Source organism: Ruegeria sp. BG11 (assembly GCF_056538565.1).
Genome location: NZ_JBQFTH010000007.1, coordinates 168,839 through 266,688 on the forward strand (window position 1 = coordinate 168,839; position 97,850 = coordinate 266,688).

The 97,850-nt window shown below is 58.5% G+C and carries 99 protein-coding genes, 2 pseudogenes and 1 riboswitch (1 of these 102 cut by a window edge); of the genes and pseudogenes, 39 read left to right on the forward strand and 62 right to left on the reverse strand.

What is annotated here, in order from left to right; translation table 11 throughout:
- A protein-coding gene (locus tag ACR0JF_RS13290) for a phosphate ABC transporter substrate-binding/OmpA family protein (RefSeq protein ID WP_170660900.1) crosses the window boundary here: on the forward strand, positions 1-1,238 show its 3' portion. It extends 319 nt beyond the left edge of the window; only the last 1,238 of its 1,557 coding nucleotides appear in the window; the start codon falls outside the window, past its left edge; its stop codon occupies positions 1,236-1,238.
- A 280-nt stretch (positions 1,239-1,518) separates the two neighbouring features.
- On the opposite strand, the gene radC is transcribed toward ACR0JF_RS13290, so the two are convergent.
- From radC to dnaK, 13 genes are all read right to left on the reverse strand, one after another.
- Positions 1,519-2,274 (reverse strand): RadC family protein, encoded by a 756-nt coding sequence (gene radC, locus ACR0JF_RS13295; protein ID WP_170462892.1) that lies wholly within the window; start codon positions 2,272-2,274, stop codon positions 1,519-1,521.
- 36 nt (positions 2,275-2,310) lie between these two features.
- On the reverse strand, positions 2,311-3,045 hold the full coding sequence (locus tag ACR0JF_RS13300) for an ABC transporter permease (protein ID WP_170660903.1): 735 nt from the start codon (positions 3,043-3,045) through the stop codon (positions 2,311-2,313).
- Positions 3,042-3,767, reverse strand: coding sequence for an ATP-binding cassette domain-containing protein (locus ACR0JF_RS13305; protein WP_170660905.1), 726 nt, complete (start codon positions 3,765-3,767; stop codon positions 3,042-3,044). The genes ACR0JF_RS13300 and ACR0JF_RS13305 overlap by 4 nt, the downstream gene beginning before the upstream one ends.
- A complete protein-coding gene (tenA, locus tag ACR0JF_RS13310; protein ID WP_170660907.1) occupies positions 3,764-4,438 on the reverse strand; it encodes a thiaminase II in 675 nt (224 codons plus the stop codon). Before tenA ends, ACR0JF_RS13305 begins: the two co-directional genes overlap by 4 nt.
- Positions 4,435-5,370: an ABC transporter substrate-binding protein gene (locus ACR0JF_RS13315; RefSeq protein WP_170479973.1), complete on the reverse strand. Its 936-nt coding sequence runs from the start codon at positions 5,368-5,370 to the stop codon at positions 4,435-4,437. Before ACR0JF_RS13315 ends, tenA begins: the two co-directional genes overlap by 4 nt.
- Before the next feature lie 20 nt (positions 5,371-5,390).
- Positions 5,391-6,353, reverse strand: coding sequence for a ThiF family adenylyltransferase (locus tag ACR0JF_RS13320; protein ID WP_170660909.1), 963 nt, complete (start codon positions 6,351-6,353; stop codon positions 5,391-5,393).
- On the reverse strand, positions 6,350-6,946 hold the full coding sequence (locus ACR0JF_RS13325) for a thiamine phosphate synthase (protein ID WP_170660911.1): 597 nt from the start codon (positions 6,944-6,946) through the stop codon (positions 6,350-6,352). Before ACR0JF_RS13325 ends, ACR0JF_RS13320 begins: the two co-directional genes overlap by 4 nt.
- Positions 6,943-7,707, reverse strand: coding sequence for a thiazole synthase (locus ACR0JF_RS13330; RefSeq protein WP_170660913.1), 765 nt, complete (start codon positions 7,705-7,707; stop codon positions 6,943-6,945). Before ACR0JF_RS13330 ends, ACR0JF_RS13325 begins: the two co-directional genes overlap by 4 nt.
- Before the next feature lie 2 nt (positions 7,708-7,709).
- On the reverse strand, positions 7,710-7,904 hold the full coding sequence (gene thiS, locus ACR0JF_RS13335; protein WP_170660915.1) for a sulfur carrier protein ThiS: 195 nt from the start codon (positions 7,902-7,904) through the stop codon (positions 7,710-7,712).
- Positions 7,888-8,865, reverse strand: coding sequence for an FAD-dependent oxidoreductase (locus ACR0JF_RS13340; RefSeq protein ID WP_170660917.1), 978 nt, complete (start codon positions 8,863-8,865; stop codon positions 7,888-7,890). Before ACR0JF_RS13340 ends, thiS begins: the two co-directional genes overlap by 17 nt.
- Positions 8,862-9,665, reverse strand: a complete 804-nt coding sequence (gene thiD, locus ACR0JF_RS13345; protein ID WP_170660919.1) for a bifunctional hydroxymethylpyrimidine kinase/phosphomethylpyrimidine kinase — start codon at positions 9,663-9,665, stop codon at positions 8,862-8,864. Before thiD ends, ACR0JF_RS13340 begins: the two co-directional genes overlap by 4 nt.
- A 45-nt stretch (positions 9,666-9,710) precedes the next feature.
- A riboswitch (TPP riboswitch) is annotated at positions 9,711-9,815 on the reverse strand.
- A gap of 252 nt (positions 9,816-10,067) precedes the next feature.
- Positions 10,068-11,216, reverse strand: a complete 1,149-nt coding sequence (gene dnaJ / locus ACR0JF_RS13350) for a molecular chaperone DnaJ (RefSeq protein ID WP_170380244.1) — start codon at positions 11,214-11,216, stop codon at positions 10,068-10,070.
- Between the two features lie 74 nt (positions 11,217-11,290).
- Positions 11,291-13,198: a molecular chaperone DnaK gene (dnaK, locus tag ACR0JF_RS13355; RefSeq protein ID WP_170380243.1), complete on the reverse strand. Its 1,908-nt coding sequence runs from the start codon at positions 13,196-13,198 to the stop codon at positions 11,291-11,293.
- 214 nt (positions 13,199-13,412) lie between these two features.
- Between dnaK and ACR0JF_RS13360 the strand changes: the two genes are divergently transcribed.
- Positions 13,413-14,015, forward strand: coding sequence for an alpha-ketoglutarate-dependent dioxygenase AlkB (locus ACR0JF_RS13360; protein WP_170660921.1), 603 nt, complete (start codon positions 13,413-13,415; stop codon positions 14,013-14,015).
- Here the strand turns inward: ACR0JF_RS13360 and ACR0JF_RS13365 are convergent.
- A complete protein-coding gene (locus ACR0JF_RS13365; RefSeq protein WP_170660922.1) occupies positions 14,012-14,833 on the reverse strand; it encodes an ABC-2 transporter permease in 822 nt (273 codons plus the stop codon). The genes ACR0JF_RS13360 and ACR0JF_RS13365 overlap by 4 nt on opposite strands.
- A 122-nt stretch (positions 14,834-14,955) precedes the next feature.
- Here ACR0JF_RS13365 and cysQ point away from each other — a divergent pair, with 122 nt between their 5' ends.
- The 7 genes from cysQ to ACR0JF_RS13400 all read left to right on the forward strand — a co-directional run bounded on the left by cysQ (position 14,956) and on the right by ACR0JF_RS13400 (position 22,938).
- Positions 14,956-15,753, forward strand: coding sequence for a 3'(2'),5'-bisphosphate nucleotidase CysQ (gene cysQ, locus ACR0JF_RS13370; RefSeq protein ID WP_170660924.1), 798 nt, complete (start codon positions 14,956-14,958; stop codon positions 15,751-15,753).
- Complete coding sequence (locus ACR0JF_RS13375; RefSeq protein ID WP_170660926.1) at positions 15,753-16,553, forward strand: 3-deoxy-manno-octulosonate cytidylyltransferase family protein; 801 nt, start codon at positions 15,753-15,755, stop codon at positions 16,551-16,553. The genes cysQ and ACR0JF_RS13375 overlap by 1 nt, the downstream gene beginning before the upstream one ends.
- A 69-nt stretch (positions 16,554-16,622) precedes the next feature.
- Positions 16,623-17,606 (forward strand): UDP-glucose 4-epimerase GalE, encoded by a 984-nt coding sequence (gene galE, locus ACR0JF_RS13380; RefSeq protein ID WP_170660928.1) that lies wholly within the window; start codon positions 16,623-16,625, stop codon positions 17,604-17,606.
- A gap of 7 nt (positions 17,607-17,613) precedes the next feature.
- On the forward strand, positions 17,614-18,666 hold the full coding sequence (locus ACR0JF_RS13385; RefSeq protein ID WP_170660931.1) for a glycosyltransferase family 2 protein: 1,053 nt from the start codon (positions 17,614-17,616) through the stop codon (positions 18,664-18,666).
- A gap of 160 nt (positions 18,667-18,826) precedes the next feature.
- On the forward strand, positions 18,827-19,813 hold the full coding sequence (locus tag ACR0JF_RS13390) for a glycosyltransferase family 2 protein (RefSeq protein WP_170660933.1): 987 nt from the start codon (positions 18,827-18,829) through the stop codon (positions 19,811-19,813).
- Positions 19,810-21,510: a DUF5927 domain-containing protein gene (locus ACR0JF_RS13395; RefSeq protein ID WP_170689528.1), complete on the forward strand. Its 1,701-nt coding sequence runs from the start codon at positions 19,810-19,812 to the stop codon at positions 21,508-21,510. The genes ACR0JF_RS13390 and ACR0JF_RS13395 overlap by 4 nt, the downstream gene beginning before the upstream one ends.
- Positions 21,511-21,516: 6 nt before the next feature.
- Positions 21,517-22,938 (forward strand): nodulation protein NodH, encoded by a 1,422-nt coding sequence (locus ACR0JF_RS13400; protein WP_170660938.1) that lies wholly within the window; start codon positions 21,517-21,519, stop codon positions 22,936-22,938.
- On the opposite strand, the gene ACR0JF_RS13405 is transcribed toward ACR0JF_RS13400, so the two are convergent.
- The 8 genes from ACR0JF_RS13405 to hslO form a co-directional block, all read right to left on the reverse strand.
- Complete coding sequence (locus ACR0JF_RS13405; RefSeq protein WP_480669479.1) at positions 22,935-23,453, reverse strand: L,D-transpeptidase family protein; 519 nt, start codon at positions 23,451-23,453, stop codon at positions 22,935-22,937. The two genes, ACR0JF_RS13400 and ACR0JF_RS13405, sit on opposite strands and share 4 nt — an antisense overlap.
- A gap of 57 nt (positions 23,454-23,510) precedes the next feature.
- The gene (locus tag ACR0JF_RS13410; protein ID WP_170380232.1) at positions 23,511-24,296 is read right to left on the reverse strand and encodes an ion transporter; all 786 of its coding nucleotides are present in this window, start codon (positions 24,294-24,296) and stop codon (positions 23,511-23,513) included.
- A 14-nt stretch (positions 24,297-24,310) separates the two neighbouring features.
- Complete coding sequence (locus tag ACR0JF_RS13415; RefSeq protein WP_170660941.1) at positions 24,311-25,540, reverse strand: class I SAM-dependent RNA methyltransferase; 1,230 nt, start codon at positions 25,538-25,540, stop codon at positions 24,311-24,313.
- A 38-nt stretch (positions 25,541-25,578) separates the two neighbouring features.
- Complete coding sequence (locus tag ACR0JF_RS13420) at positions 25,579-27,411, reverse strand: ABC transporter ATP-binding protein (RefSeq protein ID WP_170660943.1); 1,833 nt, start codon at positions 27,409-27,411, stop codon at positions 25,579-25,581.
- Complete coding sequence (locus tag ACR0JF_RS13425; protein WP_170660945.1) at positions 27,408-29,246, reverse strand: ABC transporter ATP-binding protein; 1,839 nt, start codon at positions 29,244-29,246, stop codon at positions 27,408-27,410. Before ACR0JF_RS13425 ends, ACR0JF_RS13420 begins: the two co-directional genes overlap by 4 nt.
- Before the next feature lie 192 nt (positions 29,247-29,438).
- Positions 29,439-30,593, reverse strand: a complete 1,155-nt coding sequence (locus tag ACR0JF_RS13430) for a CCA tRNA nucleotidyltransferase (RefSeq protein WP_170660947.1) — start codon at positions 30,591-30,593, stop codon at positions 29,439-29,441.
- Positions 30,590-31,186 carry a CoA pyrophosphatase gene (locus ACR0JF_RS13435; protein ID WP_480669482.1) on the reverse strand — a complete coding sequence of 199 codons (597 nt, stop codon included), beginning with the start codon at positions 31,184-31,186 and terminating at the stop codon, positions 30,590-30,592. The genes ACR0JF_RS13430 and ACR0JF_RS13435 overlap by 4 nt, the downstream gene beginning before the upstream one ends.
- Positions 31,179-32,165 carry an Hsp33 family molecular chaperone HslO gene (hslO, locus tag ACR0JF_RS13440; protein WP_170660950.1) on the reverse strand — a complete coding sequence of 329 codons (987 nt, stop codon included), beginning with the start codon at positions 32,163-32,165 and terminating at the stop codon, positions 31,179-31,181. Before hslO ends, ACR0JF_RS13435 begins: the two co-directional genes overlap by 8 nt.
- A 76-nt stretch (positions 32,166-32,241) precedes the next feature.
- Between hslO and ACR0JF_RS13445 the strand changes: the two genes are divergently transcribed.
- A complete protein-coding gene (locus tag ACR0JF_RS13445; RefSeq protein ID WP_170660952.1) occupies positions 32,242-32,685 on the forward strand; it encodes an NUDIX hydrolase in 444 nt (147 codons plus the stop codon).
- A 99-nt stretch (positions 32,686-32,784) separates the two neighbouring features.
- Here ACR0JF_RS13445 and ACR0JF_RS13450 read toward each other — a convergent pair whose 3' ends face one another.
- On the reverse strand, positions 32,785-34,056 hold the full coding sequence (locus ACR0JF_RS13450; protein WP_170660954.1) for a SpoIIE family protein phosphatase: 1,272 nt from the start codon (positions 34,054-34,056) through the stop codon (positions 32,785-32,787).
- A gap of 157 nt (positions 34,057-34,213) precedes the next feature.
- On the opposite strand from ACR0JF_RS13450, the gene ACR0JF_RS13455 reads away from it, so the two are divergent.
- Positions 34,214-34,543, forward strand: coding sequence for an Hpt domain-containing protein (locus ACR0JF_RS13455; protein WP_170660956.1), 330 nt, complete (start codon positions 34,214-34,216; stop codon positions 34,541-34,543).
- Here ACR0JF_RS13455 and ilvA read toward each other — a convergent pair.
- Both ilvA and ACR0JF_RS13465 read right to left on the reverse strand, forming a co-directional pair.
- The gene (ilvA, locus tag ACR0JF_RS13460) at positions 34,540-35,766 is read right to left on the reverse strand and encodes a threonine ammonia-lyase IlvA (protein WP_170660958.1); all 1,227 of its coding nucleotides are present in this window, start codon (positions 35,764-35,766) and stop codon (positions 34,540-34,542) included. The genes ACR0JF_RS13455 and ilvA overlap by 4 nt on opposite strands.
- A gap of 56 nt (positions 35,767-35,822) precedes the next feature.
- Positions 35,823-36,641 carry a hypothetical protein gene (locus tag ACR0JF_RS13465; protein ID WP_480669485.1) on the reverse strand — a complete coding sequence of 273 codons (819 nt, stop codon included), beginning with the start codon at positions 36,639-36,641 and terminating at the stop codon, positions 35,823-35,825.
- A gap of 91 nt (positions 36,642-36,732) precedes the next feature.
- Here ACR0JF_RS13465 and ACR0JF_RS13470 point away from each other — a divergent pair, with 91 nt between their 5' ends.
- Positions 36,733-37,959 (forward strand): argininosuccinate synthase, encoded by a 1,227-nt coding sequence (locus ACR0JF_RS13470; protein ID WP_170470725.1) that lies wholly within the window; start codon positions 36,733-36,735, stop codon positions 37,957-37,959.
- Positions 37,960-38,098: 139 nt separating this feature from the next.
- Positions 38,099-38,380 carry an SCP2 sterol-binding domain-containing protein gene (locus ACR0JF_RS13475; RefSeq protein WP_170660961.1) on the forward strand — a complete coding sequence of 94 codons (282 nt, stop codon included), beginning with the start codon at positions 38,099-38,101 and terminating at the stop codon, positions 38,378-38,380.
- Here ACR0JF_RS13475 and ACR0JF_RS13480 read toward each other — a convergent pair.
- The 3 genes from ACR0JF_RS13480 to ACR0JF_RS13490 are packed head-to-tail and all read right to left on the reverse strand — an operon-like array spanning position 38,377 to position 40,238.
- Positions 38,377-38,718, reverse strand: a complete 342-nt coding sequence (locus tag ACR0JF_RS13480; RefSeq protein WP_170660963.1) for a carboxymuconolactone decarboxylase family protein — start codon at positions 38,716-38,718, stop codon at positions 38,377-38,379. The two genes, ACR0JF_RS13475 and ACR0JF_RS13480, sit on opposite strands and share 4 nt — an antisense overlap.
- Positions 38,719-38,729: 11 nt before the next feature.
- Positions 38,730-39,488, reverse strand: a complete 759-nt coding sequence (locus tag ACR0JF_RS13485; protein WP_170380218.1) for an amino acid ABC transporter permease — start codon at positions 39,486-39,488, stop codon at positions 38,730-38,732.
- Between the two features lie 9 nt (positions 39,489-39,497).
- Complete coding sequence (locus ACR0JF_RS13490) at positions 39,498-40,238, reverse strand: amino acid ABC transporter ATP-binding protein (protein WP_170660964.1); 741 nt, start codon at positions 40,236-40,238, stop codon at positions 39,498-39,500.
- A 122-nt stretch (positions 40,239-40,360) separates the two neighbouring features.
- On the opposite strand from ACR0JF_RS13490, the gene ACR0JF_RS13495 reads away from it, so the two are divergent.
- Both ACR0JF_RS13495 and msrA read left to right on the forward strand, forming a co-directional pair.
- A complete protein-coding gene (locus ACR0JF_RS13495; protein WP_170660965.1) occupies positions 40,361-41,131 on the forward strand; it encodes a transporter substrate-binding domain-containing protein in 771 nt (256 codons plus the stop codon).
- Positions 41,132-41,291: 160 nt separating this feature from the next.
- On the forward strand, positions 41,292-41,963 hold the full coding sequence (msrA, locus tag ACR0JF_RS13500) for a peptide-methionine (S)-S-oxide reductase MsrA (protein ID WP_170640883.1): 672 nt from the start codon (positions 41,292-41,294) through the stop codon (positions 41,961-41,963).
- Here the strand turns inward: msrA and ACR0JF_RS13505 are convergent.
- Together ACR0JF_RS13505 and ACR0JF_RS13510 are read right to left on the reverse strand one after the other, a co-directional pair.
- Positions 41,960-42,832 carry a ribokinase gene (locus ACR0JF_RS13505; RefSeq protein ID WP_170660966.1) on the reverse strand — a complete coding sequence of 291 codons (873 nt, stop codon included), beginning with the start codon at positions 42,830-42,832 and terminating at the stop codon, positions 41,960-41,962. The two genes, msrA and ACR0JF_RS13505, sit on opposite strands and share 4 nt — an antisense overlap.
- Positions 42,829-45,090 (reverse strand): NADP-dependent malic enzyme, encoded by a 2,262-nt coding sequence (locus ACR0JF_RS13510; RefSeq protein WP_170660967.1) that lies wholly within the window; start codon positions 45,088-45,090, stop codon positions 42,829-42,831. Before ACR0JF_RS13510 ends, ACR0JF_RS13505 begins: the two co-directional genes overlap by 4 nt.
- A 161-nt stretch (positions 45,091-45,251) precedes the next feature.
- Here ACR0JF_RS13510 and mutS point away from each other — a divergent pair, with 161 nt between their 5' ends.
- The gene (mutS, locus tag ACR0JF_RS13515; RefSeq protein ID WP_170661079.1) at positions 45,252-47,864 is read left to right on the forward strand and encodes a DNA mismatch repair protein MutS; all 2,613 of its coding nucleotides are present in this window, start codon (positions 45,252-45,254) and stop codon (positions 47,862-47,864) included.
- Between the two features lie 58 nt (positions 47,865-47,922).
- On the opposite strand, the gene ACR0JF_RS13520 is transcribed toward mutS, so the two are convergent.
- Together ACR0JF_RS13520 and hrcA are read right to left on the reverse strand one after the other, a co-directional pair.
- Positions 47,923-48,486: a nucleotide exchange factor GrpE gene (locus tag ACR0JF_RS13520; RefSeq protein WP_170470713.1), complete on the reverse strand. Its 564-nt coding sequence runs from the start codon at positions 48,484-48,486 to the stop codon at positions 47,923-47,925.
- A 10-nt stretch (positions 48,487-48,496) separates the two neighbouring features.
- Complete coding sequence (gene hrcA, locus ACR0JF_RS13525; protein ID WP_170660969.1) at positions 48,497-49,561, reverse strand: heat-inducible transcriptional repressor HrcA; 1,065 nt, start codon at positions 49,559-49,561, stop codon at positions 48,497-48,499.
- A 112-nt stretch (positions 49,562-49,673) separates the two neighbouring features.
- Here hrcA and rph point away from each other — a divergent pair, with 112 nt between their 5' ends.
- Genes rph through ACR0JF_RS13545 form a run of 4 tightly spaced genes read left to right on the forward strand, consistent with a single transcriptional unit; the run spans position 49,674 to position 52,499 of the window.
- Complete coding sequence (rph, locus tag ACR0JF_RS13530) at positions 49,674-50,387, forward strand: ribonuclease PH (RefSeq protein WP_170660971.1); 714 nt, start codon at positions 49,674-49,676, stop codon at positions 50,385-50,387.
- On the forward strand, positions 50,384-50,998 hold the full coding sequence (gene rdgB / locus ACR0JF_RS13535) for an RdgB/HAM1 family non-canonical purine NTP pyrophosphatase (protein WP_170550816.1): 615 nt from the start codon (positions 50,384-50,386) through the stop codon (positions 50,996-50,998). Before rph ends, rdgB begins: the two co-directional genes overlap by 4 nt.
- Positions 50,988-52,142, forward strand: a complete 1,155-nt coding sequence (hemW, locus tag ACR0JF_RS13540) for a radical SAM family heme chaperone HemW (protein WP_170643421.1) — start codon at positions 50,988-50,990, stop codon at positions 52,140-52,142. The genes rdgB and hemW overlap by 11 nt, the downstream gene beginning before the upstream one ends.
- A 3-nt stretch (positions 52,143-52,145) precedes the next feature.
- Entirely contained in the window at positions 52,146-52,499 is a 354-nt protein-coding gene (locus tag ACR0JF_RS13545; RefSeq protein WP_170660972.1) for a YbaN family protein, read from the forward strand.
- Here ACR0JF_RS13545 and ACR0JF_RS13550 read toward each other — a convergent pair.
- The 7 genes from ACR0JF_RS13550 to ACR0JF_RS13580 all read right to left on the reverse strand — a co-directional run bounded on the left by ACR0JF_RS13550 (position 52,489) and on the right by ACR0JF_RS13580 (position 59,864).
- Entirely contained in the window at positions 52,489-53,385 is an 897-nt protein-coding gene (locus ACR0JF_RS13550; RefSeq protein WP_170660974.1) for a ParB/RepB/Spo0J family partition protein, read from the reverse strand. The genes ACR0JF_RS13545 and ACR0JF_RS13550 overlap by 11 nt on opposite strands.
- A gap of 20 nt (positions 53,386-53,405) precedes the next feature.
- Positions 53,406-54,209 (reverse strand): ParA family protein, encoded by an 804-nt coding sequence (locus tag ACR0JF_RS13555; RefSeq protein ID WP_170380205.1) that lies wholly within the window; start codon positions 54,207-54,209, stop codon positions 53,406-53,408.
- Entirely contained in the window at positions 54,202-54,813 is a 612-nt protein-coding gene (gene rsmG / locus ACR0JF_RS13560) for a 16S rRNA (guanine(527)-N(7))-methyltransferase RsmG (RefSeq protein ID WP_170660976.1), read from the reverse strand. Before rsmG ends, ACR0JF_RS13555 begins: the two co-directional genes overlap by 8 nt.
- Positions 54,810-56,678, reverse strand: coding sequence for a tRNA uridine-5-carboxymethylaminomethyl(34) synthesis enzyme MnmG (mnmG, locus tag ACR0JF_RS13565; protein ID WP_170660978.1), 1,869 nt, complete (start codon positions 56,676-56,678; stop codon positions 54,810-54,812). Before mnmG ends, rsmG begins: the two co-directional genes overlap by 4 nt.
- A 12-nt stretch (positions 56,679-56,690) precedes the next feature.
- Positions 56,691-57,977 (reverse strand): tRNA uridine-5-carboxymethylaminomethyl(34) synthesis GTPase MnmE, encoded by a 1,287-nt coding sequence (gene mnmE / locus ACR0JF_RS13570; protein ID WP_170660979.1) that lies wholly within the window; start codon positions 57,975-57,977, stop codon positions 56,691-56,693.
- A 30-nt stretch (positions 57,978-58,007) separates the two neighbouring features.
- Positions 58,008-59,279 carry a transcription termination factor Rho gene (gene rho, locus ACR0JF_RS13575; RefSeq protein WP_170660981.1) on the reverse strand — a complete coding sequence of 424 codons (1,272 nt, stop codon included), beginning with the start codon at positions 59,277-59,279 and terminating at the stop codon, positions 58,008-58,010.
- Between the two features lie 135 nt (positions 59,280-59,414).
- Positions 59,415-59,864: a CopD family protein gene (locus tag ACR0JF_RS13580; RefSeq protein WP_170660983.1), complete on the reverse strand. Its 450-nt coding sequence runs from the start codon at positions 59,862-59,864 to the stop codon at positions 59,415-59,417.
- Positions 59,865-60,268: 404 nt separating this feature from the next.
- On the opposite strand from ACR0JF_RS13580, the gene ACR0JF_RS13585 reads away from it, so the two are divergent.
- Genes ACR0JF_RS13585 through dnaQ form a run of 4 tightly spaced genes read left to right on the forward strand, consistent with a single transcriptional unit; the run spans position 60,269 to position 63,003 of the window.
- Positions 60,269-60,868 (forward strand): nucleoside triphosphate pyrophosphatase, encoded by a 600-nt coding sequence (locus ACR0JF_RS13585; protein ID WP_170660985.1) that lies wholly within the window; start codon positions 60,269-60,271, stop codon positions 60,866-60,868.
- Positions 60,865-61,698 (forward strand): shikimate dehydrogenase, encoded by an 834-nt coding sequence (locus ACR0JF_RS13590; protein ID WP_170660987.1) that lies wholly within the window; start codon positions 60,865-60,867, stop codon positions 61,696-61,698. Before ACR0JF_RS13585 ends, ACR0JF_RS13590 begins: the two co-directional genes overlap by 4 nt.
- Positions 61,695-62,288 carry a dephospho-CoA kinase gene (gene coaE, locus ACR0JF_RS13595; protein ID WP_170660989.1) on the forward strand — a complete coding sequence of 198 codons (594 nt, stop codon included), beginning with the start codon at positions 61,695-61,697 and terminating at the stop codon, positions 62,286-62,288. The genes ACR0JF_RS13590 and coaE overlap by 4 nt, the downstream gene beginning before the upstream one ends.
- A complete protein-coding gene (gene dnaQ / locus ACR0JF_RS13600; RefSeq protein ID WP_170660990.1) occupies positions 62,281-63,003 on the forward strand; it encodes a DNA polymerase III subunit epsilon in 723 nt (240 codons plus the stop codon). Before coaE ends, dnaQ begins: the two co-directional genes overlap by 8 nt.
- A gap of 27 nt (positions 63,004-63,030) precedes the next feature.
- Here the strand turns inward: dnaQ and secB are convergent, their stop codons facing one another.
- Positions 63,031-63,540, reverse strand: a complete 510-nt coding sequence (gene secB / locus ACR0JF_RS13605; RefSeq protein WP_170660992.1) for a protein-export chaperone SecB — start codon at positions 63,538-63,540, stop codon at positions 63,031-63,033.
- A 54-nt stretch (positions 63,541-63,594) separates the two neighbouring features.
- Entirely contained in the window at positions 63,595-64,095 is a 501-nt protein-coding gene (locus ACR0JF_RS13610) for an FxsA family protein (RefSeq protein WP_170380194.1), read from the reverse strand.
- A 108-nt stretch (positions 64,096-64,203) separates the two neighbouring features.
- Here ACR0JF_RS13610 and ACR0JF_RS13615 point away from each other — a divergent pair, with 108 nt between their 5' ends.
- Genes ACR0JF_RS13615 through ACR0JF_RS13625 form a run of 3 tightly spaced genes read left to right on the forward strand, consistent with a single transcriptional unit; the run spans position 64,204 to position 66,484 of the window.
- Positions 64,204-64,863, forward strand: coding sequence for a Tim44/TimA family putative adaptor protein (locus tag ACR0JF_RS13615; protein ID WP_170643411.1), 660 nt, complete (start codon positions 64,204-64,206; stop codon positions 64,861-64,863).
- Entirely contained in the window at positions 64,860-65,897 is a 1,038-nt protein-coding gene (gene mltA, locus ACR0JF_RS13620) for a murein transglycosylase A (RefSeq protein WP_170660993.1), read from the forward strand. The genes ACR0JF_RS13615 and mltA overlap by 4 nt, the downstream gene beginning before the upstream one ends.
- Positions 65,897-66,484, forward strand: a complete 588-nt coding sequence (locus tag ACR0JF_RS13625; protein WP_170660996.1) for a Smr/MutS family protein — start codon at positions 65,897-65,899, stop codon at positions 66,482-66,484. Before mltA ends, ACR0JF_RS13625 begins: the two co-directional genes overlap by 1 nt.
- Before the next feature lie 52 nt (positions 66,485-66,536).
- Here the strand turns inward: ACR0JF_RS13625 and ACR0JF_RS13630 are convergent, their stop codons facing one another.
- Positions 66,537-67,565, reverse strand: coding sequence for an alpha/beta hydrolase (locus tag ACR0JF_RS13630; RefSeq protein ID WP_480669496.1), 1,029 nt, complete (start codon positions 67,563-67,565; stop codon positions 66,537-66,539).
- Positions 67,566-67,746: 181 nt separating this feature from the next.
- Complete coding sequence (gene hslU, locus ACR0JF_RS13635) at positions 67,747-69,054, reverse strand: ATP-dependent protease ATPase subunit HslU (protein ID WP_170660998.1); 1,308 nt, start codon at positions 69,052-69,054, stop codon at positions 67,747-67,749.
- Between the two features lie 200 nt (positions 69,055-69,254).
- Here hslU and ACR0JF_RS13640 point away from each other — a divergent pair, with 200 nt between their 5' ends.
- Together ACR0JF_RS13640 and ACR0JF_RS13645 are read left to right on the forward strand one after the other, a co-directional pair.
- Positions 69,255-69,656, forward strand: coding sequence for a DM13 domain-containing protein (locus ACR0JF_RS13640; protein WP_170380188.1), 402 nt, complete (start codon positions 69,255-69,257; stop codon positions 69,654-69,656).
- A 105-nt stretch (positions 69,657-69,761) separates the two neighbouring features.
- Complete coding sequence (locus ACR0JF_RS13645) at positions 69,762-71,003, forward strand: MFS transporter (protein WP_170661000.1); 1,242 nt, start codon at positions 69,762-69,764, stop codon at positions 71,001-71,003.
- 95 nt (positions 71,004-71,098) lie between these two features.
- On the opposite strand, the gene hslV is transcribed toward ACR0JF_RS13645, so the two are convergent.
- Positions 71,099-71,650 (reverse strand): ATP-dependent protease subunit HslV, encoded by a 552-nt coding sequence (gene hslV, locus ACR0JF_RS13650; RefSeq protein WP_170661002.1) that lies wholly within the window; start codon positions 71,648-71,650, stop codon positions 71,099-71,101.
- Between the two features lie 197 nt (positions 71,651-71,847).
- On the opposite strand from hslV, the gene ACR0JF_RS13655 reads away from it, so the two are divergent.
- Positions 71,848-72,042, forward strand: coding sequence for a DUF1127 domain-containing protein (locus ACR0JF_RS13655; protein WP_170380185.1), 195 nt, complete (start codon positions 71,848-71,850; stop codon positions 72,040-72,042).
- A 57-nt stretch (positions 72,043-72,099) separates the two neighbouring features.
- Here ACR0JF_RS13655 and ACR0JF_RS13660 read toward each other — a convergent pair whose 3' ends face one another.
- The 10 genes and pseudogenes from ACR0JF_RS13660 to regB all read right to left on the reverse strand — a co-directional run bounded on the left by ACR0JF_RS13660 (position 72,100) and on the right by regB (position 84,703).
- The gene (locus ACR0JF_RS13660) at positions 72,100-72,462 is read right to left on the reverse strand and encodes a Lin0512 family protein (protein ID WP_170380184.1); all 363 of its coding nucleotides are present in this window, start codon (positions 72,460-72,462) and stop codon (positions 72,100-72,102) included.
- Complete coding sequence (locus ACR0JF_RS13665; protein WP_170747547.1) at positions 72,459-72,809, reverse strand: Lin0512 family protein; 351 nt, start codon at positions 72,807-72,809, stop codon at positions 72,459-72,461. Before ACR0JF_RS13665 ends, ACR0JF_RS13660 begins: the two co-directional genes overlap by 4 nt.
- A 68-nt stretch (positions 72,810-72,877) precedes the next feature.
- Positions 72,878-73,219: pseudogene (gene trxA, locus ACR0JF_RS13670) on the reverse strand (thioredoxin); the annotation flags it as partial.
- A 39-nt stretch (positions 73,220-73,258) separates the two neighbouring features.
- Positions 73,259-76,618: a double-strand break repair helicase AddA gene (gene addA, locus ACR0JF_RS13675; protein ID WP_170661006.1), complete on the reverse strand. Its 3,360-nt coding sequence runs from the start codon at positions 76,616-76,618 to the stop codon at positions 73,259-73,261.
- The gene (gene addB, locus ACR0JF_RS13680; RefSeq protein ID WP_170661008.1) at positions 76,615-79,539 is read right to left on the reverse strand and encodes a double-strand break repair protein AddB; all 2,925 of its coding nucleotides are present in this window, start codon (positions 79,537-79,539) and stop codon (positions 76,615-76,617) included. The genes addA and addB overlap by 4 nt, the downstream gene beginning before the upstream one ends.
- Positions 79,532-80,218 carry a nucleotidyltransferase family protein gene (locus ACR0JF_RS13685; protein ID WP_170661010.1) on the reverse strand — a complete coding sequence of 229 codons (687 nt, stop codon included), beginning with the start codon at positions 80,216-80,218 and terminating at the stop codon, positions 79,532-79,534. Before ACR0JF_RS13685 ends, addB begins: the two co-directional genes overlap by 8 nt.
- Positions 80,215-81,219: a phosphotransferase gene (locus tag ACR0JF_RS13690; protein WP_170661012.1), complete on the reverse strand. Its 1,005-nt coding sequence runs from the start codon at positions 81,217-81,219 to the stop codon at positions 80,215-80,217. The genes ACR0JF_RS13685 and ACR0JF_RS13690 overlap by 4 nt, the downstream gene beginning before the upstream one ends.
- Positions 81,216-81,689: a tRNA (adenosine(37)-N6)-threonylcarbamoyltransferase complex ATPase subunit type 1 TsaE gene (tsaE, locus tag ACR0JF_RS13695; protein WP_170661020.1), complete on the reverse strand. Its 474-nt coding sequence runs from the start codon at positions 81,687-81,689 to the stop codon at positions 81,216-81,218. The genes ACR0JF_RS13690 and tsaE overlap by 4 nt, the downstream gene beginning before the upstream one ends.
- A 41-nt stretch (positions 81,690-81,730) precedes the next feature.
- The gene (locus ACR0JF_RS13700) at positions 81,731-83,239 is read right to left on the reverse strand and encodes a PAS-domain containing protein (protein ID WP_170661021.1); all 1,509 of its coding nucleotides are present in this window, start codon (positions 83,237-83,239) and stop codon (positions 81,731-81,733) included.
- A 66-nt stretch (positions 83,240-83,305) separates the two neighbouring features.
- Positions 83,306-84,703 carry a sensor histidine kinase RegB gene (regB, locus tag ACR0JF_RS13705; protein WP_170661022.1) on the reverse strand — a complete coding sequence of 466 codons (1,398 nt, stop codon included), beginning with the start codon at positions 84,701-84,703 and terminating at the stop codon, positions 83,306-83,308.
- Between the two features lie 90 nt (positions 84,704-84,793).
- Between regB and ACR0JF_RS13710 the strand changes: the two genes are divergently transcribed.
- Complete coding sequence (locus ACR0JF_RS13710) at positions 84,794-85,420, forward strand: SCO family protein (RefSeq protein ID WP_170643400.1); 627 nt, start codon at positions 84,794-84,796, stop codon at positions 85,418-85,420.
- A gap of 81 nt (positions 85,421-85,501) precedes the next feature.
- A complete protein-coding gene (locus ACR0JF_RS13715; RefSeq protein WP_050604676.1) occupies positions 85,502-86,056 on the forward strand; it encodes an ActR/PrrA/RegA family redox response regulator transcription factor in 555 nt (184 codons plus the stop codon).
- A 44-nt stretch (positions 86,057-86,100) separates the two neighbouring features.
- On the opposite strand, the gene ACR0JF_RS13720 is transcribed toward ACR0JF_RS13715, so the two are convergent.
- The 3 genes from ACR0JF_RS13720 to ACR0JF_RS13730 all read right to left on the reverse strand — a co-directional run bounded on the left by ACR0JF_RS13720 (position 86,101) and on the right by ACR0JF_RS13730 (position 88,456).
- Positions 86,101-86,655 (reverse strand): CHAP domain-containing protein, encoded by a 555-nt coding sequence (locus ACR0JF_RS13720; protein WP_170661023.1) that lies wholly within the window; start codon positions 86,653-86,655, stop codon positions 86,101-86,103.
- A 332-nt stretch (positions 86,656-86,987) separates the two neighbouring features.
- Entirely contained in the window at positions 86,988-87,719 is a 732-nt protein-coding gene (locus tag ACR0JF_RS13725; RefSeq protein ID WP_170661024.1) for a class I SAM-dependent methyltransferase, read from the reverse strand.
- A gap of 143 nt (positions 87,720-87,862) precedes the next feature.
- On the reverse strand, positions 87,863-88,456 hold the full coding sequence (locus tag ACR0JF_RS13730) for an HD domain-containing protein (protein ID WP_170661025.1): 594 nt from the start codon (positions 88,454-88,456) through the stop codon (positions 87,863-87,865).
- A gap of 201 nt (positions 88,457-88,657) precedes the next feature.
- Between ACR0JF_RS13730 and ACR0JF_RS13735 the strand changes: the two genes are divergently transcribed.
- The 3 genes from ACR0JF_RS13735 to ACR0JF_RS13745 all read left to right on the forward strand — a co-directional run bounded on the left by ACR0JF_RS13735 (position 88,658) and on the right by ACR0JF_RS13745 (position 91,226).
- Positions 88,658-88,972 carry a hypothetical protein gene (locus ACR0JF_RS13735; RefSeq protein ID WP_170380174.1) on the forward strand — a complete coding sequence of 105 codons (315 nt, stop codon included), beginning with the start codon at positions 88,658-88,660 and terminating at the stop codon, positions 88,970-88,972.
- Positions 88,973-89,077: 105 nt separating this feature from the next.
- Positions 89,078-90,466: an adenosylhomocysteinase gene (ahcY, locus tag ACR0JF_RS13740; protein ID WP_170661081.1), complete on the forward strand. Its 1,389-nt coding sequence runs from the start codon at positions 89,078-89,080 to the stop codon at positions 90,464-90,466.
- Positions 90,467-90,479: 13 nt separating this feature from the next.
- Positions 90,480-91,226 carry an extensin family protein gene (locus ACR0JF_RS13745; protein WP_170661026.1) on the forward strand — a complete coding sequence of 249 codons (747 nt, stop codon included), beginning with the start codon at positions 90,480-90,482 and terminating at the stop codon, positions 91,224-91,226.
- A gap of 35 nt (positions 91,227-91,261) precedes the next feature.
- Here ACR0JF_RS13745 and ACR0JF_RS13750 read toward each other — a convergent pair whose 3' ends face one another.
- Positions 91,262-92,338: an L-dopachrome tautomerase-related protein gene (locus ACR0JF_RS13750; RefSeq protein ID WP_170661027.1), complete on the reverse strand. Its 1,077-nt coding sequence runs from the start codon at positions 92,336-92,338 to the stop codon at positions 91,262-91,264.
- A gap of 91 nt (positions 92,339-92,429) precedes the next feature.
- Between ACR0JF_RS13750 and ACR0JF_RS13755 the strand changes: the two genes are divergently transcribed.
- Positions 92,430-93,320, forward strand: a complete 891-nt coding sequence (locus ACR0JF_RS13755) for a LysR family transcriptional regulator (protein ID WP_170661028.1) — start codon at positions 92,430-92,432, stop codon at positions 93,318-93,320.
- Positions 93,321-93,435: 115 nt separating this feature from the next.
- Entirely contained in the window at positions 93,436-93,777 is a 342-nt protein-coding gene (locus tag ACR0JF_RS13760; protein ID WP_170380170.1) for a DUF2853 family protein, read from the forward strand.
- A gap of 219 nt (positions 93,778-93,996) precedes the next feature.
- Here ACR0JF_RS13760 and ACR0JF_RS13765 read toward each other — a convergent pair whose 3' ends face one another.
- The 4 genes from ACR0JF_RS13765 to tsaD are packed head-to-tail and all read right to left on the reverse strand — an operon-like array spanning position 93,997 to position 96,746.
- Complete coding sequence (locus ACR0JF_RS13765) at positions 93,997-94,419, reverse strand: EVE domain-containing protein (RefSeq protein ID WP_170661029.1); 423 nt, start codon at positions 94,417-94,419, stop codon at positions 93,997-93,999.
- The gene (locus ACR0JF_RS13770) at positions 94,419-94,688 is read right to left on the reverse strand and encodes a YciI family protein (protein WP_170661030.1); all 270 of its coding nucleotides are present in this window, start codon (positions 94,686-94,688) and stop codon (positions 94,419-94,421) included. Before ACR0JF_RS13770 ends, ACR0JF_RS13765 begins: the two co-directional genes overlap by 1 nt.
- Before the next feature lies 1 nt (position 94,689).
- The gene (locus ACR0JF_RS13775) at positions 94,690-95,652 is read right to left on the reverse strand and encodes an NAD(P)H-dependent glycerol-3-phosphate dehydrogenase (RefSeq protein ID WP_170661031.1); all 963 of its coding nucleotides are present in this window, start codon (positions 95,650-95,652) and stop codon (positions 94,690-94,692) included.
- Positions 95,649-96,746: a tRNA (adenosine(37)-N6)-threonylcarbamoyltransferase complex transferase subunit TsaD gene (gene tsaD / locus ACR0JF_RS13780; protein ID WP_170661082.1), complete on the reverse strand. Its 1,098-nt coding sequence runs from the start codon at positions 96,744-96,746 to the stop codon at positions 95,649-95,651. Before tsaD ends, ACR0JF_RS13775 begins: the two co-directional genes overlap by 4 nt.
- Positions 96,747-96,843: 97 nt before the next feature.
- Between tsaD and ACR0JF_RS13785 the strand changes: the two genes are divergently transcribed.
- Entirely contained in the window at positions 96,844-97,557 is a 714-nt protein-coding gene (locus ACR0JF_RS13785) for a uroporphyrinogen-III synthase (RefSeq protein ID WP_170661032.1), read from the forward strand.
- 54 nt (positions 97,558-97,611) lie between these two features.
- Positions 97,612-97,850, forward strand: a pseudogene (locus ACR0JF_RS13790) (hypothetical protein); the annotation flags it as partial.

Sequence of the window (97,850 nt, forward strand, 5' to 3'; positions counted from 1 at the left end):
TGACAGCAACCCCAACGCGCGTGGATGAACGCAGCTTTGCCTATGAGCTGCGCCAGCCAGACCGCACGGCCCCTCTCGCCCGCCTGTTCTTTCGCGTTGGAACGACGGATCAGGGGTTTGCCGACCTCATGGACAACGACGCCGACATCGTAATGGCGCAACGCGAAATCCGGGATGAGGAACGCAACATGGCCGAGGCCGCAGGTCTGGGCGATCTGACCCATCCCCGCCGCGCGCGGATTGTAGCACTGGATGCGATCGTGCCGGTAGTTGCGCGAGAGAACACCGTTCAGCAGATTTCACCCGCGGATCTAGTCCGTGTTCTGTCGGGCGAGATCAACAATTGGACAGATCTGGAAGGGCCGGACGCTCCGATTGCCCTTCACATGCCAGACGCCGGTTCCGGCTTGTTTCAGGGTGTCGAGGATCAGCTGTTGCGCCCCGCTCAGGTTGAGCTATCCGAAGGCGTTCTCCGCCACCAGCGCAATCGCGATCTTGTCCAAGCAGTGGTCAACGACCCATTCGCGATCGGCATCACGACGCAAGCGGCCTCGGGCCCGACCCGCGCGCTGCCTTTGACCGGAGGTTGCGGACATGCGCTCGCGGCGACTCGACAGTCTATCAAGACCGAAGATTACCCGCTGACTTCTCCGATGTTCCTTTACCTGCCGCAACGTCGCCTGCCTCGGATCGCGCGCCAGTTTCTGGCATATACCCGCTCTGCCGACGCGCAGATGGCCATCCGACAGGCCGGGTTTGTCGATCAAGCGACCGAGAACCTGCCCATTGGGCTGCAAGGGGATCGTCTTTCCAATGCCATCGTTTCCGGCGGGGCCGAGGTCGGACTGGAAGAGCTTCAACACATGGTCGAAACTCTGCGGCCTTTGTCTAGACTGTCGATCTCCTTCCGGTTCGAGCCGGGAAGCTCTCGCCCGGACGCGCAATCACGGTCCAATATTCTGCAATTGGCCCAGGCGCTTGAGTCCGGCAGTTTGACCCCTCGCAAGCTTGTCTTTGCCGGGTTCAGCGACGGGGACGGAGGCGCCAGCGCCAATGCACGGATCGCCCATCGCAGGGCACAAACGGTGCGCAATGCGGTTCTGGCCGCTGTTGAGACCGAAATCCCCGACAGTATCGAGATCACAACCGAAGGATTCGGAGAAGCGATGCCCATGGCCTGCGATGACACCGAATGGGGCCGAAAAACAAACCGCCGAGTTGAGGTTTGGGTGAACTAAAGAGTGCCAATGTCGGGCAGCAGCCCGGACGAAACCGCCTCCGCAATCAATGAGGGTGCTGCGTAGCCGCGTGTAGACCAAGTCTGATCTCTAGGTACGCGGCGGTTCTTCCCAGCGAGACGCAAAAACTTACAAAGACCCTGTGACGCATTTCAATTGAGGCGACATAGGCGAAAGCAAGAAACTGTCCTGATCGATATGAATCGGACAACATGGAACTCTCAAACCAGATAGCAATTTCAGTCGCTAGGGCAATCGACAAGAAACACGAGCCTTCCCGTCACAAATACCCCTCAGACCGAAAGCTCAGCTCGGTTGATTTTCCGATGATCAGATGGTCGTGCAGCGTCAGCCCCAACGCCGTGCAGGCATCCTGAATGCGGTTCGTCATGTCGATATCCGATTGCGACGGCGTCGGGTCGCCGGAGGGATGGTTATGCACCAAAATCAGGGCTGAGGCGTTCAGCTCCAGCGCTCGTTTCGCCACCTCGCGCGGGTAGACCGGTACGTGATCGACAGTGCCCTTCGCCTGCTCTTCATCCGCGATCATCACGTTCTTGCGGTCAAGGTAGAACACGCGAAACTGCTCGATCTCTCGATGCGCCATCGTTGTGTGGCAATAGTCCAGCAGAGCGTCCCAGCCTGAAATCACGTGGCGCTGCATCACCCGCGCGCGGGCCATACGATGGGCGCAGGCTTCCAGGATTTTCAGATCGGTGATGACGGTTTCACCGACGCCTTTGATCTGACGCAACCGCTCCTCTGGTGCGGTTAGAACGCGGTTGAAGTCGCCAAACGTATCCATCAGCAGCCGGGCCAGCGGTTTCACATCCTGCCGTGGAATGGACCGAAACAGCACCAGTTCCAACAACTCATAGTCCGGCATAGCGCCCGAGCCGCCAGACATGAACCGTTCGCGCAGCCGCTTGCGATGGTCTTTGATGTAGGAGGGTAACCGACCCGTCGGCAGCGGCTGCGCTGGCGCTTCGTCCGTATCGAAAAGCATCGGGGCTTCGGCAAAGGCGTCCTGTGTCATGGGGCTCACCTTGGCGCAGAATCGGTTTCTGAAAGGTTAACGCGCCTCACCGGCCATGCGGGCTGTGGCGCGGCGTACCAGCATGTGAAGCAGGATCGAGAACACGCCCAAAGTCAGCATGGCCGCGAACATCAGATCGGTCTTGGCCCGGCCATTGGCCAGCAACATAAGATAGCCCAGCCCTTGCGAGGACCCGACCCATTCGCCGATTACCGCCCCGATTGGCGCATAGACCGCCGCCAACCGCATCCCCGAGGCCAGCGAAGGCAGCGCCGCCGGGATACGGATGTGCCACAGGACCGAACGCGGGCTTGCCTGCATCGTGCGCGCAAGATCGAGGTATCCGGGCGGGGTCCTCATCAGACCGTCAAAAAAGGATGAGGTGATCGGGAAATAGATGATCAGAACCGCCATCGCGACCTTGGACCAAAGGCCATAGCCCAGCCACAGGGTCAGCAGCGGCGCCAGCGCAAAGACTGGCAGAGCCTGGGTGAACACCAGCATCGGCTGCACCAACACCCGTGCGGCCCGCGAATTGGCCAGCTGCAGCGCGGTGACGACGCCTAGTATGGTTCCCACCGCCAGGCCGATCACGACCTCAACCGCGGTAATCCAAGTGTGTTCCGCAATCACCCAGCGGTTCTGCCACCAGGTCTCGGCTACAAGCGCCGGGCCGGGCAGGATGAACTTGGGCAGACCTGTCAGGCTGACAATCGCTTGCCAGACAGCCAGAGCGAACAAGGTTGCTGCAAGGGCGGAGAGGAGTTTCATGCCGCCTCTCTCAGCAGTTTCAACAGCACGCCTTGGGTTTCCAATGTCTCCAGATCATCCACATGGCGCGGTGCGGGCGCGGCAGGCGGAGCACAGGGCGTCAACCCCTGCTGCGTCATCACGACGATGGATTGGCCCAGACGCGCGGCCTCGGCCGGGTCGTGGGTGACCAGAAGGACCGTCCGACCCTGAAGCGCCTCGGCGGCCAGATCCTGCATATCCGCGCGGGTGCGCGCGTCGAGGGCCGAGAATGGCTCATCCAACAGCACGATGGGGCGATCCTCCATCAGGGTCCGCGCCAAGGCGACGCGCTGGCGTTGGCCGCCAGACAGCTCCGACGGTTTCTTGGCCATGTGGTCTTGTAAGCGCATCCGTTCAATCAGACGGTCCCGGCGATCCAGATCGGGTTTCTCACCCCGCAACCGCGCGCCGAGCGAGACGTTTTGCGCCACCGTCGCCCAAGGCAGCAGCAAGTCGTCCTGCGCCATATAGGCCACGCGGGTTGGGACCGTTTGGCCATCACTGGCCAATATCTGGCCGGCGAAATCCGCGCCTGTCTCCAACCCGGCAATCAGGCGCAGAACCGTGGTTTTGCCAACGCCCGATCCGCCCAACAGACAAGTCCACTGCCCCGCCCCAAGGGTTAGGGTCAGCGGTGCGAACAAGGGCGCATCGCCAATACTCGCGTGTCCGCTGATGGTGAGATCGGGCGCCCGGGTCATGGGGTCAGACCCATTTGCCAGAAATTGACCTCCAACTCCGTCGCGGTTCGGAAGGTCTGGCACAAACGCTCCCATCGCGGAGAGACCTCGAAGTCTGCCCCAATCCGTCGTGTTAGAGCCGAATCCAACAGTTCGCCAACCGCTTTGCACGCACCCTGGTAATCCTCACCGGCATAGGTGTTGATCCAGTCGTGATAAGTCTCGGATGTGGCCTCGGAGGCCAGTCGAGACCCGATTTCCCCGTACCCCATCACACAGGGCGCAAGCGCTGCCAACAGGTCCAGCAGATCGCCGCTGTATCCGGCCTCCAGCACGAACCGCGTATAGGCAAGATTTTCGGCACGTTCCGGGGTTGCAAACAGCTCCTCCTGAGAAATCCCGGCCGCTTCGCAGATCCCGATATGCAACTGCATCTCTTCGGCGACCAAGGCGTTCACGGTGCCCACAGCCGTCAGCATCTCTTCATGCGTTTCCGACTTCACCACCGCCAGCGCCCAGGCGCGGCTGAAATGGATCAGGAACACATAATCCTGACGCAGGTAATGCAGGAATGCCTCGCGGGGCAGAGAGCCGTCCTTCATCCCTTCGACAAAGGCGTGGCGGGTGTAGTCCTGCCACGGCCCCTGCGCCGCATCACGCATCAGCGTAAAGGCTTTGCCATATTCGCTCATTGCGCGGTCACGTCGATGGTTATGTCGCTGACCGGCAGTACGCTGTCGATCATACCGCTTTCGTTCAGGAAGGTTTCGAACCGGGCGTAACGGCCTGCATCAAAACCCGCCGGGCGCAGAGCGAAACGTGGCAGAGTGTCGACCCATGCGCGGGCATTCAGCTCATCCTGCAACTCGGGCGAGGTCGCGGCGAAGATCTCCCAGCTTTTCTCCGGGTTGTTGACAATGTACTGGGTCGCTTTTTCGGTCGCTGCCAGGAAACGCGCGATCTTGTCCTTGTCCATCGTCTCGGGGTTTGCGACGTAGATTAGCTCGTCATAAGACGGCACGCCCTCTTCCTCGATATAGAAACAAGTGCCGGGACGGCCTTCGATATCCATCTGGTTCAGCTCGAAGTTCCGATACGCACCGATCACCGCATCCACCTGACCGGTCATCAGCGACGGTGAGAGCGAGAAGTTCACGTTGATCAGCTCAACATCGTCCAGCGCCACACCATATTTACCCAGCACGGTGCCCAGAACAGCCTCTTCCACGCCCGCGACCGAGAAACCGATCTTCTTGCCCTTCAGGTCCGCAGGCGACTTGATCGGACCATCTTCGAGAACCAACAGGCAGTTCAGAGGGGTGGCAACCAGCGTACCGACGCGTTTCAGCGGCAGGCCTTCATGGATCTGCAGGTGCAATTGCGGCTGATAAGATACGGCCAGTTCGGCCTGACCAGCAGCCACCAGACGCGGCGGGGCAGAGGGATCAGCTGGGGGAACGATCTCAACCTCGAGGCCCTGCTCGGCAAAATAGCCGTTTTCCTGCGCCACGATGATGGGCCCATGATCCGGGTTGATGAACCAGTCCAGCAGAACGGTCATCTTGTCTTCGGCCCAGGCCGGCGCAGCGGCCAGAAGGGCGATGGCTGTCATCAGCTTTTTCATGTCTCGCGTTTCCTTTTTACTCACGAGGTTGAGGCCGCGACGAGGACAATCTCGCCCGGCCAATCCGGTTCAATCTGTTCAGCCGCACGCCAGGCGCGCAGGCCGGTTGCACAGCACAAAGCCAGCCTTTTAGATTTGTTAGGCTCTGATTTTAGGTGGTCCACGCTTAGCCGTCGTGCCAGGGGGTGGATGGGTTGAGGAGCTTCGTCTTTACTCCGAAGCTCAACAATCACATCATCTGAGGACAGCTGCGAGGCGGCGACGAAGGCGAAGGATTGCTCAGGCTCAGGCGCTGCGTCAAAGCGGAAGCTGGAGCTTCGGAAAGTATGGGCGTCCACCTGCACCATCTGGCCAAGGGGCGACGGGTCAAGGTCCAGGATCAAAGCCAAAGCCATTTGCGCCTGCATCGCTCCGATCATCCCCACGACCGGCCCCAGCACGCCTGCCGTAGCGCAGCTCGCCCCACTGGTCGGGGCGTCGGGGAACACGGCCCGCAGAGACGGCGCACCGCCGCAGAAAGCGCCCGCATAGCCAGACAGGCCCAACACTGAGGCGCTGACCAATGGCCTGCCCAAGGTGAGGCAGATATCCGACAGGGTGTAGCTGGCGGCATAGCTGTCCGCACAGTCGAGAATCACATCGGCCTGTGAAACAAAACCAGCCGCATTTTCACTTGTTAGAGCCTGTTTTTGCGCCACGACGTCGATATCAGAATTCAAAGCACGGCAGCGATCGGCTGCAACTTCGGCCTTTGGGCGTCCGCAATCAGCCTCAGAAAACAGCGTCTGTCGATGCAGGTTCGACTGGGCCACGTCATCCGCATCGAGGATCGTCAGATGGCCAACACCTGCCCCGGCCAGCAAAGGCAGGGCCGGAGCCGCCAATCCGCCCGCCCCTACAACCAGAACCCGCGCCTTGGACAGGCGCGCCTGCCCGTCGGCCCCGACCTCAGGCAGGATCATCTGGCGGGCGTAGCGGCTCATCTGGTGGCCTCGATCCATTGGCGCACCCGCGCCTCGGGGTCGGCGTTCAGGGTAATGTCCGTGACGACCGAGACGATATCGGCACCCGCCTCAAGCACGCCGGGCGCGCGTTCGACGCTCATACCGCCGATCCCGACCAGAGGGATATCGCCCACTCGGGCCTTCCATTCGGCGACGCGCGGCAGGCCCTGCTGCTCCCACTTCATCTTTTTCAGGATCGTCGGATAGACCGGCCCCAGTGCGATGTAGTCGGGGTCCATGGCCAGAACGCGCTCTAGCTCATCACCATCATGGGTAGAAACGCCCAGCTTTAGACCCGCTTTTCGGATCGCCTTGAGGTCGGCATCGTCCAGATCTTCCTGCCCCAGATGGATCCAGTCGCAACCCCCGTCTATCGCGGCCTGCCAAAAGTCGTTCACCACCAGAACCGCGCCATGCTGCTTGCACAGATCGCGAGAGGTTGCGATCTCGGCCCGGACAACATCGTCCGGCTGGTCCTTCATGCGCAGCTGCACCAGCTTTACACCCAAGGGCAGCATCCGCCGCAGCCAGTCCGAGTGGTCAAAGATCGGGTAGAAACGGTCCAAACTCATGTTAGGAACGCCTTTCCAACAACGGGGGTCGAGGGTTCAGCCATGTCCCGGGCCTCGATCGGGTCGGCCTGATGGGCCAGCTGCCCGGCCTCAACCGCGCGCATCATGGCCTTTGCCATCAACGCCGGATCACCGGCGCGGGCGACGGCAGTGTTCAGCAATACGGCGTCATATCCCAGCTCCATCGCGTGGGCCGCATGGCTGGGCAGGCCGATCCCGGCATCAATCACCAGCGGCACATCCGGGAACTCGGCCCGCATTGCGCGCAGGGCGTATTCATTGTTCAACCCCCGGCCCGAACCGATTGGCGCACCCCAGGGCATCAGAACCTCGCACCCGGCCTCAAGCAGCCGCTCGCCCACGATCAAATCGTCGGTGGTGTAAGGGAAGACCTCGAACCCATCCTCGGTCAGGATGCGCGCGGCCTCGACCAGTTGGAAGACATCTGGCTGCAGACTGTCGGTATGACCGATCAGCTCTAGCTTAATCCACTTGGTCTCGAACACTTCGCGCGCCATATGCGCGGTGGTCACCGCCTCCTTGACCGTATGACACCCGGCGGTGTTGGGCAGCACCAGCACGCCCAGATCGCGGATCATCTGCCAAAAGGTCTGCCCGGCCCCAGATTCCCGCCGTAAAGAGACCGTCGCCACACCCGCGCCGCTGTCGCGAAACGCCTGTTCTAGGATAGCAGGGCTGGGATATTGCGCGGTGCCCAGCATCAGCGGGTTGGGCAGATCGACGCCGTAAAAGCTTTTCATCCTCACCCTCCTTGCATCGGCGACAGGATTTCGACCCGGTCACCTTCGGACAGGGCATGGGCAATGCGCAGGCTGGAGGGCACGAATTCCTCGTTCACCGCCGTTGCGACACGGCCCGAGAAACCGCATTCATCTAGCAGCTCTGCCAAGGTGGAGGCCTTTACCTCCTTGGGGTCGCCATTAAGCACGATCTTCATCGACCATCTCCGAATGTTTGTTCTCAAGCGCCAGATCGGCCACGCCCTGCGCCAGCGCTGGGGCCAACAGGTAGCCATGGCGGTAGAGGCCATTGGCATAGATCGTCCGGCCCAAGCGCCGGATACGCGGCAGGTTGTCTGGAAAGGCAGGGCGCAGATCGACGCCGATTTCCAGCACCTCAGCCTCACCAAAGGCCGGGTTCAAAGCGTAGGCCGCGCTGAGCAGTTCCAGCATTGAGCGCGCGGTGATCCGGCTGCTGTCTTCGCTTTCGATCATGGTCGCGCCCAGCATGTAGATGCCCTCACCACGCGGCACGATGTAGAGCGGCATCCGCGGGTGCAGCAGGCGCACGGGGCGTGTCAGCATCACATCAGGGCAACGCACCACCAGCATCTCGCCCTTTACGCCACGCAGATCATGCAGGTATTCCCGCGCGTGCAACCCTCGACAATCGATGGCGTTCTCCAGCTTTGCAGGTGCGAGTTTGCGGTGGAATTCTACGCCCTTGTCTTTGAGTCCTCGGTGCAGGTCCAGCAACGCCTGACGGGGGTCAAGATGCGCTTCTTGATCGAAGTACAGTCCCTTTCCGAATCCATGCAAATCAGGCTCTAAATTAACGATTTTCGCCCGATCTACTTCGGAAAAAGAATTCGTCCGACGGGCAAATCTGCGCAAATCCGGAATGTCCCGCGCATTTGCCACGACCAGAGTGCCGCATCGTTGGACAGGTGTTCGAGACGCCCACCACTCGATGGCGGATTGACCCAGCCTAAGGACAGGTTCCTCCGCGTTTTCATACTCGCACCACGGGGCCAACATACCGCCCGCCCACCAGGAACATCCATGCGGACCTGGGGGGCCGCCGGGATCAAAAACCTGCACCTTGGCCCCGCGCGAGACCAGCTCTGACGCGACGGCCAAACCGGCTACACCGGCGCCTATGACGGACCAGAGGGTCACGCAGGCCAAACCCGGTGGAAGTGATGAACAGGCCCGTGGCCTGCGCCGATCTTCAGCTCATCGGCCCGCATGATGGCGCCCTGCAGATACTCATGCGCCTGCGCCACAGCATCGGCGAGGGTCAGGTCCTTGGCCAAACCGGCAGCGATGGATGAGGACAGCGTGCAACCCGTGCCATGGGTGTTTCGGGTAGCCTTGCGGGGGGCCTGAAATTCGGCAATCACCCCGGTTTCGTCGATCAGCAGATCATGGCACACATCCCCCTTGCCATGGCCGCCCTTCATCAAGACCGCTTTTGCACCCAACGCACACAGAGCTTTCCCCTGTTCAACCATCGCGTCGGGCGTGTCGGCATCGCCTTGATCCAGCAAACATGCCGCCTCAGGCAGGTTTGGCGTCAGAACCGTCGCCCGGGGTAGCAGGACATCGCGCAGGGTTTGAACCGCCTCATCGGCCAGCAGGGCATCACCGGATTTCGCAATCATCACGGGGTCCAGAACGACTGGCCCTCGAAACCCGGAAATCCCCTGCGCCACAGTTTCAATGATTTCTGGCGTCGCCAGCATTCCGATCTTGATGGCACGTACATCCAGATCGCTTAGGACCGCTTCGATCTGGGCCGAGATGACCTCGGACGGGATACCATGCACGGCCGTAACCGCCTGCGTGTTCTGAGCAGTAACAGCGGTGATCACGCTGGCCCCGAAAACACCCAAAGCCGACATCGCCTTGAGATCGGCCTGAATGCCCGCGCCGCCGCCGCTGTCGGATCCTGCTATGGTCAAGGCAATAGGTGCCACGTCGTTGCTCCATCTATTGTGAGCAACTCGGGCATGGAAAACGTCTGTTTGCTTTAGACCGTTCCCTACGCCGGAATTGCCCGGATCAGGTTCGATGGGTTAGCGCTTGCGCCTCTCAGCCCTTCGATAAGGGCACCCCAACGGTTGATGCGGACAATCTCAGGACCGGTCTGGAAAATCAAGCCTCAATCCGCGTATCGTATGGCCAATATCTTCAATAAAATAAGGCCAGAGGAACGGTGGAGTTTGCGGGAACCTGCCCCACGCTCCGAAGCTATTTGCGACAGATGAATGAAGGATCACATCCTTTGGAAGGCCGAGCCACCCGGCGACAGAGACGTGTGGGGCGGTGGGATCAGAGCCTCGATCGAAAAAGGCCGCCCCAGTTAGAGCGGCCTGAACTTAGCTTTTCATCCCATCCCAGAAGGACTTCACGGATGAGAAAAAGCTTTTTGATTCTGGATGGTTATCCTCACCCAAATCATCAAACTCACGCAAAAGTTCTTTCTGGCGAGAGGTGAGGTTGACCGGAGTTTCCACAGCCAGTTCGATGAACATGTCACCGATGCCACCACCCCGCAAAGCAGGCATGCCCTTTCCGCGCAGGCGCATTTGGCGACCCGACTGGCTGCCCGCCGGGATCTGCACCCGTCCGCGCCCGCCATCAATGGTAGGCACCTCGATGGACCCGCCCAGCGCGGCTTTGGCCATGCTGACAGGCACGCGGCAATAGAGATTCACGCTGTCACGTTCGAACAGTTTGTGGTCCGAGACCTCAACAAAGATATAGAGGTCACCCGGAGGGCCACCGCGCATACCGGCCTCACCCTCACCCGCGAGGCGGATGCGCGTACCGGTCTCGACACCAGCTGGGATATTGACCGACAGCGCGCGTTCTTTTTCCACACGGCCCGCGCCATTGCAGGATTTACAGGGGTTTTTGATGATCTGCCCAAGGCCCGAACAAGTCGGACAGGTGCGTTCAACTGTGAAAAAGCCCTGCTGAGCCCGAACCTTACCCATGCCAGAGCAAGTCGGACATGTCGTAGGTTCAACACCACCCTCTGCACCCGAGCCATCACAGGCCGAACAAGCCACGGCTGCGGGGACGTTGATGGTTTTCTGCAGGCCCGAGAAAGCCTCTTCCAGCGTTACGCGCAGATTATAGCGCAGGTCGGACCCGCGTGCCGCGCGACGTCCGCCGCCGCCACCACGTTGTCCGCCCATGAAGTCGCCGAAGAGATCATCGAACACATCCGAGAACGCGCTGGAGAAGTCACCCTGACCAAATCCGCCGCCCGGACGGCCACCACCGCCCATGCCATTTTCAAAAGCGGCATGACCAAAACGGTCGTAGGCTGCTTTTTTGTCAGCATCGCGCAGCACGTCATAGGCTTCGTTCGCTTCTTTGAACTGCGCCTCGGCATCCGGGTTGTCTTTGTTGCGGTCGGGATGCAATTCTTTGGCTTTCTTGCGAAAACCTTTCTTGATCTCATCCGCAGATGCGCCCTTGGTGACACCAAGCACATCATAGTAGTCGCGTTTTGACATCAGTTTTCCCTTCTGCCTCAACGTAATCGGGCCGGCCCGGCAAGCGGACCGGCCCAGATTGGCCCGGTTACCGGTTACTTACGCTTGTCGTCGTCCAGATCTTCGAACTCGGCGTCGACAATGTCATCATCCGCAGGACCTGCGTCTGCTGCTGCAGGCTCTTCCTCGCCCTCTTCGGCTTGCGCCTTGTAGATGGCTTCGCCCAGCTTCATAGCAGCTTCGGTGACGTTCTGGATGCCAGACTTGATCTTGTCGGCGTTCTCGGTTTCCAGCTCGTCCTTCAGCGCGGCAATTGCCAGCTCAATGGCTTCGATGGTGGTCGGATCAACCTTGTCGGAGTGCTCTTCCATCGACTTCTCGGTCGAGTGGATGAGGCTTTCCGCCTGGTTCTTGGCGTCGACCAGCTCGCGGCGTTCCTTGTCGGCTTCCGCGTTCTCTTCGGCGTCCTTGACCATCTTTTCGATGTCCTCGTCGGACAGACCGCCCGAGGCCTGGATGGTGATCTTCTGCTCTTTGCCGGTGCCCTTGTCCTTGGCCGAAACCGAGACAATGCCGTTGGCGTCGATGTCAAAAGTCACCTCGATCTGAGGCATACCGCGCGGCGCCGGCGGGATGTCTTCGAGGTTGAACTGACCCAGGATCTTGTTGTCCGCAGCCATTTCGCGCTCACCCTGGAACACGCGGATGGTCACGGCGTTCTGGTTGTCCTCGGCGGTCGAGAAGACCTGAGACTTCTTGGTCGGGATCGTCGTGTTGCGGTCGATCAGACGGGTGAACACGCCACCCAACGTCTCGATGCCCAGCGACAGCGGGGTCACGTCCAGCAGAACCACGTCTTTGACGTCACCCTGCAGAACACCGGCCTGAATGGCGGCGCCCATGGCAACAACTTCGTCCGGGTTCACACCTTTGTGGGGCTCTTTACCGAAGAATTTGGTGACCTCTTCGATCACTTTCGGCATCCGGGTCATACCACCGACCAGAACAACTTCGTCCACGTCAGCAGCCGAAAGACCGGCGTCTTTCAGAGCGGCGGCGCAAGGCTTCATGGACTTTTTGATCAGGTCCGAAACCAGCGATTCCAGCTTGGCACGGGTCAGTTTCATGACCATGTGCAGCGGCTGACCGTTCGAACCCATCGAGATGAACGGCTGGTTAATCTCGGTCTGCGAGGTCGAGGACAGTTCGATCTTGGCTTTTTCAGCGGCTTCTTTAAGACGCTGCAGGGCCATTTTGTCTTGCGACAGGTCGACACCGTGTTCCTTTTTGAACTCATCTGCCAGGTAGTTGACGATGCGCATGTCAAAGTCTTCACCACCCAGGAAGGTGTCACCGTTGGTCGACTTAACTTCGAACAGGCCGTCATCGATCTCCAGGATGGTCACGTCGAAGGTACCGCCACCAAGGTCATAGACCGCGATGGTTTGGGTTTCTTCCTTGTCCAGACCGTAAGCCAGAGCAGCCGCTGTCGGTTCGTTGATGATCCGCAGCACTTCCAGACCGGCGATTTTGCCGGCGTCTTTGGTGGCCTGACGCTGTGCGTCGTTGAAATAGGCGGGAACTGTGATAACCGCCTGCGTGACTTCCTCACCCAGATAGCTTTCTGCGGTTTCCTTCATCTTGCCCAGAGTGAAGGCCGAGATTTGGCTTGGGGAGTATTTCTCACCGCGGGCTTCAACCCACGCGTCGCCATTGCCGCCATTTACGATGGCATAGGGCACCATTTTCTTGTCTTTTTCGACTTCTGCATCATCCACACGACGGCCGATCAGACGCTTGACGCCAAAAATCGTGTTGTCGGGGTTGGTGACCGCCTGGCGTTTTGCAGGCTGACCGACCAGTCGCTCATCTTCGGTGAAGGCGACGATCGAGGGCGTGGTCCGCGCCCCTTCCGCGTTTTCGATGACCTTCGGCTGCGAGCCATCCATGATCGCAACACACGAGTTGGTGGTGCCGAGGTCAATCCCGATTACTTTTCCCATATTTTCAATCCCTTTCTCTTCAAGGCGATGTCCCGAGGGCCGGACCCGTTATGGCATCCCGTCCCCGATCTGATGTGCGCGACAGCACTACACCATCGCGCGTCCCGGCGTATATAAGGGCCGGACCAGAGGCCTGCAAGCATTCTGAATTGCAGGTTTTCGGGAATCTGCGGCCTTTTTTGGCAAGGATTTGGTAAGGAATGGGGAATCCGGCATGGCTCGGCTGCTTTTACGGGGATTTGAGATCAGGAAGGGTTACCTGAACAGTGCCGCCCAAAGCCGGCTGATCGATGCGCTGCGCCCGATTCTGAAATCTGCACCCCTGTTCCGCCCCGTGACACCGTCGGGCAAAGAGATGTCGGTGCGCATGACCTCGGCCGGGGACTTGGGGTGGGTGACGGATAAGGCGGGCTACCGCTATCAGGGCCAGCATCCCAAGGGCATGGACTGGCCCAAGATCCCCGAACCTGTCCTTGCGATCTGGCAGGATCTGGTGGGGCGTGATCTCGCACCGGATTGCTGCCTGATCAACTATTATGGCGAAGACGCGAAGATGGGCCTGCATCAGGACAAAGATGAGGCCGATTTCTCGTGGCCAGTGTTGTCGGTCTCGCTCGGCGATGACGCGCTCTTCCGCATCGGCAACACAACACGTGGAGGCAAGACGGAATCCCTCTGGCTGAACTCGGGCGATGTGGTGATCATGGGCGGCCCAGCGCGATTGACCTATCATGGCGTAGACCGCATCCGGTTCAAGTCATCCAAACTGCTGCCCAAAGGCGGGCGGATCAACCTAACCCTGCGCGTTGCGCGTTAGCGGCGCGCGCTCCAGCTTTGTGAGACGTGTTTCTTGGTAAAGAAGACGCCCAACAGACCGATCATTAGCAGCGCGACGCCAACCCAGACCGCATATTCCCAGCTTGTGTTGCGCGGGTAATAATTGCGGAAAACATAGCCACGACACTGGTCGATCAAATGAAAAAGCGGGTTCCAAGAAAATAGAGCCAGCATATACCCGCCTAAAGCATTGGCCAGAAACATCTTGCCGGAAAAAATCATCTGCAGTCGTCGGTACACTGTGGTCAGGATTGTTGCTGTTGCCGGAAACCAAGGAGTGAGGGCCATTAACACCAGACCGACCGCACATCCGGTGAACCACGACAAAATGACCATCGCAAAGGCGGGACCTGGCTGTTCAATCACCAATGGCGTGACAGCGGCGTGATAAAGAAACAGAATGATGAACATCGCCATCATCATATTGTAGAGGATTCCAAAAGCCGTGGCTAATATGGTTACTACCATGTTCATCGGCGAGTGCAGCATCATCGGGTTGTTGCCCACTCCAACGCCCGCAATCCGCTTCACCGATTTAATATGCAGTATGAACAGGAAGACGCCTGACAAAAGATACAGAACAATGTCGCCACGCACCTTTGCTACTCGTGTACCCATTAGGGACATGATCAGATAAAACACCAGTACCATCACAAGAATCTGTACAATGCTGCGTAGTATTGCGACGACAGCATTCGAATGCTGGGATCGGATATTACGTACAACGGCATGAAAGATCAGTTCAGCCGTGGTGAAGGCACCACCCAGCAGGGTCTTGTTATTCCTGAAATAGAACACGCGTCGGGTCTTTCCTGCTCTGTTGACCTCAGTCTTTCACGAATACCTTGCCGTTCGGTAACCAGCACATCATAAGTCCGTCACCACATTCGATCAACAAACCACCAAATCGGAGCTTTTTTGTGACCTACGACGCCCTTATCCCCGTCATCCGACGTCTGGCACTGGAAGCCGGTGACAAGATCATGAAGATCTACAATTCGGATACGTTCGATGTGAAGGTCAAATCAGATGAAAGCCCCGTGACCGAGGCTGATGAGGCCGCCGATGCGTTGATATCAGAAGGGCTGCGCACCGCCTTCCCCGACATCCTGCTGGTGACCGAGGAACAGGCCGCCTCGCATTCCGAGAAGGGCGAGACATTCCTGATCGTTGATCCGCTTGATGGCACCAAGGAATTCATCAATCGGCGCGGAGATTTCACCGTCAATATAGCTCTGGTCGAAAACGGTACCCCCACGCGCGGCGTCGTCTATGCCCCTGCGCGCGGTCGCATGTTCTACACCCAAGCCGATGGGCAATCGGTCGAGGAAACCGGCGCATTGGACAAAGCCCACGCGGGGGAAACCACGCCGATTTCTGTCTCTAATCCGGACAATTCTGCCCTTTTGATCGTCGCCTCCAAATCGCACCGGGATCAGGCAACTGAGGATTACATCAACAAATATCAGGTGCTGGACAGCAAGAGCGCGGGCTCGTCCCTCAAGTTCTGTCTGGTCGCAACGGGTGAGGCGGATCTCTACCCGCGGGTCGGGCGCACGATGGAGTGGGACACCGCCGCCGGGCACGCTGTACTGGCAGGGGCTGGTGGTCAGGTGGTCCGGTTCGACGACCACACACCTCTGACCTATGGCAAGGACGGCTATGCAAACCCGTTCTTCATCGCCTACTCTCCGGGTGTTGAGTTGAAGGAAGCCTGATGTCCGTTCTGATCGCCATTCCCGCCCGCTATGCTTCATCCCGATATCCGGGCAAGCCTTTGGTGCCGCTGACCGGCGCGACGGGCAAAGCCATGACACTGATCGAACGGTCCTGGCGGGCGGCCATGTCTGTGTCAGGTGTAGATAAGGTGGTTGTCGCCTCAGATGACGACCGCATCCGGGAAGCCGCCGAAGGGTTCGGCGCCGAAGTCGTTATGACCTCGGAAACCTGCCAGAACGGCACCGAACGCTGTGCCGAGGCACATGGGGTTTTGGGCGGTGGCTATGAGATCATCGTGAACCTGCAAGGCGACGCGCCGCTGACACCGCATTGGTTTGTCGAGGACCTGATCTCGGGCCTGCACGCCGCGCCCGAGGCTGGTGTCGCAACACCTGTTCTGCGCTGCGACGGAGACGCGCTGAACAGCCTGCTCAATGATCGCAAACACGGGCGCGTTGGCGGCACGACTGCCGTTTTTGCCAGCGATAACAGCGCGATGTATTTCTCGAAAGAGGTGGTGCCCTTCACCTCCGACAGCTATGCGGGTGCGGATCCAACCCCGGTGTTTCACCATGTCGGCGTCTATGCCTACCGCCCGGATGCGTTGGCGGCCTATCCCAGCTGGCCCATCGGTCCGCTAGAGCAGTTGGAAGGTCTGGAACAGCTGCGCTTCATGGAAAACGGCCGCAAGGTTCTATGCGTCGAGGTCGAAGCCAAAGGCCGCCAGTTTTGGGAGTTGAACAACCCTCAGGACGTGCCCAAGATCGAAGCGATGATGGCAGATATGGGGCTGGAGTGATCCCTTTTCCCCCTGACCGAGCCTGCCAATCTGACGTAGAAGCGCCCAATTATGACCAATGGAGCTGATATGAAAACGATCTTAGTCACCGGTGGCGCAGGCTATATCGGCTCTCACGCTTGCAAGGCGCTGGCGCGAGCAGGCTTTGTGCCGGTCACCTACGACAGTCTTGTCACCGGATGGCAGGATGCGGTTAAGTTTGGCCCGTTTGAACAGGGCGACCTGCTAGACCGCGCGCGGCTGGACGAGGTTTTTGCCAAATATCAGCCTCAGGCCGTGATGCATTTCGCCGCGCTCAGTCAGGTGGGAGAGGCGATGAAAGAGCCCGCGCGCTATTGGTCGAACAATGTGACTGGCTCGCTGACTCTGATCGAGGCCGCGGTGACCGCAGGCTGTCTGGATTTCGTGTTTTCCTCAACCTGCGCGACCTATGGCGATCAGGACAATGTTGTGCTGGATGAGGACACGCCCCAGCACCCGATCAACGCTTATGGAGCGTCAAAGCGCGCGATCGAGGATATCTTGCGGGATTTTGAGGCCGCTCATGGCTTGCGCCATGTGATCTTCCGATATTTCAATGTGGCTGGTGCCGATCCAGAAGGCGAGGTTGGAGAGTTCCACCGGCCTGAGACCCATCTGATCCCTCTGATGCTGGATGCGATTGATGGCAAGCGGGATGGCTTGACCGTGTTCGGCACAGACTACGACACGCCAGACGGTACCTGCATCCGCGACTATGTGCATGTCTGCGATCTGGTCGATGCGCATATTCTGGGCTTGAACTGGCTGCAACAGGGCAAGGACAGCCGCGTGTTCAATCTGGGCACTGGCTCGGGGTTCACGGTTCTTGAGGTTATCGAGCAGTCCAAAACCGTCACCAACCGCGCCGTTCCCTATACCGTCGGACCCCGCCGCGCAGGTGATTGCACCAAGCTGGTGTCAGGCTCAGTGCGCGCCGAAGGAGAGTTGGGCTGGAGGCCAAAACGCTCTACGTTAGAGACGATGATTACTGACGCGTGGCGCTGGCACCAAACCGGCACCTACGAGAAATGAGCCGCCTTTGACCCCCGTCAGCGCCCAGCTTCCCCGCATCAGCACGGCCCAGAAATACCGGCTACGTTGGAAACGGCGCAGGCTGCTTTGGCAATCCTGGCGCAGCCGCAACCAGCTGACCTGTTTGCAGAACAGAACCTCGGCTATCCAGCGCGGAGGCATTCTGGCTTTTGTTACCGTGCGCAACGAATTGGAACGTCTTCCGTGGTTCTTCCGGCACTACCGCGCCTTGGGCGCCGACCATTTTCTGATCGTGGATAATGGCAGCGACGACGGATCGACCGAGTTTCTGGCGCAGCAATCTGACGTATCGCTCTGGCACACTCAGGCCAGCTACCGCGCGGCGCGCTTTGGGCTGGATTGGCTGACCTCGCTGCAAATCCGGTATGGTCACGGCCATTGGTGCCTGACTGTCGACGCGGACGAGTTGCTGATCTACGCACATCACGACACCCGAGTTTTGCAGGAAATGACCCACTGGCTGGAGGAGCAAGGCCGCGCCGGGTTCGGCGCTTTGATGCTGGATCTCTACCCGAAGGGCCCGCTGGGGTCGCAATCCCATGACCCGGAAAGTGATCCGACCAAAACCCTGAACTGGTTCGACGCCGGCCCCTATCGCGCGCAGCGGCAAACCCCGATGGGCAATCTATGGGTCCAGGGCGGCGCGCGCGAGCGGGTGTTTTTCGCCAATACACGCCAGCGCTCACCAACTTTGAACAAGATCCCTCTGGTCAAGTGGTCCCGGCGTTATGCCTATGTAAACTCGACCCATTCCGCGCTGCCACGTCGCCTGAATGCGCTTTATGATGGACCGAACGTGGACACGCCTTCCGGGGTGCTTTTGCACACGAAGTTCCTGCCAGAGATCACCGCAAAATCACAGATCGAGAAAAAGCGTCGCCAGCATTTTCATGATCCCGACCAATTCCAGACATACTATGATGGGATCATCGCGCAGTCGGATATGTGGACCGACCAGTCCGAGGCGTATACCGGCTGGCCAAAACTACAGCAGTTGGGGCTGATGAATGCAGGGGGCTGGTCGGATCAACAGGGCTGAGACACATGTCACTAACCTGTTGTAAATGCATTGCCCCTCAAGATGAAAAAATGGCATAGTCGGCGGAACCCGGGTGTAGGACACTCAGCAATCAATCCGGGGAAGCTCGCGTCAATAACAAGGGTTGGTCAGTCGCGTGGGCCTTTTGGAATCTTATCGCATGAGGTTGCGGCGCAAGCGCCGTCTCGTGCGCTGCGTCAAAAGACGGCGTGAGCTGAAGCCCATCAGCACCAATACCGCCGCCATCCGCCTGGACGATGTGTTGCTGATGAGCGTTGTCCGCAATGAGAAGATTCGCCTGCCCTTCTTTCTGGACTACTACCGCAAGCTGGGCGTGAACCATTTTCTGTTTGTCGACAATTACAGCGATGACGGCAGCCTCGAGTTTCTGCGCACGCAGCCCGATGTCTCGGTCTGGCAGACGAAAACCAGCTACAAAAAGGCGGGTTTTGGGCTGGACTGGTCCAACTATCTGCTGCGCAAATATGCGCATGGACATTGGGTTCTGACCGTCGATCCTGATGAGTTCTTTATCTATCCGTTCTGCGACACCCGCCCGATCAGCGCGCTGACCGACTGGCTGGACAGCTGTGCGGTGCGCAGTTTCGGCACCATGCTGATCGACATGTATCCCGAAGGTCCCGTAGACGACGAACCCTATCACGAGGGTCAGGACCCGTTTGAAATAGCGCGTTGGTTCGATGCCGGGAATTACATGATTTCCAAGAACCCCGAATATAAGAACCTGTGGATTCAGGGTGGCCCAAGGGCCCGTGTTTTCTTTCAGGACAACCCCTCGAAGGCCCCGGCACTGAACAAGATACCCTTAGTGAAGTGGGATCGGCGCTATGTCTATATCAGCTCAACCCATTCGCTGCTGCCGAGGGGTTTGAACCAAGTTTATGACGAATGGGGTGGGGAAAAGACCAGTGGCGCGCTGTTGCATGCCAAGCTGATCAACACCCTAGGCGACAAGGCACGCGAAGAGATGCAGCGCAGGCAGCACTATCGCGGGTCCGGTGAGTACAAGGCTTACGCCAAACAGCTAGAGGAGCAGCCCATTTTTCGCTGCGATTGGTCGCAGCAATATATCAACTGGCGGCAGCTTGAGATTCTGGGCCTCATGTCGAAAGGAAACTGGGCATGAGTTCGCTTGGCATCGTTATGCTGGTGCATACCGCCCTGGACCGGGCGGAGCAGGTTGCCCGCCATTGGACCGCCGCGGGCTGCCCTGTTGTGATTCACGCGGACGGCAAGGTCGCCGAAAAGACGTATTCAAACTTTGTCGCCTCCTGCGCGGACAACCCCCTAATCGGTTTCTCGGAGCGTCATACGTGCGATTGGGGCCGTTGGGGTATCGTCGCGGCCTCACAATCCGCATCCGAGCAGATGCTGGAGAGCTTCCCGGACGTGCGGCATGTCTTCCTATCGTCCGGCGCGTGTCTGCCTCTGCGCCCGGTGCAAGAGCTGATCGACTACCTGTCCGACCGTCCCCGCGTCGATTTCATCGAAAGTGCTACTACCGCCGATGTCAGCTGGACGATCGGTGGGCTGGACCATGAGCGCTTTACCCTGCGGTTCCCGTTTTCCTGGCGCAATCAGCGCAAACTGTTTGACGCCTATGTAAAACTGCAACGGGCGACCGGCATGCGCCGCAGCATCCCAGACGGTTTGACTCCGCATATGGGCAGCCAATGGTGGTGCCTGACGCGGCAGACCCTCTCGGCCATTTTGCAAGACCCCAGGCGTAAGGTCTATGACCGCTATTTCCGCCATGTCTGGATACCGGATGAAAGCTATTTTCAGACACTTGCGCGGCTCTATTCCACGCATATCGAAAGCCGGTCCCTGACCCTGTCGAAATTCGACTACCAGGGGCGGCCCCACATCTTTTACGATGACCACCTGCAACTGCTACGCCGGTCGGACTGCTTTGTTGCCCGTAAAATCTGGCCCCGGGCCGAGAGACTTTATCACTCTTTCCTGACCGACCAGACCAGCGCGATGCGGCCGGCCGAACCTAACCCGGGCAAGATCGACCGCGTTTTCTCCAAGGCGGTCGAGCGGCGCACTCATGGGCGAGATGGCCTCTATATGCAAAGCCGCTTTCCCCGCCACGGCAGCGAGAACGGTCTGACGGCTGCGGGTTATTCGGTGTTTCAGGGGTTCTCGGACCTGTTTGAAGAGTTCGAAACCTGGCTGGAAACTGCGACCAACACACGGGTTCACGGGCACCTCTTTGCCGCAAACCGCGCCGAATTCGCGCAGGATGAGACGATCACCAATGGCGCGCTCAGCGACAGTGCCACGTTGCGCGACTATAACCCCAAGGCGTTCCTGTCGAACCTGATCTGGAACACACGCGGTCAGCGCCAGTGTTTCCAGTTCGGCCCGCGAGACACGCAGGACATCAACTGGTTTCTGGCGCGGGACAAGAACGCGCAGATCTCGGTGATTACCGGGGCGTGGGCGATTCCGCTGTTCCGGTCAAACATGAACTTCGCCGATATCCGCTGCGAAGCTGCCCGCTTGCAACAGATCGAAAGCAAACAGCTTGAGGTGCTAAGCTCGGTTTGGACAAAAGCGCGTGTGCGGAGCTGGACGCTGGCAGATTTCATTGAGGCCCCGATGGAGCCTCTGCAAACCATTCTGGACGAGATCGCACCACAGACGTCCCGCCACCTGACCGAGGCCCCGCTTATGGTCGATCTGGCCGGCTTTGGGCAATTCCTCCAGAACCTCAAGAACCAGGGCATGCACCCGCAACTGATGGGCGACTTCCCCGTCGATGATGTGTTTGGAACCCGCACCAAGCCTTTCCGCAAACCTTATCTGGTGCAGTGATCCCCGATGGCCGGTCCCTTTGAATCGTTCGTAATCCTGGGTGCGATGCGCACCGGATCAAACCTGCTAGAGGCCAACTTGAACCGGATCGACGGCCTCACTTGCCATGGTGAGGCCTTCAACCCGCATTTCATCGGGCGGGTGAAATCAGATCAGATTCTGGGTCTAACACTGGACGAAAGGGACCAAGATCCCGGGAAACTCCTGACAGCGATCCGCGCAGCCCCGGACGGGTTGCACGGGTTTCGGTATTTTCAGGAACACGACCCGCGCATCCTGCCTGAGGTCCTAAACGACCCGCTCTGCGCCAAAATCATCCTCAGCCGCAATCCGCTGGACAGCTATCTTTCGCTGAAGATCGTTCGGAAAACCAAGCAATGGCAGTTGAAGAATATCAAGCGCCGGTTGGAGGAAACGGTCGAATTCGACGCGGCTGAGTTCTCGGACTATGTCGACACCCTCGCCTCTTTCCAGATGTCCCTGCTGAACCACCTGCAAAGATCGGGCCAGACCGCCTTTTACATCAACTATGATGACCTGGGCGATCTTGAGGTTTTGAACGGTCTCGCCCAGTGGCTGGGAGTCGATGGGCGGTTAGATGCGCTGGACGATACGCTCAAGCCGCAGAACCCGTCAGCCGCCGTGACCAAGGTGACCAACCCGGACGAGATGGCGCGCGCAGTGTCAGGAATGGACCGTTTCGCCTTGCACCGCACGCCAGATCTGGAACCACGACGCGCGCCAAAGCTGCAAAAATGTATCGCGGCACCGACAACACCACTGCTGTTTCTACCGATTCCCGGCGGGTTAGAGCCTGCTATTGCCCAATGGCTAGCACGGATTGATGGGTGCGACGAGGATGCTTTGCACGACACCCCGGACGCAGTCGAAAGCTGGATGCGAACCCATCCCGGGCACCGCAAATTCACTATTCTGCAACATCCGATCGCCCGCGCGCATAATGCCTTTTGCGACTATGTTCTGGCCAAGGACCATGAGGACTATGCCGATATCCGCCACATGCTGCGCAATCGATTCAAACTGCCGATCCCCGGACAGTTGCGTGAAAAGAATTACTCGAAAGACCAGCACCATGCGGCGTTTGCAGCTTTCCTGACCTTCCTGCATCACAACCTGAACGGCCAAACCCCGATCCGGGTTGATGCGATGTGGTGCAGCCAGTCAAAGGTGATCGAGGCGATGGTGCCTATCGCCTTACCCGACCTGATTCTGCGAGAGGATGACCTGCAGACCGCTCTGCCCGATCTCGCCGCAAGCTTGGGGAACGCAAACCCACCCACGCCTGAAATCCGCGCTGCGGATACGCCCTACGGATTGGAAGAGATTTACGACGCACAACTCGAGGCGCTGGCAGCAAAAGCCTACCAGCGCGACTATGCGAAATTTGGGTTTGGGCCCTGGCGCTAGGGACGCAGAGTGATCAGCGTACCTTTGTTGACCATCGCATAGATCTCTTCGATCTCGTTATTCTTGACGGCGATGCATCCGGCGGTCCAGTCCGGGGTCTTCTTGGCGCGCTTCAGCTCGGACCGCAGATTGGGCTGACCGTGGATAAAGATATCACCACCCGGATCAACGCCCGCCGCCTTGGCCTGAGCTAAATCCTGTGAGTTGGGATATGAAATACCCAAAGACAGATGATAGCGGCTTCTCGGGTTGCGCCGATCGATAAGATAGCTCCCCTCGGGGGTCCGACCATCACCACGCTTGGTTTTGGTGCCATTGGGCGCAAAGCCCAGATCAACATCATATTCCCGCAAGACATGCTCATGATGCAAAAGGTACATCTTGCGCGCGCTCTTGTTGACGACCAGCGAGGTCACCTCGGGTCCATCATATGTCAGAAATCTGGGTCCGGCTGAGGCACAAGCCGAAAGGCTCAGCGTTGCCATTGCACCCAATCCAAATGCTCGACGATCCATGATTCACTGCCTGCTGCTTTTTTTTGGGTATTATGCCAAAAACTGAAAAAACTGAAATCACTTTTTGATGTTTGATTGCTCAATTAGTCGGCGTTCTATGGCTTCCAGCCGCTCTAGCACCTCATCTCGGTAGGCATCGGTCTTCACTTCGTCCTCGGCGTGGTGCGCATCCTGCATCGAATTCACGATCAGACCGACCAGCAAGTTCACAACCGCGAAGGTGGTGACCATAATAAAGGGCACAAAGAACAGCCAGGCGTAGGGGTAGACCTCCATCACAGGACGCACGATGCCCATGGACCAGCTTTCCAGCGTCATGATCTGGAACAGCGTATAGGCTGAAAGGCCCAGATCCCCAAACCAAGCCGGGAAGGAATAAGAGAACAACTTGGTCGAGATCACCGCGCCAATATAAAACAGAATCGCCATCAGCAGGAACACGCTGGCCATGCCCGGAAGGGCCGAGATAAAACCTTCGACCACCCGGCGCAGACGCGGCGCAACCGAGATCACACGCAAGACCCGCAGGATTCGCAGGGCCCGCAGCACTGACAGACCGCCCGCGCTTGGGACCAGAGCGATGCCAACGATCGTGAAATCGAATAGATTCCAACCACTCTTGAAGAAGTTGCGACCTGAGACGATCAGCTTCATCGCGATCTCGACCACAAAAACCGCAAGGCATAGTTTATCGAGAATGACGATCAGCGACCCAGCCGCGTCCATCAGCGTCGGTGAGGTCTCCATCCCCAGCAAGATCGCGTTAAAGATGATCACAGCCGTGATGAACTGCCCGAAGAGGGGGGCTTCGATGATGCTCTGCAAGCGCTGTTTGAACGCCATGGGTTGCTGTCTCCTTAACGTGCGGGGTTCAGCACAAACCGCGCGGCCAGTTCCGTATGGGACGACCACCGAAATTGGTCAACGACCTGCACCCATTCAAGGGCGTAGCCTGCATCAACCAGCGTTTTTGCATCCCGCGCAAAGGTAATGGGGTTGCACGAGACATAGGCGATCACCGGGGGCTGCGCCTGCGCAAGTTCTGCGACCTGCGCTTCGGCCCCCGCACGCGGCGGGTCAAGGACCACGGCATCAAAGCCCTTGAACTCATCCGGCATTAGTGGGCGCCGGAACAGATCACGGGCCTCACAGGTGACGCGTTTCAACCCCGTGGCCTTGCGCCATCCCTGATTAAGTGCCTGCGTCATAGCGGATTCACCTTCGACCGCGTGAACCTCGACCTCCTGCGCGAGCGGTAGAGAGAAGGTTCCACTCCCGGCAAACAAGTCCACAACCCGCCTTGCACCTTGCGTGGCTTCCAAAACAGCCTGTGTTAGAGCCTGTTCTCCGTCCTTTGTGGCCTGCAGAAAGGCCCCCGGTGGCGGGATGACCCCGGCGATTCCAAAGCGCTGGACTGGCGGTTGCCGCATCGCGATCACCTCACCATCCCAGCTGAGGCGCGCCAGCCCGTGTTTCTCGGTCGCTTGTGCCAAGGCAAGCTCCAGCGGGCCGTCCAAGGGCTTGCCGCCTGACACCGCGATATCCAGACCACCCTCGGACAGGGTCAGCGTAACCGCCAGTACACCTTTGCGGCTGCCACCCAGCAGCGCCAACGCCTCGGCGACCGGGATCGCTTCGATCAAAGCCGGATCCAGAAGATGGCAATCCGGGATTTCGGTGATCGTGTCGGACGCGCGGCCGTGAAATCCGGCCAGCGTGCCTTTCTTCGTCCGCCGCACGGCAATCGTTGCCCGCCGACGAGACCGCTCGGGTGAAGTGTGGATCGGCCGCATCGGGGCCTCGAGGCCCTGTGCTGACAGCGCTGCGCGCACGATTTCCACCTTCCAATCCGCCACAAAGGCGTCTGAGGCGTGCTGCAACTGGCAGCCTCCACACGCTTTGTAGTGGCGGCAAGGGGCTTTAACCCGTTGATCGGACGGGGTTTCCACCCTCATGTCTTCCAGTAGCTGGCCGACCAAGGTTCCGCTGACCACTTCGCCCGGCAAAGTTCGGGGAATATAGACAGGGCCGTCTGCGATGCCGTCACCCTGATGACCAAGGCGGTTGATGGTGAATTGCTGCGTCATGGGGGCCTGATAGCCGGGCTTTGTCTGCAACAAAACCCTTATTCTGCGGCCTCGGCCTGAATGAAACCACCCGACTGGCGATGCCAGAACCGCGCATACAGCCCGCCCTGGTCCAAAAGCGCCTCATGCGTGCCGGCTTCAACGATCCGCCCCTGATCCAGCACGACGATCCGGTCCATCTCGCTGAGGGTCGACAGGCGATGCGCGATGGCAAGCACGGTTTTACCCTCCATCACCCGATGCAGCGCAGTCTGGATCGAGGCCTCGACCTCGGAATCTAGCGCCGAGGTCGCCTCGTCCAGCACAAGGATAGGCGCGTCCTTAAGAATGGCACGGGCCAGGGCGATCCGCTGCCGTTGTCCACCGCTGAGTTTCACGCCTCGCTCACCCAAGTGCGCGTCGTAGCCTTTCCGGCCCTGCGCGTCTTCGAGGCTCAGGATGAACTCATGCGCTTCAGCTTTCTCGGCGGCCTCGATCATCTCGGCCTCGGACGCATCGGGGCGGCCATACAGAATATTCTCACGCGCTGAACGGTTGAACATGGCGGTTTCCTGCGTGACCATCCCGATCTGACGGCGCAGGCTGTCTTGGGTTACTTGCGACACATCCTGCCCGTCAATCGAAATCGCGCCTTTTTCCCCGTCATAGAGCCGCAACAACAGCGAAACGAGGGTGGATTTGCCCGCACCTGACGCCCCAACGATGCCCAGCTTTTCGCCCGGTGCGATCGTCAGGTTCAGATCAGAAACCCCGCCAATATCCCGACCATAGGCAAAGCTGACCGCCTCAAAAGCGATGCTGCCCAGAGACACAACCAAGTCCTTGGCTGCTGCGGCATCTTCAACCCGATCCCGCTTGGCCAGCGTTTTCATGCCGTTTTCGATCTCGCCAACATTGGCGTAGAGACCCATCAGCGTAAAGCTGACCCAGCCCGTCATCTGGGAAATGCGGATCGCAACTGCACCCGCCGCCACAATATCCCCAGCCGTTGCCATTCCCAGCTGCCACAGCCAAAGCGTTGCGCCCAGTAGCATCACGGGCAGGACCCCTGCCAAAACCATCAGAATGAACCGGAACGCGGCGGAGAGTTTGCCGAAATCCAGAGATCTTTCGCGCAGGTCGACCATCGCGTTTCGCGCTGTCTGATCTTCGAACGCGGAGTGGGCAAACAGCTTGACGGTCTTGATATTGGTGATCGTATCCACCACCTGCCCCGACACCATGGCCCGCGCGCCAGCCCGCGCGGCCGAGCGTTTGCGAATGCGGGGAAGATACCAGCGGACCAGCATGAAATAGACCACAAGCCAGCCGGCAAAGGGCAGCATCACCAACGGATGAATAGACCCTAACAAAAGCAAAGAACCCACAAGGGAAGCCAAAGCAAAAACAATCGCACTGATCGTTTCTGATACGACCGAGGCCATCGCGTTCGAGGTTTGCATCTGCTTCTGGGCAATCCGACCGGCAAAGTCATCGTCGAAATAGGTAACCGACTGCCCCAAGGTCCAACGGTTCAGCTTGGCTAGAACCAAGGGCGGGATGTTCGGCATTACGATGTAGTTGTTCGACACCGAGGACAGGCCGAACAGGATCGGGCGGATCACCATGAAGAACGCCGCCGCGCCCAGGATCATCCAAATATTCTCAGCCGTCAGAAAACGCTCGGGCCCGCCCGAGGTGGCGACATCGATCACACGGCCCAGAATCCAGGCGGTGGCGGCCTCCATCGCACCGGCAATGGCAGAGAACGCCGCCGCGACAAACAGCATGTGCCAGGCGCCTGACAGACTCCAGCGAATGAACGCCCCCAGCGTTTGTGGTGGGGGCGTTTCGATGTTCTTGAACGGGTTGATGAGGTCGGCAACCCTCATTCAGCGGCCTCCGGATTCATGAAGCCGCCAGATTGCCGCGCCCAGAACTGCGCGTAAAGGCCACCCTGCGCCAAAAGATCGGCATGCGCGCCCTCTTCCACGATCCGGCCCGCATCCATCACCAGAATACGGTCCATCTGCGCAATGGTGCTGAGCCTGTGGGCAATGGCAATCACGGTTTTTCCTTGCATCATGCCGTAAAGGGTTTCCTGAATGGACGCTTCAACCTCGGAATCTAGGGCGGATGTCGCCTCATCCAACAGCAAAATCGGCGCGTCCTTCAGAATGACCCGCGCCAACGTCACCCGCTGCCTCTGACCTCCAGATAGCTTCACGCCCCGCTCACCCACATGCGCGTCATACCCGGTTCTGCCCTGCGGGTCCTGCAGGTCGAGTATGAACTCATGCGCTTCGGCCTGTTTGGCCGCCGCGATCATCTGATCCTCGGTCGCATCCGGACGGCCATAGAGGATATTGTCGCGCACCGACCGATGCAGCAACGCACTGTCCTGCTGGACCATGCCGATACGGCTGCGCAAACTGTCCTGTGTGACCTGCGCAATGTTCTGATCGTCGATCAGAATTGCGCCGCGCTCAACGTCATAAAACCGCAAAAGGAGCTTAACTAGGGTCGATTTCCCGGCCCCGGAGCGCCCGATGAGGCCAATCTTCTCACCCGGTTGAATGGTCAGATTGATGTGGTCCAAACCTCCGGCCTCGCGTCCATAATGGTGCGACAGATCGTTGATTTCGATCTTGCCCTTGCTCAGTTGCAGCGGCTTCGCCGTCGGCACATCCAACAGGTCAATGGGCTGGGCGATGGTTTCCATCCCCTCGGCGACAATGCCAAGCTGGCGGAAGAAGCTGGTCAGCGCCCACATGATCCACCCGGTCATCGCGTTCAGGCGCAGGGTCAAGGCCGTTGCTGCCGCTACGACACCAACCGAGGCCGTGCCCTGCATCCAAAGGGATATTGCCCAACCCACGACGCCCACGATCAGCAGGCCGTTCAATGTGACCAGAACCGCGTCCATTATGGTGAAGATCCGCATTTCGATCTGGAATGTGCGGCGCGTCTCTTCGATGGCTTCGCGGGCATAGTCCATCTCTTGCCGGCCATGGGCGAACATCTTGACCGAGTGAATATTGGTGTAGCTGTCCACCACACGCCCTGTCACGGTCGAGCGCGCGTCGGAAGCCGCCTTGGATGCCGGGCCAACGCGCTGGATCGTCCAGCGCACCAACAGCGCATAAAGCGCAAACCAGATCAGCAGCGGGATCAGCAATCGCGGGTCTGCAGCATACAGCAGAATGGCAGCGCCGATTAGATAAGCCAGCGAAAACGAAATCGCGTCAAAGACCTGGAATACCACCTCGCCCGCAGCAGGAGGGGTCTGCATAATCCGATTGGCAATCCGCCCGGCAAAGTCATTCTCGAACCAGCCAACCGACTGACGCAGAACATGTTTATGCGCCCGCCAGCGGATCAGTGTGCCAAAGTTCGGCAGGATCGTGTTGTTGAGCAGCAGTACGTCGATCAAATGCAGCAACGGACGCAGCAGCAGGACAAACGCAGCCATCAGCAACAGCTCAGTCCCGTGGTTCCGCCAGACCTCGGCCGGAGTGCCGCCCAACAGGTCAACCACGCGACCCATATAGGCGATCAACCCGATCTCAACCCCGGCCACGATGATCGAGATCAGCGCCGCCCAGGCAAACACCCGATAGAAGGGGCGCGAATAGTCCAGCATGAACGGCCACAGTTTAGTTGGTGGCGCGTCGGCTTCTTTATAGGGGCCAAATGGGTCAACGAGGTTTTCGAAATAGCGAAACATAGAGGAGTGCTCCGATTGAGCAGAAAATTAGACATGCGAAGAAGAATGGCGCCTGAACACCACCCTATACGGGGTAAGCGTCCCGGCTTTAGCCGAACCAGATCCCGTAATACATTCGCAGTCCTCCATCCATGTGACAGGCGCACGTAAGCACAAACGTTCTGATTTGTCATCCCCTTTTGAGACTTCACGCTACCCGGCCAGCAAATCCTCGCGCGTCAGGGTAAACCCGGATGCGATCCAGCTTGCCTCAAGATCAGCCAGTTTCTTGCCCAGCGCAGGGCCAGAGAAACTGGGAATTAGATCCGTCGCCTTGATCGGGAACTGCGCTGCGGCCCCGGAATGCAGCGCCGTGCGCAGATCCTCGGACCAGGGCCGCTCCAGAAACGCACATCGCAGCAGTGTTTCGTGCAAGCCGCCTTCGTCGCCGTAGCGGTAGCCCAGTTCGGCAACGCTGGTCGAGGCCTGCGCCTCCTCCCGTATCCGGCTCAGACGTTGCAGTTGGTTGCGGCTCAGGCGCAGGGTCGCAGCATCCTCGGGCGTGGCGATGGCCGCCAGTCTGCGTACCGCGTCCGGTTCGGCACCTGCGGCCTGCTCAATGGCGACCAAAGGCGCCAAGGCGCGATCATCCGCGCCCGGCAGAAGCTGCTCCAATACTCCCGTGCTGCGCATTGCGGCAACGGAAGGGGCTGGATCGGGCGCACCCAAAAGCTTCAACAACTCGGTCCCGACACGTTCCCGCGACAAGGTGGACAAACCGTTCAGATTCGCTGCTATCGCGGCCAGAGCATCCGGATCGAACCCGGCCTCGACATCTCCGTACCAGGCATGAAACCGAAAATAGCGCAGGGATCGCAGGTAGTCTTCGCGGATGCGGTTTTCTGCGGTCCCGATGAACCGAACGCGGCGCGCCTGAAGGTCCGGCAGGCCCAAAAGCGGGTCTAACACGGCGCCATTTGGCTTTGCGTAGATCGCGTTCATGGTAAAATCGCGCCGGGCTGCATCCTCTTCCACCTTGTCCGAGAAGGCCACGACTGCGCGGCGGCCATCGGTTTCCACATCGCGGCGAAAGGTGGTGATCTCATGCGGGATGTGATTGCAGACCACAGTGATCGTGCCGTGATCAATCCCCGTGGGAATCGCCTTGAGCCCAGCGCTCTGCGCCAGCTCCAGCACCCTTTTGGGATGTGCATCTGTTGCGATATCAATGTCCGACACCGGCGCGCCTAAAAGCGCGTTGCGCACGCATCCCCCCACAAACAGCGCTTGCGCGCCGCCATCCGTAAGGGCTGCGCATACCTTTTGTGTCGCAGGGTCCGAAACCCAAGCCGCGCTAATTTGCTTCATTCACTCACCCGTGCTGCAAGCCCACGCAATATGCGGGCTGTCGCGCCCCATATGTAATAGGGGCCATAGGGCACGGCGAAATACTTCCGTTTTGTCCCCTGCCAACGGCGCGACTCGATCACATAATTCGCAGGGTTCAGCACATGTGCAAGAGGGACCGAGAAAATTTCGTCTACTTCGCCGGGTTCAGGCACCGGGTCGAAGCCCTGCCGGATGATTGCCACCACCGGAGTGACCGAGAAGGACGTGACGGTTTCGTGCGTGGGCAGAAAGCCCATAACCTCGGGCAGGTCAGTGGGCATACCGACCTCTTCCTGCGCCTCACGCAGGGCAGCGGCGGTGACATCCGCGTCACCTTCATCCTGCTTGCCGCCGGGAAAGGCGATCTGGCCGGGGTGGTGCTTCAACGCCGAGGAGCGTTTGGTCAGGATCAGCCGCGGTATCCTGTCCGCAACAGTGATCGGCACCAGCACCCCCGCCGGCCGCAGTTTGCGCCCCGGCGGCAGCACGGTGCCTGGGTTCAGGTCAAAATCACTCGACCCATGGCCCGGACGAGCCAAAGCCGTTCGGAGTTGCGTCTCTAATTCAGACACTTTTGCTGTCTTCGGCGTCAAAACCCACAGTGGCAGGGTCCAGCACATAGTGCGCGCCGCAGAACTGACAATCAGCCGTTACCTGACCTTCGGGGGTGGTCATCTTTTCGATGTCCTTGGCCGAATAGATCGACAGGCTTTGGCGCACACGCTCTTCTGAACAGGTGCAGCCAAACTGTACCTGCTGCGCGTCATAGACCCGTGGGTTTTCCTCGTGGAACAGACGCACCAGCAGATCGGTTGGCGCAATCGAGGGGCCGATCAGCTCAAGATCCTCGACCGTATCCAGCAGGATATTGACGCGGCCCCAGTTCTCACCTTCTTCGCCATCGACCAGATCATTGGCGGTCAGGATCTCTCCGGTGCCTTCGCTGGACGCCGCAAAAGGCGAGGCTTTGGGCATATGCTGCAACATGATGCCACCCGCGCGCCAATGCTCACCCACACCCGGTTCGGTCGATTTGCCGAAGCTCAGCGAGAACCGGGTCGGCAACTGCTCGGACTGCGCAAAATAGGCTTCGGCGCAGGCACTGATCGAGCCTCCGGCCAGCGGAGTGATGCCCTGATAAGGCTGCGTACCTTCGCCCTGATCGATCATGATTGCGAAATAGCCCTCGCCCACCTGATCGAACGGCGCGCCATCGGTCAGACGATCGCGGTCGAAACTGGCGTAAGCGCGGATGCGGGCCGGCTCACCCTCTTTCCGTGGTGCGTAGTAGTCGGTGGCAATCATGCGTACCGGACCCTTGGACTGCACCTGCAACGACAGCTTCCAGCGGAGCGAGACAGTCTGGCCGATCAACGCGGTCAGCAGGGCCATCTCGGCCACCAGAGCCTCGACCTTTTCTGGATAGTCATGCTGTTTCAGGATGCCGTCCAACACGCCATCCAGACGGGCCACACGCCCGCGCATGTCCGATACATCGAGTTGAAAGGGCAGGACGGTATCGTCCCACGCGATTTTTGTTCCAAGAGACATGGGGTTTCCTTACACGCCAAGGGTTGGCATACCGGCACCATATAGGTCGCAGAGATTGGGTTGTAAGGGGCCATACATGATCAGACGGTTCGGTGAAAGCCCTGAACCCGGGCGCAAGTACACCCGGCGGGTCGGAGTCTACGCGTTGCTGCCCCGCGCCGGGCACCTTCTTCTGACCTGCCAGACCGAACCGGGGCCGGATCTGCAATTGCCCGGCGGCGGAATAGATCAGGGCGAATCACCCGCAACCGCTCTGCACCGCGAAGTGTTTGAGGAAACGGGCTGGCTGATCGCGGCACCCCGTCGTGTTGGCGCGTTCCGGCGATTTACCTATATGCCGGAATATGACCTCTGGGCCGAGAAGGTCTGCCTGATCTATAACGCGCGCCCGGTACAGCGACTGGGGCCACCGAGCGAACCGTTCCACGAAGCGCTCTGGATGCATACCGCCGACGCGGTTGAAACGCTGGGCAACGATGGCGATCGCCATTTCGCGATGCTGCATCTTCGCGGGCTTTAGATCGTTTCGGGTTTAGCCTGCGACGCGAATACCCTGCCACGCTTTCAGCGTTTTCGGGACATTTGTTTCACTTGATGATTCAGGTAAATCCAAAACGCTTTAGGCCCCATTATATTCGAAGAATACGGCCGAGACATCGTCGCCCATACCGCTTTCAGGTGACATCACCTGTGTCAGGCGCCAGAACAGGTCGTCCAGAAACTCAGGCCCGCCGCGACCCGCCGCACAGTCGAGCGCCATCTTACGCAAGCCATCCTCATCCAGCATTCCGCCTTCGGCCAAGGCACATTCTGTGAACCCGTCTGAATGCAGCAGCAACCGGTCCCCGGGCTCCATCTTCGCCTCAATCTGCTGAAACTTCACATCCGGGATCAAACCGATGGGTAGTCCACCTTCGCCCAGAGACTCAGTCGTGCCGTCGCGTCGGAGCATTAAAGGATGTGGATGCCCGGCCTGCACCATCCTGATATGCCCGTTGCGCAGATCGACAATGGCATAGACCATCGTAAAATATTCTTCGATCCCGGCATCCGCCAGCAGTCGGGAATTCAGCATCCCCGCGACCTCTTCCGGGGGAAGCAGAGCGTAGAATTTGTCAAACCGCTTTTCCGTGGCGACGTTCTGTTCGAAATGTTTGCTGGACAGGTAGCCACCCAACCTTGCGGTCATCATGGCCGAGGTGATGCCGTGACCGGACACGTCAATGCTGTAGAACCCAAGACGGTTCGGGCCGGGTGAGAACATGCCCACCAGATCGCCCCCGATATGCCCGCAGGGTTTCAACAACAGACTGACGCGCGATTTACCGAACTCTTGCGTGAGGTCGGGCACCAGCGATTCCTGTATCTTGCGGGCTTGGATCAGGTCCTTGTCGATGGCCTCATGCGCCAGTTTCAGCTCTTGCAGGGCGGATTCGATCAGTCGGTTCTTCTGCGACAACTCACGTTGCATATCCAGAATCCGCGCCCCGGCCGAGATACGCGCGCGCAACTCGTCCGCCTCAAGCGGTTTGATCAGGAAGTCATCCGCGCCCGCGTCCAGACCCCGCGCCACCTCCTGCTTTTCGCTTTTGGAGGTGAGCAGGATGAAATAGCTGTAATGTTCCGCCTCAAGCGCACGGAAGGCGCGGCAGAACTCAAGCCCGCTCATCCCCGGCATGACCCAATCGCTGAGAACAAGGTCTGGCGCGGCTTCGGTGCAGATATCTATCGCCGCCTCACCATTGTCGGCCTCAAGTACCTCAAATCCCCATTTCTTGAGCGATGCCACCAGAATGCGCCTTTGCAGGCGGCTGTCATCCACAACCAGCACCCTCCGGATTGCACCGAAGTCCAGATCGGATCTGGTTTCCTCAAGACTTGCCGCTGGCACTCTGCAACCCCACGCGCTTCCTTTTATCGGGACGCTGTGAACCTACGCGTCTGGGGCTTAACATCGAGTGAAGGCCAATTGAGGCCGACGCTTAACCTGACATTTACTCAAGCCGGGCTACCACGGATCCATTCAATTCCGATGCAGGACGCGACCCATGATCCACTGGCCCCGAGTTCGACAGTTACGCGACGAAGTTGGCGCCGATGAGTTCGATGAGGTTGTCGAGATCTTTCTGGACGAGGTGCAAGAGGTCATCGCCCGTCTGCATGCAGACACCGCGCGGCAGGATCTGGAACAAAACCTGCATTTCCTGAAAGGCAGCGCCCTGAGCCTTGGGTTCGAGGTGTTCTCGAAGCTCTGTCAGGATGGCGAAAGGCTGGCCGCCTCGGGTGAGGCGGCAAAAGTCGACCTGCCGGAAATCCTCACAGCGTTTGCTGCGTCGAAATCAGTGTTTCAGGCCGAACTTAAAGACAATCTGCACTAGATCACAAACTGTGCCAGCGTCTCATCCTCGGTGATGTCGGTATAGGTGAAGCCTGCTTCATCCAGATGTGCAAAGAGGCGGGCGAAGTTCTCGGGCTTGCGGGTCTCGATCCCGATCAGGACCGAGCCGAAGTTGCGCGCCGATTTCTTCATGTATTCGAACCGGGCGATATCGTCTTCGGGTCCAAGGATGTTCAAGAACTCTTTCAACGCGCCAGGACGCTGGGGCAGACGCAGGATGAAATATTTCTTGACCCCGGAATAGCGCTGGGCACGCTCTTTGACCTCGGGCAGACGCTCAAAATCGAAATTGCCGCCAGAGGTGACGCAGACAACCGTTTTGCCGCGGATGAAGCTTTGCACATCGGCAACCGCCTCAATCGCCAACGCGCCAGCAGGTTCCAGAACGATGCCTTCCACGTTCAGCATCTCGATCATCGTGGTGCAGATGCGATCCTCGGACAGGACCAGAACGTCCGATAAGTGACGGTCTTTCAACAGCTCAAAGGGCTTGGCACCGATCTTGCCGACCGCCGCGCCATCGACGAAATTATCTACGTGATCCAAGGCAACCGGATGTCCCGCGGCCATTGCCGCGTGCAGGCAGGCCCCACCTTTGGGTTCGACAAACAAACAGTGGGTCCGATCACCAAACCAGGTTGCTACGCCAGACGACATGCCACCTCCGCCGACCGGCAAGATCACGTGGTCGGGCACGCGGCCAAGCTGTTCCTCAATCTCGACCGCAAGCGAAGCCTGCCCCTCGATCACATCCTCATCATCGAAAGGCGACAGGAAATGCCCGCCTTCTTTTGCGCACCAGGCTTGTGCCGCGGCAAGTGTGTCGTCGAAATAGTCACCGCTGAGATGAACCTCGATATTGTCGCCGCCGAAGATACGGGTCTTCTGGATCTTCTGCTGAGGCGTGGTGACCGGCATGAAGATCACCCCCTTCACACCCAGATGCTTGCACATGAAGGCCACGCCCTGCGCGTGGTTGCCGGCGCTGGCACAGACGAACAGATCCTGCCCTTGCTGCTTGCGCATGGCATTGAACGCGCCCCGGATCTTGTAGGAACGAACCGGGCTGAGATCCTCTCGCTTGAGCCAGATATCAGCGCCGTAGCGGTCAGACAGATGGGCATTCCGCTGCAAAGGCGTTGCCGGAAACACAGAGCGCATAGCCTGTTCGGCGGCGCGGGCACGGGTCATGAAATCGCTCATGCCGGTTTCAGTGGCTTATCCTGAGCAAAAGAGCAAGGAATACATGTGTGTACGAATTACGACAGCGCACGTTTTTCGATGTAGACGCCGTAGAAGGTTGTCAGGATGCTGACGTTGATCAGTGGCACGATCAGCATGCTGGCGAAAACCACCACCAATGCTCCAATCACCGGGATGACTAGAAGCGCAGCGAACAGAAGCTGAAGCCCCATCTGGAACAACACCAGCAACACAACCAGCGCCACTATGGTTCCGTTCGCCCCATCCGTTGCCCGCCATGCGTCCGACAGTTTCAACGGTTCGCCTATTGCTGCGGCGGGCATGATCGGGGCCACCCGGTAAAAGGCCACGGATAGGCCCACAACAACCAGAAGCCACGCCAAAATGCCCATCGCAGCCGAGGCCTGCGTCAAAAATCCGATGACAAGCATTGCCGGGATCAGGACGACCACACCCAGCAAGGCCAGCATCACCATCCGCCCAATGTAAGCGAGCATTCGATCCGATCTGAACGCGGGCAGAAAACCGGCTGGGTATTCTTCGAGCAGCACAAAACGATGCCAGGACACGACAATCCAAACCATGATCGCAAAAAGGGATGCCAGCACACAGAACAGGAAACCGGTGACCGCCCCCGGCGACGCTGCATCCGGCAGGCCGTTTGGTTCAGTCGAGATATCTTCGAAGGAAATACCAAACAGAAGACTGAATGCGATGATGGCCAAACCGCCGATCAATGCGGGGATCAACGTGATCTGAATCGCCTGTTTCAGATTCCGCAAAACCATCTTGATCGAATGCATGAAAATCTCGAACGCCAACATCTGGAAATGCCCCTGCTCAACTATCTCTTGTTCTTTGTCCAGCCGTTTCACCCCAATTCCCGGCCTGCGTCAATCCACACAGCTTGCCCCCGCCCACAAAACCCGTTAGGGGCCAATCGTCTTGCGAATAAGGGGAAGTCAGATGTCCGCGCCAAAGAAAGTTGTTCTGGCCTATTCCGGTGGCCTTGATACCTCGATCATTCTGAAATGGTTGCAGACCGAGTATGGATGTGAGGTCGTCACCTTCACCGCCGATCTGGGTCAGGGTGAGGAACTGGAGCCCGCCCGCCAAAAGGCTGAAATGCTGGGGATTAAACCCGAAAACATCTATATCGAGGACATCCGCGAAGAGTTCGTGCGCGACTTCGTTTTCCCGATGTTCCGTGCAAATGCGCAGTATGAAGGCCTGTACCTGCTGGGCACTTCGATTGCGCGGCCCCTGATCTCGAAACGTCTGGTAGAGATCGCTCAGGAAACCGGTGCTGATGCCGTAGCACATGGCGCGACCGGCAAGGGCAACGATCAGGTTCGCTTTGAATTGGCCGCCTACGCACTGAACCCCGAAATCAAGGTCATCGCCCCGTGGCGCGAGTGGGATTTGACCAGCCGTACTCGACTGATCGAATGGGCCGAAGCGCATCAGATCCCGATCGCCAAGGATAAACGCGGCGAGGCCCCCTTCTCGGTCGATGCCAACCTGCTGCACACCTCCTCCGAGGGCAAGGTTCTGGAAGACCCCGCCGATATGGCACCCGATTATGTCTATCAGCGCACCGTCCACCCCGAGGACGCGCCGAACGAGCCCGAATTCATCGAGATCGGGTTCGAAAAAGGCGACGCGGTCAGCATCAATGGCGAAGCGATGAGCCCGGCCACCATCCTGACCAAACTGAACGAGTATGGCGGCAAGCACGGCATCGGTCGTCTGGACCTGGTCGAAGGCCGGTTCGTTGGCATGAAGTCGCGCGGCATCTACGAAACGCCGGGCGGCACCATCTTGCTGGAAGCGCACCGTGGGATCGAGTCCATCACCATGGACCGTGGCGCTATGCACCTGAAAGACCAGCTGATGCCGCAATATGCCGAGCTGATCTACAACGGTTTCTGGTACTCGCCCGAACGCGAGATGCTGCAGGCTGCCATCGACAAAAGCCAAGAGCATGTCACCGGCACCGTGCGCGTGAAATTGTATAAAGGTCTGGCCTCGACTGTTGGCCGCTGGTCCGATCACTCGCTGTATTCCGAGGCGCATGTGACCTTCGAGGAAGACGCCGGTGCCTATGATCAAACCGACGCCGCAGGCTTTATCCAGCTGAACGCACTGCGTTTGAAACTGCTGGCGGCGCGCGACAAACGTCTGTCCAAGTAACCTGACAATCAGTTTAGAATTCAAAACCCCGGCAATCACACGGTTGCCGGGGTTTTCATTTGCCCAACGGACCCAGCGTCATGCTTGCCGGATGCGGGGCGTTGTCTTTACGCATACGTCAAGTTTGAAAGGACAGACCATGCTGCAAGAGATCGCCGACGGAATTCAAAAAGGGCTGGACGGCAAAAGCTTTGACGGCTCGCTCAAGTTCGATTGCGGCGATGCGGGCGTGATCGTGCTGGCCGACAATCAGGCCACCACGCAGGATCAGGATACGGATTGCACCATCCGTATCTCGCAGGACAACCTGACCAAGCTGCTCACCGGCAAGCTGAACCCGATGACCGGTGTTGCTATGGGTAAGCTCAAAATCTCGGGCAATATGGGTGTGGCGATGAAGCTGGGGCAGCTGCTGGGTTAGTCGCCTTCCGAGAACACATCAAACGCCTTCAGCGCCTTCGCGCTGTAGGCAAAAGACGGGCCTCCGCCCATATAGGTCGCCATTGAGAGCGCCTCGCACAGTTCCTCGCGAGTGGCGCCAAGACGCACTAGTGATTTCACGTGAAACCCGATGCAGCTGTCGCAACGTGTGGCGACGGCAATGCCCAGCGCGATGAACTCTTTGGTTTTTTCGCTCAGGGCACCGTCGGTTTTGGCCGCCTTGCCCATCATCCCGAAACCGCGCACCGTTTCGGGGACCTCTTTCGAGAAGGTGCCGATATTGGCCTCGGTCTCGGCCATGAAGTCTTTCCAGTCCATACTGTGCCTCCTTATCCGCGTTCGTCCGCGCCCATGCGACGTTCCAGCCAGCGTACCCCGGCGCTGATGATCAGAACCAGGATCAAGTATTCAAATATCAGCAAGGTGTAGATTTCCAGCGGGCGGTATTCCGTCACCACCAGCTCATTCGCGCGGCGGGTCAGTTCCTGCATGCCGATGACGCTGGCAAAGGCGCTCATCTTAACGATGTAGATGAATTGGTTTGCCAAGGGCGGCAGGATACGGCGGATCGCTTGCGGCAAGATCACGTAGCGCATGGTTTGCACGTAGTTCAGCCCGATGGTCTGGGCCGCCTCGCGCTGGCCGCGTGCGATGGATTGGATACCGGCGCGGTAGATCTCGGCCGTGAAGGCGCTGTCAGAAATTGCCAGGGTGATGATCGCGCCCCAGAAGGGATCAATCGGGATGTTCAGACCCATCGACTGGAACACGATCGGCAGTCCGTAGAACACCCAGAACAGCATAGGCAACAGCGGAATGGCGCGAATGAACTCGACATAGACCCTGTTTAACAGCCGCCAGCCGCGTTTCTCGGACAGTCCGGGCAAGGCAACCAACAGGCCGATCACAATCGACAGCGCCGCCGCGATCAGAGAGATCAGGATCGTCGCGCCCATGCCTGAGATCAGGAATTTCACATTGGTCCAACCTGAATCAGTCCGCGGGTCGATGACATACCAGCCCCATGTCTGGGATGAGGAACAGCCTGCCAGCAGCAGAAGCGGTATGAGGAGAAGTGCTTTTTTCATCATACCCACTCAGTGCTGCAGAATCTGACTGAGGAACTTGCGGCACCGCTCCGAGGTCGGATTGGTGAAGAAATGCTCGGGCTTGCCCTGCTCCACGATCTCGCCCTCATCCATGAAGATCATCTTGTCGGCGACCTTGCGGGCAAACCCCATCTCATGGGTGACAACGACCATGGTCATGCCTTCATGCGCCAGCTCAACCATCACGTCCAGCACCTCGGCGATCATTTCGGGATCGAGGGCCGAGGTCGGCTCATCAAACAAAAGAACTTTCGGCTCCATGCACAGGGATCGGGCAATGGCGACGCGTTGTTGCTGACCGCCGGACAGTTGGATCGGGCGTTTATCGGCCTGATCTGGGATGTGGACTCGCTCAAGATAATGGCGCGCGCGCTCTTCGGCCTGCGCGCGGCTCAGGCCCCGCGCCTTGATCGGGCCGAGGGTCAAGTTGTCCAGAACGCTCAGATGCGGGAACAGGTTGAACTGCTGAAACACCATGCCGACCTCGGACCGGATCGTGGCTGCAGATTTGGCGTCATCCTTCAGCTCGACCCCGTCAATGCGAATGGTGCCTTTCTGGTGTTTCTCCAACTGGTTGATACAGCGCACGACCGTGGACTTACCCGAGCCGGACGGCCCGCAGATCACAACCTTTTCACCACTATTAACCGTGAGGTTGATATTCTTGAGGACATGGAACGTATCGAACCACTTGTTCACATCGACAAGCTCGATGGCGGGGTCTGGCATTGGTCGATCTGTCCCTAGTTTGCGCGGGTGGAGTGATTTATTGGGCCTGCGCCCCCTATCCCGCTTAAAACAACGAACTATATATGGCAGCAAGTCCCAGCTGCCACCAACAGGAGAATTAAATGAACACAATCTGGAGAGCAGCCGCAGCCGCTGCGCTTGGCCTGGTCTTGTCAGGCGCGGCCCAAGCACAATCGGCACTGAACGAAATCCTGGATTCCGGTGTGTTGAAGGTCGGCACGACCGGTGATTGGAACCCGATGTCCCTGCGGGATCCGGCCACGAACAGCTACAAAGGCTATGACATCGACATCATGAACGAACTCGCCGCCGATTTGGGGGTTGAGGTCGAATACGTCCCGACCGATTGGAAAACACTGGTGAACGGCGTTGTGGCGAAGAAATACCACCTGACCGGCTCGGCCTCGATATCGCCGCCGCGGATGAAGGTTGCCGGATTCTCGGACAGCTATATCTCGGTTGAGTTGTTCCCTTACACGACCAAGGACAAGGCCGATAAATTCGACGGCTATGAGTCGATCAACCAGCCGAGTGTGACGGTCGCCACGACGCTGGGCACCACCTTTGAAAAGCGCGTGCGCGAGTGGTTCCCGAATGCAGAAATCAAAGTAGTCGAAGCCCCTGCACGTGGTTTTCAAGAAGTGATCGCCGGACGGGCCGATGTGTTCATCACATCGAATATCGAAGGCTCAACCCTGGAAGAGAAGTTCCCGATCCAGCGTGTGAAGAACGCCGGTCCACGCTCGCCCTCGCCGATTGCGATGATCCTGCCGCAGGATGATCAGGTCTGGATCAACTACGTAAACAACTGGATCGAGGTGAAGAAAGCCCAGGGCTTCTTTGAGGAAAACCAAAAGAAATGGGGTCTGTGATCCTGCCAACGCCCGGCCTAAAAGCCGGGCGTTTTCTTGCCATCCCCATGGGTAAACAGGTCGGTCAATAAACTCAGGTCACCAGCGCGTGACATTCCATGTCAGGCAATTGCAACTTGGTAGAACACCGGTCACCTTGAGTCTCGGAAGGAGACATACCATGACCCGGACTGCATATCTCGACTACCTAAAACCCGCCCTGTTGTTCACCTTGATTGCACTGGCCGCAACCTTGCGCGCCGTCCCGGCCCCGGCTGCAGGGACCGAGACCCTGACGGTTGCCGGCGGATGCTTCTGGTGTGTTGAATCCGATTTCGAATCCGTACCCGGCGTCTTAGGCGCTGTGTCCGGGTTCACGGGCGGTTCTGTCTCAAACCCGACATATGATCAGGTGACCAAAGGTGGTACAGGCCACTACGAGGCCGTTCAGATCACGTTTGATCCTGCGCGCGTCTCACGCGAAACGCTGCTGAACATGTTCTTCCGCTCGGTCGATCCCACAGATGCGGGCGGTCAATTCTGCGATCGGGGAGAGAGCTACCGCACGGCGATTTTCGTCTCTAACGCAGGGGAAAAAGCGCTTGCGCAACAGGCAAAGACCAACGCGCAACGAGCCCTCGGCCAAACGGTCGTCACCCCGATCCTGCAGGAGGGCGCGTTTTATCCGGCTGAAGCATACCATCAGGACTACTACAAAGGCGACAAGCTGGTGTTCACCCGCTTTGGCCCCAAACGCCAGAAGAACGCCTATAAAGCCTACCGCAATGCCTGCGGTCGGGATGCTCGGGTAAAGCAGCTTTGGGGAAGTGACGCGCCCTTTGCCGGATCTTAATCCAGCTGCGCGTCCCGGACTTCCCTCAGATCCGGAATGACATCCGCAGTGCCGTGCCGCGTGACCATCAGGGCCGCGGCGCGGTTTGCTTGTAGAATGGCCTGCTCCATCGGCATGCCACGGTCCATCCCAGCCAAAACATAGCCGGTGAACGTATCCCCTGCGCCTGTCGTATCTACCGCCTGCACCTTGTGAGCCGCGAAATCCACGGGGTCACAACCTTGCTGCAGATACCGCGCGCCTTTCGACCCAAGCGTAACGATCACATGGCGCACCGGCAGTTCCGCTGCATCCAGCCCGGTTTCCTGCCGCAATTGCTCGGCCTCGACTTCGTTGAGGATCAGGAAATCCAGATAAGGCAGAACCTCTTGCACCGATTGCGCCTGATACGGCGCGGCGGCGTAGCAGACGGTCAGGCCAAGCTCATGCCCCAGACGGGCCGCTTCGACCTGAGCGTTGGTTTCGTTCTGCAAAACCAGAATATCTCCGGTATTGGCCGAGGCCAGCGCCTGCCCAATCTGCGCGCTGTCAAGCGCATGGTTGGCACCGGGGTAGAGGATGATCAGGTTCTCGCCCTGGGCGTCCACCCCAATGATCGCGTGACCGGTCGGCACATCCACCTCAGCGATGAACCGCGTGTCGACGCCATATTCCGTCAGTCGATCCTTGGCCCAGCGCCCATCCGGACCGACAGCACCGATATGGCTGACCCGGGATCCCGCGCGCGATCCGGCAACGGACATATTGGCCCCTTTGCCGCCCAGAAAACGCTCAAGACCGTCTGCCGCCAAGGTCTCACCCGCCGCAGGCAGGTGCGGCAGGCCGTAAACCATGTCGGCATTGATCGAGCCTAGGTTCCAGATCGTCATGACTTGCCAATATCGCAGGAGGCCAGAATGGCCATGTTCAGGATATCATTGGCCGTCGACACGGTCGAGCAGATCTGGATCGGTTTATCGACACCAGACAGGATCGGGCCGATCACGGTGGCGCCGCCCATTTCTTGCATCAGCTTGGTCGAGATCGAGGCCGAGTGCCGCGCGGGCACGATCAGGATATTGGCCGGGCCGGTCAGGCGCTGGAACGGGTATCCGGCCTGCTGGTCCACGTTCAGGGCAACATCGACAGTCATCTCGCCTTCGTATTCGAAATCAACGCCGCGCTGGTCCAGAACCGCAGGCGCGCGGTGCATCTTTTCGGCCCGCTCTGAGACCGGGTAGCCAAAGGTCGAGAAGCTGACAAAAGCCACGCGTGGTTCAAGCCCCATATGGCGAGCCACGTCGGCCGAGCGTTCAGCGATATTGGCCAAATCGTTCTCATCCGGCCATTCATGGACCAGAGTATCGCCGATCAGAACAATGCGCCCCTTGTGCAGCAACGCCGTCACGCCAGCTGCGCCATGAGCGGCATCGGCGTCGAAGACATGGTTGATCCGGTCCAACACATGGGCCGATTTGCGTGTCGCCCCCGTCACAAGGCCGTCGCCATGCCCATGCGCCAGCATGAGGGATGAGAATACATGCCGATCCCGGGCCGCCAGACGGTGGATATCCTTGGGGTCAAAACCTTTGCGTTGCAAACGGTTGTAAAGGAAATTCGAATAAGTCTCGAGATGCGCGGTGTTGGCGGCGTTCACCACCTCAAGCTCGCGCACGGCGTCGCCCAGACCAGCCTCTTCCAGCTTGGTTTTCACATCATCTGGACGGCCCACAACCAGCGCCTTGCCAAAGCCCGAGCGCTGATAGGTCACCGCAGCGCGCAACACACGCGGATCGTCACCCTCGGCAAAGATCATGCGGCTTTGCGCCTGACGCGCACGGGCGTTCAGGCCGCGCAGGATGCTGGCGGTCGGGTCCATGCGGGACTTGAGGCTGAGCTCATAAGCCTCCATGTCGATGATCGGACGGCGGGCCGCTCCGGTATCCATCCCAGCCTTTGCGACCGCCGGAGGGATGCGGTGGATCAGGCGCGGGTCAAACGGCGTCGGGATGATGTAGTCGCGGCCAAATGTCAGCGATTTGCCATAGGCCATGGCGACCTCATCCGGCACATCCTCACGCGCCAGACGGGCCAGAGCATGGGCACAAGCGATCTTCATCTCGTCATTGATGGCGCGCGCGTGAATATCCAGCGCACCGCGGAACAGGTAGGGGAAGCCCAGAACGTTGTTCACCTGGTTCGGGTAGTCGCTGCGGCCTGTGGCAACGATCGCGTCAACGCGAACTTCATGCGCCTCTTCCGGTGTGATCTCAGGATCCGGGTTCGCCATCGCGAAGATCACCGGATTATCGGCCATGCTTGCAACCATATCCTGCGTCACGGCGCCCTTGACCGAAACGCCCAGGAACACGTCCGCACCTTTCATGGCGTCTTCAAGCGACCGCAAATCGGTTGAGATCGCATGAGCCGACTTCCACTGGTTCATACCCTCGGTCCGGCCCTGATAGATCACGCCCTTTGTGTCACAGACGATGCAGTTCTCATGCCGCGCGCCCATCGACTTGAGCAATTCGATACAGGCGATGCCCGCAGCACCCGCTCCGTTCAGAACGATCTTAACGTCCTCAATTTTCTTGCCCGAAATATGCAGCGCGTTCAGCAGACCCGCTGCACAGATCACCGCCGTGCCGTGCTGATCGTCATGGAAGACGGGGATGTCCATCTCTTCTTTCAGGCGCTGTTCGATGATGAAACATTCCGGCGCCTTGATGTCTTCGAGGTTGATGCCACCAAAGGTCGGCCCCATCAGACGCACCGCGCGGCAGAACTCATCCGGGTCTTCGGTGTCCAACTCGATATCGATCGAGTTCACGTCGGCGAACCGTTTGAACAGTACGGATTTCCCCTCCATCACAGGTTTCGAGCCGAGCGCGCCAAGATTGCCAAGACCCAGCACGGCGGTCCCGTTCGAGATCACAGCGACCAGATTGCCCTTATTGGTATAGTCATAGGCAGTCTCGGGCGCTTCGGCGATTGCTTCACATGGAACAGCAACGCCGGGGCTATAGGCCAGCGAAAGATCGCGCTGCGTGGTCATGGGAACAGTGGCCTGCACCTCCCACTTGCCCGGGGTCGGGTCGAGGTGAAAGGCCAGCGCCTCTTCTTTGGTGATCTTCGCTTTGGGCATCTTAAATGTCGTTTCCATGACTTCGGGGCTGATGCGTCATAGCGCAGCCACGCGCGGGCCTCAACGAGAATGAGTTTTCGGCTTTTACAGAAGATGGGGGATTTGTAAGGTCACGTCCGGAACACGCCAGAAGGGGGCCGCTTTTGTCCACAGTCACGCCGATGATGGCGCAGTATCTCGAGATCAAAGAGGCCCATGCCAACGCCCTGCTGTTCTACCGTATGGGCGATTTCTACGAGATGTTCTTTGAGGACGCCGTCAACGCCGCCGAAGCGCTGGACATCGCCCTGACCAAGCGCGGCAAACACAATGGCGACGATATCCCCATGTGTGGCGTCCCGGTGCATGCGGCCGAGGGCTATTTGCTAACCCTCATCCGCAAAGGCTTCCGCGTGGCCGTTTGCGAACAGATGGAAAGCCCGGCGGAAGCGAAAAAAAGAGGCTCTAAATCGGTGGTAAAGCGCGATGTCGTGCGTCTGGTGACGCCCGGTACGCTGACCGAAGACGCCCTGCTGGAAGCCCGCCGCCACAACTTTCTGGCCACCTATGCCGAGGTCCGTGATGAGGCCGCACTCGCCTGGGCCGATATCTCGACCGGGGCGTTTCACGTGATGCCTTTGACCTCCGTGCGCCTCAGCCCCGAGCTGGCACGTTTGGCCCCTTCCGAGCTGATCGTTGCCGACGGGATGGAGCAGTCGCTGAACGAAACCGTCCACGACCTCGGGATTTCGCTGACCCCTGTCGGGCGGGCCAGTTTTGACAGTACTGCGGCGGAAAAACGCATCTGCGGGCTGTTTCACGTGGGCGCGCTGGAGGCGTTCGGGTCTTTTGGCCGGGCAGAGATTTCCGCCATGGGCGCCCTGATCGACTATCTAGAGATCACGCAGAAGGGCAAATTACCCCTGCTGCAAACGCCCTTGAAAGAATCCGAGGACCGCGTGGTACAGATCGATGCCGCCACCCGCCGCAATCTGGAACTGACCCGATCCCTGTCGGGCGGTCGTGCCGGATCGTTATTGTCGGTGGTCGACCGCACCGTCACACCCGGCGGAGCAAGATTGCTGGAACAACGCCTCTCAAGCCCGTCTCGCAATCTGGATGTGATCCATGCCCGTCTCGACGCTGTCAGCTTTGCCGCCGAGGACAGCCTGATCGCCTCGGACCTGCGCGAGGCCCTGCGCAAAACACCCGATCTGGACCGCGCCCTGTCTCGCCTGTCGCTTGAACGTGGCGGGCCCCGCGATCTGGCCGCCATCCGCAACGGCCTGACCCAAGCCGCTGCAATTGCAGGCATTTGCGAACGGCAGAATCTTCCGGTCCTGCTGGCAACTGCCTTGCAAAACCTTGTTGGCTTCGACGACCTCCTGAACTTGCTGGATGAGGCTTTGGTGGCCGAACCGCCCCTGCTGGCCCGCGACGGTGGCTTCATCGCCCCCGGCTTTGACACCGAACTGGACGAAGCGCGCACCCTGCGCGACGAAGGCCGATCTGTCATCGCTGGGTTTCAGCAGAAATATGCGGAACACACCGGGATCACCTCGCTGAAGATCAAGCACAACAACGTGCTGGGCTATTTCATCGAAACCACGGCCACCCATGCCGAAAAGATGCTGAACCCGCCATTCTCCGAGACCTATATCCATCGCCAAACCACAGCCAATCAGGTGCGGTTCACGACGGTCGAACTCTCGGAGATCGAAACCCGTATCCTGAATGCTGGAAACTTGGCGCTTGAGATCGAGAAGCGGCTCTACAAAAGGCTTTCTGACGAAATTCTGGCCCTCGCCGCCCGCCTCAACCAAGCCGCCCGAGGACTGGCCGAGCTAGATCTGACCACCGCGCTGGCCGATCTCTCACGCGGTGAGGCTTGGTGTCGCCCACAGGTCGACACCTCGCGCGCCTTTGAGGTTCAGGGCGGACGCCACCCGGTAGTCGAACACGCGCTGCGCCAGCAAAGCGGCGATGCCTTCGTCGCAAATGACTGCGATCTCAGTGCCGAAGACGGGGCCGCCATTTGGCTGCTGACCGGTCCCAACATGGCCGGTAAATCAACCTTCCTCCGCCAGAACGCCCTAATCGCCCTGCTGGCCCAAATGGGCAGCTACGTCCCTGCGGAACAGGCCCATATCGGCCTTGTCAGCCAGCTTTTCAGCCGGGTCGGAGCCTCTGACGACTTGGCCCGAGGTCGCTCGACCTTCATGGTCGAGATGGTCGAAACCGCCGCTATTCTGAATCAGGCCGATGACCGCGCCCTCGTCATTCTGGATGAAATCGGTCGCGGCACCGCCACCTATGACGGCCTCTCCATCGCCTGGGCCACGCTAGAGCACCTGCACGCCGCCAACCAATGCCGGGCTTTGTTTGCCACGCACTATCACGAACTCACCGCGCTTGCTGGAAAGCTCAAAGGCGTCGACAACGCCACCGTCACCGTGAAGGAATGGGAGGGCGAGGTCATTTTCCTGCACGAGGTCCACAAAGGCGCCGCCGATCGGTCTTACGGTGTGCAGGTCGCCCAACTGGCGGGTCTGCCTGCCTCAGTTGTTGAACGTGCCCGCATCGTGTTGGATCAACTGGAAAAAACCGAGCGTGAGGGCGGTAAACAAAAATCCCTGATCGACGACCTCCCGCTTTTCTCAGCCGCGCCACCGCCGCCGCCTGCACCGAAAGCCTCACCGGTCGCGGACATGCTGAACGACATCCTCCCGGACGAGCTGACCCCGCGCGAAGCGCTCGACCTGATCTACAAACTGAAAGAGGCGGCCAAATCCTGACCGCCCCTTCTTCTGTTCAAAAATACCTCCGCCGGAGGCTTGGCCTCGCAGAGGCCAATCAGCTCGCAGGTGTCGACGACACACCAACCTGCGCCGGACGCAGCAAACGGTCGTGCAACATAAACCCTTCTGCAGACACCTGAATGATGTCCCCTGCGCGGGTTCCAGGCACTGGCGCTTCAAACATCGCCTCATGCACATTCGGATCGAATCGATCCCCAACCTCAGGCGTGATCACTTCGATCCCGTGCTTCTGGAACACATCCTTCAGTGCGCGCATGGTCAGCTCAACACCTTCCAGCAAACCAGCAGCCACTTCTTTCTGCTCATCAGTCGCTGCCTCAAGCGCGCGTTTCATGTTGTCATATACGGGCAGCATGTCGCGAGCCAGTTTCGAGCCACCATATTGCTCCGCGTCCCGACGGGCCTTGTCGCCACGCTTGCGCGCGTTTTCCGCATCAGCCAAAGCGCGCATGAACTTGTCTTTGTAGTCATCCCGCTCGGCGCGCAACTCATCCAGTTCCAGCGCCTCGTCGCTGATCTCAGCGAACTCTTCGGCCAATTCTTCCGCTTCAGCCGCCATGATGTCGTCCAGAAATTCTTCGTTCTTGGGCTCTGCCATCTCTTACCCTCTAGCTCCGGTCGGATATCAGCTTGCCGACCAGTTGCGCCGTATAATCCACGATCGGTACGATCCGTCCATAATTCAAACGTGTGGGTCCAATGACCCCAACCGCACCAATTATCTTACGATCAGCGTTCATATAAGGAGACACCACCAAAGAGGAACCCGAAAGTGAGAAAAGTTTGTTCTCAGAGCCAATAAAAATGCGCACACCCTCGCCTTCCTCGGTCAATTCAAGGAATTCGGCAATGTCGCGCTTGCGTTCCAGATCATCGAACAGGGTTCGAATGCGGTCCAATTCCTCGGCCTCACCCGAATCTGCCAAAAGATTCGCCCGACCGCGCACGATAAGACGCGCCGAGTCGCTTCCATCCCCGTCCCAGGCCGCAATCCCGCTTTCCACCATTTCGCGGGCCAGTACGTCGATCTCTTGCCGACGCGCATCAATCTGCGACAGCATTTGACGGCGCACTTCGCTGAGCGTTCGCCCCTCGATCAGCGCATTCAGGAAATTTGCCGCCTCTCGCATCGAACTGGGCGTCTGACCCGGCGGCGGTGTGAACAGCCGATTTTCGACATGCCCATCCGAGAACACCAGAACCACCAGCGCTCGGTCATGCGCCAATGAGACGAACTCGATATGCTTGATCTCGGCCTCATGTTTTGGCGTCAGAACCAGCGACGCGCCATGTGTCACGTGTGACAAGGCCGAGCCCACGCGATCCAACATTCCGCCAACATCGCCTGCGTTAGAGCCTAAAGTCTCATCCAGTTTCTGCCGATCACCGGCGCCCAGATCGCCGACCTCAAGCAAACCGTCTACGAACATCCGTAGCCCCTGTTGCGTCGGAATCCGCCCCGCAGACACGTGAGGGCTGTCCAGCAGACCCAGAAACTCAAGATCTTGCATCACATTGCGCACGGTTGCGGCACTGACTTTTTCGGAAAGGGTCCGTGTCAGGGTGCGGCTTCCCACCGGCTCACCGCTTTCCAGATAGCTTTCGACGATCAGCCGAAACACCTCACGCGACCGGTCGTTCATCTCTGACAGAATTCTGCTGGCTTCGCTCATTCTCGGTCCCCTGCTGGACTGCCATTAAATCGCAGGTAAATGAAAGGTCAATCGGGGTTGCATCGTAATGCCGCAGGACGTTATCCCCAACCCAGCAAACAAAGGAATTCCCATGCGACCCTCAGGACGTAATCTAGACGAAATGCGCGCCGTTTCCATCGAGACTGGCTTTACCAAACATGCCGAAGGGTCTTGCCTGATCAAGATGGGCGACACCCACGTGCTGTGTACTGCCACGATCGAGGATCGCGTGCCGCCCTTCATCAAGGGTTCGGGCCTGGGCTGGGTTACTGCCGAATACGGCATGCTGCCGCGCGCAACCAACACCCGGATGCGGCGTGAGGCTGCAAGCGGCAAGCAAGGCGGTCGTACCGTCGAAATCCAGCGCCTGATCGGCCGCGCCCTGCGTGCCGGCGTCGACCGGGTTGCTTTGGGTGAGCGTCAGATCACCGTCGATTGCGATGTCATCCAGGCGGATGGCGGTACCCGCTGCGCCTCGATCACCGGCGGCTGGGTTGCGCTGCGTCTGGCCGTGAACAAGCTGATGAAAGCGGGTGACGTGATCTCGGACCCCTTGGTAGACCCTGTTGCAGCCGTTTCTTGCGGTATTTACGCAGGTCAGCCGGTGCTGGACCTGGACTACCCCGAAGACAGCGAGGCGGGCGTGGACGGCAACTTCATCATGACCGGCTCGGGCAAACTGATCGAAGTCCAGATGAGCGCCGAAGGCTCGGTCTTCAGCCGCGCAGAGATGGATCAACTGATGGATCTGGCCGAAAAAGGCGCGGGTGAGCTGGCTGCCGCCCAAAAGGCAGCCACCGCATGACCCGCAAGTTCGACGGCGACAGGCTGTTGGTCGCCACACATAACAAAGGCAAGCTTGAGGAGATGGCACATCTCCTCAACCCCTTTGGCGTGACCGTGGTTGGCGCGGCAGAAATGAACCTGCCCGAACCGGACGAGACTGAAGATACCTTTGTCGGCAATGCCCGGATTAAAGCGCATGCTGCCGCCAAGGCCACCGGCCTGCCTGCCCTGTCGGACGATTCCGGGATCACCATCGACGCGCTGGACGGTGCGCCGGGCGTCTATACGGCCGACTGGGCCGAAACCGACAATGGCCGCGATTTCATGATGGCCATGACCCGTGCACATGACGAACTAGAGGCCAAGAACGCAGCGCATCCGCGCACCGCGCAATTTCGCTGCACGCTGGTTCTGGCCTGGCCCGACGGTCATGATGAAGTGTTCGAAGGCATCGCACCCGGTCATCTCGTCTGGCCAATCCGAGGTAAGGACGGCTTCGGGTATGACCCTATGTTTGTCCCCGAAGGTCACGACATTACCTTTGCCGAGATGGATCGTTGGGAAAAGAACAAGATCAGCCATCGCGGCCGCGCGGTGGAGATGTTCGTGAAGGGCTGCTTTGACGGATGATTGGCGCAATGGGGGCTTTGGCCTGTATGTGCATTGGCCCTTTTGCGAGGCCAAGTGCCCCTATTGCGATTTCAACAGCCATGTTTCTAAAAATATTAATCAAAAACAATGGCTTGATGCTTATCTAGCCGAACTGCGCCGCTCGGCCAGTGAAACGCCTAACAGGGTTCTCAATACGATCTTTTTTGGCGGTGGCACCCCGTCATTGATGAACCCCGACACCGTTTTAGCCGTCATTGACGAAGCCCGCAGCCTCTGGCGACCCGCCAACGACATGGAAATATCGCTCGAGGCAAACCCTGGCTCGGTCGATGCTGGGCGTTTTGCCGCCTATCGTGACGCTGGCGTCAATCGGATTTCGATGGGTGTGCAGGCGCTGAACGATGAAGACCTCCGCCGCTTGGGCCGCATCCACACCGTCTCCGAAGCACGCGCCGCTTTCGACATCGCGCGCGCCTGTTTCGACCGCGTCAGTTTTGACCTGATCTATGCGCGCCAACACCAAACCCTTGAAGCTTGGCAGGCCGAGTTGACCGAAGCACTGTCAATGGCTGTCGATCACCTGTCGCTCTATCAGCTGACGATCGAGGAAGGCACCGCCTTTGGGGATCGCTATGCAGTCGGTAAATTGCGCGGTTTGCCCGAGGATGACCACGCTGCTGACATGTATCTGGTGACGCAAGAGATCTGCGAGGCGCACGGCCTACCAGCCTATGAAGTCTCCAACCATGCCCGCCCCGGCGCCGAGTCGCAGCACAACAAGATCTATTGGCGCTACGGCGACTATATTGGGATCGGACCTGGCGCGCATGGTCGTGTCACTTTGAACAGGCGTAAATTCGCGACGGAGACCCATTTGTCGCCAAATACTTGGCTAAAGGCGGTTTCCAACGGATCCGGAGAAAGTGATCGAACTGAGGTCCTTCCAGTCGAACAGGCAGCTGAATACCTTATGATGTGTATCCGACTCACTGAAGGCCTAGATATGGAAAGGTTTAGCGCTCTCTCCGGACACCCTCTTCCCAATGATAAACTCGTCTCTCTGTCTGACCTTGGCATGATCGAGCTGTCAAACACGCGCCTAAGGGCAACCAAAGACGGGCGTGCCGTTCTGAACGCGGTGATCCGCGAGTTGTTGGAGTAACCGATGCAGTACCTTTGGGCCGGTCTTGGTTTGCTCTGCGTCGCGCTCGCCATGGTCGGAGTGGTCTTGCCGCTTCTCCCAACCGTTCCCTTTCTGCTGCTGGCGGCGTTTTTCTTTGCCCGCTCATCGTCCCGGCTTCACAATTGGCTTCTAACACATCAGGTGTTTGGTCCGATGATTATCGATTGGCAAAGCTCCGGGGCGATCCGTCCGAGCGCAAAAAAGGCGGCCACCGTCTCGGTCGCCGCCGTTTTTGGCATCTCGGTTCTGCTGTCTTTACCGTCCTACGTCCTGATCATTCAGGCCGTCGTTCTGAGCGGGGTCATGATCTTTATCTGGACCCGCCCTAACGGCTGAGCTTGGCGCAAAGATCGTCCAATTGGTCCAGGTTCTCATAGGTCAGTACAACTTGGCCCGATTCTGTCCCCGCCTTGTGATTGATCGAAACCTTCATCGCCAAGATGGCCGAAAGGTCTTTCTCCAACGCACGGGTATCTGCATCTTTGCCTGCATTCAGATCCCGAGACCTTGGTGCGGGACGGTCTTCTGTGCCTTGCTGTTGCTTCTTCACCAAGGCTTCCGTCGCCCGTACCGAAAGCCCCTCTTTCACAACCTGTTTGGCCAGTTCCGATGGATTCTCGGCCGTGATCAAAGCCCTTGCATGGCCAGCGGATAATTTCCCTTCGACCACAAGGGCTTGCACATCCATCGGTAGAGACAAAAGCCGCAAGAGGTTAGCGATATGGCTGCGACTTTTGCCCAAAGCCTCCGCCAGTTTTTCCTGCGTGTGGCCGAAACGATCCATGAGCTGCTTGTAACCAGCTGCTTCTTCGACGGAATTCAGGTCCGCCCGCTGGATATTCTCAATAATCGCGACTTCCAAAACTTCAGTATCATCAAAGTCGCGAATAATGACTGGAATATCATGTAGTTGCGCCATCTGCGCTGCGCGCCAACGGCGTTCCCCCGCAACGATTTCATACTCTCCAGCACCGATCGACCGCACGATCAACGGCTGGATGATTCCCTTTTCCTTGACCGAGGATGCCAACTCATCCAACTGCTCCGGCTGGAAAGTCCGGCGCGGCTGGTTCGGGTTTGCCTTCAGCTTTTCGATCGGAACCGTCATATCCGGCCGCCGCGGCTCAGCCGGTGAGCGTCCATCGGTTTCCTGCGTGACATCCGCCATAAGGGCCGAAAGACCGCGGCCAAGACCCCTGGGTTTCGCTTTTTTGGCGCTCATGTCGCCCTCCTCATTGTCGCTTAAGCGGCGACTTTGTTGTTCTTGTGCATGACTTCGCGGGCCAGATGACGATATGCCATCGCCCCAAGCGAGCCCGAGTCATATTGCAAAACTGGCAACGCATAAGACGGTGCCTCACTGACCCGCACATTTCTGGGTATCTTGGTCTTAAAAACCATCTCACCCAAATTGTCACGTGCGTCTTTCTCGACCTGACGAGACAAGTTGTTGCGGTTGTCATACATGGTCAACACAATACCTTCGATTCTTAGATCCGGATTCGCAGTTTGGCGAACCTCTCGGATCGTCAGCATCAGCTGAGACAAACCCTCCAGAGCAAAGAATTCACTCTGCAATGGAACAAGAACCGAATGCGAGGCTACCATTGCGTTCACCGTCAGCAGGTTCAAGGACGGTGGGCAATCAATCAAAACAAAATCCAGTTCAAACCCGTCTATTGAGGTTTGTCGCAAAGCGTCATGCAACAGGTAGCTGCGTTTTTCGTTTGAAATGAGTTCAATATCCGCCGAGCTCAGATCGACAGTGGCCGGAATGACAAAAAGGCCACCTATCTCTGTCTCTTGTATGACCGCCTCTAGTGGTGCGTCGTCCAAAATAAGATCATACGTGGTCCAATCGCGGTCTTCGACGCCCAATCCAGTCGATGCGTTGCCCTGCGGATCGAGATCAACAACCAGAACCCGGCAGCCAGCTTCGGCCAGACCCGCGGCCAGATTTATCGCCGTCGTGGTTTTCCCAACTCCGCCCTTCTGATTGGCAACCGCAATTATCCGGGGCCCTGAAGGACGAGAAAGATCAACCACGAGATACTCCTTTGATTTTAAGGATTACGGCTTGGGGCTCTGTTAAACTTGTAATCGGCTCAACATCGAATTTCCATTCTTCCTGAGCCTCTGACAGTTCTTTTTTCCAGTTCGCGCCTTTCGGCAACAAAGCAGTGCCATTTTCGCTTAAATGCCTGTCACAAAAGGACAATAACGTGCGCAGATCAGCCAAAGCGCGGGCCGATAGAATATCAGCTTCAAGTCGATCAACGGATTCGATTCGTTTTGAAATGACCTGACACGTCACCCCACATTCACGTGCAACGTTTCTCAGGAATGCTGATTTTCTCTGATCACTTTCGACAAATTGGAAACGGGTGTTTGGCGACTCTTCCAGTGCCATAATCGCACACACCATCCCCGGAAATCCGCCTCCGGTTCCGATATCAACCCAGGTATCTGCGGCCATTGCACATTGGAATACCTGGACGGAATCCAGAATATGTCGATCCCAGATATCCTCCAGACTGTTTCTTGAAACCAAGTTGATCTTGGGATTCCAGCGTTTCACCAGCTCTACATACTTATCCAGCCGGTCGAATGTTTCACGTGAAACATCAAACTTGGAAAATTCAGGCTTCATGCTTGTTTAACTTTTTGATCACGCCGAAGTTTTGCCAAAACCAAGGTCAAGGCCGCGGGTGTAACACCTTCTACCCTACTGGCCTGAGCAATATTTCCGGGTTTTACCTGAGACAGCTTTTGCTTCATTTCAGATGAAAGCCCATCCAAAGCAAAATAGTCGAAATCCCTGGGAATCTGATAGGCTTCGTCCCTCTTCATCGCTTCGACATCCCGCTGCTGCCGTGCGATGTAGTTTGTGTATAACGCATCCCTAGCGACCTGAAGCCGGATTTCTGGCGTCACCGTGTCCAGTTCGGGTATCAAGGGCAGCAGGTCCTCAAAAGCCACATCCGGAAAAGCCAAAATCGCCATTCCATCACGCCTATTCCCATCCTGATTGACATTGATACCGACGGCCAGAACTTCTTTCGGCGTATAGGTTCTATCACTCAGAAGAGATTTCGCGTTGCTCAATTGATCCATCTTTTCTGTGAAAGCTTGTCGACGCCTTCTTCCAACACAGCCCAACTGCAATCCAATTGGGGTCAAACGCTGATCTGCATTATCTGCTCGAAGCGACAATCTAAACTCCGCACGAGAGGTGAACATCCGATACGGTTCTGCAACACCTCGGGTGGTAAGATCATCTATCATGACCCCGATGTAACTATCGGCGCGGGTGAAATGGATCGGTTCCCGACCCTGAACAGCCAAAGCAGCATTGAGGCCAGCAACCATACCCTGAGCGGCAGCCTCCTCATATCCTGTGGTTCCGTTGATCTGACCCGCTAGATATAGGCCTGGAATCTCGGGCAAGGCCAAAGTCGCCGATAAGACACGTGGGTCTACATAATCGTACTCGATGGCGTAGCCTGGCTGCAGAATATCAGCATTCTTTAGCCCTTTGATCGAACGAACATATTGTAGCTGCACATCCTGTGGTAAAGACGTCGAAATACCGTTGGGGTAAATCGTATGGTCGTTCACCCCTTCGGGCTCAAGGAAGATCTGATGCGAGTCTTTCTCTGCAAACCGAACAATCTTGTCTTCGATCGACGGGCAGTATCTCGGACCTACTCCATCTATGTGGCCGCCATACATCGCTGACTTGCTTAGATTCTTTTCAATAATTTCATGTGTCTGAGCGTTCGTATGGGTGATTCCACACGAAATCTGAGGTGCAACGACCGAAGTCGACAGAAACGAGAACAAGGTTGGTTCGTCGTCGCCGTCCTGACGTTCCAACCCTGACCAATCAATAGTGCGCCCGTCCAGCCTCGGTGGGGTTCCCGTTTTCAAACGTCCCGTCGGAAGATCATACGCGTCCAAGCGCTCTGCCAATCGGACGGAAGGGCGATCTCCCATTCGACCTCCAGGTCGCGAGACGTCTCCGATATGGATCACACCTCGAAGGAACGTACCGGAAGTAAGAATAACCGACTTTGCCGAGATTTCTGACCCGTCGCCCAACCTAACGCCGGCGACACGATCCTGATTCATCAGAAAGTCTACGACTTCGCCAACAATAACAGACAGGTTTTCTTGCCCATCTGTTTCCTTTTGCATCGCGGCTCGGTAAAGTGCTCTATCCGCTTGCGTCCTTGGGCCTTGTACAGCTGGCCCCTTGCGACGGTTCAACAGCCGGAACTGGATCCCTGCCTGGTCTGCAACACGTCCCATGACGCCGTCCAGGGCATCTATCTCGCGAACCAAGTGACCTTTACCCAATCCTCCGATTGCAGGATTGCAGGACATCACACCGATATCTGCGGCGGATAGCGTGACCAATGCTGTCGAAACGCCCATTCGGGCTGCAGCATGCGCAGCCTCGGCTCCCGCGTGCCCCGCGCCAATGACAACTACATCGAAGTCTGAATGTTTCACGTGAAACACTCCCTATTTTCCGAGACAGAAGCTCGAGAATATTTCATCTAACAGATCCTCGACACCTATTCTGCCCACCAAAGATTCAAGTGCGCGGATCGCAGTGCGCATCTCTTCTGCTGCTATATCATACAGGTCCGAACCCGATTCCAGAACCGACATTGCCGCAGTCAGAGCGTCCAGTGCTTTAGTCAAAGCAATACGATGGCGTTCTCGTGTCGCAATACCATGGCTAGTGGTTCGGTTACTCAGTACACGCGATATATTGGATATCAGCCGATCAATCCCCTGACCCGTTTTTCCGGAAACCCCACCGTCTTCTGGGTTTCGAAGGTCGGCTTTCGGCGCAACCTGAATATCATCCGGCTGAATATCAACACCAAGATGCAACGGTTCGTCAGACAGGAGCACACGTAGATCAGCAGCTTCAGCGCGTTTCTTAGCCAATGCGATACCAAGGCTTTCAACGTGGTCGTCCGTATCACGCAGCCCGGCGGTGTCCAACAACGTCACCGGAAGTCCTGCCAGGTCCATTCGAACCTCGATGACGTCCCGCGTTGTCCCCTCATATTCTGATGTAATTGCAGCGTCTCGCCCCGCCAAAGCATTCAGCAAGGTGGACTTGCCCGCGTTGGGAAGGCCGACGATTGCAACTTCAAAGCCGGTTCTGATGCGTTCCGCGATCTGAACGCCATCTGCTTCGCGCTTCAAATCAGCCATAACGCCCGAGATCAGGTCGCGCACCTCAGGGGTAACGTCGGTTGGAACCTCTTCATCAGCAAAGTCGATCACTGCCTCCAACAGAGAGGCAGCGCGGATCAGGTCCCTCCTCCATCGCTCGGCCAGGTTTCCCAACTCACCAGAGAGAATCGTTTGCGCCTGTTTGCGTTGGGCCTCCGTCTCGGCGTCGATCAAATCGGCAAGGCCTTCGACCTGGGCCAAATCCATCTTGCCGTTTTCCAACGCGCGGCGGGTGAACTCTCCCGGCTCGGCAAGGCGCAAACCGTCCGTTTCCGACAAGCAGCGCATGACAGCATTGACCGAGGCCGTACTTCCGTGAATCTGCAGCTCAGCCACATCTTCACCGGTGAAGCTGGTCGGAGCCTTAAACGTCAACACCAGCCCATCATCCAGACGAGCACCGTCAGCATCCCGCAAAGTCCGCAAAGACATCCCACGCGCCGGAAGTGCGCCGCCGGTCATCCCAGCCGCCGCATGATGCGCGTCAGGACCAGAGAGGCGGATGACCGCCACCCCTGCTTTACCTTGCGCGCTGGCCAAGGCGAATATCGTATCCATTCGAAGGCCTCGCGTCAGTTAAGACCTGTGTCAGGTGTTCATGGAATCGAAGAACTCGCCGTTTGTCTTCGTCTGTTTCAGCTTGGACAACAGGAACTCGATTGCATCGGTGGTCCCCATCGGGTTGAGGATGCGGCGCAGAACGAAGGTCTTGGCCAAGTCCCCCTTGTCGACCAGCAGGTCCTCCTTCCGCGTACCGGATTTGAGGATATCGATGGCCGGGAACACGCGCTTGTCTGCGATCTTGCGATCCAGAACGATTTCCGAGTTTCCCGTGCCTTTGAATTCTTCGAAGATGACCTCATCCATCCTGCTGCCGGTATCGATCAGCGCGGTGGCGATGATGGTCAGCGAGCCACCTTCTTCAATGTTCCGCGCCGCACCAAAGAACCGCTTGGGACGTTGCAGAGCATTCGCATCCACACCACCGGTCAGAACCTTACCCGAGGATGGGACCACGGTGTTAAACGCCCTACCAAGTCTTGTGATCGAATCGAGAAGAATAACAACATCTCGTTTATGTTCGACCAAACGCTTGGCTTTTTCGATCACCATCTCGGACACGGCGACGTGGCGCGTTGCAGGTTCATCAAAGGTTGAGGACACAACCTCACCCTTCACCGAGCGCTGCATGTCGGTCACCTCTTCCGGGCGTTCGTCGATCAGCAGGACGATCAGATAACACTCCGGGTGGTTCTGTTCGATCGAGTGCGCGATGTTCTGCAGGATCACCGTTTTACCGGTCCGCGGCGGGGCCACGATCAGCGACCGCTGACCTTTACCAATAGGCGACACCAGATCGATCACACGGGCCGATTTGTCTTTTATGGTGGGATCTTCGATCTCCATCTTCAGACGCTCATCTGGATAGAGCGGCGTCAGGTTGTCGAACAGGATTTTGTGTTTGGCCTTCTCAGGATCTTCGAAGTTGATCTTGGTGACCTTGGTCAGCGCAAAATACCGCTCGCTATCGTCGGGCGCTTTGATTTCGCCTTCAACGGTGTCACCGGTACGCAGTGAATGCTGACGGATCATATCAGGCGAGACATAGATGTCGTCCGGACCCGGCAGATAGTTCGCCTCAGGCGAGCGCAGGAAGCCGAAGCCATCTTGCAGAACCTCAAGCACACCGTCACCGCCAACAGTCCAGCCCTCATCCGCGCGTTCGCGCAGGATCTGGAACATCATCTCGCCTTTACGCATGGTCGAGGCGTTTTCGATCTCCAGCTCTTCGGCCATTGCCAGAAGGTCTTTTGGGCTTTTGGCTTTCAGATCGGCCAGATTCAGGGATTCAGTGGACATGATGCATACCTTCACCGCGGACTGCGGTTCGAAGTGGAATTTTAGTACGGAAAATACGCCGCCCGGACGGGCGTGTTGCCCCCTACATAGTTGTGTCAATCTGCGGAGTCAAACAGGCCCTTGCTGGAACGGCCCTCAGAACTTCAGAATGACCGCGAGAACGATGATAACCATCAGAACGGTCGGAACCTCGTTCATCATGCGATACTGCCGCCCAGTGAGCTTATTTCGCCCCTCAGCGAAATCTTTGCGGCGGGCCATCAACCAATGATGAAACCAAGTCATGCCCATCACGGCTGCGCCTTTAAGCCAGGGCCATGCAAAATCCCAGCCGACGATACCGGGCGTGAACACCATGATCAGACCACAGACCCAAGCTACGATCATCGCAGGGCGCATGATCACGCGGAGCAGCTTTTCTTCCATTTCAAAGAAGATGGTCTCGGCCCCGTTAACCGCTTGTGCTTTTTCTACGTGATAGACGAACAGACGGGGAAGGTAGAACAATCCTGCCATCCACGAAATCACCGCCATGATATGAAGGGACTTCACCCACGGGTAAATCGTGAAAAGAAGATCAGTCATCTTGGCTCCGGGCGTTGCTCGGAACTCTCCCTAATAAAAAAATAAGAAAGAAGAAAGGAAGATGGTTTTGTAGGGTGGGTAAAATCCGTGGATTACTTTTTTACCCTTTGGTTTTCCCCAAGTGGACAGTTTTGCACGAGATTTGAGCGATTCTGTGAACTTCAAAAATAATCAAATTAAAACATATAGTTAGTTCTGAATTCTGAGGATGTATCTGGGGATAACACCATGAACAAATCCAGATGTCCCGGTTATCCGCGGTTTCCAAGTTATCCTTACCCCGATTGGATGATGTTTGAGCGACTCAGGGAAGTTTTTCGCGAAATTCCCGGGCTTGCGTGTCAATCTGAAAACCATACAAAGCGTCCAAGACCGCTCAACGATTTGCCCACGGGGTTGTCCACATGTCTGTCCCCATCGTCCTGGCCTCAGGATCCTCTATTCGCGCGCAACTGCTGGAAAATGCAGGCGTGCCTTTCTCTGTTCAGATCGCGCGCGTGGACGAGGATAGCATAAAGCGTGCCTTGCTGGCTGAGGGCGCCTCGCCGCGTGACATTGCCGATGCGCTGGCAGAAATGAAAGCGCGCAAGGTGAGTGACAAGACGCCCGGAGCGATGGTTCTGGGCTGCGATCAGGTGCTGGATTTCGACGGGCAGCTGCTGTCGAAACCTCAGACCCCTGAGGATGCCTTTGCCCAGTTGAAGATGATGCGGGGCAAACGGCACATGTTGCTGTCTGCAGCGGTGATCTATCAGGATGGTGAGCCGATCTGGCGCCATGTCGGCCAGGTGCGATTGAGGATGCGGATGAGCTCGGACGCTTATCTGCGAGACTATGTCGACCGCAACTGGGACAGCATCCGACACGCGGTGGGTGCCTATAAGCTTGAGGAAGAAGGCGTGCGCCTGTTCGCCACCATTGACGGCGACTATTTTAACGTTTTGGGTATGCCACTGTTGGAGCTGCTCAACTATCTGGCTGTCAAAGGGGTGATTGATCAATGACGGACCACAAGATTCCTCTGGCCGGAGTGATCGGGCACCCGGTGGGCCATTCCCGCTCGCCCAAATTGCATGGGCATTGGCTGAAGACCTACGGGCTAGAGGGGCACTACGTCCCCATGGATGTCGCCCCGGCTGATCTGGAAACTGTCCTGCGCACCCTGCCCAAGGCCGGTTTTGTGGGAACAAACGTGACGGTACCGCATAAAGAGGCTGCCTTGCGTATTGCAGACCACGTCTCGGACCGGGCGACCGTGATCGGGGCCGCGAATACACTGGTTTTCCGCGAGGATGGCTCGATCCACGCCGATAACACCGATGGTTATGGGTTCATGGAGAACCTGCGTGCCGGCGCACCGGATTGGAACGCCAAGGATGGCCCCGCCGTGGTCTTTGGCGCGGGCGGAGCGGCGCGCGCCGTGTTGCAGGCGCTCGCGGATGAAGGCGTGCCCGAGATCCTGCTGACCAACCGCACCCGCACCCGTGCCGATCATCTGAAAGAAGAATTCGGCCAGCGCATTACCGTTGTGGATTGGGTACAGGCCGGTAACGTGATCGAAAACGCCGAGCTTGTGGTCAACACGACATCTCTGGGTATGCAGGGTCAGCCTGAGCTGCGGGTGCCATTGGATGGGTTGCAGCCGGGCGCCGTGGTGACCGATCTTGTCTACGCGCCGCTAAAGACCAACCTGCTGAAAACAGCGGAAGAGGCCGGATGCACTGTGGTCGACGGGTTGGGCATGTTGCTGCATCAGGCAGTTCCGGGCTTTGAACGTTGGTTCGGCGTGCGCCCCGAGGTCAATGACGATTTGCGCGCGGCCGTGCAGGCATGAGGTTTGCACTTGGCCTGACAGGCTCGATCGGGATGGGCAAAAGTACGACGGCGCAGATGTTTGTCGATGAAGGCTGCGCGCTTTGGGATGCCGATGCGGCGGTGCATCGTCTCTATGCCAAAGGCGGCGCGGCGGTTGGGCCGATGGGTGTGGGTTTTCCCTCGGCTATCGTAGAGGGCGCAGTCAGCCGTGAGGCATTGAAACGGATTATCTCCGAAGACAGGTCTGCGCTGAAACGGATTGAGGCGATCGTTCATCCCCTGGTCGCCGCAGATCGCGCCACGTTTCGCGAAAGTGCCTCGGCCGATATTCTGGTGTTCGACATCCCCCTTCTGTTCGAAACGGGCGGTGATGCCGCGATGGATGCGGTCGCCTGCGTTCGGGTATCGCCTGACGAACAAAAGCGCCGGGTGATGGAACGCGGCACGATGTCCGAGGCTCAGTTCGAACAAATCCGCGCCAAGCAGATGCCGAATGACGAGAAATGCGCGCGCTCGGACTATGTGATCGACACCGACATACTGGACCATGCCCGCGCGCAGGTGCAGGATGTGGTCAGGCAGATACGGGCGGGGATGGCAGATGCGTGAGATTGTACTCGATACCGAAACCACGGGCTTTGATCCTGAAAGCGGTGACCGGATTGTCGAGATCGGCGCGGTCGAGCTGTGGAACCATGTGGCCACGGGCGAGACCTATCATGTCTATATCAACCCCGAACGCGGCATGCCGGAAGAGGCATTTGGCGTGCATGGCATCGGCCCCGACTTGCTGGAAACCCCGCGCGCGCCCGAAAAGGGTGAGGTGACGCTGAAAGACAAACCGGTCTTTGCCAAGGTCGGTCAGGGTTTTCGCGAGTTTGTTGGCGACGCGAAACTGGTGATCCACAACGCCTCCTTCGACATGAAGTTCCTGAACGCCGAGCTGAAATGGATGGGTCTGCCGCCGATTCCGATGGATCAGGCGCTCGATACGCTCGCCATTGCGCGCAAACGGTTTCCGGGCTCTCCGGCCTCGTTGGATGCGCTGTGTCGGCGGTTCAATATCGACAACTCGAACCGGGTGCTGCACGGCGCGCTCTTGGACTCAGAGATCCTGGCCGAGGTCTATCTGGAGCTGATCGGAGGACGCCAACCGGATTTCGGCTTGTCCACTTCGGCTGCGTCCGGTGCGGGGGGTGCAGATGACTGGCGTCCGACACCGCGCGCAACGCCCCTGCAATCCCGGATCACCGAGGATGAGCGCGCAGCGCATGAGGCATTTGTCGAGAAACTGGGCGAAAGCGCCCTGTGGACCCGCGCCTGATCCGGTCAGGCACGGGGCTCAAGGGATTTAGGCGTCGGTCTGCTCGGCCTGTTCCGACTGAGCGGCCTGACGGCGCATCAGCTCGTTGCGGTAAAGTGCAACAAAATCAATGTTGTCCAAGTTCACCGGCGGATAGCCACCGTCACGGGTGACGTCGCTGACGATACGGCGCAGGAACGGGAACAGCATGCGCGGGCATTCGATCATCAGGAACGGGTGCAGCTGATCTTCTGGCACGCCTTCCACGTGGAACAGCCCGCAATAGTCCAGCTCACACAGGAACAGGACATCGTCCATGCCTTTGGCTTTCGAGGTCAGCTTCAGCTTGATCGAAACCTCATACTGATGCTCGACTTGACGCTTTTTCGCGTCCAGGTTCACCTGAACCTGAATCTCGGGCTGTACGTCACCGGACACGCCCTTTTGCGCCATGACGTTTTCAAAGGACATATCACGAATGAACTGTCCCAGAACGCGCATCTGAACCTGAGGGGCGGCTTGGGCCGCAGTGTTTTCTGCAGCGTTTTCTTCGGCCATGGATCTACTCCAAAAATGAAATTCGACACTGCTTAGCAAGTTGCGCGCGGCACCTCAATGCTGGTGGGGGCCTTCCACCCATTTTGACGGTTTCGAGGGGTCCTTGCGTGGGCGCACTTCGGTAAACTCGCCGTCAATCACGTCGCCCTGATCAAACGGTTCGCGCGGCTGTTGAAAGCCCGCGCCGGGCCCCATCTGGAACTGGGTCACGGTCACCTTGGTCTTCAGATAGCGGAAAACGGCGATCCGCACGCCGGGGATTAACAGTGCAAACCCAACGGCATCAGTGAAAAAGCCAGGTGTCAGCAACAGCGCGCCGGATAAAAGGATCATTGCGCCATGTGCCAAGGGCTCGGTCGGGTCGTCCAGAGTGGCGAAGGATTGCTGCAATTGCCCAAGCGCCATGCGACCTTGTGTCCGCACCAATGTGGTGCCCAGAACCGCCGTCAGAACCACGATGGCAAGGGTTGGCCACAGGCCGATAAGACCGCCAACCTGGATGAACAGGGCGATCTCGAGGATCGGAACCAATAAAAATGCCAAGAACAGGTACATTTGCGTTATCCTTTACCTATGGCCGAACTGTGGACTTGCCACCAACTGTCACCTACATAGTGGCAGGAGGCCGCGTACACAAAGTCTCGGTTCTGAAAAGAGGATGAAATGAACGAACCCATGATCCAGCTGCTGGTACTGGCCGGAATTGCCGTTTTCCTGATCCTGCGTTTGAAAAGCGTGTTGGGAACGCGTGAAGGTTTCGAAAAACCCCCTGTTCCGCATCAGCCCGATGCGGGTACGTCCCGTCGTGATTTCGAGGTGATCGAAGGCGGTCCGGATCATGACATCACAGACCACGTCCCCGAAGACAGCGAGCAAGCGCAGACCCTGGCCGCGATGAAGCGGGTTGAGCCCAGTTTCTCGGTCAGTGAATTTGTTCAGGGTGCCCGCGGTGCCTATGAGATGATCGTAATGGGTTTTGAGAAGGGCAACCTGGACGAGATCCAGCCCTTTTTGGCCGAAGATGTGTTCGAAACCTTCGTCTCGGTTGTATCCGCGCGCGAAGATCAAGGCCTGACGATCGAGGCCGAGTTTATCGGCGTGCGTGAAACTACCCTGACCGATGTATCCTTTGACAAGGATACGAATGAGGCAGAAATCACAATGAAATTCATTGGTGAGCTGACCTCGGTCGTGCGGGATCGCGGTGGTGACATCATCGAAGGTAACCCGAATACCGTGAAACGCCAAAAGGACAGCTGGACCTTTGCCCGCGTGATGGGCAAGGACGATCCAAACTGGCTGCTTGTTGCCACGGACGCATGATTGCCACGCTCCGGTCGCTTATTCTGGTGGGTGCGATGACCACTGCCAGCGCCGCCGGAGCCGAGGCGACGCGATCCGTTCTGTCGTTTGACGACCTGCAGGGCTGGGCCGAGGATGACCACGGCGCGGCCCTTTCCGTTTTTCTGAACACCTGCGGTGATCTGAACGACTCGGATTGGCGTGCGCTTTGCGGTGTCGCCCGGACCTATGAGGGGGATGCCGCCCGGTCCTTCTTTGAACTCTTCTTTCGGCCTGTTTTGGTGGAGGACGGTAAGGATGGGCTGTTCACCGGGTATTTTGAGCCCGAGCTTGATGGCTCCAGAACCCGGACGGATCGGTTCAAATACCCGATCTACAAAATGCCGCCCGAGGCGCGGGAGGGGCCGTGGCTTAGCCGGCGCGAGATCCTGACCAGTGATGTGATGCAGGGCCGCGGGCTTGAGATCGCCTGGGTCGATGACCCGGTTGAGCTGTTCTTTCTGCAAATTCAGGGCTCTGGCCGGGTACGCCTGCCGGATGGCGGTGCATTGCGTGTGGGATATGGCGGCGCAAACGGACAGCCCTACCGGTCCATCGGGGTTGAGTTGGTACGGCGCGGCGCTTTGGGTGCCCACGCGGTCAGCGCGCAGATGATCCAGGCCTGGGTACGCAAGAACCCCGAAGCTGGGGCTGAGCTCTTGTTTCACAATCCCTCATACGTGTTCTTCCGCGAGGTCAGCCGCGTTGCGCCGGAACTGGGGCCTTTGGGTGCCATGAACCGGTCGATCACGACCATGCGCAGCATCGCGGCCGATCCTGCCTATACGCCGCTCGGTGCTCCGGTCTGGGTTGAGAAAAACGGCAAGAAGCCCTTGCGCCGCCTGATGATCGCGCAGGATACCGGTGCGGCGATCAAGGGCGCACAGCGGGCCGATATCTTCTTTGGAACGGGCGATGATGCAGGGCAAGCTGCCGGTCGGTTGAAAGACCCCGGTCGCATGGTCGTGCTACTGCCGATCCAGCGTGCCTATGCCATGGCGACGGATGACTACTAATGACCCGGCGCAAACTGACCAGCGACGAGATCGAGCTGTGGCGCAAGGTCGCCAAACAGGCTGAGCGGCTGCACCCCGAGATCCCTCAGACCGTGCATCCGACAACTCTGCCCAAACCCACGCCCAAGAAACTACCAAAACCCCGGATTGAAGCGTTTGAGCTGGGGCAGAACAAACCTTCCAAGCCTTCTTCCAACCGATTGAAGCCGTCGATCACCGAGACGCTGCGCGCCGCCCCCGTTCAGATGGACACCAAGGCCTTTGGCCGCATGAAGCGTGGCAAGCTCAAACCCGAGGGCAAGCTGGACCTGCACGGGATGCGCATAGACACCGCGCATCCGGCGCTCGTGCGCTTTGTGCTAACGGCGCAGGCGCAGGGCAAACGCCTGGTTCTGGTGATCACGGGCAAGGGAAAAGACCGCGACGAGCCAGGGCCGATCCCGACCCCGCGCGGTGTGTTGCGCAATCAGGTGCCACATTGGCTGTCGATCCCGCCTCTGGCGCAGGCGGTGATGCAGGTGACACCTGCGCATATCAGCCACGGTGGGGATGGTGCCTACTACGTCTATCTGAGACGGGTCCGCTAGGCTCAGCCCGCCGACCGAGGAAGTCAGAGACCCTCTAGAAAGCCACTGATCCCTACTGAGTGGCGATCTGCGCCTGTCCGGTCTCAGACAGAACAACCTCGGTCGCACCCGAGGGGTTGCGTTGACTGTTAGGGATCAAATAATCGATTCCCCGGCGTCGGTTTCCAAGGGTGTTTCCAACACGCCGGGCTGAACTGAGCAGCGACAGCAAGGCGGGTGAGGTTGCAGCAACGAAATGCGAAGACTCAGCGTCGCTGTTGAAAGCGGTCGCGTCGATCACTTCGATCGGATAGTCGGCCAGCGCCTCGATGGTGCTGATATTTCCCAGCCGTTCGCTCCCCGGTGTGCCGCGAATCCGGGCCGAGATATTCAGGATTTTGTCCTTTTGCGAAACCATCACGACAAAGGGATCGGGCGGAGTTTTTATGCTGTCCATTTGCGAGCGAAACACGTCAATATCCAGATCGGGTGAGATCAGGAATACGCCATCAAGGTTGCGCCGCGACCAGCCGGGCGAGCGCAGCTCTGCCTGACGCATCATCTCCATGGACAAGGCACCGCCCATGGAGTGGGCGACCAGCACAACCCGTTTCACGCCGATGGATTTCAGGTCGCGGATTGTCTTCTCCAACCCGTCGCGGGCAAACAGCATGCTATCCAGGTCATAGGCATACCCTGCCCCGCGCGCCTGGCTGGGCCAGGAGTAAATCAGGACCGATCCGGGAATGTCCAGATCATGCGCCAACTGCGCCGCGCGAAACGCGGTCTCGGTATGGGTCGAGTTATATCCGTGCACGAAGATCGACACATCATCCTCTCCACGCAGCTGATTTGCCAGATCACGCGGGCCGGACAGATCTGTTGTGTTGGCCAAAACAAACTGCTTTTCCGGATTGGGGTTTGCGTAAGAAAACTCCAACGTGCCTGGCGTGTGGTTTGGCGGGATTGAGACCGTCATTTTGTGGTACTGAACCCGCTCGCCCCGGTCGGCGTTAAACGTTCCATCGGGGTTCCGCCCCCGGGTTGTGGCCGCGTAGACGGTTTCTGCGGATCCCACATTCAATGCGGATGGCACTGTCACCTGCGCAGTTCTGTCGACGCAAGCGCTCAGTGTAGCAACAGCAAGAAAGGCAATACTCAAACGCAAAACGGCTCAACCCTCAAAGAAACAGAGTTTGAGTCACGGTTACCAGTTTCTGGTGCAAGGTCCAGCCGGAACGAAAATTCGCCGCCAAATCGGCGGCGAAATACAGCTGGATTTGTTACAATACGTAACGGCTGAGGTCGGTTGATTTCGTCAGTTCGCCCAAATTGTCATCCACGAATTGCGCGTTCACCGTGATCTCGGTCCCGGCCTGATCGGGCGCCGTGAACGAGAGTTCTTCGAACACGCGCTCCATCACAGTGTAAAGCCGCCTTGCGCCGATGTTTTCAACGGTCTGGTTCACATCCGCAGCGATCTTGGCCAGCGCCGCGATGCCGTCATCGGTGAAGCTGACGGTAACCTCTTCGGTGCCCATAAGTGCGCTGTATTGGAGGGTCAGCGCGTTGTCCGTTTCGGTCAGGATGCGGACGAAATCCTCTTCTGTCAGCGCGCGCAGCTCCACTCGGATCGGCAAACGGCCCTGGAGTTCCGGCAGCAGGTCCGAGGGTTTCGCGATGTGGAACGCACCCGAGGCAATAAACAGGATGTGGTCGGTTTTCACCGGGCCATGTTTGGTGGACACCGTCGTGCCCTCGATAAGAGGCAGCAGGTCGCGCTGGACCCCTTCACGGCTGACATCGCCGCCACGCGCTTCCGCGCGCGCGCAAACCTTGTCGATCTCGTCCAGAAACACGATGCCGTTCTGTTCGACCGACTCCAGCGCCACGCGGTTGACGGTTTCATCATCCAGCAGCTTGTCGGCCTCTTCCCCGATCAGCAGGTCATAGCTTTCGGCCACGGTTACTTTCTTTTTCACCGTGCGTCCGCCGAAGGCCTTGCCGAAGATATCGCCGAGATTCATCATACCCATCTGGCTGCCGGGCTGGCCGGGTACGTCGAACATTGGCATCGGGTTTGAGGTGTCAGACAACTCCAGCTCGATCTCTGTGTCGTCCAGCTCACCCGATTTTAACTTCTTGCGGAACATTTCACGGGTCGCTTCGCGGGCATCGGTGCCAGCAATGGCTTCGATCACGCGATCCTCCGCGGCCTGATGGGCGCGGGCTTTCACATCTTCACGCATGTATTCGCGGGTCTGGATGATCGCGGCATCAGCCAGATCGCGCACGATCTGTTCCACGTCACGACCGACATATCCGACTTCGGTGAACTTGGTGGCCTCGACCTTGATGAAGGGTGCACGTGCCAGTTTGGCCAGACGGCGGCTGATTTCGGTTTTTCCGACGCCGGTAGGGCCGATCATCAGGATGTTCTTGGGGTAGACCTCATCCCGGATATCATCGGCCAACTGCTTGCGTCGCCAGCGGTTGCGCAGAGCCACGGCCACGGCGCGTTTGGCGTCTTTTTGCCCGATGATGAAGCGGTCCAGTTCCGAGACAATCTCGCGCGGGGTCAGGTCGGTCATATGTGTTTTATCCGTCTGTTTCGAAGCGGAACCTAATCATACGTCGCGAAAACACAAGCCGATCACGAAAACATCACGACAACTCACAGAAGACACACGGATATTCGTAGTGATGTGAATCGCCATGCTAGGGTCGCGTGTCGCATAAAAAATGGCGACGGGCACACAGGCCCGCATCTATCTTATGGAGATACCTGATCATGATGACTCGTCGTTCTCTTTTTGTGAAAGCTGCTGCCACCGGCGCTGCACTGACCCTGGCCGGCACCACTGCTGCTGTGGCCGGTGGAGCCAAAAAGAAAGGCACGTTCGAGGGCCGCTCGAACCACATCACCACCGGTTCGGTGAAACTGGTCAAGAACGGCGATCGGTACATCGTTGAATTAGGCGAGGACTTTTCGCTGGATAACGGCCCCGACCCGCGCGTCGCATTTGGGAAAGACGGCACTTACGCCCCGGACAGCAAACTCGGCGCGCTGTTGCACCTTGCAGGTAAGCAATCCTATGCCGTCCCACCGACCATGGATGTGTCGGGATACAACGAAGTATACATCTGGTGCGAGGTCGCCGGAGTACCTCTCGGCGTAGCATCGCTGAAGTAATCGCACCGTCAGAGGTCGGGTTCTCCGGCCTCTGACACACTGTTAGGTAACGGCACAACTGTCTGCTACACTCGTCCCAAGTTATTGGAACCGGGGGCGTTTTTCATGACCAAGATTGCCAAGATCACCCTGTTGTTTGTGGTGTTTGTGGACCTGATCGGACAGGGGCTGGTCTTTCCGATCATCAACTCTCTGATCATGGAGACGAAATCCGGGTTCCTGCCCGAAGGCACACCCGACGGCCGTCGCCATTTCTACTATGGGCTGGTGATCGGGTGTTTCTTCCTGTCGTGGTTTCTGGGGGTCGTTTATGTCTCGAAAGTCTCGGATTCCATCGGGCGCAAGAACGCGCTTCTGGTCTGTCTGGGCGGAGCGTTGGCAGGCTACGCCATTACCATCGCCTCGCTCTACCTCGACAGTCTGCTGTTGCTGATCCTGGGCCGGTCGATCACTGGCTTTACGGCGGGCAATCAGCCCATCGCGCAGGCGGCGATGATTGATGGCAGCACCGATGCTGCCGACCGTGACCGCAATATGGGGTATATCGTAACCGGCGTCAGCTTTGGCCTAGTCGGAGGACCGATCATCGGCGCCGTCCTGTCGGATTCTGCCCTGTTGGGCAGTTTTGCCACGCTTAGAACACCCTTCTACGGTGCCTTCGTTCTGGTGCTGATCGCCATTTTCCTCGTGCTGGCCTTCTTCAAGGACACCCGCAGCGAACGCGCGCCCTTTGTTTTTCGTCCGCGCGATATCACCGACAGCCTGATCGCCGTGCGCGGCCATCCGATGGTTCTGAAAATTCTGCCGGTCTATTCGTTCTTCATGATCGCCAACGTCACCTTTTATGTGTTCGTCGACAATTTCCTGACCAGCCGGTTCGGCTATGGCGTAATCGGAGGCAGCATGGCCATGGTCGTCATCGGCTTTGCGCTGGCCTTTTCCAGCACCTTCCTTGTGAAACCCGCGCAAGAGAGGTTCAGCAAGCACAAGATCATCTATGTCTCACTGATCACGATGGTGATCTGCGGGCTTGCCTTTGCTTTCAGCCCCAGCGGCGCGCTGAGTTACGTTCCGGTCTTCTTCTTCTACTTCTTTTTCGGTGTTTCATACCCTACCCTTCTGGGCCTGTTTTCATCTAGCGTCAGTGAGGCGGATCAGGGTTGGGTCATGGGCGTGACCACCGCCGTCTTCTGCCTGGCCGGAGGGATCATGTCTCTGATCGGCGGTGGGCTGATGAGCATCGACATCCGCGTGCCCTACTACATCGTGATCATTGCCGCGATCTTTGGGTTGATCGGGATGCACCGCCGATGGAAAGGCGAAGAGATCAAGGCGCTGCTAGCTTGAGGCTGTTTTGCGTTTGATTTGAATCGAAATACGCTGCCTCTCGGTTCGGTCAAGTGCGCATTTCGATCCAGTGTTTTGGTGAAACGCAGAACGCCCTAGATCGTCTCGACCGTCAGGTTACCGTTGGTATAGACGCAAATGTCGGCAGCAATCGCCATTGCCTCGCGTGCAACCGTTTCGGCAGGCTTGTCGCTGTCCATCATCGCGCGCGCAGCGGCGAGGGCGAAGTTGCCACCCGATCCGATGGCGGCCACGTTGTGTTCCGGCTCGAGCACGTCCCCTGCCCCGGTGATCACCAGCAGGTCTTTGCCATCGGTGACGATCAGCATCGCTTCGAGCTTTTGCAGGTATTTGTCGGTGCGCCAATCCTTGGCCAACTCGACCGAGGCGCGGGCCAGTTGGCCAGGGGTGGCCTCAAGCTTGGCTTCCAGCCGCTCGAGCAGAGTGAAGGCATCCGCAGTCGATCCAGCAAAGCCTGCCACAACCTCGAATCCACCGGGTGACAGGCGGCGGACCTTGCGGGCGGTGCCCTTGATCACGGTCTGGCCCAGGCTGACCTGTCCGTCCCCGGCAATCACCACCTGGCCGTTCTTCTTGACGCCAATGATCGTTGTGCCATGCCAACCGGGAAAATCGCTGTCTGCCATCAGGGCCTCCGTTCATCACTGGCACCCTATATGGGCCGGAGCCAGCGCCAACGCAACTGTTCACAAACTGCCCAAAAGATATGCAAGAAACGCAGATCGGGTCTACCAGACTGGCAATTGTGAGACTCAGACCCCTGCACTACATGAGGCTTACAACCGACATTGGGTCGGCTGTTTCAGTTTGAAGGACTGCGCAAATGGCAAATACTGCACAAAACACTGCGCCGCTCGGAGCAGCTACCATCCTGCACGTAGTGGACGCGTTCACTGTGGCTTTCGAAAAAGCGGTTGAGTGGAACGAAACGCGTAAGACACGCAAAGCGTTGTCGCAACTGAGCGACGCTCAGCTGGAAGATATCGGTCTGACCCGTAAAGACATCATCACCATCTGATCCGTTTCAGATCAGCCGTAGTAAAGATGAGCCGCTCGTCCGAGCGGCTTTTTCTTTTCAAACCAGCCTGTATTTGCCCGACATATCAGGCAGATAGGCCTCAACCGCTGCGGTTGCGATGACGTGGCGGGTGCCTGCATCACTGTCCTCGACGTCCAGCCCGCCCAACACAGCCCGTACCTCGGCCCTGCCCCGTGGCAAATCCTGCGCGACCAGATCGCAATCCACGGCCTCGGGCTGTTGCACCCCAATTGTCACCACGACGCGCATCTCTTTGTGGTCCACGCCTAAGCGCGAAAACAGAGTGATCGAGGAATGATGCAGCGCGTCCTGCACCGCCCGCCGTGCGGCCTTGGTATAGTCCTGACCATAGAGGTCGTTGCCGATGCCCATCTCAAGAATGATACGTTTTTCACTCATTGCGCGGGCTCCATGTCGAATGAGACGATGATGGCGGCGTTTGCGATCACTGTGTGGCCATGGGCGTGCGGTTTTTCGATGTCTAGCCCACCGCGGGTGACCGTGATGTTCGGCTGACCATAGGGGAACACGGCCTTCAGCGCCTCGCGGTCCACTTTATCGGGTTGCTGCACGCCGACCTCGGCATCAATGATCATCGCCTCTTTGGGAAAATCGAACAGCTCAGCCATATTGACCGAATTGTGCCACAGCGCATCTTTGATCGCGCGCAAGGCGGCCTCGGTATAGTCCTCACGCCGCAGGGACGTGCCCATACCAAATTCCACAAGTACTCGTGTTTTTGCCATCAAAGCCTCCGGTCATAAAAAAGGCGCCCGGTTCGGGGCGCCTTTGATTATTCGCATTCCAATCCGGATCAGATGGATTCGTCGATCCAGCTTTGCAGCGCCGCTTTGGGTGCCGCGCCTGCGCGGTTCGAGACAACCTGACCGTCCTTGAAGATGAACAGTGCCGGGATGCCCCGCACGCCCATCGCAGCGGCTGCGTTCGGGTTGCTGTCCACATCCACTTTGGCGATTTTCACTTTGTCGCCATACTCAGCGGCCAGTTCTTCCAGAGCGGGGCCGATCTGTTTGCAAGGACCACACCATTCCGCCCAGAAGTCCACAACCACGGGAACGGTCGAGTTCTTGACTTCGGCATCAAAGGTATCGTCGGTAACGGCTACGGTCGACATATTCTGTCTCCTGAATGGGGTAAACTCGGGAAAGGAACGTAGGTGCCGCGTCGGGTAAGGTCAAGATATCTGGGCGCGGGTCAGCGATTGCGTCACAAGATCGTGTGGCAGCCACATCAACGCGGCCGTCCGCGTCCACAGGATGGCGGTACGGATGGTTTTGTCCGGGTAAATCTGGCTTAACGCCTGCGCATAGGCCCCCATCTGTCGCAACAGGCCTTCGGGGCAGGATTCAGCCCGCTCGGGTACCGTGGCGTTTGTTTTAAAATCAACCACATGCACTTCGGTATTCGTTATGATCAGCCGGTCGACGATACCATGCATGCGCCGCCCGTTCAGTTCGGCTGAAACGGGGACTTCGGCCAGCGCAACCGGCGCGAAGACTGGTTTCAGGTGATCCGTTGTCAGGACCTTGGTGACCTCAGACAACAACTCGGCCCTAGTCTGATCCTGCATACCGGGTAGAAGCCGAGCGCACAGCATGGGCCAGTCATCCCGAGGCGCGCTGGGAAGATGTTCCAGCAGCAGGTGCAACCGGGTGCCGCGCAGCTTCGCGGCCTCTTCATCCTGCCCCGCATCACCGGGCAGCGCCTTTGCCCCACCAAGATCTGAGGGGCTTAGGGTTTCTGGTTCTGAGGGCGGATCCTCGGCGGGATGCAGGAAGTACGCAGGCAGGTCCTGACTTGGCTCGGCGTGTTCGCTGTGTTCGACCAGCGGCAATCCCTCCCAATCGCCATGGGCCAGTCGCCGTGTCAGCGACCCCTCCATCTGTGTCGCGCCTGCGCGCTCCATCGCGGCGTCGACCATCTGATACCAGCTGGTTCCGTCCTTGCCGACATCCCCAGCTGCCGCAACGATCAACCACTTTTCTGCCCGTGTTAGAGCCACATATAGTAATCGAAGGCGCTCGTTTTCCTCGCGGTTCCGAGCCTCTTTGCGAGCAGTTGAGATCAGCTTGGGCGAGACATCAGCTGGGACTTTCCACAAGGGCGTCCCATCAGCCACCATGATCTCGGCGTCGCGCGGGGCCTGCCGTTTGCCTGTATCCGGCAGGATCACGATGGGCGCTTCCAACCCTTTTGAGCCATGCACGGTCATCACGCGGATCATGTTTCCCACGCCGCTCATCTGGCGTTTGATCTCCAGATCGTCGGTCTGCATCCAGACCAGAAAGCCGGTCAGGCTGGGAATATCGGTCCGCTCATAAGCCAAAGCCTGCGAGAGCAGCGCGTTGATCCCGTCTTCGGCCTCGGCCCCCAACCGACCCAGCAGCTTTCGCCGCCCGTCATGGCGAGTCAGGATGCGCTCGATCAGGTCATAGGGCCGCAGAAAGTCGATCTGTCCGCGCAGATCGTTAAGGATTGCAAGCGTTTCGGGAAACTCGTCGGAGCGATTGCGCAGCGCGGCCCACAGGAATTTCTCTTGCCGGCGATGGGCCAGATTGAACAGAGCCTGCTCGGACCAGCCGAACAGAGGGGATTTCAGGACCGTCGCCAGCGACAGACTGTCTTCGGGCGTGGCCAGAAAGCTTAGCAATGCCGCCAAATCCTTGACCGCCAACTCGGCTCCGACTTTCAAACGGTCGGCCCCGGCGATGGGCAGATGCAGGGCTTTGCAGGCGCGAATGATCTCGGCAAACAGGTCTGAGCGGCGCTGGACCAGGATCAGGAAATCCCCCGGCTGCACCTTGCGGCGCACGAATGTGCCAGGCGTTTCGCCATCTTCGGGTATTGTGGCCCCAGTGTCGATCATGTGCTTGATGGACTGCGCCACCTGCTCGGCCAGAATGACGGTATGATGGCGCGAACCGGGCCGATCCACCGGATCGGTCCAATCGCCATCCTCGTCATCCTCGACCTTTTCCACCACGGGCCAGAGGTCCACGCGTCCCGGCAGGCCAGCCTTGAACGCGCGATGCTGGCTTTCTTTGTGAAACCCGGCATCGGCCTGATTTTCGAACAGTAAATCAACCAATGACAGGATCGCGCTGGAGGATCGGAACGAGTATTCAAGCGTTGAATCCCACAGTTTAGAGCCTGATTCTTCCAGCTTACGCCCAAATTCGGCCTGCATCCGGTCAAAGGCCTGCGGGTCAGCGCCCTGGAAGGAATAGATCGACTGTTTCTTGTCGCCGACCACAAAGATTGTGCGTTCAACCTCGGATCGGGCCCCTTCCCCGCTGGTGAATTCCTGCGCCAGCTTCTCGACCACATCCCATTGGTCCGGGCTGGTGTCTTGCGCTTCGTCCACCAGAATGTGGTCGATACCACCGTCCAGCCGGTACAAAACCCATTCGGCCACCGCTGGGTCGTTCAGCACCTGCCGCGCGCGGAGGATCAGATCGTCAAAGTCCAGCCACCCGCGCAGCTGCTTACGGCGTTCATATTCCGGCAGGAAAGCTGCAGCGAAGCAATGCAAAACAGTGGTTTTTTGCGCAGCAACCAGAGCCAGCCGCTGCTCTCTCGCGGCCTCAACCCGTAGCATCAGCGATTCCAGTTGCGGCATGCGATCAGCCAGAGCGCCTTCGCGCAGGGCTTTGGTCGGGAAGCCGTTGATCTTGGCGGTGAACGGCTCCTTCGAGCCCTTGCCCGTTAGCAACACGCCCTCCAGCGCCGGTAGATGGGTCAGCTTGGCCTCAGTAAAGGCTGCGAGCTTTGCCGCGGCCTTGGCATTGTTGCCGCCGCTTTCGATCAGCGCGGGCAGCATGGATTGGATCAGATCAACCTCACCGCCCAGAAACACCTGCCCCGCAAGGGCGCCGTCGTCAAAGCCCTCCGGTAGGGCAAATCTCTGCAACAGGTCCGAGCGCTGCAACGGCTGCGCGAACTGGTTCCGCTTTTGAGTCACTGCTGCGGTCAGCCTGTCGAACCCGGTATCGGTAACGAATCGCGCGATATCTTCGATCAAACCGGCCTGAGGACCTTCGGCGAAATCTTCGATGATCTCTTCGCGCAACAAGGCGGCGGCGCGATCCTCCATCTCGGCAAATTGCGGGCTGACACCGGCCTCAAGCGGGAAGCGACGCAGTAGTGAGGCGCAGAAAGAGTGGATGGTCTGGATTTTCAACCCACCTGGCGTTTCGATCGCGCGGGCAAACAGGGTGCGGGCCTGCGCTAGTCGGTCCGTATCGATTGCGCCTTCGACGCCCAGATCCGTCAGCTGCGCCAGCAACGGCGCGTCCCCCAACATCGCCCATTCCCCAAGCCGCTTGAACAGCCGGTTCTGCATTTCGCCGGCGGCGGCCTTGGTGTAGGTCAAGCACAGGATGTGCTGCGGCTGCACCCCGCTCAGCAACAGACGCGCCACGCGGTCGGTCAGCACGCGGGTCTTGCCCGACCCGGCATTCGCCGCCAACCAGGTCGAGGCATCGGGACGCGCAGCCTGCACTTGCCGTTCGGTGGCGTCGTTGCGGGCGCTCATGTCAGGTCCTCAGGGAGGGTTTCGGCGGTGCGGTCCCATTCGCCGAACCGGGCCAGATGATCGTAGTCGCCGATATCGGTGTCCTTGTGCAGCATGCGGCGCGATGAGAAGCCTTGATCAGGCTCTAAATATGCAGAAATTAGCTCTTTCAGCTCAGCCAACACCTTGTCGGTGGGTTCTTTGGCAAGCGGAGCAGCGACCTCTTTGTAACTGCCGCCCGTACCGATGAAGATCGCCTCGGCCACGTCGTTGGGGTCGATCCCTTCGATGGCGCCCTTCTCAGCCATGGCGGCTTCGATCAGCAGCTGTTTGTCGAACTTTGCCTGCTGGCTTTCGGTCGGAGGCGCGCCGGTTTTGTAATCCACAATCCGCAACGCGCCTCGGCTGTCGCAATCGATCCGGTCGGCACGTCCGACGATGGTGAAATCCAGAGGCTCCAACACCAGCTTCATCGCGGCCTCAAACGCCACTGGGCCACCGTCGCCCCGGCGATTGACCTCGGCACTCAGAAAATCGTCGGCGATCCGTTCCAACCGTGCCAGCCACAGTTTGCGGGCAGTCGGCCAGGCGACATGAGCCTCAAGCATTTCATGGGCGCGTTTCAGGAAGTTCTCGCGGGTCAGCAAGGCGGTATCCAGCACGCTGTCCTTGACGAAATGCTCCAGAATTTCATGGATCACGATCCCGCGCAGCAACGCATCCGGGGCCTGCACCAGCGGATCGAGTGGTTTCAGACGCAACACATGCTTCGCGTAAATCGCATAAGGGTCGCGGATCAGGCGTTTGATCTCGGTGACTGAAAGGCGTCGCGGTCGCGCGGCAACCGGAGGTTTGGGCGAAGGGCGATGCGCCGCCTCTATCCGAGGCGCTTGCTCCAGAGTTTTAGCCCAGTTCAGATAGGTCCGACCCCGCGCGCGCATATCTGATAGCGCCGTCTGGCCGCCTTGGTCGGGCAGGCCCTGCAACAGGTTCGTCAGACGGTTCAGCCAGCGCGAAGGCACGGTTTCCGCATCGTCCGAGCGGGTGGCGCGGGTCAGCCAGACCTCGGGCGCGCCGATGGCCTGTTGGAAGTCATGCGCCGAAAGCCCAATCCGCCGTTCGGGCAGCAACAATCCCGCTTTGTCGCGCATCTGGCGATTCAGCCATGGGTCTGGCGCTGGGGCTTCGGGCCAGCTGCCCTCGTTCAAACCGCCGAGGATCAACAGATCCGCACCTTGCACGCGCGCCTCGAGCGTGCCCCAGATCATGATATGCGGGTGCGGGGCGTCGCGGTCGCGGACTTCTTCCCCGGCCAAAAGCGCGCCCAGCAGATCCGCGAAGTCATGCGCGGTCATAGGGCCGCCGTGATGCGCCTCATCCCGAAGATTGGTCAACACCGACAGGGCCTTTTGGCCCGCGTTCTTGTCCCACACGGTGCCTTGATCGCCCGCATGTCCGGCCGAGATCGCCTCGGCCAGAGACAGCAATCGGTCGACCCATTCGGTCAGGGGCAGTTCCCCAGTGATTTGCTGATCGCAGAAATGCGCGCTGACCCAGCTTACCCATCCTTCGGGCGCTTCGGTGCGGATCGCGGATGCGGTTAGGCTGGTTTGGTCCGGGAAAGGAGGGCCGTGGCGGCGCAGGTCCAGCTCCAAATCGCGGGTATGCAGCAGGTGAGCCCCCCGTTCACCCCCGTCATGGCACAGAGGATGTTTCAGCAGCGTCAGCAGCGCCTCACCCTCCAGGCGACGCGCAAAAAGGCCCGCGACATGGCGCAGAAACCGGCCGGGCGGAGACAGTTGCAGCGGCAGACCGGCACTATCATCGGGTAGGATGTTCCAGCGATCCAATGCCGCGCTGACCTGCCGGGTCAGCATCCGATCGGGTGTAATCAATGCGGCGGTCTGGCCCGTTTCGGCCGCCTCTCGTAGTCGAAGGGCGATGGCGAGGGCCTCGGACCGGGGAGAGTCCGCCTCGACCAGTGTCAGGTCGCGCGTGGCCTGATCCAACTCGGTCAGACGTGGACCTTCGGACATCCACGCGTCGGTGATGGGGGCAGGGCGCAAAGCCAGCGAAACCAATCGGTTACGCGCGGGTGAGGGTGGTTGTTCATCCGTCCAGGGCAGGATCTGATCATGCTCTAACCCCAGCTCTCGCATCAATTTGCGGAACCGATATTGTGGGTGATCCTCAGAGGTCAGCGCCTCGTCCAGGCGGTCCCAAACGGCGCGCGGCTGGTCGAAATCATAGCCCGGCAGGATCAAGGCCCCTTTTGGCAGGCGCGCGACGGCTTGCATCAGCATCAGCGTGGTACCGCGCGATCCGGTCGAACCGGCCAGAATGACGGGATGTTGCGGCGGAGCCTCCTGCCAGCGGTCGATCAGGTTTTCGACCACCCGACGTTGCCGCGCCTGTGCATCCATCGCCTGATCGCTTGCATCAACAAAATGATCCGCGATGCCGATAAACGCTTGTGCGCGGGCCCAATGGCCGGACACATCGCTGACATCCAGTTGGCGGATCGCGTCTGGCGACACGCCCTCACCCTGCATCTCATCAATCAAGGCGGCCAGGCTGTCGGAAAGGTCGAACAGGGAAGCCCGTGCGGCCAGATCAGGCTGTTGGTCCAGCAGTTTTGAGATCAGCTGGGTCAGTTCCAGCCGCCGTCTCAGCGGGGGAATGGCGGGTGGAATCTGCGCCAGATTAACGCTTTCGCCCAGATCGGTGACCAGAGAAAGCCTGGGCAACAGGCAGGGCGGCCCCTGATCGAACAGGTCACGCACTCGTCGGGCCATGCGGCGCGTGTTGACCACTAATTGCGCGCGGGCGAGCGCGTGCGGAGGGCCAGAGGCACGCAGTCGTAGCCCGTCAACAAGCGCCTTGGGAAAATCCGTGCCCGGCGGAACGGCGAACACCCGTGGATGAGTGCTGGGGTCAAACATCCGCCAGCATCCCCTCAGCCAGAGCGATTCCTTCGGGGCGTCCGACATCGCACCAACGGCCGGGATATTCCAGTGCGAACAGGCGTTGCCGGTCGTGCATCTGGTTCCACAACAGGTTTAGCGAGAAAGCCTTCTGCGGAATGTGCTGCAGCCCGTCGGTTTTGATAATCTGCACGCCGCCATACACCAGACCTGGCCCGCGCGTGATCCGACCATCGGCATCGGCGGTAAAATCCCCTTCGCCCGCATGCCCGATGGTTTGACCAATCGGGACGCACATCAAAAGCGCATCCATCCGGTCCGGGTCCCATGCCTCTTGCAGCAGGCTCAGCGGGTTGGGCCCGGTCCAGATCGCATCGGTGTTCATGGTGAAAACCGGGCCAGTCCCAAGCAGAGGCAAAGCCGCCCGCAAACCGCCGCCAGTTTCCAGAATCTCAGGCGTTTCATGGGAAAGTAGGATGCCTTTGGGCGCTAGGTGAGCCCGCAACTGATCGGCGTGATAGTGGAGGTTTGCAACCACACGGGACGGATGAACGGCATCCACCAGCGCAAGCGCGTGGTCGATCAGTGGGCGTCCGGCGACCTCGATCAGAGGTTTTGGCCGGTCCTTGGTCAACGCGCCCATCCGGGTGCCGAATCCGGCGGCAAACAGCATCACGGCGTCGGGGGATTGGCTCATGACGCTTTCAGCCTTGCGAGGTTTTCTGCGGTTGGTTCAGGCAGGGCGTCGCGCAGGATGTTGGCAACCGGGATCAGCGCGGGATGCTCCAGATCGCGCATCAGATGCGCCCATGTGGCGGGGATCAGATCGACGTAATGTGGCTTGCCATAATCCGTGGCCAGCCGGGCAAAAACACCCAGAATACGCAGGTTTCGTTGCGCGCCCAGAACGCTGTAGGCGGTGCGGAAGTCATGGTCATCCATGCCAGAGGCCGCGATATAGCGATTGACCATTTGCATTTCGATCCCGGTCGGCACGGTCCGACGCACATCCTGCAAGAGTGAGACCAGATCGTAAGCCGGGTGCCCCAGCATCGCCAGTTGGAAGTCCAGAAGGCCGACGCGCTGCACGCCCTCACGTTCTGGCAGCCAGATCAGGTTTTCGGCGTGGTAGTCCCGCTGCACGACGACTTTGGTGCCCGAGGTCTCCTGCAGCAGGATATCGGCAAAGCGTAGCTCGAACCTCTCCTGCGCGACTTCATCATGGTCGCCCAGAATGGCGTGTGCGTATTTGGTGAAGGCCAGAGCGGCCAGCTCGGTCATCAAAGTGGGGTCGTATGAGGGCAGGGACAGGATCGGGGCCTCATGCAAGTGCAGAAGAACATCCGTCGCTGCCTCATATAGGAGGCGTTCCTGGCTCGGGTCCTTGGTCAGAACGCGTGAAAACAGATCATCGCCCAGATCCTCCAGCACCAGAAACCCGTTCTGATTATCCTCGGCGTAAATCTCGGGCGCGCTCAGGCCCACCGCGCGCAGATGGTTCGCGATCCGGACGAAGGGTTCGACATCCTCTCCGCGATCCGGCGGGGCGTCCATCAGAACCGCTGTGCGACCCGTCGCCGGATCTGTCAGACGCTCGTACCTGCGGTTCGAGGCATCCCCGGCCAAGGGCGCGCGCGTGGCATTGGCCCATGGCGTCTGTGCAATCAGGGCCTCGGCCAGCACAGTACGATCAGTCATAGAGTATTCTCCAGTTTCCCAAGCCATTTCGGATCAGACCAAGACAGGGTCAGGTAGCGTGTCTCGGTCTCAACCGGGTCGGTTTGGAAGGCAAGCATCAATGCAGTGTCGGGGGTCAGCGGCCCAAGTTTGTCGGGCCATTCCACAAGACATAGCGCAGTGTCGAAGGCTTCGGTCAGGCCCAGTTCATCAACCTCATCCACCGAGGTCAGCCGGTAGAGGTCACAATGCCAAATCTCGCCGATCTGCGTGTCATAGGCCTGCACCAGTGTGAAGGTGGGCGAGGGCACATCTTCGGGCGGGTTCATCAGCGACTGGATGAGACTACGGGCAAAGTGGGTCTTGCCGCTGCCGATCTCACCTTGCAGTAGCAATACATCCGCAGGTCTCAAGGTCGCGCCAAGACGCGCCGCGAAATCTGCGGTGTCCTGAGGGCTTTGCAGGGTGAGAGAAACAGGTGCCGAAGTCATGGCGCCACCATGGACCTGCGCCCAAGCGGCTGCAACCCGGTTCAGGCGCTGATCTGGGCCATGGGTTCGGCGGTCAGGGATTTGTTTGCCGTCGCAAAGCGCACGATTGTGGCACCGTTCTGCATGGGCATAACAGTACAGTCCAGCGCGGTGCCGTTGCGCATCTGGATTTCCGCATTCCATTCGGTGCGATCATCGCGCATGTCCACGAAATCGCGGATCTCACCCAAGACCGGGGTGGCGACGCAATGATCTTGCCAGATGCGCGTGACCTCGGTCACCGTCTCACTGTGAAATCCAGCCTCTTCCTGCGTTCCCCAAAGCCGCTGGTAGGCATAGTTGGTCAGTGCCAGCGTACCGTCTTCGGAAAAGACCGCGATCGCGTCGGCTAGCTTGTCGAGGATCGATTGCATCAAGTCCATCTCGGACCGGAACCGCCGGGTCAGGGTGATCTCGGCAGTGATGTCTTCGAACAGAAACGCTACGGCGCCATCGGGATGCGGGCGGCCGCTGACCGAATAGACCGAGCCCGAGGGCAGGGACCATGTTTCCTGATAGTTCCCGTCCTCAGCCGCCTCAAGGAGATCATTCATCTGATTGCGCCACGACCGGTAGTTCTTGGGTTCGGGCATCATGTGCTGATCCCGCAGCCGGTCAAAAAAGCTGGAAATATTGGGACGGCAGCTGAGGAAATCCGGCGGTAGGGTGGTCAGGTCGATCAATGCTGGGTTGAACAGGGCCAGTTGACGGTTGCGGTCGAAAATAGCCAAGCCGATTGACAGTTGCGCAAAGGTCTTGGTCATCGTCTGCACGAATTTGCGCTGGGCGGTTTCAGCCTGCACAATCGCATTGATATCGACCGCATAGAACAGGCGGCCTTCCGTATGATCCACCTGCGTCAGATCGAACCACAATTTGCTGTCGCTTCCCGCCACCTTGATCGAGACGCGGGATTTCCCGCCGCGCCGCGGCTCGGCCCCGGTGTCCGGGAACAGGGGCAGGGTTAGGTCGGCATCCAGCCCGCGCGCCTTGCGGACAAGGGCGACATAGGCCGCGTTGCACCAACGCACGCTGGCGTTCTGATCCAGCAGCCAGACCGGATAGGGGGCCTGATCCATCGCCAGCCGGATCGGATCATTCGGATCACGCAGCTTGGTTTTCTTTTCTCTTGCCGGTTCGTGCAGTTGAATTCGAACGATCCCGTCGATCCATTCGCACAGAACCTCACGCTCAACCGTGCAGTCGATGGCTGAGACAACCAGATTGCCCTGATCGCGCACGAGGTCAGGCGTTTCCGGGAAGGTGGGAAAGTCGCGCTGCAGCAAGCGTCGAAGATCGCTCCAATCTGCAACATGTTCGAAACCGGCCAACGCTATATCAGAGTGGCTGATCAGGCGGTCGCCATCGAACAGAAAAACAGCGTCGAACAAGGAGCTTGCGGTGAACATGCCATAGCTGTTGTCCCGCCGGGCACGACGCGGCAGCAGCCAAATGACCGCAAAACAGCACGAGACCAGGCTGATCGCGGCCAGAATGATCCAGTCTGCCATCTTCTCCCCTTACGACTTCGGAACCCCGACGCAACCTAAGGTGAGAATGGTTAACGGTGTCTTAACTCAGACCTGGATAGGCTGGTTGCGCCCGGATGGTACCGGGGTATCGCCCTGTTGCGCGTCGATGCGTTTGCGGGGCCATTCGACCTTGACGATGGCGCCCCGGCGGTCTGGCTTGTCCGAGAGGTGCTGATAAGGGTCTGAGCCGTTGGCAAATTCCAGATCTGCGCCGCTGCGTTCCAACAGAGTTTTGGCTATGAACAGGCCCAGACCCATACCCTCATACTCGGGGCGCGTGCGCTGGTCTGTTTCAGCCCGTCTGCGCCGCATCAAGGGGTCACCAATCCGCCCAATCAGATGCGAGGGGTAACCGCGCCCGTCATCCATGATACAGACGGTGATCTTGTCCGAGGTCCACTCCGCCTCGACCCAGACATTCGCGCGCGAGAAATCCACCGCGTTCTGGATCAGGTTGCGCAAACCGTGAATGATCTCGGGTTTGCGCAGGATCGAAGGTTGTTGCACATCGCCATCCAGCACCGGACCTTCAGCGAAATGTACGGTTTTGCCCCTGTCTATATGCGGCTCAGCCGCTTCGTGGACCACCGTCGACAAGGGCGCTTGACGCAGATGCAGATCGTCTTTGCCGGCACGTCCCATATCGCGCAGGATGTCCCGGCACCTGTCCGCCTGCTCGCGGATCAGGGCGGCGTCTTCTTTCAGTTCGGGGCGGTCGTCGAGTTCCTCAATCAACTCGGAACTGGCGAGTTTGATCGTCGCCAGAGGAGTCCCCAGCTCATGCGCGGCGGCGGCGACAACGCCGCCCAGATCGGTGAGCTTCTGTTCGCGCGCCAGCGCCATATGCGTGGCTGCCAGCGCCTCGGACATTGAGCGCGCCTCGGAGCTGACACGGTGCGAGTAGGCCCCGATAAAGACAATGGCGATAATGATCGCGGCCCAGTTGCCGAACAAAAGAATGTCGGGGATTTGCAGGACCAGGCCAATCTCGGTCCGCAGGGGCAGGTGGAATTCAGCCAGAAGTGTGGCCAGCGCAATTGCCACGGCCCCCACGATAAGCGTTGAACGGGTACTCATGACGTTGGCCGAGATCGTGACCGGACCCAGCAGCAGCAGGGCAAATGGATTGTTCAAACCACCGGTCAAATACAGCAGGATCGCCAGTTGAAACAGGTCGAATAGCACCATCAAGAAGTTCTGGAACTCGGTCAGTCGTTTGTTCTGCGGGAACAGGAAGCTGGCAGTCAGGTTGCCGATCACCGAAACGCCGATCGCCAGATAACACAGGGTAACCTCTAGCTGCACATGATAGCTGTGCTGAGCCACAGTGATGGCCGTAATCTGGCCAAATATGGCCACCCAGCGCAGCAGGATAAGGGTGCGCAGCCTGATCCAGCTGCTGCGTTCCTGACCGCCCCATAAACTCTGGTTGGATTCTGCCATTGGTCACTTATGTCCTGTTGCATCGGCTGATCATCTTGATAGGTGTCCCGACCGATACGATCAACAACCCCTTGCACACGGAAAACGATCATGACCCGCCTGTATGCTATTCTCGCAGCTGTCATTCTTGCCATCGGCCTTGGCGCCATGTGGCTTTTGACAATGGGCTCCGGATCAGATGACAAATACGCGCAATGCCGGTCCAGCCAGATCGCGGGCGGAGCAGCGGCAATTGGCGGTCCGTTCGAACTGGTCAATGGCAAGGGCGAGACGGTCACCGACAAGGATGTGATCACCGAGCCGACGCTAGTCTATTTCGGCTATACGTTCTGCCCCGATGTCTGCCCCTTTGATATGTCCCGCAACGCCGAGGCCGTGGACATTCTGGCCGAGCGCGGGCAATCCGTGACACCGCTGTTCATCTCGATCGATCCGGATCGCGACACGCCCGAAGTGGTCGGAGATTACGCCTTCAACCTGCATGAACGTCTGATCGCCCTGACCGGTTCACCCGAGCAGGTCAAGGCCGCCAGCCAGGCCTACAAGACCTATTACAAGGCCCATGACAAAAGCGACGAATACTATCTGGTCGATCATTCTACCTTCACCTATCTGGTCACACCCGAAGATGGGTTTCTTGAGTTCTTCAAACGTGAAGACACAGCGCAGCAAATGGCTGACAAGGTCGGCTGCTTTTTGGATCAAGCCGGGTCCTGACAAGCCGGTTTGACCTTTGGCCCCGCGCTGCTATTACTTCTAGGTAAAGCCAAAGGCATGAAATAGCGGAAAGACTCAACGATGGCAGACAGTTCCCAGCTTGATATCGGCCCCGATAAATCTCTGCTTTTGGTGGATGATGACGAGCCGTTCCTGAGACGCCTTGCCAAAGCCATGGAAAAACGCGGTTTCGAGGTTGAAACCGCAGGCTCCGTCGCTGCTGGCCGCGCCATTTCCACCGCGCGTCCGCCGGCCTATGCGGTTGTCGACCTGCGGCTAGAGGATGGCAACGGTCTGGATGTCGTCGAGGTGCTGCGCGAAAAGCGCCCTGACAGCCGGGTTGTGGTGCTGACCGGCTACGGGGCCATTGCCACAGCTGTCGCCGCCGTGAAGATTGGCGCAACCGACTACCTGTCCAAACCCGCCGACGCCACAGATATCACAAACGCGCTGCTAGCCAAGGGCGACGAGCTGCCCCCGCCGCCGGAAAACCCGATGAGTGCGGACCGCGTGCGCTGGGAACACATCCAACGGGTCTATGAGCTGTGCGACCGCAATGTCTCGGAAACAGCCCGCAGGCTGAACATGCACCGCCGGACGTTGCAGCGTATTTTGGCGAAGCGTAGCCCGCGATAAAAAACAGAGCTTTGACTAGTATGTTCAGAGGGTAGTCTTTCAGGCTACTCGCCAGACTTGGGATAGATGAACCCGTTCACCGGGTACAAACTGCCATATTGCCCCGGCACGCTCTCGACCCGGACCAGTGTCCAGTCATTGTTCTTAGAGACATCTTTCACGCCCATTTTCAACGACACTTTGTTGCGGTGCCAATTGGCGTGGTTCACGATGACGACCCGGTCGCTAACAACATCGGACACGACAGCCACATGGCCCAGAGGCATCCCGCGCGTTGCCCTAAACGACATGACCGAACCGACAGCCGGTTCGTTGCCTCGCTCAAACGCACTGCGCGCCTTGCCCCACCAGTCCTTGGCATTGCCGCGAATTTCGATACCGCTGAGGCTACGTGCGTAGGGCACGCACCATACCCGTTGCCCTCGAGCCTGCTTTTGCGAGACCTCTTGCAGGGCCATTGACTGACGTTCCGGATCAAGTTGCGCATCGGTTGGGCCGTGCGCACAAGCAGAGACCAGACTCAAAAGCCCTACCGCAACTGCGGTTCGCGCGCCGCCCGATAAGCGCGGCCAAGTCGTGTCCGTTTTGTGTTCGCCCATATTCAAGAATCTTCACTGCCCATTTTGAAGACACGCAAGTTTTAGGGTGATCTGACGTGTTGTGAAAAGAGGCTTGGCAGTACGCGGCAAGATTTCGCCGGTTCTCTGCTAGATCACTAGGACAATTGGGTGAATTTGTAGACGCATCTGCAACCGAAGTTTTGATCACTGGGCTTGGGCAGTTTGTCTGAGTCCGCGCGCCGCCTGAACATGTATCGCCGGACATTCAGGCGGGTTTTGGCTAAGCGAAGATCGCGGTGAACCTCAACGATGCAACGGCAAGTACTCTTGACGGGGTTTGGCTTTCTTGTATCGGAAAACCAAATGTACGTTTATCCAGCGATTTCCAAAAAACCCACGCGTCGGGTGTATTCGAAGGCGGCTGAGAAGCGATCGTCATCTCGAATATGCAACCAGTAGTCGGTCATTTGGCTCGAAAATCGGATGTCGTCCAGTACAATGACAGTGCCCTCGCGAGCTCGTTCCAAAACAAGGTTCAATTGGTCTTCAACGAATTCGGGTGTGTGAATTGCGTCAATGAAAGCCAAGTCGATGGTTTCCGGGACCGAGTTTTGGTTTTCTTCGAATGTTCCCTCAATCACCTGGGCATGATCCAGGATCGCCGAGACGTTGGATTTTGCATAAGGTGACCAAGCCGTGTTGGGTTCAAAACCAGTGAAACGGCCAAAGCCATTCATGGACAAACCGGCACACCAATACATGCCAGACACCCCAAACGCTGTGCCAATTTCCACAACTTCCTTCGGTTTAAGTGACGCGGTTATCGCAGAGTAGAACATACCGGTTTTCCGGGCCGTGCGTACTTGGTTCGACGACCGGACCGCTGAAGTAGAGACGTTCTTTGGATAATTCTCCAACCCGAAGTAACCATCCCAAAGGGGCAGAGCGCCCACCGCCGCAGTTTGTTCACAGCGGGCCTCAATTTGTTGGAACACAGAATTCCAAGTTGGGCTGTTTGGCAGTGATCGCGGTAGTTGACTGACGGCCCAAGAACCCGGTGAGACTTTGTAAAAAGGAATATTGAGTTTTGCAGAGTTTTGCATCAGCCTGTACCGCTTTCAGTGTAGAACGTATAGTTGGTGATTATGTATTTTAGGAGTAATACATATTTATTTCTTGAGGCCGTGAGTTTCGTTACTTTCAAAACCCACACAAGAGTTGTCAGTAGTGTATTTCGGCGAAACAGCTAAATATTCTCCAGTAGCATTTGATGCCTCGCCAAATACGCCCGCCTTACCTCAACCGGTGGCCTTAGCGTAATCTCTAACCTCTCCATCACCGCTTTGTCTGGACAGCCAAAGAACTTCGTCGCCTCAGTCTCCGAAAAGCCCGCGATCTGGGTGGCCTCCATCCAGGCGCTGATCTTGTCGGCCTTTTTGATCTGCCGTTTTACCGATTTAGGCACCTCGACAGGAAGTCCAAAGCGAATGTGTATCGCTGCCGCCAGACGGTCATCAAGTGCGCCGTAGTCCGGGCCTACGGCAGATTTGACGGGTGAGATCATGTCTCCGATCACGTATTCCGGCGCGTCGTGCAGCAAAGCCGCCAGCCGCCATTTCACTGGCGCTTTGGGTGCAATACGACCAAAAAGCTCTTCGACCAGAAGGGAATGCTCGGCCACGGAATAGGCAAAGTCCCCCGCCGTTTGACCGTTCCAACGCGCCACAAAGGCCAGGCCATGAGCGATATCCTCGATCTCGATATCGACCGGGGTCGGGTCCAGCAGGTCCAGCCTGCGGCCCGACAGCATCCTCTGCCATGCGCGGGGTTGTGTTGCCATTCTGCCATGCCTTGTGAAGTGGGACACAATAAAACCAAATTGTTTCTGCTATGATGTACCTGTCAGGATCACCAGCTGCCAACGTTTTCTTGAGCATTCGTGCTTTGAAACCACACCAACTGATCCCGACATTTAAACCGAGGGGGGCACTGGCTTCTCCCGGTGCGCTCCTCTCACAAAGTGAAACGAAAGGAGTTTGCTATGTTCAAACGTATATTCGCAGTCGCCCTGACCTTTGGTATGGCCGCCACGGCCCCGCCCGCCTTTGCCCAGAATTGTGCAGAGCGCGAGCATGTGGTTGACAAGCTGCAGAAAAGCTACTCGGAAGAGCTGGTTTTTGGGGGTTTGCAGAAAACACGCGGCGCGCAGTCGGTCATGGAGGTCTGGACCTCACGAGAAACGGGTAGCTACACCGTTTTGGTGACCCACGCGAACGGCTTAAGTTGTATTGTCGCCGTTGGCACCGATTTTTTCGAAGCGATTCCGAAGGTCAAGGTTGACGGCACGCCCAGCTGATTTTTGCAGCGTAAAATCCCGTTTTCGGTCATCCACATTGCCACCTGCCCCAAGGGATGCTAGGGGCAGCCGGAACTGTGATTGACCGCAAAAATGGAGCGCCTTATGGCCGGGGACTATATCGTCAAAGACATTTCGCTGGCCGGGTTCGGCCGCAAGGAACTGGATATCGCCGAAACTGAAATGCCGGGCCTGATGGCGCTGCGTTCGGAATATGGTGAAAGCAAGCCTCTGAGCGGTGCGCGGATCGTTGGGTCGCTGCACATGACCATCCAGACCGCCGTTCTGATCGAAACGCTGGTTGCCCTGGGCGCGGATGTGCGCTGGGCGTCGTGCAACATCTTCTCGACCCAGGACCACGCGGCAGCGGCGATTGCCGAGGCGGGTATCCCTGTCTTTGCCATCAAGGGCCAGACGCTGGAAGAGCATTGGGATTACCTGGACAAATCCTTCCTGTTCGACGAAGGCCCGAACATGATCCTGGACGATGGCGGCGACGCGACGCTGTATATCCTGCTGGGCGCTCGTGCTGAAGCGGGTGAAGACATTATCCCCGTTCCGGGTTCGGAAGAGGAAGAGGTGATCAAGAAGCAGATCGCCAAGCGCATGGCAGCCTCGCCCGGTTGGTTCACCAAAATGCGTGACCAGATCCAAGGCGTGTCCGAGGAAACCACCACCGGCGTGAACCGCCTGTATCAGCTGGTGAAAGACGGCCACCTGCCGTTCCCAGCGATCAACGTGAACGACTCGGTCACCAAGTCGAAATTCGACAACAAATACGGCTGCAAGGAATCGCTGGTTGACGGTATCCGCCGCGCCACTGACACCATGCTTGCCGGTAAGGTTGCCGTGGTCTGTGGTTATGGCGACGTGGGCAAAGGCTCGGCCGCTTCGCTGTCCGGCGCTGGCGCGCGTGTTAAAGTGACTGAGGTTGACCCGATCTGCGCGTTGCAGGCCGCGATGGACGGCTATGAAGTCACATTGCTGGAAGACGAAGTTGCAACGGCGGATGTGTTCATCACCACCACCGGCAACAAGGACGTGATCCGCATCGAGCATATGCGCGAGATGAAGGATATGGCGATTGTCGGCAACATCGGTCACTTCGACAACGAAATTCAGGTGGCCAGCCTGAAGAACCACAAATGGACCAACATCAAGGAACAGGTGGACATGATCGAGATGCCCTCGGGCAACCGCATCATCCTGCTGTCCGAAGGCCGTCTGCTGAACCTCGGCAACGCCACCGGTCACCCGTCCTTCGTGATGTCGGCCTCTTTCACCAACCAGGTTCTGGCGCAGATCGAGCTGTTCACCAAAGGCGACCAGTACGAGAACAAGGTCTACATCCTGCCCAAGCATCTGGATGAGAAAGTGGCCCGCCTACATCTGGATCGTATCGGCGTGAAGCTGACCAAGATGGACAACGAACAAGCGGCTTATATCGGCGTTGCGCCGGAAGGCCCCTACAAGCCCGAGCACTACCGCTACTGATCGCGGATCGGGTATGACCAAACGTTCAGGACGCCGCCGGATCTTGTATCTGGCGGCGTCTTTCTTTTCGATCATTGTATTTCTATTTCTTGTTGGGTCGGCCGGGTATGTGTTGCTGTCGCATCCCAAATCACCGCTGCCCGACCACTGGAATCCTTTGCGGGATCTGACACTGACCGCGCCTGTTACGCCCGTTACCAAATATCAGATGAACCGGGCGCTGGCGGATGAGGCGCAGTGCCGGGCCACACTGTCTGAGGCCGGTGTTGCGTTCTCAGAGATGGAGGATCTGGTCGTCGACCAGAACTGTGGCATCTCCGGACGGGGTGAGCTGTCCCGCTTGGTCAGTGCCCGGATGAACGCGGTCGAGACCCGCTGTACAACGGCCCTGCGTCTGGCGATGTGGGATCATCACGTGGTTCAGCCCGCCGCGCAGGACTTGTTGGGTACTCAAGTACGCACATTGCGCCATCTGGGCAGCTACAATTGCCGCCGGATGCGGACCGCGCAGGGCGAAAACAGTGGTTGGAGCAGCCATGCGACAGCAGATTCGATTGATATCATCAGCGTGGAACTGGCGGATGGGCGCACGCTCAGCCTATTGCAGGATTGGTCCGCGCCGGGACCCGAAGCCGCGTTTCTACATCAGATCGGGAAGGGGGCGTGTGACTGGTTCCGCGTGGTTTTAGGCCCCAATTTCAACCGCCTGCACGCGGATCATTTTCACCTACAAGGCCCTGGTTGGGGCTATTGTCGATAGGTATCCCGGCCCCGCTGAACAGAGCCGGGCCAGGATCAGCGTCCGCTGACCGCGTCGGAAAGCGATTTGAACCGGACGATCTTGTAGATCCCCTTGGAGGCATCCTCGCCATTGTTCAAAACGGGTGAGCGGTGCAACTCGTTAATCGTGGCATAGACATACCCATCCGCACCGATCGAGAACCCGTCCGGCCACGGCAATTCGTCATCTGACTGGAACAGAACCTCATAGCTGCCATCCGGCTTGGTGACGCCCAGTGCATTATCCGTCATCGCGGTGATATAGACATTGCCACCGGTATCCACGGTCGAACCATCCGAGATCGGCTTGTCGCCATAGCGCTCGACCTGCGCCTCAAGATCGGCATCCGATAGGCTTTCATCCAGCAATGCCGCCGTGGGGATACGGTACATCGCGCTTGCCGTCATCGGGGCGAAATAGACCCAGGTATTGGTCGGATCGACAGTGATTGGGTTGATGCCGATTTTGGCCGGATTGCCGCCCAGCGTGATCTCACGCCCGTCAATCACCATCGGGGTATCCTCGGGGATCGTGTATCGGGACCCTTCCAGAACGCGCCGCGCGCGGCCCGTCTCAAGATCAACCACGATGATGGCCGAGTTCTGACCGTCACCCGTATCCGAGATGTAAATCGCCCCATGATCGCGGTCGACTGCAAGGTCGTTCAGGAACGAGGTCGGCCGCGCGACCGGGGCGCCGATATAGTGGATCGCGTGCAGCGTCTCGGTCTTGGTGTCCCAACCAACGATGCGCCCGGTCTGGTTTTCACCCTGACCGTCCAGCATCCACAGGATACCATCGCGATCTGCCCGCAGGCCCAGAACGCCGTTCAACCCATCGGCATCATCTTGCGGGGCGCGGGCCCAGCCCTCGGTCGGGTAGGGCTTGGTTGACCCGTCGGGCATCACTTCGACCACGCGCAACTCCGGCCCGTAGAATTCATGCACCGACATGAACATGCGCCCATCCGGTCCAATCGCCAGATTGCCCGGAGGCATGGCCTTCTCGAACTCAAGATACGTTTCCAATTCGGCTGCCGCGGCGGGCAAGGCCAGCGCCAAGGCGCATGTAGCTGCATAGAGCGATTTCATCGGGTCCTCCTCTGATATGCCCGATCAGATACCATTTGAAATTTTCGCGGATAACTGGCTCAATTTCGAAACCAGTGTTAGGAATTTTCGAATGTACCATGTGAACGATCTGCTGACCTTTGTCTCTGTCGCCAAAACCGGAGGGGTCGGATCGGCAGCAAAGACGCTGGGGATTTCGGCCGCGACGGTCAGCCACCGGATTGCGAAGTTAGAAGAGGTGCTGAACCTCAAACTCTTTCACCGCAACAGCCGCCGGGTGCAACTGACCAATGAAGGTCTGATCTTTCTGGATCGAATCGAACCTGTCCTATCCGATCTGCGAGAGGCCGAGTTGGAGGCCGGAAGCGGCAAGGGAACGCTGCGCGGTCATCTGCGTGTGACCCTGTCGCCGTGGATCTTGTCCCGGTTCATCATGCCGATGATGGACAGTTTCCAAGACGACCATCCGGACCTGACGATCGAGTTTCTGGCCGTCGACCGCTATGTCTCTCTGGTCGATGAGGGTGTTGATTGCGCCATTCGTGTCGGGCAATTGCCGGACAGCACGCTGAAGGCGCGCAAGCTTTGCGACAATGACCGGATTATCTGCGCAGCGCCGGGCTTCATTGCGCGGTACGAAATGCCCAAATCCGTCGAAGACTTGCGCAAGATGCGCTGGGCGTGTTTGCCTTGGCAGACGCGGTTCGACACCCATGAGGGGCAACTATCCGTCACGCGGCGTATTGCTGTTTCCAACTCGGACATGTTGACCGAAGCCGCAGTGCAGGGGCTGGGGCTGGCGGTCAAATCCCGTCTGGCCGTTCATCGAGAACTGCAGCAGGGCATGCTGGTCGAGGTTTTGCCCGGCGCGTTGAAATCCCCCTCTGCACCGATTGCCTTTGTTCACGCGGGCAGCAGCACGCCGGGGCGCAAGGTGCGCGCCTTTTCGGACCTTGCAGATCGAGCCTTTCAAAGCGCGCGGCAAAGGCGTTCCTCCGCTTAGGGGGAAAGCGCGGAATTTTTCCCTTTGTGAGAAGGGGATGAATGGCTAGGCTTCCGACACCTGTTTTTAGGATTTGAGTAACCGCAGCCAGGACTGCTGATAGGGAGACTGTTTTATGGGAAAACGCGACGATCTGATCGCCAAATACGCAGATGATCTGAAAAACAAATGCGGAATGGATGCCGATATGGACCTGCTGACCAAGGTCACCATCGGGTGCGGTCCGGCGATCTATGACGCCGACGCGTCGACCGTGGCGGCCAGCCAGGACGGAGAGCTGGAGACCGTCAAAAACAACTTCCTCATCAAAAAGCTGGGTCTTGCCGACGGGCCTGAGTTGATGGAAGCGATCAACTCGGTGCTGGAAACCTATGGCATGTCCGAGCGCAACAAGTACCGCGCCGTGGTCTACTACATGCTGACTAAGCATTTCGGCAAAGAATCCGTTTACGGCTAAACGTAACGTTTTCAAACCAAACGCCCGCCTCCCCATCGGCGGGCGTTTTTGTTTTGAGTTGTATTTTAAAGACTTGGTGTTTGAAGCGGCCTGAGAAAACGCGCTATGGTCCTTATGTGGCCAGGACGGTCAGAACCAACAGATTCCAATACGCGCGTGGTGAGTAGGGAGCGCGTGGGGTAGGGAAGGTTCTGCACCGTGCAGGGCCTTCCCTCTGTTTTAGTCGGCCTCAGTCGAGCCCAGGGCGCAGATCACCTGCCATTCGGCTTTAGTGACCGGCTGCACCGACAGACGAGAGTTTTTGACCAGCACCATCTCACCCAGACGTTCATCCGCTTTGATCTGGTCCAGCGTCACGTGAACTTCAAACGGCCTTACCGCCTTGATGTCCACGCATTCCCAACGTTCGTCATCGGTGGTGCTGTCGGGATGGGCCTCGGAGCAGACCTCTACGATGCCGACGATCGCCTTGTCCTTTTGCGAGTGGTAGAAGAATCCGCGATCACCGATTGCCATTTGCCGCATGAAGTTGCGCGCCTGATAGTTGCGCACGCCGTCCCATTCTTCGCCCGCTTCACCTTTGGCAACCTGCTGGTCCCAGCTCCAGGTCGATGGCTCGGATTTGAACAGCCAGTACGCCATCAGCCAATCACCTTTTTCCATGGGATCAGTTCAACAGACTGGAACAGACCGGCCTTGGCATAGGGGTCATTGTCGGCCCAGCTTTGCGCCGCGTCCAGATCTTCGACTTCGAGAATAACCAGCGAGCCGATCATCGCGTCTCTGTCCAGCAAAGGGCCGGCTTGAGACACGACGCCGGTTTCTTCGATATAGGCCAAATGGGCCGAGCGGTTGTCCAGACGGGTTTGCAGCGCGCCGGGTTTGTCACGGGCGATAAGGGCGATCAGCATGTTATTCCTCCTTGAGGGGTCGGTTGAGCAGGGTTTCGATAGCTTGCGCCACACTGTAGGCGCCTTGGCTCAGGTCGGCCACAGTGCCGCTGATGGGCATGTCCAGACCTTCGGCCTTGGCGATGTCGGCCATGGCGCGGGCGGTGGCGACGCCTTCGACGGTTGTTGCGGTGTCGAAGGGCTGTTTTCGACCCAAACACAGGCCAAAACGGTAGTTTCGGGACAGCTCGGACGAGCAGGTCAGCACCAGATCACCCAGCCCAGAGAGCCCCATCAATGTCTCTGGTTGCGCGCCGCGCATCAGGGCAAAGCGCTGCATCTCAGCAAAGCCGCGCGTCATCAGGGCAGCACGGGCGCTGTCGCCTAGACCGGCCCCGATGGCAGCGCCACAACCGATGGCCATTACGTTTTTCAATGCGCCGCCAAGTTCCGCACCGATCACATCGGTGGTGCGGTAGAGGCGCAGATTCGCGGTGGTCAGCTCGGATTGCAGTGTTTCGAGCAGATCGGCATCTGCACAGGCCAAGGTCAGCGCTGTCGGCAGGCCACGGGCGATGTCATCCGCAAAGCTGGGGCCAGTCAGAAGCGCTGGTCGTGAATCCGGAATGGTTTTGCGGATCACGGAAATTGGACCGAGACCCGAGGACAGTTCAATCCCCTTGCAGCACGCAACCAGCGTTTTTCCGGCCAGCACTGCTGCGTGTTCCAGCAGCGCATGGCGCAACTGTTGCATAGGCACAGACACCAGAACGACATCCTTTGCCGCCGCTGCTTCGATATCAGGAGTGATGGTGATGGCATCGGGCAAGGTTACATGGGGCAATCGGCTCTTGTTGATCCGACTATCCTGCATGGCTTTCGCCTGCTCGGCGCTGCGCGACCAAAGGGTGACCGGCCCGTTACCTGCTAACGAGATCGCCAGAGCCGTGCCGAACGCCCCTGATCCGAGAACAGAAACGCTCATGCCTTTGCACCCTTCTTACCGCTACCCAGCATGGCGGGGCTGGTCTGGTCCAAAGGCCAACGAGGTCGCGCTGCAAGGTCCAAACCATCGCGCGCGCCCGTGCGAAAACGCTCCATCCCAGCATAGGCGATCATGGCGGCATTGTCGGTGCAAAGTGCAAGGGGCGGGGCTGTGAATCGCGTGCCTTTTTCGGCACAAACAGTCTCTAACGCAGTGCGAATAGCGGAGTTTGCAGCCACACCGCCCGCGACTGCGATCACCGGATCCGAGGGGGTCTTGGCCAGATACATATCCATTGCGCGTCGTGTTTTCTCGGCCAAAGTATCCACGACTGCCTGCTGAAACCCGGCACATAGATCGGCGCGATCCTGACGGGTCAGGCCGGTTTTTTCCGCGACGATCTGATCCCGCATCCGCATCAGCGCGGTTTTCAGCCCCGAGAAAGACAGGTCACATCCGGGCCGGTCCAGCAGGGGCCGCGGAAAGCGGAACCGCTTTGGATCGCCCTTGCGCGCCTCGGCCTCAACCGAGGGTCCGCCAGGTTGCGGCAGGCCCAGAAGACGGGCGGTTTTGTCAAAGGCCTCGCCGGGGGCATCGTCGATGGTGCCGCCCAAGCGTGTAAACTCTTCCGGCCCATGGGCGATCAGATATTGGCAGTGCCCACCCGAGACCAGTAGCATCAGATACGGAAAGGTTACTCCATCCGTCAGGCGAGGGGTCAGAGCGTGGCCTGCCAGATGGTTGACCCCGATCAGAGGCAGGCCGGTCGCCGCACTGATCCCCTTGGCGCACATGACGCCGGACATGACCCCTCCGATCAGGCCGGGCCCGGCAGTGACGGCGATGGCGTCCAAATTCGCCAGTGTTAGACTCGCATCCTCTAGCGCCTGAACAACGCAGCTATCCAGTTTCTCGGCATGGGCGCGCGCGGCGATTTCGGGGACGACACCCCCATAAGCGCTGTGCAGCTCGGTTTGACCGTGGACAATCGACGACAGCACTTCGGCCTCTTCGCCGTCGGTTTGGCGCACGACGGCGGCGGCTGTGTCGTCACAGCTGCTTTCCAATCCAAGGATGGTAAGTGTTTGCACCATTGGCCTGATCCGTTGCATCATGATTGCCAAGCGGGGTACCACCCTGCGCGGACGCAAACAATCCCAAGGCCGAAGGCGCCGATAGTTGTATTTGTTGATGACCCGCCCTCGCGCCGCCTCGGAGAGGTTTGTTGCGCAGCTTCCGACCCGCGTCAGATCGCGTGTTGAGGTCATCCATTCCCCCATTCTGGAAATCAAACCGCTAGCGGTTCCGATCTGCACGACCGAGACGCAGGGGCTGATATTCACGTCCTCCAATGCGGTGAATGCGGCAGCCTCGGCGGGTGTGCGCCGGGATTTGCCTGCCTATTGCGTGGGTCCGACCACGACCGCAACCGCCGAAGGCGCGGGCTGGGATGCACGTATGGTCGGTGGCACGGCGGAAGAGCTTGTGGCCGGTCTTTTGCAAATCAGACCAACCAGCCCACTGTTGCATCTGCGCGGCGAACACAGCCGGGGCAACATCGCCGAGCGTCTGACCGAGATGGGCGTAACCACGCGCGAACAGGCGGTGTACCAGCAACTTCTGCTGCCGCTCAGCCTCGAGGCAAAGGCCGCATCCGAGGGCGACAGGCCAGTGATCGCGCCTATTTTCTCACCCCGCACCGCGCGACAATTTGCCGACATCTGGGCGGGCACTGCCCCGCTATGGCTGGCCGCAATCAGCGAGGCAACGGCGGAACCCCTTAAATCCTTGGGGTATGAACGTCTGAGGATCGCCAAGGAACCGACGCCCAAGAAGATGCGTAAGGTCGTTAAAAAGCTTGTGAAACACGCGTTGCGGGTTGAGAGAGAGCCGGGTGCAGATTAACTTGGAACAGTCTCTAGTTCTGGTGATTTTAGAATCGATAAGGGGAATTTGACGGTGGCGGGCAAAAAGAAATCCGATCAGGAACCGGTGGAAACCCCGAAAACAGACGATGTGGTCGAAGATGTAAGCGTTGAACCTGGTGGTGAAACTGAAGGGTCGCCTGTTGACGAAGATGCGCCGAATGAGGACCTGATTTCCGAAGCCGAAGCCGAAGCCGAAGCCGAAGCCGAAGCCGAAGCCGAAGCCGAAGCCGAAGCCGAAGCCGAAGCCGAAGCCGAAGCCGAAGCCGAAGC

Excerpts from the sequence above, each read along its gene's own strand:
- radC (WP_170462892.1), bottom strand. The coding sequence starts at position 2,274 with ATGACACAGGACGCCTTTGCCGAAGCCCCGATGCTTTTCGATACGGAC.
- ACR0JF_RS13300 (WP_170660903.1), bottom strand. The coding sequence starts at position 3,045 with ATGAAACTCCTCTCCGCCCTTGCAGCAACCTTGTTCGCTCTGGCTGTC.
- ACR0JF_RS13305 (WP_170660905.1), bottom strand. The coding sequence starts at position 3,767 with ATGACCCGGGCGCCCGATCTCACCATCAGCGGACACGCGAGTATTGGC.
- tenA (WP_170660907.1), bottom strand. The coding sequence starts at position 4,438 with ATGAGCGAATATGGCAAAGCCTTTACGCTGATGCGTGATGCGGCGCAG.
- ACR0JF_RS13315 (WP_170479973.1), bottom strand. The coding sequence starts at position 5,370 with ATGAAAAAGCTGATGACAGCCATCGCCCTTCTGGCCGCTGCGCCGGCC.
- ACR0JF_RS13320 (WP_170660909.1), bottom strand. The coding sequence starts at position 6,353 with ATGAGCCGCTACGCCCGCCAGATGATCCTGCCTGAGGTCGGGGCCGAC.
- ACR0JF_RS13325 (WP_170660911.1), bottom strand. The coding sequence starts at position 6,946 with ATGAGTTTGGACCGTTTCTACCCGATCTTTGACCACTCGGACTGGCTG.
- ACR0JF_RS13330 (WP_170660913.1), bottom strand. The coding sequence starts at position 7,707 with ATGAAAAGCTTTTACGGCGTCGATCTGCCCAACCCGCTGATGCTGGGC.
- thiS (WP_170660915.1), bottom strand. The coding sequence starts at position 7,904 with ATGAAGATCGTGCTTAATGGCGACCCCAAGGAGGTAAAGGCCTCCACC.
- dnaJ (WP_170380244.1), bottom strand. The coding sequence starts at position 11,216 with ATGTCAAAACGCGACTACTATGATGTGCTTGGTGTCACCAAGGGCGCA.
- dnaK (WP_170380243.1), bottom strand. The coding sequence starts at position 13,198 with ATGGGAAAAGTAATCGGGATTGACCTCGGCACCACCAACTCGTGTGTT.
- ACR0JF_RS13360 (WP_170660921.1), top strand. The coding sequence starts at position 13,413 with ATGGCTCGGCTGCTTTTACGGGGATTTGAGATCAGGAAGGGTTACCTG.
- ACR0JF_RS13375 (WP_170660926.1), top strand. The coding sequence starts at position 15,753 with ATGTCCGTTCTGATCGCCATTCCCGCCCGCTATGCTTCATCCCGATAT.
- galE (WP_170660928.1), top strand. The coding sequence starts at position 16,623 with ATGAAAACGATCTTAGTCACCGGTGGCGCAGGCTATATCGGCTCTCAC.
- ACR0JF_RS13390 (WP_170660933.1), top strand. The coding sequence starts at position 18,827 with ATGAGGTTGCGGCGCAAGCGCCGTCTCGTGCGCTGCGTCAAAAGACGG.
- ACR0JF_RS13395 (WP_170689528.1), top strand. The coding sequence starts at position 19,810 with ATGAGTTCGCTTGGCATCGTTATGCTGGTGCATACCGCCCTGGACCGG.
- ACR0JF_RS13400 (WP_170660938.1), top strand. The coding sequence starts at position 21,517 with ATGGCCGGTCCCTTTGAATCGTTCGTAATCCTGGGTGCGATGCGCACC.
- ACR0JF_RS13405 (WP_480669479.1), bottom strand. The coding sequence starts at position 23,453 with ATGGATCGTCGAGCATTTGGATTGGGTGCAATGGCAACGCTGAGCCTT.
- ACR0JF_RS13410 (WP_170380232.1), bottom strand. The coding sequence starts at position 24,296 with ATGGCGTTCAAACAGCGCTTGCAGAGCATCATCGAAGCCCCCCTCTTC.
- ACR0JF_RS13415 (WP_170660941.1), bottom strand. The coding sequence starts at position 25,540 with ATGACGCAGCAATTCACCATCAACCGCCTTGGTCATCAGGGTGACGGC.
- ACR0JF_RS13420 (WP_170660943.1), bottom strand. The coding sequence starts at position 27,411 with ATGAGGGTTGCCGACCTCATCAACCCGTTCAAGAACATCGAAACGCCC.
- ACR0JF_RS13425 (WP_170660945.1), bottom strand. The coding sequence starts at position 29,246 with ATGTTTCGCTATTTCGAAAACCTCGTTGACCCATTTGGCCCCTATAAA.
- ACR0JF_RS13430 (WP_170660947.1), bottom strand. The coding sequence starts at position 30,593 with ATGAAGCAAATTAGCGCGGCTTGGGTTTCGGACCCTGCGACACAAAAG.
- hslO (WP_170660950.1), bottom strand. The coding sequence starts at position 32,165 with ATGTCTCTTGGAACAAAAATCGCGTGGGACGATACCGTCCTGCCCTTT.
- ACR0JF_RS13445 (WP_170660952.1), top strand. The coding sequence starts at position 32,242 with ATGATCAGACGGTTCGGTGAAAGCCCTGAACCCGGGCGCAAGTACACC.
- ACR0JF_RS13455 (WP_170660956.1), top strand. The coding sequence starts at position 34,214 with ATGATCCACTGGCCCCGAGTTCGACAGTTACGCGACGAAGTTGGCGCC.
- ilvA (WP_170660958.1), bottom strand. The coding sequence starts at position 35,766 with ATGAGCGATTTCATGACCCGTGCCCGCGCCGCCGAACAGGCTATGCGC.
- ACR0JF_RS13470 (WP_170470725.1), top strand. The coding sequence starts at position 36,733 with ATGTCCGCGCCAAAGAAAGTTGTTCTGGCCTATTCCGGTGGCCTTGAT.
- ACR0JF_RS13475 (WP_170660961.1), top strand. The coding sequence starts at position 38,099 with ATGCTGCAAGAGATCGCCGACGGAATTCAAAAAGGGCTGGACGGCAAA.
- ACR0JF_RS13480 (WP_170660963.1), bottom strand. The coding sequence starts at position 38,718 with ATGGACTGGAAAGACTTCATGGCCGAGACCGAGGCCAATATCGGCACC.
- ACR0JF_RS13485 (WP_170380218.1), bottom strand. The coding sequence starts at position 39,488 with ATGAAAAAAGCACTTCTCCTCATACCGCTTCTGCTGCTGGCAGGCTGT.
- ACR0JF_RS13490 (WP_170660964.1), bottom strand. The coding sequence starts at position 40,238 with ATGCCAGACCCCGCCATCGAGCTTGTCGATGTGAACAAGTGGTTCGAT.
- ACR0JF_RS13495 (WP_170660965.1), top strand. The coding sequence starts at position 40,361 with ATGAACACAATCTGGAGAGCAGCCGCAGCCGCTGCGCTTGGCCTGGTC.
- msrA (WP_170640883.1), top strand. The coding sequence starts at position 41,292 with ATGACCCGGACTGCATATCTCGACTACCTAAAACCCGCCCTGTTGTTC.
- ACR0JF_RS13505 (WP_170660966.1), bottom strand. The coding sequence starts at position 42,832 with ATGACGATCTGGAACCTAGGCTCGATCAATGCCGACATGGTTTACGGC.
- ACR0JF_RS13510 (WP_170660967.1), bottom strand. The coding sequence starts at position 45,090 with ATGCCCAAAGCGAAGATCACCAAAGAAGAGGCGCTGGCCTTTCACCTC.
- mutS (WP_170661079.1), top strand. The coding sequence starts at position 45,252 with ATGATGGCGCAGTATCTCGAGATCAAAGAGGCCCATGCCAACGCCCTG.
- ACR0JF_RS13520 (WP_170470713.1), bottom strand. The coding sequence starts at position 48,486 with ATGGCAGAGCCCAAGAACGAAGAATTTCTGGACGACATCATGGCGGCT.
- hrcA (WP_170660969.1), bottom strand. The coding sequence starts at position 49,561 with ATGAGCGAAGCCAGCAGAATTCTGTCAGAGATGAACGACCGGTCGCGT.
- rph (WP_170660971.1), top strand. The coding sequence starts at position 49,674 with ATGCGACCCTCAGGACGTAATCTAGACGAAATGCGCGCCGTTTCCATC.
- rdgB (WP_170550816.1), top strand. The coding sequence starts at position 50,384 with ATGACCCGCAAGTTCGACGGCGACAGGCTGTTGGTCGCCACACATAAC.
- ACR0JF_RS13545 (WP_170660972.1), top strand. The coding sequence starts at position 52,146 with ATGCAGTACCTTTGGGCCGGTCTTGGTTTGCTCTGCGTCGCGCTCGCC.
- ACR0JF_RS13550 (WP_170660974.1), bottom strand. The coding sequence starts at position 53,385 with ATGAGCGCCAAAAAAGCGAAACCCAGGGGTCTTGGCCGCGGTCTTTCG.
- rsmG (WP_170660976.1), bottom strand. The coding sequence starts at position 54,813 with ATGAAGCCTGAATTTTCCAAGTTTGATGTTTCACGTGAAACATTCGAC.
- mnmE (WP_170660979.1), bottom strand. The coding sequence starts at position 57,977 with ATGGATACGATATTCGCCTTGGCCAGCGCGCAAGGTAAAGCAGGGGTG.
- rho (WP_170660981.1), bottom strand. The coding sequence starts at position 59,279 with ATGTCCACTGAATCCCTGAATCTGGCCGATCTGAAAGCCAAAAGCCCA.
- ACR0JF_RS13580 (WP_170660983.1), bottom strand. The coding sequence starts at position 59,864 with ATGACTGATCTTCTTTTCACGATTTACCCGTGGGTGAAGTCCCTTCAT.
- ACR0JF_RS13585 (WP_170660985.1), top strand. The coding sequence starts at position 60,269 with ATGTCTGTCCCCATCGTCCTGGCCTCAGGATCCTCTATTCGCGCGCAA.
- ACR0JF_RS13590 (WP_170660987.1), top strand. The coding sequence starts at position 60,865 with ATGACGGACCACAAGATTCCTCTGGCCGGAGTGATCGGGCACCCGGTG.
- coaE (WP_170660989.1), top strand. The coding sequence starts at position 61,695 with ATGAGGTTTGCACTTGGCCTGACAGGCTCGATCGGGATGGGCAAAAGT.
- dnaQ (WP_170660990.1), top strand. The coding sequence starts at position 62,281 with ATGCGTGAGATTGTACTCGATACCGAAACCACGGGCTTTGATCCTGAA.
- secB (WP_170660992.1), bottom strand. The coding sequence starts at position 63,540 with ATGGCCGAAGAAAACGCTGCAGAAAACACTGCGGCCCAAGCCGCCCCT.
- ACR0JF_RS13610 (WP_170380194.1), bottom strand. The coding sequence starts at position 64,095 with ATGTACCTGTTCTTGGCATTTTTATTGGTTCCGATCCTCGAGATCGCC.
- ACR0JF_RS13615 (WP_170643411.1), top strand. The coding sequence starts at position 64,204 with ATGAACGAACCCATGATCCAGCTGCTGGTACTGGCCGGAATTGCCGTT.
- mltA (WP_170660993.1), top strand. The coding sequence starts at position 64,860 with ATGATTGCCACGCTCCGGTCGCTTATTCTGGTGGGTGCGATGACCACT.
- ACR0JF_RS13625 (WP_170660996.1), top strand. The coding sequence starts at position 65,897 with ATGACCCGGCGCAAACTGACCAGCGACGAGATCGAGCTGTGGCGCAAG.
- hslU (WP_170660998.1), bottom strand. The coding sequence starts at position 69,054 with ATGACCGACCTGACCCCGCGCGAGATTGTCTCGGAACTGGACCGCTTC.
- ACR0JF_RS13640 (WP_170380188.1), top strand. The coding sequence starts at position 69,255 with ATGATGACTCGTCGTTCTCTTTTTGTGAAAGCTGCTGCCACCGGCGCT.
- ACR0JF_RS13645 (WP_170661000.1), top strand. The coding sequence starts at position 69,762 with ATGACCAAGATTGCCAAGATCACCCTGTTGTTTGTGGTGTTTGTGGAC.
- hslV (WP_170661002.1), bottom strand. The coding sequence starts at position 71,650 with ATGGCAGACAGCGATTTTCCCGGTTGGCATGGCACAACGATCATTGGC.
- ACR0JF_RS13655 (WP_170380185.1), top strand. The coding sequence starts at position 71,848 with ATGGCAAATACTGCACAAAACACTGCGCCGCTCGGAGCAGCTACCATC.
- ACR0JF_RS13660 (WP_170380184.1), bottom strand. The coding sequence starts at position 72,462 with ATGAGTGAAAAACGTATCATTCTTGAGATGGGCATCGGCAACGACCTC.
- ACR0JF_RS13665 (WP_170747547.1), bottom strand. The coding sequence starts at position 72,809 with ATGGCAAAAACACGAGTACTTGTGGAATTTGGTATGGGCACGTCCCTG.
- addA (WP_170661006.1), bottom strand. The coding sequence starts at position 76,618 with ATGAGCGCCCGCAACGACGCCACCGAACGGCAAGTGCAGGCTGCGCGT.
- addB (WP_170661008.1), bottom strand. The coding sequence starts at position 79,539 with ATGTTTGACCCCAGCACTCATCCACGGGTGTTCGCCGTTCCGCCGGGC.
- ACR0JF_RS13685 (WP_170661010.1), bottom strand. The coding sequence starts at position 80,218 with ATGAGCCAATCCCCCGACGCCGTGATGCTGTTTGCCGCCGGATTCGGC.
- ACR0JF_RS13690 (WP_170661012.1), bottom strand. The coding sequence starts at position 81,219 with ATGACTGATCGTACTGTGCTGGCCGAGGCCCTGATTGCACAGACGCCA.
- tsaE (WP_170661020.1), bottom strand. The coding sequence starts at position 81,689 with ATGACTTCGGCACCTGTTTCTCTCACCCTGCAAAGCCCTCAGGACACC.
- ACR0JF_RS13700 (WP_170661021.1), bottom strand. The coding sequence starts at position 83,239 with ATGGCAGACTGGATCATTCTGGCCGCGATCAGCCTGGTCTCGTGCTGT.
- regB (WP_170661022.1), bottom strand. The coding sequence starts at position 84,703 with ATGGCAGAATCCAACCAGAGTTTATGGGGCGGTCAGGAACGCAGCAGC.
- ACR0JF_RS13710 (WP_170643400.1), top strand. The coding sequence starts at position 84,794 with ATGACCCGCCTGTATGCTATTCTCGCAGCTGTCATTCTTGCCATCGGC.
- ACR0JF_RS13715 (WP_050604676.1), top strand. The coding sequence starts at position 85,502 with ATGGCAGACAGTTCCCAGCTTGATATCGGCCCCGATAAATCTCTGCTT.
- ACR0JF_RS13720 (WP_170661023.1), bottom strand. The coding sequence starts at position 86,655 with ATGGGCGAACACAAAACGGACACGACTTGGCCGCGCTTATCGGGCGGC.
- ACR0JF_RS13725 (WP_170661024.1), bottom strand. The coding sequence starts at position 87,719 with ATGCAAAACTCTGCAAAACTCAATATTCCTTTTTACAAAGTCTCACCG.
- ACR0JF_RS13730 (WP_170661025.1), bottom strand. The coding sequence starts at position 88,456 with ATGGCAACACAACCCCGCGCATGGCAGAGGATGCTGTCGGGCCGCAGG.
- ACR0JF_RS13735 (WP_170380174.1), top strand. The coding sequence starts at position 88,658 with ATGTTCAAACGTATATTCGCAGTCGCCCTGACCTTTGGTATGGCCGCC.
- ahcY (WP_170661081.1), top strand. The coding sequence starts at position 89,078 with ATGGCCGGGGACTATATCGTCAAAGACATTTCGCTGGCCGGGTTCGGC.
- ACR0JF_RS13745 (WP_170661026.1), top strand. The coding sequence starts at position 90,480 with ATGACCAAACGTTCAGGACGCCGCCGGATCTTGTATCTGGCGGCGTCT.
- ACR0JF_RS13750 (WP_170661027.1), bottom strand. The coding sequence starts at position 92,338 with ATGAAATCGCTCTATGCAGCTACATGCGCCTTGGCGCTGGCCTTGCCC.
- ACR0JF_RS13755 (WP_170661028.1), top strand. The coding sequence starts at position 92,430 with ATGTACCATGTGAACGATCTGCTGACCTTTGTCTCTGTCGCCAAAACC.
- ACR0JF_RS13760 (WP_170380170.1), top strand. The coding sequence starts at position 93,436 with ATGGGAAAACGCGACGATCTGATCGCCAAATACGCAGATGATCTGAAA.
- ACR0JF_RS13765 (WP_170661029.1), bottom strand. The coding sequence starts at position 94,419 with ATGGCGTACTGGCTGTTCAAATCCGAGCCATCGACCTGGAGCTGGGAC.
- ACR0JF_RS13770 (WP_170661030.1), bottom strand. The coding sequence starts at position 94,688 with ATGCTGATCGCCCTTATCGCCCGTGACAAACCCGGCGCGCTGCAAACC.
- ACR0JF_RS13775 (WP_170661031.1), bottom strand. The coding sequence starts at position 95,652 with ATGAGCGTTTCTGTTCTCGGATCAGGGGCGTTCGGCACGGCTCTGGCG.
- tsaD (WP_170661082.1), bottom strand. The coding sequence starts at position 96,746 with ATGGTGCAAACACTTACCATCCTTGGATTGGAAAGCAGCTGTGACGAC.
- ACR0JF_RS13785 (WP_170661032.1), top strand. The coding sequence starts at position 96,844 with ATGACCCGCCCTCGCGCCGCCTCGGAGAGGTTTGTTGCGCAGCTTCCG.